At 64.2% G+C, this 110,866-nt stretch carries 110 protein-coding genes, 5 tRNA genes and 1 pseudogene (1 of these 116 only partly in view); 66 read left to right on the top strand and 50 right to left on the bottom strand.

The features are described 5' to 3' along the window. Window positions 1–382, bottom strand: the beginning of a protein-coding gene (locus ACIP21_RS16395) for an LOG family protein (RefSeq protein WP_400689373.1). Its footprint begins 737 nt before the window's first position; only the first 382 of its 1,119 coding nucleotides appear in the window; it begins with the start codon at window positions 380–382; its stop codon lies beyond the left edge, outside the window. Window positions 383–684: 302 nt separating this feature from the next. On the opposite strand from ACIP21_RS16395, the gene ACIP21_RS16390 reads away from it, so the two are divergent. After that, on the top strand, window positions 685–888 hold the full coding sequence (locus ACIP21_RS16390; protein WP_400689371.1) for a hypothetical protein: 204 nt from the start codon (window positions 685–687) through the stop codon (window positions 886–888). Here the strand turns inward: ACIP21_RS16390 and ACIP21_RS16385 are convergent, their stop codons facing one another. Further along, complete coding sequence (locus ACIP21_RS16385; protein WP_400689368.1) at window positions 889–1,314, bottom strand: quorum-sensing-regulated virulence factor family protein; 426 nt, start codon at window positions 1,312–1,314, stop codon at window positions 889–891. A gap of 214 nt (window positions 1,315–1,528) precedes the next feature. On the opposite strand from ACIP21_RS16385, the gene ACIP21_RS16380 reads away from it, so the two are divergent. The 3 genes from ACIP21_RS16380 to ACIP21_RS16370 all read left to right on the top strand — a co-directional run bounded on the left by ACIP21_RS16380 (window position 1,529) and on the right by ACIP21_RS16370 (window position 3,508). Continuing rightward, window positions 1,529–2,239, top strand: coding sequence for a tRNA-uridine aminocarboxypropyltransferase (locus ACIP21_RS16380; protein ID WP_400689365.1), 711 nt, complete (start codon window positions 1,529–1,531; stop codon window positions 2,237–2,239). A 179-nt stretch (window positions 2,240–2,418) separates the two neighbouring features. Then, window positions 2,419–3,069 (top strand): response regulator transcription factor ErdR, encoded by a 651-nt coding sequence (gene erdR, locus ACIP21_RS16375; RefSeq protein ID WP_152956425.1) that lies wholly within the window; start codon window positions 2,419–2,421, stop codon window positions 3,067–3,069. Between the two features lie 73 nt (window positions 3,070–3,142). Then, a complete protein-coding gene (locus ACIP21_RS16370) occupies window positions 3,143–3,508 on the top strand; it encodes a diacylglycerol kinase (RefSeq protein ID WP_400689362.1) in 366 nt (121 codons plus the stop codon). Here the strand turns inward: ACIP21_RS16370 and finR are convergent. Next, window positions 3,505–4,431, bottom strand: coding sequence for a LysR family transcriptional regulator FinR (finR, locus tag ACIP21_RS16365; RefSeq protein WP_400689359.1), 927 nt, complete (start codon window positions 4,429–4,431; stop codon window positions 3,505–3,507). The two genes, ACIP21_RS16370 and finR, sit on opposite strands and share 4 nt — an antisense overlap. A gap of 120 nt (window positions 4,432–4,551) precedes the next feature. Here finR and fpr point away from each other — a divergent pair, with 120 nt between their 5' ends. Beyond that, entirely contained in the window at window positions 4,552–5,331 is a 780-nt protein-coding gene (fpr, locus tag ACIP21_RS16360; RefSeq protein WP_167069020.1) for a ferredoxin-NADP reductase, read from the top strand. A 147-nt stretch (window positions 5,332–5,478) separates the two neighbouring features. Here fpr and tsaA read toward each other — a convergent pair whose 3' ends face one another. The 4 genes from tsaA to ACIP21_RS16340 all read right to left on the bottom strand — a co-directional run bounded on the left by tsaA (window position 5,479) and on the right by ACIP21_RS16340 (window position 7,966). After that, window positions 5,479–6,174, bottom strand: coding sequence for a tRNA (N6-threonylcarbamoyladenosine(37)-N6)-methyltransferase TrmO (tsaA, locus tag ACIP21_RS16355; protein ID WP_400689356.1), 696 nt, complete (start codon window positions 6,172–6,174; stop codon window positions 5,479–5,481). Window positions 6,175–6,180: 6 nt separating this feature from the next. Next, the gene (locus ACIP21_RS16350) at window positions 6,181–6,642 is read right to left on the bottom strand and encodes a DUF1456 family protein (protein ID WP_400689353.1); all 462 of its coding nucleotides are present in this window, start codon (window positions 6,640–6,642) and stop codon (window positions 6,181–6,183) included. Between the two features lie 49 nt (window positions 6,643–6,691). Continuing rightward, window positions 6,692–7,402 carry an rRNA pseudouridine synthase gene (locus ACIP21_RS16345; RefSeq protein ID WP_400689351.1) on the bottom strand — a complete coding sequence of 237 codons (711 nt, stop codon included), beginning with the start codon at window positions 7,400–7,402 and terminating at the stop codon, window positions 6,692–6,694. Window positions 7,403–7,498: 96 nt separating this feature from the next. Continuing rightward, entirely contained in the window at window positions 7,499–7,966 is a 468-nt protein-coding gene (locus tag ACIP21_RS16340; protein WP_400689348.1) for a GNAT family N-acetyltransferase, read from the bottom strand. 142 nt (window positions 7,967–8,108) lie between these two features. Here ACIP21_RS16340 and ACIP21_RS16335 point away from each other — a divergent pair, with 142 nt between their 5' ends. From ACIP21_RS16335 to ACIP21_RS16315, 5 genes are all read left to right on the top strand, one after another. Next, window positions 8,109–8,240: a hypothetical protein gene (locus ACIP21_RS16335; protein ID WP_400689507.1), complete on the top strand. Its 132-nt coding sequence runs from the start codon at window positions 8,109–8,111 to the stop codon at window positions 8,238–8,240. Beyond that, on the top strand, window positions 8,209–8,730 hold the full coding sequence (locus ACIP21_RS16330; RefSeq protein ID WP_400689502.1) for a hypothetical protein: 522 nt from the start codon (window positions 8,209–8,211) through the stop codon (window positions 8,728–8,730). Before ACIP21_RS16335 ends, ACIP21_RS16330 begins: the two co-directional genes overlap by 32 nt. A 131-nt stretch (window positions 8,731–8,861) precedes the next feature. Continuing rightward, window positions 8,862–9,707: a DUF6502 family protein gene (locus ACIP21_RS16325; RefSeq protein ID WP_400689346.1), complete on the top strand. Its 846-nt coding sequence runs from the start codon at window positions 8,862–8,864 to the stop codon at window positions 9,705–9,707. Then, window positions 9,704–11,365: a DUF5666 domain-containing protein gene (locus tag ACIP21_RS16320; protein WP_400689343.1), complete on the top strand. Its 1,662-nt coding sequence runs from the start codon at window positions 9,704–9,706 to the stop codon at window positions 11,363–11,365. Before ACIP21_RS16325 ends, ACIP21_RS16320 begins: the two co-directional genes overlap by 4 nt. A gap of 54 nt (window positions 11,366–11,419) precedes the next feature. After that, window positions 11,420–12,169: a hypothetical protein gene (locus tag ACIP21_RS16315; RefSeq protein WP_400689340.1), complete on the top strand. Its 750-nt coding sequence runs from the start codon at window positions 11,420–11,422 to the stop codon at window positions 12,167–12,169. A gap of 73 nt (window positions 12,170–12,242) precedes the next feature. On the opposite strand, the gene rimO is transcribed toward ACIP21_RS16315, so the two are convergent. Further along, on the bottom strand, window positions 12,243–13,574 hold the full coding sequence (gene rimO / locus ACIP21_RS16310) for a 30S ribosomal protein S12 methylthiotransferase RimO (RefSeq protein WP_400689337.1): 1,332 nt from the start codon (window positions 13,572–13,574) through the stop codon (window positions 12,243–12,245). Between the two features lie 234 nt (window positions 13,575–13,808). Here rimO and ACIP21_RS16305 point away from each other — a divergent pair, with 234 nt between their 5' ends. Then, window positions 13,809–15,719 carry a potassium transporter Kup gene (locus ACIP21_RS16305; protein ID WP_400689334.1) on the top strand — a complete coding sequence of 637 codons (1,911 nt, stop codon included), beginning with the start codon at window positions 13,809–13,811 and terminating at the stop codon, window positions 15,717–15,719. 91 nt (window positions 15,720–15,810) lie between these two features. Here the strand turns inward: ACIP21_RS16305 and ACIP21_RS16300 are convergent, their stop codons facing one another. The 5 genes from ACIP21_RS16300 to ACIP21_RS16280 form a co-directional block, all read right to left on the bottom strand. Further along, window positions 15,811–17,103, bottom strand: a complete 1,293-nt coding sequence (locus ACIP21_RS16300; protein ID WP_400689331.1) for a virulence factor family protein — start codon at window positions 17,101–17,103, stop codon at window positions 15,811–15,813. Further along, window positions 17,103–19,745, bottom strand: coding sequence for a bifunctional lysylphosphatidylglycerol flippase/synthetase MprF (gene mprF / locus ACIP21_RS16295; protein ID WP_400689328.1), 2,643 nt, complete (start codon window positions 19,743–19,745; stop codon window positions 17,103–17,105). Before mprF ends, ACIP21_RS16300 begins: the two co-directional genes overlap by 1 nt. Before the next feature lie 247 nt (window positions 19,746–19,992). Continuing rightward, window positions 19,993–20,069, bottom strand: a tRNA-Met gene (locus ACIP21_RS16290). A gap of 135 nt (window positions 20,070–20,204) precedes the next feature. Beyond that, window positions 20,205–20,281, bottom strand: a tRNA-Met gene (locus ACIP21_RS16285). A gap of 135 nt (window positions 20,282–20,416) precedes the next feature. Then, window positions 20,417–20,493: transfer RNA gene (locus ACIP21_RS16280), tRNA-Met, on the bottom strand. A gap of 210 nt (window positions 20,494–20,703) precedes the next feature. Here ACIP21_RS16280 and dinB point away from each other — a divergent pair. Continuing rightward, on the top strand, window positions 20,704–21,762 hold the full coding sequence (gene dinB / locus ACIP21_RS16275) for a DNA polymerase IV (protein WP_400689499.1): 1,059 nt from the start codon (window positions 20,704–20,706) through the stop codon (window positions 21,760–21,762). Window positions 21,763–21,801: 39 nt separating this feature from the next. On the opposite strand, the gene ACIP21_RS16270 is transcribed toward dinB, so the two are convergent. The 3 genes from ACIP21_RS16270 to ACIP21_RS16260 form a co-directional block, all read right to left on the bottom strand. After that, the gene (locus ACIP21_RS16270) at window positions 21,802–22,752 is read right to left on the bottom strand and encodes a hypothetical protein (protein WP_400689325.1); all 951 of its coding nucleotides are present in this window, start codon (window positions 22,750–22,752) and stop codon (window positions 21,802–21,804) included. A gap of 19 nt (window positions 22,753–22,771) precedes the next feature. Then, entirely contained in the window at window positions 22,772–24,487 is a 1,716-nt protein-coding gene (locus ACIP21_RS16265) for a proline--tRNA ligase (RefSeq protein WP_400689323.1), read from the bottom strand. A 161-nt stretch (window positions 24,488–24,648) separates the two neighbouring features. Next, window positions 24,649–25,929 (bottom strand): OprD family porin, encoded by a 1,281-nt coding sequence (locus ACIP21_RS16260; protein WP_400689320.1) that lies wholly within the window; start codon window positions 25,927–25,929, stop codon window positions 24,649–24,651. A gap of 736 nt (window positions 25,930–26,665) precedes the next feature. Between ACIP21_RS16260 and ACIP21_RS16255 the strand changes: the two genes are divergently transcribed. Together ACIP21_RS16255 and ACIP21_RS16250 are read left to right on the top strand one after the other, a co-directional pair. Beyond that, window positions 26,666–27,085 carry an HIT family protein gene (locus tag ACIP21_RS16255; RefSeq protein WP_400689318.1) on the top strand — a complete coding sequence of 140 codons (420 nt, stop codon included), beginning with the start codon at window positions 26,666–26,668 and terminating at the stop codon, window positions 27,083–27,085. Between the two features lies 1 nt (window position 27,086). Beyond that, the gene (locus ACIP21_RS16250) at window positions 27,087–27,293 is read left to right on the top strand and encodes a SlyX family protein (RefSeq protein ID WP_400689315.1); all 207 of its coding nucleotides are present in this window, start codon (window positions 27,087–27,089) and stop codon (window positions 27,291–27,293) included. Window positions 27,294–27,331: 38 nt separating this feature from the next. Here ACIP21_RS16250 and ACIP21_RS16245 read toward each other — a convergent pair whose 3' ends face one another. Further along, a complete protein-coding gene (locus ACIP21_RS16245) occupies window positions 27,332–27,925 on the bottom strand; it encodes a cold shock domain-containing protein membrane protein (RefSeq protein ID WP_400689314.1) in 594 nt (197 codons plus the stop codon). Window positions 27,926–28,203: 278 nt separating this feature from the next. Here ACIP21_RS16245 and ACIP21_RS16240 point away from each other — a divergent pair, with 278 nt between their 5' ends. The 19 genes from ACIP21_RS16240 to ACIP21_RS16150 all read left to right on the top strand — a co-directional run bounded on the left by ACIP21_RS16240 (window position 28,204) and on the right by ACIP21_RS16150 (window position 42,546). Continuing rightward, complete coding sequence (locus ACIP21_RS16240) at window positions 28,204–28,677, top strand: Dps family protein (RefSeq protein WP_400689311.1); 474 nt, start codon at window positions 28,204–28,206, stop codon at window positions 28,675–28,677. Window positions 28,678–28,822: 145 nt separating this feature from the next. Continuing rightward, entirely contained in the window at window positions 28,823–29,140 is a 318-nt protein-coding gene (locus ACIP21_RS16235; RefSeq protein WP_400689308.1) for a ribbon-helix-helix domain-containing protein, read from the top strand. Between the two features lie 102 nt (window positions 29,141–29,242). Continuing rightward, window positions 29,243–29,464, top strand: coding sequence for an FmdB family zinc ribbon protein (locus ACIP21_RS16230; RefSeq protein WP_400689305.1), 222 nt, complete (start codon window positions 29,243–29,245; stop codon window positions 29,462–29,464). A 94-nt stretch (window positions 29,465–29,558) separates the two neighbouring features. Continuing rightward, entirely contained in the window at window positions 29,559–31,334 is a 1,776-nt protein-coding gene (aspS, locus tag ACIP21_RS16225) for an aspartate--tRNA ligase (RefSeq protein ID WP_400689302.1), read from the top strand. 109 nt (window positions 31,335–31,443) lie between these two features. Then, window positions 31,444–32,190: a YebC/PmpR family DNA-binding transcriptional regulator gene (locus ACIP21_RS16220; protein WP_400689300.1), complete on the top strand. Its 747-nt coding sequence runs from the start codon at window positions 31,444–31,446 to the stop codon at window positions 32,188–32,190. A gap of 165 nt (window positions 32,191–32,355) precedes the next feature. Beyond that, on the top strand, window positions 32,356–32,880 hold the full coding sequence (ruvC, locus tag ACIP21_RS16215; protein ID WP_060510186.1) for a crossover junction endodeoxyribonuclease RuvC: 525 nt from the start codon (window positions 32,356–32,358) through the stop codon (window positions 32,878–32,880). A gap of 109 nt (window positions 32,881–32,989) precedes the next feature. Then, entirely contained in the window at window positions 32,990–33,607 is a 618-nt protein-coding gene (gene ruvA, locus ACIP21_RS16210) for a Holliday junction branch migration protein RuvA (protein ID WP_400689297.1), read from the top strand. Beyond that, a complete protein-coding gene (gene ruvB, locus ACIP21_RS16205; protein WP_400689296.1) occupies window positions 33,604–34,650 on the top strand; it encodes a Holliday junction branch migration DNA helicase RuvB in 1,047 nt (348 codons plus the stop codon). The genes ruvA and ruvB overlap by 4 nt, the downstream gene beginning before the upstream one ends. A 125-nt stretch (window positions 34,651–34,775) precedes the next feature. Then, a complete protein-coding gene (gene ybgC / locus ACIP21_RS16200; protein WP_167068951.1) occupies window positions 34,776–35,228 on the top strand; it encodes a tol-pal system-associated acyl-CoA thioesterase in 453 nt (150 codons plus the stop codon). Between the two features lie 2 nt (window positions 35,229–35,230). Then, the gene (gene tolQ, locus ACIP21_RS16195; RefSeq protein WP_054902637.1) at window positions 35,231–35,926 is read left to right on the top strand and encodes a protein TolQ; all 696 of its coding nucleotides are present in this window, start codon (window positions 35,231–35,233) and stop codon (window positions 35,924–35,926) included. A 14-nt stretch (window positions 35,927–35,940) separates the two neighbouring features. After that, entirely contained in the window at window positions 35,941–36,393 is a 453-nt protein-coding gene (tolR, locus tag ACIP21_RS16190) for a protein TolR (RefSeq protein ID WP_400689292.1), read from the top strand. Then, window positions 36,393–37,469: a cell envelope integrity protein TolA gene (tolA, locus tag ACIP21_RS16185; RefSeq protein WP_400689289.1), complete on the top strand. Its 1,077-nt coding sequence runs from the start codon at window positions 36,393–36,395 to the stop codon at window positions 37,467–37,469. The genes tolR and tolA overlap by 1 nt, the downstream gene beginning before the upstream one ends. 26 nt (window positions 37,470–37,495) lie before the next feature. After that, entirely contained in the window at window positions 37,496–38,767 is a 1,272-nt protein-coding gene (gene tolB / locus ACIP21_RS16180) for a Tol-Pal system beta propeller repeat protein TolB (protein ID WP_400689286.1), read from the top strand. A gap of 54 nt (window positions 38,768–38,821) precedes the next feature. Beyond that, the gene (pal, locus tag ACIP21_RS16175) at window positions 38,822–39,319 is read left to right on the top strand and encodes a peptidoglycan-associated lipoprotein Pal (RefSeq protein ID WP_023381906.1); all 498 of its coding nucleotides are present in this window, start codon (window positions 38,822–38,824) and stop codon (window positions 39,317–39,319) included. A gap of 6 nt (window positions 39,320–39,325) precedes the next feature. Beyond that, entirely contained in the window at window positions 39,326–40,141 is an 816-nt protein-coding gene (gene ybgF / locus ACIP21_RS16170; RefSeq protein ID WP_400689283.1) for a tol-pal system protein YbgF, read from the top strand. A 156-nt stretch (window positions 40,142–40,297) separates the two neighbouring features. Next, window positions 40,298–40,945 carry a 7-carboxy-7-deazaguanine synthase QueE gene (gene queE, locus ACIP21_RS16165; protein WP_306380896.1) on the top strand — a complete coding sequence of 216 codons (648 nt, stop codon included), beginning with the start codon at window positions 40,298–40,300 and terminating at the stop codon, window positions 40,943–40,945. 17 nt (window positions 40,946–40,962) lie between these two features. After that, the gene (gene queC / locus ACIP21_RS16160; protein WP_400689279.1) at window positions 40,963–41,640 is read left to right on the top strand and encodes a 7-cyano-7-deazaguanine synthase QueC; all 678 of its coding nucleotides are present in this window, start codon (window positions 40,963–40,965) and stop codon (window positions 41,638–41,640) included. 57 nt (window positions 41,641–41,697) lie between these two features. Further along, window positions 41,698–41,773, top strand: a tRNA-Lys gene (locus ACIP21_RS16155). A 167-nt stretch (window positions 41,774–41,940) separates the two neighbouring features. After that, complete coding sequence (locus ACIP21_RS16150) at window positions 41,941–42,546, top strand: hypothetical protein (protein WP_400689276.1); 606 nt, start codon at window positions 41,941–41,943, stop codon at window positions 42,544–42,546. A gap of 27 nt (window positions 42,547–42,573) precedes the next feature. Here the strand turns inward: ACIP21_RS16150 and ACIP21_RS16145 are convergent, their stop codons facing one another. The 4 genes and pseudogenes from ACIP21_RS16145 to ACIP21_RS16130 form a co-directional block, all read right to left on the bottom strand. Beyond that, complete coding sequence (locus tag ACIP21_RS16145; RefSeq protein ID WP_400689273.1) at window positions 42,574–43,533, bottom strand: cation diffusion facilitator family transporter; 960 nt, start codon at window positions 43,531–43,533, stop codon at window positions 42,574–42,576. A gap of 146 nt (window positions 43,534–43,679) precedes the next feature. After that, window positions 43,680–44,435, bottom strand: coding sequence for a methyl-accepting chemotaxis protein (locus ACIP21_RS16140; RefSeq protein WP_400689496.1), 756 nt, complete (start codon window positions 44,433–44,435; stop codon window positions 43,680–43,682). A 102-nt stretch (window positions 44,436–44,537) separates the two neighbouring features. Next, a pseudogene (locus tag ACIP21_RS16135) lies at window positions 44,538–45,527 on the bottom strand (HAMP domain-containing protein); the annotation flags it as partial. Window positions 45,528–45,811: 284 nt separating this feature from the next. Then, a complete protein-coding gene (locus ACIP21_RS16130; protein WP_400689270.1) occupies window positions 45,812–47,164 on the bottom strand; it encodes an APC family permease in 1,353 nt (450 codons plus the stop codon). A gap of 553 nt (window positions 47,165–47,717) precedes the next feature. Here ACIP21_RS16130 and ACIP21_RS16125 point away from each other — a divergent pair. Together ACIP21_RS16125 and nadA are read left to right on the top strand one after the other, a co-directional pair. Further along, on the top strand, window positions 47,718–49,220 hold the full coding sequence (locus tag ACIP21_RS16125; RefSeq protein ID WP_400689267.1) for a YdgA family protein: 1,503 nt from the start codon (window positions 47,718–47,720) through the stop codon (window positions 49,218–49,220). A 289-nt stretch (window positions 49,221–49,509) separates the two neighbouring features. Further along, entirely contained in the window at window positions 49,510–50,568 is a 1,059-nt protein-coding gene (gene nadA / locus ACIP21_RS16120) for a quinolinate synthase NadA (protein ID WP_400689265.1), read from the top strand. A 118-nt stretch (window positions 50,569–50,686) separates the two neighbouring features. Here the strand turns inward: nadA and ACIP21_RS16115 are convergent, their stop codons facing one another. After that, window positions 50,687–52,123 (bottom strand): M48 family metalloprotease, encoded by a 1,437-nt coding sequence (locus tag ACIP21_RS16115; RefSeq protein WP_167070760.1) that lies wholly within the window; start codon window positions 52,121–52,123, stop codon window positions 50,687–50,689. Between the two features lie 118 nt (window positions 52,124–52,241). Between ACIP21_RS16115 and ACIP21_RS16110 the strand changes: the two genes are divergently transcribed. Both ACIP21_RS16110 and ACIP21_RS16105 read left to right on the top strand, forming a co-directional pair. Continuing rightward, window positions 52,242–52,481: a sulfurtransferase TusA family protein gene (locus ACIP21_RS16110; protein WP_400689262.1), complete on the top strand. Its 240-nt coding sequence runs from the start codon at window positions 52,242–52,244 to the stop codon at window positions 52,479–52,481. A gap of 23 nt (window positions 52,482–52,504) precedes the next feature. Then, window positions 52,505–53,575 carry an AI-2E family transporter gene (locus ACIP21_RS16105; RefSeq protein ID WP_400689259.1) on the top strand — a complete coding sequence of 357 codons (1,071 nt, stop codon included), beginning with the start codon at window positions 52,505–52,507 and terminating at the stop codon, window positions 53,573–53,575. A gap of 114 nt (window positions 53,576–53,689) precedes the next feature. Here ACIP21_RS16105 and ACIP21_RS16100 read toward each other — a convergent pair whose 3' ends face one another. Both ACIP21_RS16100 and ACIP21_RS16095 read right to left on the bottom strand, forming a co-directional pair. After that, window positions 53,690–54,163, bottom strand: coding sequence for a peroxiredoxin (locus ACIP21_RS16100; protein WP_003254742.1), 474 nt, complete (start codon window positions 54,161–54,163; stop codon window positions 53,690–53,692). Between the two features lie 11 nt (window positions 54,164–54,174). Then, window positions 54,175–54,738 carry a glycine cleavage system protein R gene (locus ACIP21_RS16095; RefSeq protein WP_400689256.1) on the bottom strand — a complete coding sequence of 188 codons (564 nt, stop codon included), beginning with the start codon at window positions 54,736–54,738 and terminating at the stop codon, window positions 54,175–54,177. A 260-nt stretch (window positions 54,739–54,998) separates the two neighbouring features. On the opposite strand from ACIP21_RS16095, the gene dapA reads away from it, so the two are divergent. The 5 genes from dapA (at window position 54,999) to ACIP21_RS16070 (ending at window position 58,703) form a co-directional block, all read left to right on the top strand. Then, window positions 54,999–55,886 (top strand): 4-hydroxy-tetrahydrodipicolinate synthase, encoded by an 888-nt coding sequence (gene dapA, locus ACIP21_RS16090; RefSeq protein ID WP_400689254.1) that lies wholly within the window; start codon window positions 54,999–55,001, stop codon window positions 55,884–55,886. 15 nt (window positions 55,887–55,901) lie between these two features. Further along, a complete protein-coding gene (gene bamC, locus ACIP21_RS16085; RefSeq protein ID WP_400689251.1) occupies window positions 55,902–57,023 on the top strand; it encodes an outer membrane protein assembly factor BamC in 1,122 nt (373 codons plus the stop codon). Beyond that, window positions 57,024–57,782, top strand: a complete 759-nt coding sequence (locus ACIP21_RS16080; RefSeq protein WP_400689248.1) for an MBL fold metallo-hydrolase — start codon at window positions 57,024–57,026, stop codon at window positions 57,780–57,782. A gap of 29 nt (window positions 57,783–57,811) precedes the next feature. After that, window positions 57,812–58,522: a phosphoribosylaminoimidazolesuccinocarboxamide synthase gene (gene purC, locus ACIP21_RS16075; RefSeq protein WP_400689245.1), complete on the top strand. Its 711-nt coding sequence runs from the start codon at window positions 57,812–57,814 to the stop codon at window positions 58,520–58,522. Window positions 58,523–58,613: 91 nt separating this feature from the next. Then, window positions 58,614–58,703 (top strand) — tRNA-Ser (locus ACIP21_RS16070). A 94-nt stretch (window positions 58,704–58,797) separates the two neighbouring features. Here ACIP21_RS16070 and ACIP21_RS16065 read toward each other — a convergent pair. From ACIP21_RS16065 to ACIP21_RS16025, 9 genes are all read right to left on the bottom strand, one after another. Continuing rightward, window positions 58,798–59,283, bottom strand: a complete 486-nt coding sequence (locus ACIP21_RS16065; RefSeq protein ID WP_400689242.1) for a hypothetical protein — start codon at window positions 59,281–59,283, stop codon at window positions 58,798–58,800. A gap of 206 nt (window positions 59,284–59,489) precedes the next feature. Continuing rightward, the gene (locus tag ACIP21_RS16060) at window positions 59,490–59,765 is read right to left on the bottom strand and encodes a DUF3077 domain-containing protein (protein ID WP_400689239.1); all 276 of its coding nucleotides are present in this window, start codon (window positions 59,763–59,765) and stop codon (window positions 59,490–59,492) included. A gap of 156 nt (window positions 59,766–59,921) precedes the next feature. Then, window positions 59,922–60,185 (bottom strand): hypothetical protein, encoded by a 264-nt coding sequence (locus ACIP21_RS16055; RefSeq protein ID WP_400689236.1) that lies wholly within the window; start codon window positions 60,183–60,185, stop codon window positions 59,922–59,924. Between the two features lie 664 nt (window positions 60,186–60,849). Continuing rightward, window positions 60,850–61,299, bottom strand: a complete 450-nt coding sequence (locus ACIP21_RS16050) for a DUF2846 domain-containing protein (RefSeq protein ID WP_400689234.1) — start codon at window positions 61,297–61,299, stop codon at window positions 60,850–60,852. 467 nt (window positions 61,300–61,766) lie between these two features. Further along, the gene (locus tag ACIP21_RS16045) at window positions 61,767–62,384 is read right to left on the bottom strand and encodes a LysE family transporter (protein ID WP_400689231.1); all 618 of its coding nucleotides are present in this window, start codon (window positions 62,382–62,384) and stop codon (window positions 61,767–61,769) included. A gap of 200 nt (window positions 62,385–62,584) precedes the next feature. Continuing rightward, window positions 62,585–62,929, bottom strand: a complete 345-nt coding sequence (locus tag ACIP21_RS16040) for a hypothetical protein (protein WP_400689228.1) — start codon at window positions 62,927–62,929, stop codon at window positions 62,585–62,587. A gap of 288 nt (window positions 62,930–63,217) precedes the next feature. Next, window positions 63,218–65,659 (bottom strand): TonB-dependent siderophore receptor, encoded by a 2,442-nt coding sequence (locus ACIP21_RS16035; RefSeq protein WP_400689226.1) that lies wholly within the window; start codon window positions 65,657–65,659, stop codon window positions 63,218–63,220. A gap of 240 nt (window positions 65,660–65,899) precedes the next feature. Beyond that, entirely contained in the window at window positions 65,900–66,865 is a 966-nt protein-coding gene (locus ACIP21_RS16030) for a FecR domain-containing protein (protein WP_400689223.1), read from the bottom strand. A gap of 4 nt (window positions 66,866–66,869) precedes the next feature. Then, complete coding sequence (locus ACIP21_RS16025) at window positions 66,870–67,400, bottom strand: sigma-70 family RNA polymerase sigma factor (protein WP_400689220.1); 531 nt, start codon at window positions 67,398–67,400, stop codon at window positions 66,870–66,872. Between the two features lie 332 nt (window positions 67,401–67,732). Between ACIP21_RS16025 and mqo the strand changes: the two genes are divergently transcribed. From mqo to ACIP21_RS16010, 3 genes are all read left to right on the top strand, one after another. Continuing rightward, the gene (gene mqo / locus ACIP21_RS16020) at window positions 67,733–69,370 is read left to right on the top strand and encodes a malate dehydrogenase (quinone) (RefSeq protein WP_400689218.1); all 1,638 of its coding nucleotides are present in this window, start codon (window positions 67,733–67,735) and stop codon (window positions 69,368–69,370) included. A gap of 261 nt (window positions 69,371–69,631) precedes the next feature. After that, window positions 69,632–70,264, top strand: coding sequence for a hypothetical protein (locus ACIP21_RS16015; RefSeq protein WP_400689215.1), 633 nt, complete (start codon window positions 69,632–69,634; stop codon window positions 70,262–70,264). After that, window positions 70,264–70,881, top strand: coding sequence for a helix-turn-helix transcriptional regulator (locus tag ACIP21_RS16010; RefSeq protein ID WP_400689212.1), 618 nt, complete (start codon window positions 70,264–70,266; stop codon window positions 70,879–70,881). The genes ACIP21_RS16015 and ACIP21_RS16010 overlap by 1 nt, the downstream gene beginning before the upstream one ends. 121 nt (window positions 70,882–71,002) lie before the next feature. On the opposite strand, the gene ACIP21_RS16005 is transcribed toward ACIP21_RS16010, so the two are convergent. Continuing rightward, window positions 71,003–71,338, bottom strand: a complete 336-nt coding sequence (locus ACIP21_RS16005; RefSeq protein ID WP_400689209.1) for an ArsR/SmtB family transcription factor — start codon at window positions 71,336–71,338, stop codon at window positions 71,003–71,005. A gap of 50 nt (window positions 71,339–71,388) precedes the next feature. Between ACIP21_RS16005 and xenA the strand changes: the two genes are divergently transcribed. Beyond that, window positions 71,389–72,480, top strand: a complete 1,092-nt coding sequence (gene xenA / locus ACIP21_RS16000) for a xenobiotic reductase XenA (RefSeq protein ID WP_400689205.1) — start codon at window positions 71,389–71,391, stop codon at window positions 72,478–72,480. 123 nt (window positions 72,481–72,603) lie between these two features. Here the strand turns inward: xenA and ACIP21_RS15995 are convergent, their stop codons facing one another. The 5 genes from ACIP21_RS15995 to ACIP21_RS15975 all read right to left on the bottom strand — a co-directional run bounded on the left by ACIP21_RS15995 (window position 72,604) and on the right by ACIP21_RS15975 (window position 79,144). Next, entirely contained in the window at window positions 72,604–73,851 is a 1,248-nt protein-coding gene (locus ACIP21_RS15995) for an NAD(P)/FAD-dependent oxidoreductase (RefSeq protein WP_400689202.1), read from the bottom strand. A 2-nt stretch (window positions 73,852–73,853) separates the two neighbouring features. Next, window positions 73,854–75,431 (bottom strand): aldehyde dehydrogenase (NADP(+)), encoded by a 1,578-nt coding sequence (locus tag ACIP21_RS15990; protein WP_400689199.1) that lies wholly within the window; start codon window positions 75,429–75,431, stop codon window positions 73,854–73,856. Between the two features lie 154 nt (window positions 75,432–75,585). Next, entirely contained in the window at window positions 75,586–76,533 is a 948-nt protein-coding gene (locus ACIP21_RS15985; RefSeq protein WP_400689197.1) for a dihydrodipicolinate synthase family protein, read from the bottom strand. A gap of 47 nt (window positions 76,534–76,580) precedes the next feature. After that, entirely contained in the window at window positions 76,581–77,507 is a 927-nt protein-coding gene (locus ACIP21_RS15980) for a 4-hydroxyproline epimerase (protein ID WP_400689194.1), read from the bottom strand. A gap of 23 nt (window positions 77,508–77,530) precedes the next feature. Further along, window positions 77,531–79,144 (bottom strand): APC family permease, encoded by a 1,614-nt coding sequence (locus tag ACIP21_RS15975; RefSeq protein WP_400689191.1) that lies wholly within the window; start codon window positions 79,142–79,144, stop codon window positions 77,531–77,533. Between the two features lie 379 nt (window positions 79,145–79,523). On the opposite strand from ACIP21_RS15975, the gene ACIP21_RS15970 reads away from it, so the two are divergent. Next, window positions 79,524–80,306 carry a helix-turn-helix domain-containing protein gene (locus ACIP21_RS15970; protein WP_400689188.1) on the top strand — a complete coding sequence of 261 codons (783 nt, stop codon included), beginning with the start codon at window positions 79,524–79,526 and terminating at the stop codon, window positions 80,304–80,306. Here ACIP21_RS15970 and ACIP21_RS15965 read toward each other — a convergent pair. Further along, window positions 80,294–81,181: a LysR family transcriptional regulator gene (locus ACIP21_RS15965; protein ID WP_400689186.1), complete on the bottom strand. Its 888-nt coding sequence runs from the start codon at window positions 81,179–81,181 to the stop codon at window positions 80,294–80,296. The genes ACIP21_RS15970 and ACIP21_RS15965 overlap by 13 nt on opposite strands. A gap of 140 nt (window positions 81,182–81,321) precedes the next feature. Between ACIP21_RS15965 and moaB the strand changes: the two genes are divergently transcribed. Further along, entirely contained in the window at window positions 81,322–81,861 is a 540-nt protein-coding gene (moaB, locus tag ACIP21_RS15960; protein WP_400689184.1) for a molybdenum cofactor biosynthesis protein B, read from the top strand. A 103-nt stretch (window positions 81,862–81,964) separates the two neighbouring features. On the opposite strand, the gene ACIP21_RS15955 is transcribed toward moaB, so the two are convergent. Next, window positions 81,965–82,864, bottom strand: a complete 900-nt coding sequence (locus tag ACIP21_RS15955) for a bestrophin family protein (protein ID WP_400689182.1) — start codon at window positions 82,862–82,864, stop codon at window positions 81,965–81,967. 20 nt (window positions 82,865–82,884) lie between these two features. Further along, complete coding sequence (moaA, locus tag ACIP21_RS15950) at window positions 82,885–83,889, bottom strand: GTP 3',8-cyclase MoaA (RefSeq protein WP_400689176.1); 1,005 nt, start codon at window positions 83,887–83,889, stop codon at window positions 82,885–82,887. Window positions 83,890–84,243: 354 nt separating this feature from the next. On the opposite strand from moaA, the gene ACIP21_RS15945 reads away from it, so the two are divergent. Continuing rightward, on the top strand, window positions 84,244–86,574 hold the full coding sequence (locus tag ACIP21_RS15945; protein ID WP_400689173.1) for an FdhF/YdeP family oxidoreductase: 2,331 nt from the start codon (window positions 84,244–84,246) through the stop codon (window positions 86,572–86,574). Between the two features lie 118 nt (window positions 86,575–86,692). Here the strand turns inward: ACIP21_RS15945 and ACIP21_RS15940 are convergent, their stop codons facing one another. After that, complete coding sequence (locus tag ACIP21_RS15940) at window positions 86,693–87,154, bottom strand: Lrp/AsnC family transcriptional regulator (protein WP_400689170.1); 462 nt, start codon at window positions 87,152–87,154, stop codon at window positions 86,693–86,695. 119 nt (window positions 87,155–87,273) lie between these two features. On the opposite strand from ACIP21_RS15940, the gene ACIP21_RS15935 reads away from it, so the two are divergent. Continuing rightward, a complete protein-coding gene (locus ACIP21_RS15935) occupies window positions 87,274–88,458 on the top strand; it encodes a trans-sulfuration enzyme family protein (RefSeq protein ID WP_400689167.1) in 1,185 nt (394 codons plus the stop codon). A 103-nt stretch (window positions 88,459–88,561) separates the two neighbouring features. Here the strand turns inward: ACIP21_RS15935 and ACIP21_RS15930 are convergent, their stop codons facing one another. Continuing rightward, window positions 88,562–88,798, bottom strand: a complete 237-nt coding sequence (locus tag ACIP21_RS15930) for a YdcH family protein (RefSeq protein WP_400689164.1) — start codon at window positions 88,796–88,798, stop codon at window positions 88,562–88,564. Between the two features lie 262 nt (window positions 88,799–89,060). Here ACIP21_RS15930 and ACIP21_RS15925 point away from each other — a divergent pair, with 262 nt between their 5' ends. The 4 genes from ACIP21_RS15925 to ACIP21_RS15910 all read left to right on the top strand — a co-directional run bounded on the left by ACIP21_RS15925 (window position 89,061) and on the right by ACIP21_RS15910 (window position 93,146). Then, entirely contained in the window at window positions 89,061–90,698 is a 1,638-nt protein-coding gene (locus tag ACIP21_RS15925; protein WP_400689161.1) for a phosphoethanolamine transferase, read from the top strand. An 89-nt stretch (window positions 90,699–90,787) separates the two neighbouring features. Beyond that, window positions 90,788–91,921 (top strand): ribonuclease D, encoded by a 1,134-nt coding sequence (rnd, locus tag ACIP21_RS15920; RefSeq protein ID WP_400689158.1) that lies wholly within the window; start codon window positions 90,788–90,790, stop codon window positions 91,919–91,921. Then, entirely contained in the window at window positions 91,918–92,211 is a 294-nt protein-coding gene (locus ACIP21_RS15915; protein ID WP_400689155.1) for a YcgL domain-containing protein, read from the top strand. The genes rnd and ACIP21_RS15915 overlap by 4 nt, the downstream gene beginning before the upstream one ends. Before the next feature lie 2 nt (window positions 92,212–92,213). After that, window positions 92,214–93,146 carry a D-2-hydroxyacid dehydrogenase gene (locus ACIP21_RS15910; protein WP_400689153.1) on the top strand — a complete coding sequence of 311 codons (933 nt, stop codon included), beginning with the start codon at window positions 92,214–92,216 and terminating at the stop codon, window positions 93,144–93,146. 112 nt (window positions 93,147–93,258) lie between these two features. Here the strand turns inward: ACIP21_RS15910 and ACIP21_RS15905 are convergent, their stop codons facing one another. Beyond that, entirely contained in the window at window positions 93,259–93,852 is a 594-nt protein-coding gene (locus tag ACIP21_RS15905) for a nitroreductase family protein (protein WP_400689151.1), read from the bottom strand. Between the two features lie 145 nt (window positions 93,853–93,997). Here ACIP21_RS15905 and ACIP21_RS15900 point away from each other — a divergent pair, with 145 nt between their 5' ends. Together ACIP21_RS15900 and ACIP21_RS15895 are read left to right on the top strand one after the other, a co-directional pair. After that, window positions 93,998–94,447 carry a YcgN family cysteine cluster protein gene (locus ACIP21_RS15900; RefSeq protein WP_400689148.1) on the top strand — a complete coding sequence of 150 codons (450 nt, stop codon included), beginning with the start codon at window positions 93,998–94,000 and terminating at the stop codon, window positions 94,445–94,447. Window positions 94,448–94,485: 38 nt separating this feature from the next. Further along, a complete protein-coding gene (locus ACIP21_RS15895; protein WP_400689145.1) occupies window positions 94,486–95,694 on the top strand; it encodes a hypothetical protein in 1,209 nt (402 codons plus the stop codon). Window positions 95,695–95,861: 167 nt separating this feature from the next. Here the strand turns inward: ACIP21_RS15895 and ACIP21_RS15890 are convergent, their stop codons facing one another. Further along, on the bottom strand, window positions 95,862–96,203 hold the full coding sequence (locus ACIP21_RS15890) for a DUF2892 domain-containing protein (RefSeq protein WP_400689143.1): 342 nt from the start codon (window positions 96,201–96,203) through the stop codon (window positions 95,862–95,864). Between the two features lie 262 nt (window positions 96,204–96,465). Here ACIP21_RS15890 and gabP point away from each other — a divergent pair, with 262 nt between their 5' ends. The 6 genes from gabP to ACIP21_RS15860 all read left to right on the top strand — a co-directional run bounded on the left by gabP (window position 96,466) and on the right by ACIP21_RS15860 (window position 104,276). Further along, window positions 96,466–97,863, top strand: a complete 1,398-nt coding sequence (gene gabP, locus ACIP21_RS15885; protein WP_400689140.1) for a GABA permease — start codon at window positions 96,466–96,468, stop codon at window positions 97,861–97,863. Window positions 97,864–98,196: 333 nt separating this feature from the next. After that, a complete protein-coding gene (locus ACIP21_RS15880) occupies window positions 98,197–98,913 on the top strand; it encodes a GntR family transcriptional regulator (RefSeq protein WP_400689138.1) in 717 nt (238 codons plus the stop codon). Between the two features lie 60 nt (window positions 98,914–98,973). Continuing rightward, the gene (locus ACIP21_RS15875; RefSeq protein ID WP_400689136.1) at window positions 98,974–100,293 is read left to right on the top strand and encodes an NAD(P)/FAD-dependent oxidoreductase; all 1,320 of its coding nucleotides are present in this window, start codon (window positions 98,974–98,976) and stop codon (window positions 100,291–100,293) included. 183 nt (window positions 100,294–100,476) lie between these two features. Further along, window positions 100,477–101,805, top strand: coding sequence for an MFS transporter (locus tag ACIP21_RS15870; RefSeq protein ID WP_400689133.1), 1,329 nt, complete (start codon window positions 100,477–100,479; stop codon window positions 101,803–101,805). A gap of 74 nt (window positions 101,806–101,879) precedes the next feature. Then, a complete protein-coding gene (locus ACIP21_RS15865; protein ID WP_198753546.1) occupies window positions 101,880–102,773 on the top strand; it encodes a dihydrodipicolinate synthase family protein in 894 nt (297 codons plus the stop codon). A 12-nt stretch (window positions 102,774–102,785) separates the two neighbouring features. Continuing rightward, window positions 102,786–104,276 (top strand): aldehyde dehydrogenase, encoded by a 1,491-nt coding sequence (locus ACIP21_RS15860; RefSeq protein ID WP_400689130.1) that lies wholly within the window; start codon window positions 102,786–102,788, stop codon window positions 104,274–104,276. 189 nt (window positions 104,277–104,465) lie between these two features. Here the strand turns inward: ACIP21_RS15860 and ACIP21_RS15855 are convergent, their stop codons facing one another. Both ACIP21_RS15855 and ACIP21_RS15850 read right to left on the bottom strand, forming a co-directional pair. Then, entirely contained in the window at window positions 104,466–104,936 is a 471-nt protein-coding gene (locus tag ACIP21_RS15855) for an RNA methyltransferase (protein WP_012273680.1), read from the bottom strand. Between the two features lie 87 nt (window positions 104,937–105,023). After that, window positions 105,024–105,395, bottom strand: coding sequence for a YajD family HNH nuclease (locus ACIP21_RS15850; protein ID WP_400689128.1), 372 nt, complete (start codon window positions 105,393–105,395; stop codon window positions 105,024–105,026). A gap of 132 nt (window positions 105,396–105,527) precedes the next feature. On the opposite strand from ACIP21_RS15850, the gene ACIP21_RS15845 reads away from it, so the two are divergent. Further along, a complete protein-coding gene (locus tag ACIP21_RS15845; RefSeq protein ID WP_400689125.1) occupies window positions 105,528–105,806 on the top strand; it encodes a hypothetical protein in 279 nt (92 codons plus the stop codon). On the opposite strand, the gene ACIP21_RS15840 is transcribed toward ACIP21_RS15845, so the two are convergent. Both ACIP21_RS15840 and ACIP21_RS15835 read right to left on the bottom strand, forming a co-directional pair. Next, on the bottom strand, window positions 105,803–106,270 hold the full coding sequence (locus ACIP21_RS15840; protein WP_400689122.1) for a Crp/Fnr family transcriptional regulator: 468 nt from the start codon (window positions 106,268–106,270) through the stop codon (window positions 105,803–105,805). The genes ACIP21_RS15845 and ACIP21_RS15840 overlap by 4 nt on opposite strands. Before the next feature lie 172 nt (window positions 106,271–106,442). Next, the gene (locus ACIP21_RS15835; RefSeq protein WP_400689119.1) at window positions 106,443–108,485 is read right to left on the bottom strand and encodes a S9 family peptidase; all 2,043 of its coding nucleotides are present in this window, start codon (window positions 108,483–108,485) and stop codon (window positions 106,443–106,445) included. Between the two features lie 168 nt (window positions 108,486–108,653). Here ACIP21_RS15835 and ACIP21_RS15830 point away from each other — a divergent pair, with 168 nt between their 5' ends. From ACIP21_RS15830 to ACIP21_RS15820, 3 genes are read left to right on the top strand one after another with little or no spacing between them, the layout of a single operon-like run. Continuing rightward, on the top strand, window positions 108,654–109,154 hold the full coding sequence (locus ACIP21_RS15830; protein WP_400689116.1) for an MFS transporter: 501 nt from the start codon (window positions 108,654–108,656) through the stop codon (window positions 109,152–109,154). Window positions 109,155–109,167: 13 nt separating this feature from the next. After that, window positions 109,168–109,941 carry a class II glutamine amidotransferase gene (locus tag ACIP21_RS15825; RefSeq protein ID WP_400689114.1) on the top strand — a complete coding sequence of 258 codons (774 nt, stop codon included), beginning with the start codon at window positions 109,168–109,170 and terminating at the stop codon, window positions 109,939–109,941. Window positions 109,942–109,950: 9 nt separating this feature from the next. After that, the gene (locus ACIP21_RS15820) at window positions 109,951–110,472 is read left to right on the top strand and encodes a DUF2937 family protein (protein WP_400689112.1); all 522 of its coding nucleotides are present in this window, start codon (window positions 109,951–109,953) and stop codon (window positions 110,470–110,472) included. Window positions 110,473–110,866 lie beyond the last annotated feature (394 nt).

The following is a 110,866-nucleotide window of genomic DNA, read 5'->3' as shown; positions in this document are numbered from 1 at the left end:
CCATAATGCCGCCACCGGCGCCGGTGATGACCATCAGTTCGGAGCGAGCCAGGGTGGCGCCGAGCTCACGGGCAAGGGCGTACATCGGGTGCTCCACGGGCGTGCGCGCCGAACCGAATACGGTGACCTTGCGCCGCCCCCGGTAGCGCTGCAAGGTGCGGAAGGCATGGTCCAGTTCACGCAGGGCCTGAAGGGTGATCTTGGCGCTCCAGCGATCGCTGTCGTCAAAGGCCATGCGCAGGACTGTCAGCATCATGTCCCGGTACAGCGGCAGGTTGGGGCTGTGTGGCGCGACCACTTGCAGTTGCGCGTCGATGTGGCTCAGGTCGATGCCATGTTCCCTGAAGTGATTGAACAGCTGTTCATTCGATTGGTAGGGCATTCAACGTCTCCTTCTGCAGCAAAAACCTCTGACCGGGCCGATGGCGGGGCCCGGCCGCGGCACTGCGTGTGCCGCTGGCTGCTGTGGCTCGAGTATGCACTTCGAGCATTGCAGTAGGCCTTCAGGCCCTGGTGCAGGTGTGTCAGTCCATCTCGTTGTTTTACAGCTCTCGCTATCAATCTAGACCCTGGCGCGCGATCGTGCCGATGGCATCGCAATGGCCGCTCGTCGGCACGTGGCCCATGCCGGCAAGGGTTTGGTTAACTGGTGAAGCGAAACGTGTCGATGCGCGAGGTGGCGCCATGCATCGCTTGGTCATCGAGGTGGACCGGCAGCTCTACCAGCAGCTGGAAAATGCCGCGCAGGCTCACCATGTGACCCTGGAGGCGGAATGCAGGCGGCGCCTGGCTATGTTGGAGTGCCAGTCGCGCTACGTGCAGGCGCTGCTGGCGGAGATGCGCGCTGACGACGAGCCGCAGCGCGCAGGAGAGGGGCGAGTCAGCTGATCACTTGCGCTTCTGGTTGCCGGCTGTGCAACTGGTAGCATCGAAGGCCTGGTCCATGACCGGCTGGTTGGTCTTGTACACGGTGAAGCGGTAGACCATGATCGCACCCTTGGACATCAGGTTACGGAAGCCGCTGTTGCGGCACACGCTGTCACCCAGTTGGCTACGCACCTGCTCCGGGTTTTCCTGCATGCGTGCGGCATGCTCGGCACGCACGCTCAGGTGGTTGACCAGCGCCTTGCCCTTCTCGACGGTATAGCCCTGGTCGAGGATGTCCTCGTTGATGGCGCGCGGGGTGCCGACGCTGCTCTCCTTGGCAACCTTCTCCAGCATCTTGTTCAGCTCGAACTCCTGCTTGGAGGCCGCCTGGGCAGCCAGTGGCAGGGCGAGCAACAGGCTCAGGGCCGGGACGATAAGACGCAGCATGAATCTCTCCTGGTTCGATGACTGGCGCTTTGACCTGCGCCGGCGGGCGGCGTTCCATGAAACCGCAGGGTTTCCAGGCCGCCAAAGGCTGCGATTATAAAGGAGCCGCTGCCTGCGCTGCACGGCCAAATCAGGGCTGCTCTGGTAGACTGTCGCTTTGTCTTTCCCGAGTTGTCCCTGTGTCTGTCCCATTCTTCAGCCTTGGCTTACAGCCATGAGCCACGCGGTAGCACGGTTGCGTGCCGAACGCCTGGCGCGCAGCATCAAACCTTTCATCGCCCGTGGTTCCCGCGCCGAGCGCTGCGCGGATTGCCGGGTCATCGCCACTCACTGCCTGTGTGCCTGGAAGCCCAAGGTGCAGGCGGACGCTGGCGTGTGCCTGATCATGCACGACACCGAGCCATTGAAACCGACCAACACCGGCTGGCTGATCGCCGACCTGATCGAGGACACCTCGGCCTTTGGCTGGCTGCGTACTTCGGTGGATGAAGGCCTGCTGGCGCTGCTCGACGACCCGCAGTGGCAGCCCTACATCGTCTTCCCCGGTGAGTTCGTCGCCGAGCAGCGAGTGGTCAGCGAGGTGGTGCGTGAGCCCGGCAAACGGCCGCTGTTCATCCTGCTCGATGCCACCTGGACCGAAGCGCGCAAGATGTTCCGCAAGAGCCCGTACCTCGACCGTTTCCCGGTGCTGAGCCTGCAGGCCGAGCAGATGTCGCGCTATCGGCTGCGGCGCTCCAAGCGTGACGACCATTTCTGTACCGCCGAAGTGGCCGCCATGTGCCTGGACCTGGCCGGTGACAGCCAGGCCTCCCAGGCGCTGGATGCCTACCTGGACGTGTTCAGCCTGCATTACCTCAGCGGCAAGCGTCGTTTGCCGATCGATGAGCAGGACGAGACTCACCAGCGTTTGCATACCTTCCTATAGTCCAAGGGGCACGAGCCCCACTTTGGTTCATAATGACGAGGCTGGCAGCCAGGGTGGGCGAGGCGGCGGGGCAGTTGGCTTGACCACCCCCGGCCGCGCTCTGCATCCTTGGCGCCGATTCCAGCCGGGCGCTATCCCTACCCCGCAGGCGCCTGGCACAGAACAGGATCCATAGATCGATGGCCACATACGAAATCCTGATTGCCGATGACCACCCGTTGTTTCGCAGCGCGTTGCGCCAGGCCGTTACCCTCGGCCTGGGCGCGGACGTGCGCCTGGTTGAAGTGGCGAGCATCGCCGAACTAGAAACCCGCCTGAGCGAAAAGGCCGACTGGGACCTGGTCCTGCTCGACCTGAACATGCCGGGGGCCTATGGCTTCTCGGGGCTGGTGCTGCTGCGTGGGCAGTACCCGCAGATCCCGGTGGTGATGGTCTCGGCCCAGGAAGAGGCGGCGGTGGTGGTGAAGTCCCGTGAGTTCGGTGCCAGCGGCTTCATTCCCAAGTCCAGCGGCCTCGAAGTCATCCAGGATGCGGTGCGCAAGGTGCTCGACGGCGAGGTCTGGTGGCCGCCGCAGGCGTTCGAGAAGGTCGATGTGTCGGCCGAGGCCAAGGCCGCCAGCGAAGGGCTGGCCAGCCTCACGCCGCAGCAGTTCCGCGTGCTGACCATGGTCTGCGAAGGTTTGCTGAACAAGCAGATCGCCTATGAGCTGAGTGTCTCGGAAGCGACCATCAAGGCCCACGTGACCGCGATTTTCCGCAAGCTTGGCGTGCGCACCCGGACCCAGGCGGCGTTGCTGCTGCAACAACTTGAATCGGTTGCCAGCAGCTAAGCGCTTGCCGATTCACGCTTTTTTGACCCGATCCAGATTAGTCTGCAGGCCTTTCTGTTGTGAAGCGACTCACATGACATCGCCATTCAAGGGCCAGACCGGCCTCAAACGCATCTTCAACGCCGCCGGCTACTCGCTCGATGGCCTGCGTGCCGCCTTCAAGGGCGAAGCCGCCTTCCGCCAGCTGGTGCTGCTCAACGTGCTGCTGATCCCGATCGCCTTCTGGCTGCCGGTCAGCCGCGCAGAGAAGGCGATCATGATCGCCGTGTGCCTGTTGGGCCTGATCGTCGAGCTGTTCAATTCGGCGGTGGAGGCGGCCATCGACCGCATTTCCCTGGAGCGCCACCCGCTGTCGAAGAACGCCAAGGACATGGGCAGCGCCGCGCAACTGGTGGCGCTGACCATGGTTGCGCTGGTCTGGGGCGTGATTCTGCTTTAAGCGATCGGTGGCAACACGATTTCGTCACTGCGGGTGAAGCCCGCAGTGAAGTTGCGGCACAGTTCGAGAAACTCACGCATGGCCGAGGTCTGGTACTTCTGCTTGTGCCAGATGAAGTAGAACTGGCGCATCAGGTCCAGCTCTGGCGTTTCCACCGGCACCAGGCTGCCGCGGCGGAAGGCATCGCGTAGCGCCAGGCGCGAAATGCAGCCAATGCCCAGGCCCGATTCCACCGCGCGCTTGATCGCTTCGGTATGCTCCAGCTCCAGGCGGATGTTCAGGCTGGTGCGGTGATGGCGCATGGCCTGGTCGAAGGTCAGGCGTGTGCCGGAACCCTGTTCGCGCAGGATCCAGGCTTCCTGTGACAGGCTTTCTATATCCGCCCGGCCGGCCTTGGCCAGCGGGTGCTGCGGCGCGCAGAACACCACCAGCTCATCCTCGACCCAGGGCTGCACTTCCAGATCCGGGTGGTTGCAATCGCCCTCGATCAGACCCAGATCAATTTCATACTGCGCCACCTGGTGCACGATATGCGCAGTGTTCTGTACATGCAGTTTCACCTGGCTCTCCGGGTGCACCTGCATGAAGCTGCCGATCAGCAAGGTGGCCAGGTAGTTGCCGATGGTCAGTGTTGCGCCGACTGCAAGCGAGCCGAAGCCGGACTTGCCGTTGAGCAGGTCTTCGATCTCCTTGGCCTGGTCGAGCAAGGCCACCGCCTGGGGCAGCAACTGATGGCCCAGGGCGTTGAGCGCCAGGCGCTTGCCCGCACGGTCGAACAGCTGGCAGCTCGATTGCCGTTCGAGCTCGGTGATCGAAGTACTCGCCGCCGATTGCGAAAGCGCGAGCACGCTGGCAGCCCGCGACACGCTTTGGTGCTGGGCCACGGCGACGAATACCTGTAATTGACGAAGCGTAAATCGCATATCGATATAACCGATAACACATATCTTGATAATTCAGTTAACAGATATTCTCGCTGCCCCTAAACTATCGCGCAACTGTGCGCCTTGCGCGCGCTGCGTTTTTCTTCAGGAGCCCCACCAATGAGCAACATGAACCACGAACGTGTCCTCAGTGTGCATCACTGGAACGACACCCTGTTCAGCTTCAAGTGCACCCGCGACCCGGGCCTGCGCTTCGAGAACGGTCAGTTCGTGATGATCGGCCTGCAACAGGAAAGCGGCCGTCCGCTCATGCGCGCCTACTCCATCGCGTCGCCAAACTGGGAAGAGCACCTGGAGTTCTTCAGCATCAAGGTCCCTGACGGCCCGCTGACCTCGCAGCTGCAGCACTTGAAGGAAGGCGACGAGATCATCATCAGCAAGAAGCCTACCGGCACGCTGGTGCTCGACGACCTGAACCCGGGCAAGCACCTGTACCTGCTGAGCACCGGTACTGGCCTGGCGCCATTTATGAGCGTCATCCAGGACCCGGAAACCTACGAGCGCTTCGAGAAAGTGATCCTGGTCCACGGTGTGCGTTACGTCAACGAAGTGGCCTACCGCGAGTTCATCACCGAGCACCTGCCGCAGAACGAGTTCTTCGGCGAGGCGGTGCGTGACAAGCTGATCTACTACCCGACCGTGACCCGCGAGCCGTTCGAGAACCAGGGCCGCCTGACCGACCTGATGCGCAGCGGCAAGCTGTTCAGCGACATCGGCCTGCCACCGATCAACCCGCAGGACGACCGCGCGATGATCTGCGGCAGCCCGAGCATGCTCGACGAGACCAGCGAAGTGCTCGACAGCTTCGGCCTGAAAGTCTCCGCCCGCATGCGCGAGCCGGGTGACTACCTGATCGAGCGTGCCTTCGTCGAGAAGTAAGGCGAAGCGCAGCACAAAAAAACGCAGACCCGGGTCTGCGTTTTTTTATGCCTGCAACATGGAGGTTGCCTGAACTGGCCCTTTCGCGGGCAAGCCCGCTCCCACAGGTACTGCACAGTTCTTGAGCGCTGTGCAGTACCTGTGGGTTCAGCCCTCGCGCACCACTTCCAGCACCCGGATACGGTCCGGCTGCGGGTAATGCCACCTGACCTGCACGTCCCAGAACCTCACCCCGTACACCCGTTCCGCCGGGGGCACCTGGTAGGCCGGTCGCGGGTCCTGGGCCAGGCACTGCTCGATCAGCTCCACCAGCGGCTCGGCCAGGCGCAACCCGTGCTCGCGAGCCTGGGGCAGGGCAGTGTCGCTCCATTGCACCGCAATCGCTTCAGGCGCAGCGCTGGCCATCAGGTTGCTCGCCCCGGCCACGTTGTCGGCATAGGGTACATAAGGCTTGATATCCAGCACCGGTGTGCCGTCGAGCAGGTCGATCCCGGACAACAGCAGCCGCCCCGGCTCCACGCCTTCCAGGCGTACCACCGACTGGCCGATGCCATTCGGGCGGTGAGTGGCGCGGGTGGCGAATACGCCCATGCTCTTGTTGCCGCCCAGGCGCGGCGGGCGCACCTTCAAGCGTGGCTTTTCTTCCAGGGCCTGGTGGAACAGGAACAGCAGCCAGACATGGCTGACCTGCTCCAGCCCGGCCACGGCATCGCCCTGGTCGAACGGCGGCAGCAGCTCGAGCACGCCGCGTGCGGCGGGCGCCAGCTGCGGTTGACGCGGGATGGCGAACTTCTCCTTGAAACAGGAGCGGACGATGCCGACCGGCGCAACCGTATGCTGCATGGCCACTCAGCCGCGCACGCGCAGGGTCAGGCCCTTGAGGAAGTTGCGCAGCAACTGGTCGCCGCAAGGGCGGTAGTTGTCGTGCCCGACCTTGCGGAACAGCGCGCTGAGCTCGGGTTTGGACACCGGGAAATTGACCGCCTTGAGGATGGCGTGCAGGTCGTCTTCCTTGAGTTCGAAGGCCACCCGCAGTTTCTTGAGGATGGTGTTGTTGGTCACCGGCAGCTCGACCGGCTGCGGTGCACGGCTGTCATCCTTGCCGCGGCGGTGGATCACCAGGCCGTCGAGGAAGTGCGCCATGACCCGCTCCGGGCAGCGCACGAAGCCGGCTTCGTCTTCTTTCTTGAGGTAGGTGGCGAGCACGATCGGATTAACGTCGAGGCCGGACAGCGCGATGATCTCGGCCATCCTGGCGTCGTTCAGCTTGAGCATGTAGCGCAGGCTGCGCATGACATCGTTGTGGTTCATTGCTGCAAGAATCCTGTTCAGTAGCCACGCCCCAGGCGTGGCGCATTGCTTAGAAACGTTCGGTAGCCGCCAGGTAGCGCCACTGGCCCACGGGCAGCTTGCCCATCGACACGCCACCCACGCGGATGCGGCGCATGCCCAGCACTTCCAGGCGCAGGTAGGCGCACAGTTCGCTGAGCTGCCCTGGCTGCGGGTTCTTCACGACCATGCGCAAGTGGGTCTCGTTCTGCCAGCTGGCCTTGGCCCTGGGCAGTTCGCGGTCATTGCGCGTGGCGCCACGCGCCAGGCGTTCCAGCGCCTGGGGCGTGGTCTCGCCACGGACTTCGATGATGTATTCCTGCTCCATGCGGCGCAGGTCGGCGTCGATCTTGCGGGTCACGCGCCAATCCTGGGTGAACACCTGCAGGCCGCTGGCGCCGCGCTCCAGCGGTGCGATGCAGGACAGCCGGGCAAAATGCCCGTGCAGTGGGCGCACGCCTTCGCGGTGGGCCTCGCTGAGGTTGCCCATGTTGATGCTGGCACGGGCGCTTTCGCTGTCGACCTTGGCAGGTTGATGCATCAGCAGGGTTACCGGTTCCAGCGTGTCGGCACGTGCGCCCGGCAGCAGTTCGACGCGCTGTGCATCCACCTTGAATTGCGGTTGCTCGACGACCACGCCGTCGACCGTGACCCAGCCCCCTTCGATATACAGCTCGGCCTCCCGGCGAGAACAGCCGAGTTGCTCGATGAGGCGTTTGGACAGGCGGACGGGTTCGGACATGGGGCAATTCGCAACGTAGGGAAAGACCTACATTGTACCTGCCCCTAGCCGCTTGATGATGGGAATCTGTGGCAAATGCGCCATTTCAGACACGGCCTACGTCGTACCCCTGGGGAGCGCAGGACTCAGCCTCATGTGCAACAGGGGGTACGGCTGCCCCAGTCCATCCGTTTCCGACCGGCCGACCACTTCGAAGCCTTCGTGCAGGTAGAAACCCAGTGCTTGCGGGTTCTGCTCGTTGACGTCCAGGCGATCGGCATTCAATTCGTCTGTCGCATGGTGCAGCAAGCGCTTGCCTACCCCTTGACCACGGTAGGCCGGGGCCACGAACAGCATGTGCACATGGCCGTTGGCGACTCCGGCAAAGCCGCAGATGCGCTGGCGGTGCTTGCAGCAGACCAGCATCACCGCATCCAGGTAGCGGCGCAGCACCTGCTCGCGCAGCAACAGGATGTAGGCCTGCGGAAGAAAGTCATGGGTGGCGCGCACCGACTCTTCCCATATCTGCACCAGCGCGTCGTAATCGCTGTAGCGCGGGGTATGCAGCGTGAAAGGCGAAGGCATGCCGATGTTCCTCCAGGGCGATAGGGAAAACATAGCAGGGCAACCACCGGTCGACTTTGTTTGCGCGTCGCTTGCGGCGCTGATGGGAGAGGTCTATTAATTTTGTGTGGGAAAAAATCCCACGTAAATAAAGCGAAGATTGATGACCAGATTCCCGACGTTTCGTGGTGATTACCCGGAGACGGAAAATGCAAATTTACATGCTGTTCAAGAAGGCTTTGCTGGCGGCTGCCGTTGCTGGCGTGTTGTCGGCATCGAGCGTTTTGATACCTGATTTCATTTCCCATGGTTCCAGCGCCTACGCCAAAGATGGCGGCGGCGGCGGTGGGGGCCATGGTGGCGGAGGGGGTGGTGGTGGCCATGGCGGCGGCGGCGGAGGAGGAGGTGGTGGTGGACATGGCGGCGGTGGAAGCGGCGGCGGTCACGGTGGTGGTGGTAGCGGTGGCAGTGGCAGTGGCAGTGGCGGTGGCCATGCCGGCAACGGCGGCAGCGGCCATGACGCGGGCCAGGGCCACGATGGCAACTCGAACTCAGGGCGCAGCGGTACCCATGCCGAAGCGGGTGATGATCATGGCAATCACGTTGGCGGTGAGCCCGGTGACGATCATGGCAACCATGTCGGCGGTGAACCTGGCGACGATCGTGGTAATCACGTGGGGGGTGAACCTGGTGACGACCATGGCAATCATGTGGGCGGCGAACCGGGCGATGACCACGGTGTTCATGCCGGCGGCGAAGTCGGCGACGACAGCAGCCGGAGCTGAACGGCGCTGACGTCGAGCCCATACCAAACCCAAAGGACGGGTTTCGTATGGGCTTGCTGCCCGCGATTACCGTTCGTGTGGGACGTTTTCCCGCGTCATATACTGGGTTCATCTGCCAAGGAATGTGCCCAATGCAATCGCCCACCTTACCGCCATCGATGCTCAGCGCACTGCGCCGTGTTGTACGCCCCCTGGTGCGCCTGATGCTGCGCAAGGGGGTCACCTACAGCGTGTTCGCCGACCTGCTCAAGGATGTGTTCGTCGACGTCGCCGATCGCGAGTTCCGTCTCGACGACAAGCCACCTACCGACAGCCGTATCAGCCTGCTCACTGGCGTCCATCGCAAGGACGTCCGGCGTCTGCGTGGGGGCGGTGACAGGTCGGTTGCGGCCCTGCCCGAAAACATCACCCTGGGTGCCCAACTGGTCAGTGCCTGGACAGGCTGCCAGCCGTTCTGCTCCCCGGATGGCCAGCCGCTGGCGCTGCCGCGGCTGGCCAGCGTGGGTGGCGATTGTTCGTTCGATGGCCTTGTGGCGAAGATCAGCACCGACATCCGTGGCCGAGTGGTGCTGGACGAGTGGCTGCGCCTGGGGATTGTCCGGCTCGATGAGCAGGACTGCGTCCACCTCGAAGCCCAGGCATTCGTGCCGCAGAAGGGGTTCGATGAGAAAGCGGCATACTTCGGCCACAACCTGCATGATCACGCCTGCGCCGCGGTACACAACCTCAGTGGTGGCGGACAACCGTTTTTCGAACGCAGCGTGCACTACGACGCCCTGACCCCGGCCAGCGTCGGCACCTTGCGTGAAGTGGTCGCCAGGGATGGCATGCACGCGCTGCTCGCCTTCAACCGCTTGGCTGCAGAGCTCGAGGGGCAGGATGTACCTGCTGAAACGCAACGCCAGCGCATCACGGTGGGGTTGTACTTCTACTCGGAGCCCACCGGCGCCGATCCATCGAAGACCTCTGGCCCATGACTTCCCTCGCCCGTTGCCTCGGTGTTGTCACACTGATCCTGGGCTTCGGGCTGAGCCTTGCGCTGCCCATGCAGGCGGCTGCGGCGCCGGTCTGCGTCAGCCGTGACGAAGTAGGCATGGCCGGTGCAGCGGGCCTGCAGTCTCCAGGCGGGGTCGGTGGCACCGGCGCGCGCGACGACAACGGTGGCGTGGGAGGCACGGGCGCGGCGCAGCAACGTCCCGGTGGCACCGGGGGTACCGGAGCGGTCGCCGATGGAGTGGATGGCACCTCCCTCGATCATGGCCATGGCGGCATGGGCGGTACCGGGGCGCCGATCTTGCGCCCGGGCGGTACCGGTGGCACGGGGATCGTCGGCACCATCACCGGGTTCGCGTCGATCTGCGTCAACGGTCTGGAAGTGCACTATGGCAAAGACGTACCGGTCAGCGAGAACGGTGCTCCGGCCAATGGGGCGCATCTGGCCATCGGGCAGGTCGTGGCAGTTGAAGCGTTCGCCACCCGGCGCGGCCTGGAGGCCGGGCGCATCGCTATTCTGAATGTCTACGAGGGGCCGCTGACGGCGCTCCCGCATGCCTCGGCGCCGTTGCGTGTCATGGGCCAGCCGGTGCGGCTTGCGCCAGGGGCGCGGGTTGCCGAAGGCCTGCGTCCGGGCGAGCCGGTCAGGGTCAGCGGCCTGCGCGATGCCCAGGGTGAAGTGGTGGCCAGCCGCATCGAGCGGGCGCCGGAGCTCAGGGAAGCCAGCGCCATCGGTGCGATCGATCGTTTTGGCAACCTCCAGGGCTTGCAGCTCGGAACGCGCCTGGCGCCAGCGCGGGAAGCACTGGTGCGTGGCCAATGGACTGGCAACCAGCTGGAAGTCGCGCAAACCCGTGCCGACCCGAGCCTGCCTTTTGCCGGCCGTGTGCAGCATGCGGTGATCGAGGGGCTGGTGCAGCGCACCCAGGCACGGCAGTTGGTGGTCGGCGGCATCGATGTGACGCTGGGGCAGGATACCGTGATCGTCGGCCAGCAACCTGCGGCCATTGCGCTCGGCCAGCGGGTGCGGGTCAGCGGGGTATTGAGCGATACCCACGCGCTGCGTGCCACCCGGGTCGAGTTCCACGATGCTCGTGCAGGCAGCCCGGACCGGGGGCAGTCGGGACGTACCCGCGAGCACGGCAGCAGTGGCTCGGTGGACAGCGACAACAGCGACCGGGGTGCTGACAGGCGCAGCGCTGTGTCCGACGACCATGGCCATGACAGCGTCGAAAGCGTGGACAAGTCTGGCAAGTCGCAGGCTGTCGACACTGTGGAGCATTCCGGGAGCAGCAACAGCGGGCGTTCCGATCGCGTAGAAAAGGTCGAGAAGGTCGAGAAGGTTGAGAAGGTCGAGAAGGTCGAGAAGGTTGAGAAGGTTGAGAAGGTCGAGAAGGTAGAGAAGATCGAGCGGGTCGAAAAGGTTGAGAAAGTCGAACGGCCTGAGAAAGTAGAGAAGGTTGAGAAAGTCGAACGCGTCGAGAAAGTAGAAAAAGTCGAGCGGCCTGAAAAGGTCGAGAAGATCGAAAAAATCGAACGGCCCGAAAAGGTCGAGAAAGTGGAAAAGCTCGAAAAAGTAGAAAGGCCCGAGAAGGTGGAGGCCGCCGAAAAAGTGGAACGGCCTGAGCGATCCGGGCATTAGGCAACTAGGCTGGGGAAAGCCCGACCACATTTCCCCCGGTGTACCGAGGTGCCGATGAGACCTGTGCTCCCGCTGTTGGCCTGCCTGCTGTCATGCACCAGTGTGTCGAGCCCGGCGGACACGTTCTCCGCCGCCATCGGCATGGACTACTCCAGTGGCGATTATGGCACCGGCACCACGTCGGAAATCTGGTACGTGCCGCTGGTGGGCAAGTACGAAAGCGGCCCCATGACCTACAAGGTGACGGTGCCCTGGTTGCGCATCACCAATCCTGAAGTGGGCCCGGACGGCGACCCGCTGCCGGGTGGCTGCCGGGACGTGGAGAGCGGGTTGGGCGACACGGTTGCCAGTGCGGATTACGCGTTGCTCGACGGCAGTGCGGGCGGGTGGATGCTGGACCTGGTCGGCAAGGTCAAGTTTCCCACCGCCGACAAGCATCAGTGCCTGGGCACGGGCGAGTACGACTATACCGCCCAGCTGGATATCGCCAGGGCCTTCGGCCCCTTGACCGGTTTCGCGACCCTGGGCTGGAAGAAGTACGGTGACCCGTCCGGCAGCGATTTCAAGGACCCGCTGTTCGCCAGCCTCGGCTTTGCGGTTCCGGTGGCGACTCGCACGTCGGCGGGCGCGTCCTATGACTGGCGGGACAAAGTCGTCTCGACCGGCTCGCAGATCCAGGAACTGACCCTGTTCCTCACCCACAAGCTCAGCCAGGCGTGGAAGGTCCAGCTGTATGCGGTCAAGGGGTTTTCGGATGCCAGCCCGGATGCCGAGGGTGGCCTGATGCTCTTTCACACGTTCTGACAAAAAAGCCCCTGTCCCGGTCGTTCCTCGTCGAGGAGCAGCCGGGCAGGGGCTTTTCAGTTTTCAGCCGTGCTTAGATGGGCTCGGCCCACAGGTCGTATTCGTCGGCATCCACCACGCGGCAACGGACCTTGTCGCCCGGCTTGAAGCCGTGGTTGCCATCGATGAACACGCTGCCGTCGATTTCCGGCGCGTCGAAGAAGCTGCGGCCTACCGAGCCCTGTTCTTCCACTTCATCGATCAGCACGTCGATTTCCTTGCCGATGCGCAGTTGCAGGCGGGCGGCGCTGATCGCCTGCTGATGGGCCATGAAGCGGTCCCAACGGTCCTGCTTGATGTCGTCCGGCACTTCGTCCAGGCCCAGGTCGTTGGCCGGGGCGCCTTCGACCGGCGAGTACTGGAAGCAGCCGACGCGGTCGAGCTGGGCTTCGGTCAGCCAGTCGAGCAGGTACTGGAAATCTTCCTCGGTCTCGCCCGGGAAGCCGACGATGAAGGTCGAACGGATCACCAGCTCGGGGCACTGTTCGCGCCAGTTCTTGATGCGCGCCAGGGTGCGGTCTTCGAAGGCCGGGCGCTTCATCGACTTGAGCACCTTGGGGCTGGCGTGCTGGAACGGGATGTCCAGGTACGGCAGGATCTTGCCGGCAGCCATCAGCGGGATCACGTCGTCGACGTTCGGGTACGGGTACACGTAGTGCAGGCGCACCCAGGCGCCCAGGCTGCTCAGGGCCTCGCACAGCTCGAGCATGCGAGTCTTGACCGGGCGGCCGTTCCAGAAGTCGGTCTTGTACTTGACGTCGACGCCGTAGGCGCTGGTGTCCTGGGAAATCACCAGGATCTCCTTGACGCCGGCCTTGACCAGGCGCTCGGCCTCGCTCAGCACTTCACCGACCGGACGGCTGACCAGCTTGCCGCGCATCGACGGGATGATGCAGAAGCTGCAGCTGTGGTTGCAGCCTTCGGAAATCTTCAGGTAGGCGTAGTGGCGCGGGGTCAGCTTGACGCCCTGTGGCGGCACCAGGTCGATCAGCGGGTTGTGGTCCTGGCGTGGCGGCACCACCTCGTGCACGGCGTTGACCACCTGCTCGTACTGCTGCGGGCCGGAAACCGACAGCACGCTCGGGTGCACGTCGCGGATGTTGCCTTCCTCGACGCCCATGCAGCCGGTGACGATGACCTTGCCGTTTTCCTTGATCGCTTCGCCGATCACTTCCAGCGACTCGGCCTTGGCGCTGTCGATGAAGCCGCAGGTGTTGACCACCACCACGTCGGCGTCCTCGTAGGTGGGCACGACTTCATAGCCTTCCATGCGCAGCTGGGTCAGGATGCGCTCGGAATCGACCAGGGCTTTCGGGCAACCCAGGCTGACGAAACCAACCTTGGGGGTGGCGGGAGTGGTGGACATGACTAACCTCGGTATTGAATACAGTTCGCCCAGCCATAGCGGGGGCGAGCTTGACGGGCGCTTGCGGCGCCTCTGATCAAAAAGTGCGCAATTCTAGCGAGCGGAAGGTCGCTTGACCAGCAGAAAAGCGACGAACGCTGCGCTATGCTTCGCGCCGTTGCGCCGGGGTCGCTGCAAGGCCTTGGCGTCGAAGTGAATTCTACCGGCTGGCAAGGCCGTCTGCGGGAGTGGTCGATGGTTCAGGCAAGCAGTCATGCCGAGGGCGGGCACGCGGGCAAGCAAGGCGCGGCAAGGTCGCTGGGCCTGCTCGTGGCCGCGGTCGGGGTAGTCTATGGCGATATCGGCACCAGCCCGCTGTACACCCTCAAGGAAGTCTTCAGCGGCGGTTACGGGGTGCCGGTCAACCATGATGGCGTGCTCGGGATCCTGTCGCTGATCCTCTGGTCGCTGCTGTGGGTGGTGTCGTTCAAGTACATCATGTTCATCCTGCGCGCCGACAACCAGGGCGAGGGCGGCACCATGGCGCTCACTGCACTGGCCCTGCGCGCGACGGCGGCATACCCGCGGCTGCGCACATTGATGCTCATCTGCGGGCTGATCGGCGCCTCGCTGTTCTACGGTGACAGCATGATCACCCCGGCGGTGTCGGTGCTGTCGGCGGTCGAAGGCATGGGCCTGGCGTTCGAGGGCATCGACCACTGGGTGGTGCCGATCTCGCTGGTGGTGCTGGTGGCGCTGTTCGTGGTGCAAAAACACGGCACCGAGAAGATCGGCAAGCTGTTCGGGCCGATCATGGTCACCTGGTTCCTGGCGCTGGCCGCCCTGGGCGTGCATGGCATCGGCCAGAGCCCGGAAGTGCTCAAGGCCTTCAATCCGGCCTGGGCGGTCAACTTCTTCATCGTTCACCCTGGCATGGGGGTCGCCATTCTCGGTGCGGTGGTGCTGGCGCTGACCGGCGCCGAGGCGCTGTACGCCGACATGGGGCACTTCGGCCGCAAGCCGATCGCCCGTGCCTGGTTCGCCCTGGTGCTGCCGGCGCTGGTACTCAACTACTTCGGCCAGGGCGCGCTGCTGCTGCAGAACCCTGAGGCGGCGCGCAACCCGTTCTACCTGCTGGCGCCAGGCTGGGCGCTGCTGCCGATGGTCGGGCTGGCGACGATGGCCACGGTGATTGCCTCCCAGGCGGTGATTTCGGGGGCCTTCTCGCTGACCCGCCAGGCCATCCAGCTGGGCTATATCCCGCGCATGCAGATCCAGCATACCTCCAGTGACGAGCAGGGGCAGATCTACATCGGCGCGGTGAACTGGACGCTGATGGTCGGCGTGGTGCTGCTGGTGATCGGCTTCGAGTCGTCCGGTGCGCTGGCGGCGGCCTACGGTGTGGCGGTGACCGGAACCATGCTGATGACCAGCATCCTGGTGGCGTCGGTGATGCTGCTGCTGTGGAAGTGGCCGCCGCTGCTGGCCGTGCCGCTGGTGGTCTGTTTCCTGCTGGTCGATGGCCTGTACTTCGCTGCCAACGTGCCCAAGATCATCCAGGGCGGCGCTTTCCCGGTGCTGGCGGGCATCGTGCTGTACCTGCTGATGAGCACCTGGAAGCGCGGCAAGCAGATCCTGGTCGAGCGCATCGATGAAGGCGGCTTGCCGCTGCAGGTGTTCATCAGCAGCATCCGCGTGCAGCCACCGCACCGGGTCGAAGGCACGGCGGTGTTCCTCACCGCGCGCGCCGATGCCGTGCCCCATGCGCTGTTGCACAACATGTTGCACAACCAGGTGCTGCACAGCCAGGTGGTGCTGCTGACGGTGGTCAGCGAGGACCGCCCGCGGGTGCCGGAGCAGGAGCGCTTCGAGGTGGAGGCCTATGGCGATGGGTTCTTCCGGGTGCTGCTGCACTTTGGCTTCATGGACGAGCCGGACGTGCCGGCGGCGTTGAAGCTATGTCACCTGGACGAACTGGACTTCAGCCCGATGCGCACTACCTATTTCCTCAGCCGGGAAACGGTGATCGCGTCGCGTCTGGAGGGAATGTCGCGCTGGCGCGGGAACCTGTTCGCGTTCCTGCTGAAGAATGCCAACGGCAACTTGCGCTTCTTCAACCTGCCGTTGAACCGGGTGATCGAGCTGGGAACCCAGGTCGAGATCTGAATTGCAACCTGTTCGCGGGTAAACCCGCTCTCACAGGGGAAATGCGTCACCTGTGGGAGCGGGTTTACCCGCGAATGGCCATCAAGCGGTTTCAGTTCTGCGAAGCGACGCTGGACTTGCCCTGGCGGGTCTCGATCTCGTCGATCAGGCGCTTGGCCAGCGCCGGGTAGTTCTCGTCGAAGTGGTGGCCGCCTGGCAGCTTCATGCGCTCGCCCACTGCGGTCTTGTCGGTGCAACCGCTCTCGTCGGTTTCTTCCACACCGTACACGCATACCACCTTGGATGCCGGCAGCCTGGCCATTTCCGGCCCGGTCGGTGCTTCCTGGCCTTCCTTGCCCAGCCAGCCCTCGACCTCGATCTCGAAGCTGCCGCTGCGGGCGAAGGCCAGCAGCACGACGGCATCGATACGCTGCTGGTCTTCGGCCGGCAGGCGGTTGTAGATGGCCGGCAGCACGTCGGCACCGAACGAGTAGCCGGTCAGCACGAAGCGCTTGGTGCCCCACTTCTGACGGTAGTGCTGCATCAGCTCCGACAGGTCGGCGGCGCTTTGCTCCGGGGTCTTGTGCTGCCAGTAGTAACGCAGGGTGTCGATACCCACCACTGGGTAGCCAAGCTTGGCCATTTCACCGGCCACGTCACGATCGAGGTCGCGCCAGCCGCCGTCACCGGAGAGGAACAGGGTGACGGTGTCGGTGGTCTGCCCGGCCGGGACTTCCACTACCGGAATGGCCAGGGCGTTGCCGTCACGACCGACCAGGGCCTGGGTCAGCTGCGCCTTGAGTACCTGGGGCAGGTGGATGTCGTAGTCGCTGATGCTGGTTTCGGCGTTGGCCTGGTCGCGCACGAAGGCGGCGCTGGCGTCGTCCGGGTTGTCGTTCCAGGCCACGTTCCAGTGACCGTGGGCGGCCGTTTTCGGCAGCTCGGCCTTGCAGCCAGGTTGCTCCAGGGTGAAGTCCACCGAGATCGCCCGCGCCTTGTCGTCGCTCTGGCCGGCCAGCCAGCGCCAGGCCTGGGCCGCGCCTGGGCCGATACCGGCGACCAGGGTCGGCTTGTCGGCCAATTGGCTCTCGGCCTGGGTCATGGCCTGCTGCTGCTTGGCGCAGTCGTTTGGCGGCAGGATCACCTGCACCAGCTGCGCTTCTCCGGCCTGGCTCAGGTCCAGTAGCTGCTTGTCGGTCAGCGCCTGCTCCTGGGGCACGCCGATGACCACCCGGGCCTTGGCGTGCACGCCTGGGGTGACGCGGGTGAGGTTGGTGTCATCGAGGGTCAACTGCTCCAGGCGTGCTTCGGGGGCCGGGCGGGCCCATAGCCAGAAGGCGCTGGCGCCGGCCAGGGCGGCCAGCAGCAGGGGAATCAGTACGTACAGCCAGTAGCGTCGGATCATCAGCGTTTCACCAATCCAGTCAGGCCGCCGGCAATCAGGGCGGCAGTATCGGCCAATGCAACCAGCGGGTCGAGCCCGGCCGGCACGGCCATGTAACGAGGTTCCCAGTCCGGCTGGAACTTGTCCTTGAAGCGCCGCAGACCCTGGAAGTTGTAGAGCTGTTCGCCACGGCGGAACACCATCGAACCCAGTCGCTGGGTCAAAGGGGCGCCGCGCCGTGGCTGCAGGCCGGAGAGCGGTACCATGCCCAGGCTGAAACGCCCGTAGTCATGGCTTTTGTAATGCAGGATCAGGCCGATCATCATGAATTCCATGGTCAGCTTCGGCGCCTCGGGGTGAGCGCGCATCAGGTCGAGGCTGGCCAGTTCGTTGCTGTGGGTTTCCAGCAGGTTGGCAAAGGCCACCGGCCGACCCTGGAAACGAATCAGGGCGATGCGGAAGTGCTGCAGGTATTCAGGGCTGAACCGCCCCAGCGAGAAGCCTTTCTCGCGCACGTTCTTGCCCGTGAGCCAGGCGTCGGAGATTTCCTTGAGCTCGCTCAGCGGTGCCTGCCCCGGTTCGTGGATCTCCAGGCTCAGGCCATCCCGGCCGCCGCGGTTCCAGGTGTAGCGCAGGTCTTTCATTTCCTTGCCCTTGGCTTCGAGGTCGAAGCGGCGCAGGTCGACCCGTGCCTCCTCGCCCAGCTTCAGGGCGGTCAAGCCGATGTCCATGTAGAACGGCAGGTTCTCCGCGCGCACCTGGTAGAACACCGGGCGGGCGTGGTGCAGGTCGCACAGGTCGCGGAACTGCCAGATCATCTCGGCACGTTCCTGGGCCGGGCCGATCGGGTCGTACAGCGCCACCAGGCTGCGGCCACGGCGGGCATACATGAGGAAGGCATTGTCGCTGGGGTGGAACAGCAAGGCCTTGTCGCCGGTCAAGGCCAGGCCGCCGTCGGGCTGGTCGGAAGCCAGCAGGATGCGGTTGGCCCGTTGCAGCTCGCTGTCGTCGGGCAGGTGGATGACCGGGCGGGCAGTGCGCAGCAGCCAGGTCAGGGCGACGATCACCAGCAGCACCGCGCTGCCCAGGGCGGCGCGCAGGCCCCGGGGGGCGTCGGCGTCGAGGGTGAATTGCCACCACAGCTTGTGGGTGTAGGGCACGTCCTGGTAGGCGAACAGCAGCAGCCATACCGACGCGCCGACCACGCAGGCGCTGGCCACCAGGTACACCGGCGAGAACGGCAGCTCCAGCAGCCGGCTCGGGCGATAGAACGAGCGGCGGAAAATCGCCAGCAGGGCGGCGGTCATGGTCAGCAGGCTGGCTTCTTCCCAGTCGAAGCCCTTGAGCAGCGACAGCAGCGCACCGACCAGCAGCAGCACGGTGGTCAGCAGCCAGGCCGCCGACAGGCGCCGGCGCAGGCCTTGGGCCAGCAGCAGGCAGAGCACGCCGATCAGGCTGGCGCCGAAGTGCGAGGCGTCGATCAGCCGGTGCGGCACCAAAAAGCCCATGTGCTCCAGGCGCGTGTCGATTTCCGGGGTGGCGCCGGAAAACAGCAGCACCACGCCGGACAGGAACACCAGGATCGCCAGGATCGGCGCACCCAGGCCCGAGGCCGCCTTGATCGCTTGCTGGGCGAACAGCAGGCGGCGGGCTTCGTTGGCCAGCAGCAGCACGCAGGCCAGCAGCAATGGCAGGACCACGTAGATCAGGCGGTACAGCAGCAGAGCGGCGGCCAGGGGGGCCGCGCCGAGCTGGTCGGCGAAGGCGGCCAGCAGGATGGCTTCGAATACCCCGACCCCACCCGGCACATGGCTGAGCACGCCAGCCGCCAGGGCCAGCAGGTAGACCAGCACGAAAGCGCCAAAGGGCGGGGCTTCGGGCAGCAGCAGGTAGAGCACGGTGGCGGCCGCGGCCACGTCCAGTGCGGTGATCAGCAGTTGCAGGGCTGCCAGGCGGCCGCCCGGCAGGCGCAGGCTGCGGCGGCCGAGTTGCACCAGCAGGTTGTCGGCCATGGGTTGTTCCGGCAGGCGACGACGGTACAGCCCGATCACCAGCACCGCGGTGATGGCCAGCACGGCGATGGCAATCGCCGCCAGCACGCCGGCCGGCAGGCGCAGGGCGGTGGCTGCGGCTGGCAGGTTGCTCAACGTCGCCAGTGCCGCCAGTGGGGGCAGCGCGCAACCCAGGGAGAGGCTGGCGAACACGGTCATCCGTGCCACCTCGGCGGCGCCGAGCCCTTGGCGGGCATACAGGCGGTAGCGCACCGAACCGCCGGACAGCATCGACAGGCCGATGGCATTGCCGATGGCGAAGGCGCTGAAGCCGCCCATCACCAAGGTCTTGGCGGGCAGCTTGACGGCGGCGTAACGGCTGGCCGACCACTCGTAGCCCAGCAGGATCACGAAGCCGATCACAGTCGCCAGCAGGGCGCCGATCAACGATTGTGCCGGAACCTCGAGCATCGCGTCGTGCAAGGCATAGATGTCCAGTTCGCTCAGCAGGTGGCGACAGGCAATCAGGGCCAGGGCAAACAGCAGCAGTGTCACCCCAAGGCTGATCGGCTGGCGATAGCGGCTCAACCGCTCCAGCCAGGGCAGGCGCTGGGCAGCCGTCGGCAACGCCGAGGCGAGCGGCACCTGGGGTTCTGGGTTATGGGAAGTCATGAGGTGCCTCGAGCGTCATGCGCGAGGCGGGGGAGAGCTGCGGCCAAGTGAAAGTCCCTTAGGAAAACGTATCCAGATATTACTCCGGGCAACGTTACTTTCAGTCGTCCGGCAGTGTTAAAGATAGTTCATGCTCAAGTCGAGCCCTCAAGACGGAGGGTTCACGAGAGTGTAGGGGATTTTCAGGCGACGGAATGCAACAAGCCCCGCGCTGCTGTTACACAGGCGGGGCTTGTTCTGACGAATATGGTTGCGGGAGCCGGATTTGAACCGACGACCTTCGGGTTATGAGCCCGACGAGCTACCAGGCTGCTCCATCCCGCGTCAGAGGGGCGCATTCTACAGCTTTGCTTGTTGCCGTCAAGCGCAATTTTCTGTGCCAGGCAATTTTTTGCTGGAGCCTGTTCTGCAGGGCAATAAAAAAGGCCACTGCGTTAACAGTGGCCTTTTTCATGAATCTGGTTGCGGGAGCCGGATTTGAACCGACGACCTTCGGGTTATGAGCCCGACGAGCTACCAGGCTGCTCCATCCCGCGCCTGTGGGATCGAATTCTACAGTGAACGAGCCGGGTGTCAAGCGCTAGTCATTGATTTATCTGATTTTTCTTGGCTCGGATAAATCCCGGGCAAAGAAAAAGGCCACTGCGTTAACAGTGGCCTTTTCTCGAATCTGGTTGCGGGAGCCGGATTTGAACCGACGACCTTCGGGTTATGAGCCCGACGAGCTACCAGGCTGCTCCATCCCGCGCCTGTGAGATCGAATTCTACGGATTTTCCGCAGCGTGTCAACTCTTATCTTAAAAAAACCGTTTTCGTTCAAACCCTTACGCATCCGCCCAAGGCCTGCGACTCAGGTGCGGCGCGCCTTTCAGGCGGATTATCGACCAAGGCTGTTTCTGTAACCGTGGCATGCGCTACTATCTGTATGAATTTACAGTGGTGGCCGTCATCCATGTCCGTGCGCAAGATCATCCACATCGACTGCGATTGCTTTTATGCCGCGATCGAGATGCGCGATGATCCGCGGCTGGCCGGCAGGCCCATGGCCGTGGGCGGCTCCCCGGACCGCCGTGGCGTGATTGCCACCTGCAATTACGAGGCGCGGGCCTATGGGGTGCGTTCGGCGATGTCGTCGCACCACGCCCTCAAGCTCTGCCCGGACCTGGAAATCGTCAAGCCGCGCTTCGAGGCCTATAAAGAGGCTTCCCGGGAGATCCATGCGATCTTTCGCGACTACACCGAACTGATCGAGCCCTTGTCACTGGATGAAGCCTACCTGGATGTCTCCGACAGCCAATGGTATGCCGGCAGTGCCACGCGCATCGCCGAAGACATCCGCCGGCGCGTCGCCCGTACCTTGCATATCACCGTATCGGCGGGGGTGGCGCCGAACAAGTTCCTGGCCAAGATCGCCAGTGACTGGCGCAAGCCCAACGGCCTGTTCGTGATCACGCCGGACCAGGTCGAAGCGTTCGTCGCCGCCCTGCCAGTGACCAAGCTGCATGGCGTCGGCAAAGTCACGGCGGACAAGCTCAATCGCCTAGGGATCGATACCTGTCAGGACCTGCGTGAATGGTCGCGGCTGGCACTGGCGCGCGAATTCGGCAGTTTTGGCGAGCGTTTGTGGGGGCTGGCGCGTGGTATCGATGAGCGTGCGGTGCACAACGACAGCCGGCGGCAGTCGGTCAGCGTCGAGAACACCTACGATACCGACCTGCCGGACCTGGCCAGTTGCCTGGAGCGCCTGCCCGAACTGTTGACCAGCCTGAACCAGCGGATCGAGCGGATGGACAGCAGCTACCGGCCCGACAAACCCTTCGTCAAGGTCAAGTTCCATGACTTCAGCCAGACCACCCTGGAACAGGCGGGGGCGGGCAGGGACCTGGAGAGCTACAAGCAGTTGCTGCGCCAGGCGTTTGCCCGGGGCGGCAAGCCTGTGCGCCTGCTGGGGGTGGGGGTGAGGCTGCGCGACCTGCGCGGGGCGCATGAGCAGTTGGAGTTGTTTACCGCTGAGTAGCAGGGGCCGCGTTGCGGCCCTTCGCGAGCAAGCTCGCTCCTACAGGCCCGGATCAGCTACCAAGCGGCCGGTGGCCTTGGTCAGCGCCTGCAGAAACTCCTGCTGCAGCTCCGGATCGTTGCGGGTCAGCTCGATCAGGCTCTGCTCCATCTCGCTGGCTTCTTCTTCCAGGCCAAGCTCCGACAGGCGCTTGACCCGGTGGACCCACTGGCCGACATCGTCATCCTCAAGGTCATCGAAGATCAGCTCGTGAGCTTCACGCAGCTTGTTGCGCAGCGTGGCGCTGACCAGCAGGCTGGCATCGCCACGCACGGCGTTGTCCTCGTCGACCACTTGCAGGTGCAGGGTGCCGACATTGTTCAGGTGCTGCTCCGAGAACGGGCTGTCCAGCAGGTTCAGGCGCAGCACGCCATTCTTGTCGGTGGTCAGTTCGTGGGTCAGCTTGCCGGCCTTCACTTCGACCAGGCGCTCGTTCCAGGGCAGGCTGGCGAACTCCTCGCGCTTGTCCTTCTGCACTTCGCTGATGCCCGCCAGGTTCTGCTGGGCGCGACCATTGGACGGCGTGTTCATGAACGGGTTGAGCCCGTCCAGGCCATAGCTGAGCCAATCGTGGGTCACGCTGTCCGGCAGGTTGCCCAGGGCGAACACGTTGACCACGTTGGCGCCGATGCCCGCCACCACCGCCACTGCACCCAGCGGAATCTCGTAGATCTCGCGCCAGGGTTGGTAAGGCGTGTAGCGGTCATAGCGCCGCGTGACTTCGTACTCGGTGACCTCGAAACGCTTCTGCTCGTGAATGCGCACGCGCCGTTGCGGAAGCTCCATCACCTTGGGCTCGCCGACATCGATCTGCAGGGTGTGCTCGAGCAGTTTGCGCTCGACGCGCTCCTCATGGTCGCTGCGCTGGGACATCTGGTTGGCGCAGCCGCTGACGAGCAGGGCGCCGCTCAGAACGGCGCCCCCCAGGGTAATGGTACTTCGCTTGGACATGATCACTCGGGCTTGGTTATCAGCGGCGCACGCGGGCCTGCAGGAAGGTCAGCACTTCAGCGAGCGGCAGTGCCTGGGCGTCCTGCTCGGTGCGGTGCTTGTACTCCAGGTTGCCTTCGGCCAGGCCGCGGTCGCTGACGACGATGCGGTGCGGGATGCCGATCAGCTCCATGTCGGCGAACTTGATGCCGGGGCTGGTCTTCTTGTCGCGGTCGTCCAGCAGCACTTCGAAGCCGGCGGCAGTCAGCTCGGCGTACAGCTTGTCGGTCGCCTCGCGGACCATCTCGGTTTCATAGCGCAGCGGTACCAGGGCAATCTGGAAGGGCGCCAGGGCGTCGTTCCAGATGATGCCCTTGTCGTCGTAGCTCTGCTCGATGGCCGCTGCGACCACGCGGGACACGCCAATGCCGTAGCAACCCATGGACAGCACCACCGGCTTGCCGTTCTCGCCCAGTACCTGGCACTTGAGCGCTTCGCTGTACTTGGTGCCGAGCTGGAAGATGTGGCCCACTTCGATGCCGCGCTTGATCACCAGGGTGCCCTGGCCGTCCGGGCTCGGGTCGCCCTCGACGACGTTACGGATGTCGGCAACCTGGGGAACCGGCAGGTCACGTTCCCAGTTGACGCCGAAGTAGTGCTTGTCGTCGATGTTGGCGCCGATGCCGAAGTCGCTCATCAGGGCGACGGAGCGGTCGATGATGACTTCCAGCGGCAGGTTCAGCGGGCCCAGGGAGCCTGCGCCTGCGCCGATGGCATCACGCAGCTCGGCGTCGGTGGCCATCACCAGCGGGTCGGCGACCTGTTCCAGCTTGGTGGCCTTGATTTCGTTCAGTTCGTGGTCGCCACGGACCACCAGTGCCACCAGCTTGCCTTCTTCGGCGCCGCGCACGATCAGGGTCTTGACGGTCTTTTCGATCGCCAGGCCGTGGTTCTCGACCAGTTGCGCGATGGTCTTGGCCTCCGGGGTGTCGACCAGGCGCAGCTCCTCGGTAGGGGCAGGGCGCACGGTTTCACGCGGGATGGCTTCGGCCTTTTCGATGTTGGCGGCGTAATCGGAGCTGTCGCTGAAGATCACGTCGTCTTCGCCGGACTCGGCCAGCACGTGGAATTCGTGGGAGTAGCTGCCACCGATCGAGCCGGTGTCGGCCTGTACCGGACGGAAGTCCAGGCCCAGGCGGGTGAAGACGTTGGAATACGCCTGGTGCATGCGGTCGTAGGTTTCCTGCAGGGAAGCCTGGTCGGCATGGAAGGAGTAGGCGTCCTTCATGATGAATTCGCGGCCGCGCATCAGGCCGAAGCGTGGGCGGATCTCGTCACGGAACTTGGTCTGGATCTGGTACATGTTGAGCGGCAGCTGTTTATAGCTGGACAGCTCGTTGCGGGCCAGGTCGGTGATCACTTCTTCGTGGGTCGGGCCGACGCAGAAGTCGCGCTGGTGACGGTCCTTCAGGCGCAGCAGCTCAGGGCCGTACTGTTCCCAGCGGCCGGACTCCTGCCACAGCTCGGCAGGCTGGATGCTCGGCATCAGCACTTCCAGGGCACCGGCGGCGTTCATTTCCTCACGCACCACGTTCTCGACCTTGCGCATCACGCGCAGGCCCATCGGCAGCCAGGTGTACAGGCCGGAAGCCAGTTTGCGGATCATGCCGGCGCGCAGCATGAGCTGGTGGCTGATGACCACTGCGTCGGCAGGGGTTTCTTTCTGGGTGGCGAGCAAATATTGACTGGTGCGCATGGTTAGCCGTGTCGATTGCCTAAGACGTTGAAAATAGCCCCGCATTGTACGGGGGCGAAACGAAGGCGTACAGAATGCCCCAGGGCGTGGCTGTTGTCAGCCAAGAAAAAGCCCGGCGGTTGTGCCGGGCTTTTTCAGGTGCGGGGCACTGCAAGCCAGGCTTACAGGATGCTCAGCGGGTACTCGACGATCAGGCGCAGTTCGTCCAGCGAATCGGAGTAGACCGAATCGGCGGAGCGATAGGTGGCCTGACGTACACGGAAGCTCAGGTCTTTGGCCGGGCCTTCCTGGAGCACGTACTTGATATCCACGTCGCGTTCCCATTCCTTGCCGTTGGTGGTATCACCCACGTTGGCATCGGTACCGCGCACGTAACGGGTCATGAAGGTCAAGCCTGGAACACCGAACTCGGCGAAGTTCAGGTCGTAGCGCAGTTGCCAGGATTTTTCGTCTTCGGCGTTGAAGTCCGAGCGCGCGACGGAGTTGGCCAGGAAGATGGTGCCGCCACCATCTACGCCGTAAGCGTATTCGCCGTCGCCGGTGACTTTCTGATAAGCGGCGGTGATGGTGTGGGGGCCGAAGCTATAGGCGGCCGAGAAGCTGTAGGCGCGGTTGTCGAGCTTGTCGCCATCGAACGAGGCGCGGGCCTCGCTGCCTTCACTCTTGGTGTCGTAGATGTTGAAGTCGAACACCAGGCCTTGCTTGTCGGAAATCGGCAGTGCCCAGTTGACGTTGGCGTAGTACTTGCGCCAGTAGTCTTCGACCTTGGAGTAGTAGAGGCTGGTGTTCAGGTTGTCGGTGAAGGCGTAGGTGCCGCCGACCACGTTTGCCGACTTCAGGTGCAGGCTGTCACGGTCGGTCTGGTCCTGGGCGTTGATGCCGGTGAAGCGGCCAGCGTTGAGGGTCAGGCCCTTGATTTCGTTGCTGGTGATCAAGGTGCCTTCGGCAACTTCAGGCAGCAGGCGGCTGTCGTCGGTGGCGAAGACAGGCAGCGCAGTGAACTGGTTGCCGACCTTCAGAACCGTGTCGGAGATACGGAACTTGATGGCGCCGCCGGCTTCGGAGTAATCATCTTGCGAACGGCCATCCGAGCCAGTTGGGAACAGACCGGTGCCCGCGTATCCACGGCCGCTGTCCAGTTTCAGGCCGAGCAGGCCGATGGCGTCGAAGCCGACCCCGACGGTGCCTTGGGTAAAGCCCGATTCGAAGGTGCCGATGAAGCCCTGGCCCCATTCGCGCTGGTCGTGGCGCACATTGTTGGCGCGGTTCGCGGCGGTTTCCGAGCTGCGGTAGTCACGGCTGAAATACAGGTTGCGCAGTTTTACACCGAGCTTGCTGTCTTCGACAAAGCCTTTGGATTCGTCTTGCGAGGAGGCTACGGCCATCTGCGAGGTCCCTGCCGCAACGGCCAGGGCGATCATGCTCCACTTCATCACGCGCATCGTGATTTGCTCCTTTGGTTTTAGGAAGAGTACCGCTGCGCCCAAGTCTTTTAGTTATATGGGGCAGCTCTTTCTTGTTATGTCGGCGAAAATGTATAGCACGCTGACTGTTATTGGCGATATGGCAAAATTGATCCTTTCGGGAACTTTACGGCCATGTCGCTTTCAGGTATTTCCATGTCGCAAATCACGTCCCGGTTATCCGGGTCGTACAACGCCAGCGCTGTTTCCATCCCGTAACGATTCGGTAGTCACTGAATCCGGTGGGAAAACTCCCTGGGCTCTCCAATGCCGCTGTTGTTATTTGTCGCGTCACCTGGTCAATGCAGGTGTCGTGCCGACTTGGCGTGAAGAGAATGCAACAAGCGTGCTCAAAATTAACAACGGTTAATGAATTTTTCACAAACAGGGCTGGCAAAGCTCGGAAAGCGCCGAAAACACGGGGTGGGAGTTGTCTGATGGTGTGCCACGTTAAATGTGACGGATAAAAGAAAAAGCTGTCATAAAAGTCAATGTGTTACCGGCAACTGTTGAGGCAGAGTCATTCATGTGGGTAGAAGCGTATTCCGCTACAGTTTTGTGGCCTCATTTTGGTGCGAAAAGTAGCGCAGTGTTACCGTTACTGTGCAACCAGCGCCCTTGCATGAACCCAAAGTGTGCGCCCAGGTGCTTCGCGCATGCTGGCAAGGGCGAAGCGCGGTATCCTTGCGGCATGTTTTAGTGATGGAGGTTTGCCGTGTTTGAGATGGATTCGCGTTTGCAGCAGGATTCCCTGGTGCTCGGGGACTTTGGGCTGTGCCGTCTGCTGCTCAGCAAGGATGCCAACTACCCCTGGTTCATCCTGGTGCCCAGGCGCGCAGGCGTGAGCGAGCTGTTCGACCTGAGTGCGGACGACCAGGCGCAATTGTGGAAAGAAACCACCCTGCTGGCCGAAGTGCTCAAGGGTGAGTTCGAGGCCGACAAGATCAACGTTGCCACCCTGGGCAACGTGGTGAAGCAGATGCACATGCATGTCATCGTCCGCCACCAGAGCGATGCCGCCTGGCCTGCGCCGGTGTGGGGCAAGGTACCGGCGGTCGAATACGCGGCGGGCGAGGTCGAGGCAATCCGCAAGCGCCTGCGCGGGCTGCTCGGCAACGGATACCAGGAGGCCTGAAATGTCGGAACAAGCACGCATCATCGAACTGGAAACCCGTCAGGCGTTCCAGGACGACACCCTTCAGGCGCTGAATGACGTGGTGGTGGAGCAGGGGCGGGTGATCGAGCGGCTGCAACTGCAGGTGGCCGAGCTGATCAAGCGTTACGAGGAAATGGTCGGCCAGTATGGCAGCGAGGGAGAGGAGGCGCCGCCCCCGCACTATTGAAAGCAAAAGGCCCCGGGATTGCCCCGGGGCCTTGCGTTTCAGCGGCGGGTAACCGCCACCACGTCTTCGGCCTGCAGGCCTTTGTCACGGTGCATCACCGAGAACTCGACGCGCTGGCCTTCGACCAGGATGCGATGGCCTTCGCCGCGGATGGCGCGGAAGTGGACGAAGATATCGTCGCCCGAGTCGCGGGAAATGAAGCCGAAACCCTTGGACGTGTTGAACCACTTCACGGTGCCGGTATCACGCCTGCCGGTTTCCACTGGCGCACCTTGGCTGGCGCGTGCCTTGCGCCCGCTGCGGGCGAAGCCGGCGGCCAGGTGCAGGACCACGGCCAGTGCCGCGCAGACCAGCGCCGCCAGGTTGCCCATTTCGGGGCGGGCGAGCAAGGTCAGGGTCTGCAGCACCACGGCCACCACCAGCAGGGCGCAGGCCAGGTGCTGCAGTTGCTGGCGGGCGCCGCGGTAGTACAGGGGCACGACCGGGGCCAGCAGCAGGTTGAGCAGGCCGAGCAGGGCCAGGTAGACCGCGTCGGGTTGCTGCAGGAAAGGTGAAGCGTCGGTTTTCAGGCTGGGCATGAGCGATAGCAGCAAAGCCGCGACGCCCGTCACCAGATGGACGATCTTGAACATGGGGTTGGCTCACAGTTGATAAGGCCGATCACAGGAAGAGCTGGCGACACGGTGCGCATGAGGTGTAGGGCGCGAACACGTGTTGGGCCAGCCTATGCACCCGGCAATGACAGTCCGCACGGGTGGCACGGTGCCTATTTAACCGCAAAGGCAGGGCCTTCTCAAATCACCGGTGGCCGGCATCGGTCGATTGCGCCAGATCATGGGCGGCCGGGGCAGGTGTTGCTAGAGTGTTTCGGGCCCGCTTGATCATCAAGCCAAACGGAAAGGGGAGCTTCATGGCAATCGATATCGGTATCAGTGAAGAAGATCGCAAATCCATCGTCGAAGGGTTGTCCCGGCTGTTGTCGGATACCTACGTGCTGTATTTGAAAACCCACAACTTTCATTGGAATGTCACCGGTCCATCGTTTCGCACCCTGCACCTGATGTTCGAAGAGCAGTACAACGAACTGGCGCTGGCGGTTGATTCGATCGCCGAGCGTATTCGTGCACTGGGCTTTCCGGCGCCAGGGTCCTATGCATTCTATGCGCGGCACTCCTCGATCAAGGAGGAGGAAGGCGTTCCTGTCGCCGAGGAAATGATCCGCCAGCTGGTGCAGGGCCAGGAGGCAGTGGTGCGTACCGCACGCAGTATCTTCCCGGCGGTGGACAAGGTCAGTGACGAACCGACTGCCGACCTGTTGACCCAGCGCATGCAGGTCCATGAAAAGACAGCCTGGATGCTGCGCGTCCTGCTGGACGGTCGGTAACCCGCTCGAAGCTGCCGAAACAGCCTGATCATGCCAGCCCTGGTCAGGCTTTGCGGTTTGCTCAGGAAGCCTTTGCTGCTGCGTTGCACTCGCGTTTGCGCGCCTCATTGAGCCCTTGGTAATCAAGGTGAGGCTGTGGGGCAAGATGCAAGGATGTAAGAAGGCGGCAAGCCATGGATGCTGGTCGGGCAAGCCGAGGTTCGATCCGTTCAGGGCGGATTTCGATATGTTGCAGATCCGACCGGTGTCGCGCTCGGTGCGGCTCAACGGGTTTTCCACCTGCCTGCGCCTGGAGGCGGTGTATTGGGGTATTCTCGAACGGATAGCCGAGGTCAACCGCTGCTCGGTCAGCGCCGTGTTGTCCTACGTCGACCGTGAAGTTCACCTGCGCCAGGGCGGGGTGCGCAACTTCAGCGGGCTGGTGCGGGTGATCTGCGTTGTCTGGCTGCTCGACCCGCCGTGAGCGCACCGATCGCCGGGCGAGGCTGCGCAGTGTCAATTAACCATATATAATTCCGCTTTTTGCTGCCCAGGCAGCCAGCGTTGTGGTTGACGAGAGACGTTCATGCCCCTTTATGACTATCAATGTGCCTCCTGCGATCACCGGATGGAGGTGCTGCAGAAGATCAGCGCCGCGCCGCTGACCGACTGCCCGGCCTGTGCAGCGCCGGCATTGAAGAAGCTGCTGTCGGTGCCGGGCTTCCGCCTGAGCGGCAACGGCTGGTACGAAACCGACTTCAAGACCGGGGCAAAAAAGAATCTGGCAGGCGGCGACAAGGCCGACTGAGTTGAATTGCAGTAGCCGGGTCTTGCAGTATTAGCCCTTCGGGCGGCCAAGGCCTCCATCGAATACACGAATCACGAGAAGCGAAACCACCATCATGATGCGCAGCCATTATTGCGGCCAACTGAACGAGAGCCTGGACGGCCAGGAAGTCACCCTTTGCGGCTGGGTCCATCGTCGCCGCGACCACGGCGGGGTGATCTTCCTCGATATCCGTGACCGCGAAGGCATGGCCCAGGTCGTGTTCGACCCGGATCGCGCCGAAACCTTCGCCGCCGCCGACCGCGTGCGCAGCGAATACGTCGTGCAGATCACCGGCAAGGTGCGCCGTCGTCCGGATGGCGCAGTCAACGCCAACATGGCCTCCGGCGCCATCGAGATCCTCGGCTACCAGCTGAACGTGCTCAACGAAGCGGAAACCCCGCCGTTCCCGCTGAACGAGTACTCGGACGTGGGCGAAGAAACCCGCCTGCGCTACCGCTTCATCGACCTGCGTCGCCCGGAAATGGCCGACAAGCTGCGCCTGCGTTCGCGCATCACCAGCAGCATCCGTCGCTTCCTCGACGAAAACGGCTTCCTCGACGTCGAAACGCCGATCCTCACCCGGGCCACCCCGGAAGGCGCGCGTGACTACCTGGTGCCGAGCCGCACCCACGCAGGCAGCTTCTTCGCCCTGCCGCAGTCGCCACAGCTGTTCAAGCAGCTGCTGATGGTTGCCGGTTTCGACCGCTACTACCAGATCGCCAAGTGCTTCCGCGACGAAGACCTGCGTGCCGACCGCCAGCCGGAATTCACCCAGATCGACATCGAGACCAGCTTCCTCGACGAAGCCGAGATCATGGGCCTCACCGAGAGCATGATCCGCAAGCTGTTCAAGGAAGTGCTGGACCTGGAATTCGGCGAATTCCCGCACATGACCTTCGAAGAGGCCATGCGCCGCTACGGTTCCGACAAGCCGGACCTGCGTAACCCGCTGGAACTGGTGGACGTTGCCGACCAGCTCAAGGACGTCGACTTCAAGGTCTTCGCCGGCCCGGCCAACGATCCGAAGTGCCGCGTCACCGCCCTGCGCCTGCCAGGCGGCGCCAGCATGCCGCGCAGCAAGATCGACGAGTACACCAAGTTCGTCGGCATCTACGGTGCCAAGGGCCTGGCCTACATCAAGGTCAACGAGCGCGCCAAGGGTGTCGAGGGTCTGCAGTCGCCGATCGTCAAGAACATCCCCGAGGCCAACCTCAACAACATCCTCGACCGCGTAGGCGCCGTGGATGGCGACATCGTGTTCTTCGGTGCCGACAAGTTCAAGGTGGTCAGCGAAGCCCTGGGCGCGCTGCGTATCCGCCTGGGCCACGACTTCGAGCTGCTGACCTGCGAGTGGGCACCGATGTGGGTCGTCGACTTCCCGATGTTCGAAGAGAACGAAGACGGCAGCTTCACCGCGCTGCACCACCCGTTCACCGCGCCGAAGTGCACCCCGGAAGAGCTCGAGGCCAACCCGGCCACCGCGCTGTCGCGTGCCTACGACATGGTCCTGAACGGCACCGAGCTGGGTGGCGGTTCGATCCGTATCCACCGCAAAGAGATGCAGCAAGCGGTGTTCCGCCTGCTGGGCATCGAGGCCGAGGAACAGGAAGAGAAGTTCGGCTTCCTGCTCGACGCCCTGAAGTTCGGCGCGCCGCCGCACGGTGGCCTGGCCTTCGGCCTGGACCGCCTGGTCATGCTGATGACCGGCGCCCAGTCGATCCGTGAAGTGATCGCCTTCCCGAAAACCCAGAGCGCCGCGTGCGTCATGACCCAGGCCCCTGGCATGGTCGACGCCAAGGCCCTGCGTGAGCTGCACATCCGTCTGCGCGAGCAGACCAAGGTCGAGTAAGCGGCCCCGGGCGCATCCCGGCGGGTGCGCCCACGCGCTTCGGCGCAGTCTTTCCACATTCCGCCCTTCGGGGCGGAATCTGTTTCTGAATCAAGGATCTGGAGTCGTTATGGCGGGTCATTCCAAGTGGGCGAACATCAAGCACCGCAAAGAGCGCCAGGATGCCAAGAGAGGCAAGATCTTCACCAAGTGGATCCGTGAGCTGACCGTGGCCGCCAAGCAGGGTGGCCCGGACGCTGCCTCCAACCCGCGCCTGCGCCTGGCACTGGACAAGGCCCTGGGGGCCAACATGAGCCGCGACATCATCGATCGCGCCGTGGCCCGGGGTGCTGGCACCAACGAGAGCGACAACGTCGAGGAGCTCAGCTACGAAGGCTACGGCCCGGGTGGCGTGGCGATCATGGTCGAAGCCATGACCGACAACCGCAACCGTACCGCTGCCGCCGTGCGCCATGCTTTCACCAAGTGTGGTGGCAACCTCGGCACCGACGGCTCGGTGGCCTACCTGTTCGAGCGCAAGGGGCAGATCAGCTTTGCCGCGGGCGTCGAAGAGGACGCGCTGATGGAGGCGGCGATGGAAGCCGATGCCGACGACGTGGTCGCCAACGACGATGGCTCGTTCGAGGTGTTCACCTCGTTCAACAGCTTCTACGCCGTGCGCAACGCGCTGGAGGAGGCCGGTTTCAAGGCCGCCGACGCGGAAATCGTCATGCAGCCGACCACCAGTGCCGAGCTCGACCAGGAGGGTGCCGAGAAGGTCCTCAAGCTGATCGACATGCTCGAAGACCTGGATGACGTGCAGAACGTCTATTCCAATGCGCAGATCTCCGACGAGATCATGGAAAAACTCGGCTAAGGTCTGCTGGCTGATCTTGTCAGGCCTTTGGGCTTTCCTTTTCTTGTACCGGCCCTTTCGCGGGTAAACCCGCTCCCACAGGTCTCCTGCGATCCTGTGGGGGCGGGTTCACCCGTGAAGGGGCCGGCACAGTTTGTACACCTGTAATTCTTTGCGACGGGCGCTATGACTCTGATTCTTGGTATCGACCCCGGCTCGCGCATCACCGGCTACGGCGTGGTCCGCCAGACCGCCCGTGGTTGCGAGTACGTGGCGTCGGGCTGCATCCGCACCGGCAGCGGCGAGTTGCCCGAGCGGTTGCAGATCGTTTTTCGCGGCGTCAGCGAGATCATCGCCCAGCACGGCCCGGTGACCATGGGCATCGAACGGGTGTTCATGGCGCGTAACGCAGACTCCGCGCTCAAGCTCGGCCAGGCCCGCGGCGCGGCCATCGTCGCCGCCGCCGAAGCGGGCCTGGAAATCGCCGAGTACAGCGCCAGCCAGGTCAAGCAGGCGGTCGCCGGCAGCGGCGGGGCGAATAAAGAGCAGGTGATGCTGATGGTCATGCATCTGCTCAAGCTGACCCAGAAGCCGCAGATCGACGCCTCCGACGCCCTGGCCATCGCCCTGTGCCATGCCCACACCCGCTCCAGCCTGGTGCCCCACGGCCTGGCCACGGCACGGCGACGCGGCGGGCGCTTGCGTCTTTGAGCGCTTCATGCGCTGATACACATTTTGTCCGGGGGAGCCATTCACCGGGCGCATTTGCTGATAGGGTTGAGCGGTCTTCGACCGGCTCCCCGAGAGGAAGGAACTAGACGTGATTGGACGTTTGCGCGGCACCCTGGCGGAAAAACAGCCGCCGCACCTGATTATCGATGTCAACGGCGTGGGCTACGAGCTGGAAGTGCCGATGACCACCCTGTACCGCCTGCCCAAGGTGGGCGAGCCGGTGACCGTGCACACCCATCAGGTGGTGCGTGAAGACGCCCATCTGCTCTACGGCTTTGCCGAAAAGCGCGAGCGCGAACTGTTCCGCGAGCTGATCCGCCTCAATGGCGTGGGGCCGAAGCTGGCGCTGGCGCTGATGTCGGGCCTGGAAGTGGACGAACTGGTGCGCTGCGTGCAGGCTCAGGACACCGCCGTGCTGGTGCGCGTGCCCGGCGTCGGCAAGAAGACCGCCGAGCGCCTGCTGGTCGAGCTCAAGGACCGCTTCAAGGCCTGGGAGACCTCCCCGGCGATGTTCACCCTGGTGTCCGACGGCCCGCTGCCGGTGGCCAGCGAGTCTACGGCCGAGGCCGACGCGGTCAGCGCCCTGGTCTCCCTGGGCTACAAGCCGCAGGAAGCGAGCAAGGCGATCGCCGCGATCAAGGACAAGGCCGGCCTGAGCAGCGAGGAGCTGATCCGTCGCAGCCTTAAAGGGATGATTACCAAGTGATCGAAGCCGACCGCCTGATCGCCGCCAGTGGCCGCGACCGTGAAGAAGTCCAGGACCGCGCCATTCGCCCGCTGCGCCTGGACGAGTACATCGGCCAGCCGGTGGTGCGCGAGCAGATGGCGCTGTTCATCCAGGCCGCCCGTGGGCGCGGCGAGTCGCTCGACCATACCCTGATCTTCGGCCCGCCAGGCCTGGGCAAGACCACCCTGGCCAATATCATCGCCCAGGAAATGGGCGTGTCGGTCAAGAGCACTTCGGGGCCGATCCTCGAGCGCCCCGGCGACCTGGCTGCCATGCTGACCAACCTCGAACCGCATGACGTGCTGTTCATCGACGAAATCCACCGCCTGTCGCCGGTGGTCGAAGAAGTGCTGTACCCGGCGATGGAGGACTTCCAGCTCGACATCATGATCGGCGAAGGCCCGGCGGCCCGTTCGATCAAGCTCGACCTGCCGCCCTTCACCCTGGTGGGGGCCACCACCCGCGCCGGCATGCTGACCAACCCGCTGCGCGACCGCTTCGGTATCGTCCAGCGCCTGGAGTTCTACAGCGACAAGGACCTTTCGACCATCGTCAGCCGCTCGGCCGGTATCCTTGGCCTGGCCATCGAGGACCAGGGCGCCTACGAGATCGCCCGACGCGCCCGTGGCACGCCGCGCATTGCCAACCGCCTGCTGCGCCGCGTGCGCGACTATGCCGAAGTGCGCGGCAAGGGCCAGATCACCAAGTCCGTGGCCGACATGGCGCTGAACCTGCTGGACGTCGACGAGCGCGGCTTCGACCATTCCGACCGCCGCCTGCTGCTGACCATGATCGAAAAGTTCGACGGTGGCCCGGTCGGTGTCGACAACCTGGCCGCGGCAATCAGCGAGGAGCGCCATACCATCGAGGATGTGCTGGAACCCTACCTGATCCAGCAGGGCTATATCATGCGCACCCCTCGCGGGCGGGTGGTGACCCGCCATGCCTACCTGCACTTTGGCCTGGATGTGCCGGGCAGTCTGGGCGCTGCCGGAGAATTTTCCGGGTCAGGCGATGAATGACAGATCGAAACCGGCTTTTCGTGGTCCTACCGCTGGCATGCCGATGGTGCGCTGGCAATACGACATTAATGAAGAAAAAACAGTTGCCGCAGCGGATTGGCAAGCTGAGGAGTAAGCACTAGAGTATGCGCGCGCAAAATGGCCTGGAACCGTTCGCTCACCGCTGTCGCGTCTATTACGAGGATACCGATGCCGGTGGCGTGGTGTATTACGTCAATTACCTGAAATTCATGGAGCGCGCGCGCACCGAACGCCTGCGGCACCTGGGTTTTTCCCAGTCGCAACTGGCCGAAGACAACCTGTTGTTCGTGGTCCATTCCAGCGAAGCCCGCTATCACGCGCCGGCGCGCCTGGACGACGAGCTGCGGGTCACCGCGCAAGTACTTGAACTCAATCGCGCCAGCCTGCGCTTCGTGCAGCAGGTCTGGCGGGAAAAGGATGAAACGCTGCTCTGCGAAGGGCAGTTCCTGGTGGCTGCCGTGCGCGCCGACACTTTCAAACCCCGAGCCATACCTCCCCAGCTGCGCGACGCCTTTGCGGCAGACGGCTCGGGTACTCAATCGAATGCAGGAGAATAAGCGTGGAAGCTAACGTCGTCGACCATACCTCCATGTGGAGTCTGGTCAGCAATGCCAGCGTGGTGGTACAGCTGGTAATGCTGACCCTGGTGGCCGCCTCGGTCACCTCATGGATCATGATCTTCCAGCGCAGCACCATGCTGCGCGCCGGTCGTCGTGCGCTGGATGCCTTCGAGGAGCGTTTCTGGTCGGGCATCGACCTGTCCAAGCTGTACCGTCAGGCAGGCAGCAACCCGGACCCGGATTCGGGCGTCGAGCAGGTCTTCCGTGCCGGCTTCAAGGAATTCTCGCGCCTGCGCCAGCAGCCGGGCGTCGACCCGGACGCGGTCATGGAAGGCGTGGGCCGTGCCATGCGCGTGGCCATCTCGCGTGAGGAAGAAAAGCTCGAGCAGAGCCTGCCGTTCCTCGCCACCGTCGGTTCCACCAGCCCGTACATCGGCCTGTTCGGTACCGTGTGGGGCATCATGAACTCGTTCCGCGGCCTGGCCAGCGCCCAGCAGGCCACCCTCGCCACGGTCGCTCCGGGCATTGCCGAGGCGCTGGTCGCCACCGCCATCGGCCTGTTCGCGGCCATCCCAGCGGTAATCGCCTACAACCGCTTCGCTGCCCGCAGCGAAGTGCTGATCGGCCGTTACTACACCTTCGCCGACGAGTTCCAGGCGATCCTGCACCGCAAAGTGCACACCAGCGAAGAGTAATCAGGTAGAAGCCCATGGCCCGAGTTCGCCACAAACGCAAGCCCGTCGCCGAGATGAACGTGGTGCCCTACATCGACGTGATGCTGGTGCTGCTGGTCATCTTCATGGTGACGGCGCCCATGCTCAACCAGGGCGTGAAGGTCGACCTGCCCAAGGTTTCCAGCGAAGCCTTGCCGCAGGACAACAACGTCCAGATCCTCACCATCTCCATCAAGGCCGACAAGACCTACTACTGGAACCTCGGCAGCGAAGTCGACACCGACAAGCAGATGGACAAGGCCATGACCTTGCCGGACATGACCAGCGCAGTGACCAAGGTCATTGCCGCCGGTCGCGACCAGGGCAAGCAGACCCAGGTCTTCATTCGTGGCGACAAGGCTGTCGACTACGGCGCCGTCATGGGCGCCATGGGCGGGTTGCAGAAGGCCGGTGTCGGTAACGTTGGCCTGATTACCGAGGCGCCCTGATGCAACAGCGAGAGCCATCCGCCTCGGAAAGCTACTTCTGGCCCAGTGTCTGGGCCATCGGCCTGCATGTGCTGGTGTTCGCATTGCTGTTCGTCAGCTTTGCCATGACACCTGAATTACCGCCTTCCAAGCCGATCGTTCAGGCTACGCTGTATCAACTCAAGTCCAAGAGCCAGGCGACCACCCAGACCAATCAGAAGATTGCCGGGGAAGCGAAGAAAACCGCCTCGCGCCAGACCGAAGTCGAGCAGCTGGAGCAGAAGAAGGTCGAACAGGAGGCCATCAAGGCCGCGGAACAAAAGAAAGCCGACGCCGCTCAAAAGGCCGAGGAGGCACGCGAAGCAGCCGAGGCGAAAAAGGCCGAGGAAGCAGCCAAGGCCGCCGAAGCCAAGAAAGCCGCCGAGTCCAAGAAGGCCGAGGAGGCGAAGAAGGCCGCCGAGAAGCAGCAGGCCGACATCGCCAAGAAGAAGGCCGAGGACGAGGCGAAGAAGCAGGCCGAGGAAGACGCCAAGAAACAAGCCGCTGAAGAGGCCAAGAAAAAGGCCGCTGAAGAGGCGAAGAAGAAAGCAGCCGAGGACGCCAAGAAGAAAGCGGCGGCCGAGGACGCGAAGAAGAAGGCAGCTGAAGAGGCCAAGAAAAAGGCCGCTGCAGATGCTCAGAAGAAAAAGGCACAGGAAGCGGCCCGCAAGTCGGCGGAAGACAAGAAAGCCCAGGCCCTGGCCGAGCTGTTGTCCGACACCACCGAGCGGCAGCAGGCCCTGGCCGACGAGCAGGGTGACCAGGTGGCCGGCGACTTCGACGACCTGATCCGCATGCGCGCGGCCGAGGGTTGGGCACGTCCGCCTTCCGCGCGTAAGGGCATGACGGTGACCCTGCAGGTCAACATGCTGCCGGACGGCACCGTGACCGGCGTCAGCGTGGTCAAATCCAGTGGCGACGGTCCGTTCGACAGTTCGGCGGTGGCCGCAGTGAAGAACATCGGTCGGTTGACCGAGATGCAGGGTATGAAGCCGAGCGATTTCAACCGTTATCGTTCGTTCAAGATGACATTTACACCTGAGGATCTAGCGTTGTGATTAAACTCCTTCGAGGAATGCTGGTCATGCTCTGCTGCGTGGCTGGCATGGCCATGGCAGAGGAAAAGAACATCCTGGTCACCAGCGGCAGCGATCGGGCCACGCCCATCGCGGTAGTGCCGTTCGGTCTGCAGGGTGGCAGCGTGCTGCCGGAAGACATGGCCGACATCATTGGCAACGACCTGCGCAACTCCGGCTATTACTCGCCGATCCCGCGGCAGAACATGATCAGCCAGCCGACCCAGGCCAGCGAAGTCATCATGCGCGACTGGAAAGCCCTGGGCGCCCAGTACGTGATGGTCGGCAGCATCGTGCCGTCGGGCGGTCGCCTGCAGGTGCAGTACGCGCTGTTCAACGTCGCCACCGAGCAGCAAGTGCTGACCGGCAGCGTCGCGGGCACCGCTGACCAGCTGCGCGACATGTCGCACTACATCGCCGACCAGTCGTTCGAGAAGCTCACCGGCATCAAGGGGGCGTTCTCGACCCGCATGCTGTACGTGACCGCCGAGCGCTTCTCGACCAACAACACCCGCTACACCTTGCAGCGTTCGGACTACGACGGTGCGCGTGCGGTGACCCTGCTGCAGTCGCGCGAGCCGATCCTGTCGCCGCGCTTCGCGCCGGATGGCAAGCGTATCGCCTATGTCTCGTTCGAGCAGAAGCGCCCTCGCATCTTCGTCCAGCACATCGATACCGGCCGCCGCGAGCAGGTGACCAACTTCGAAGGCCTGAACGGTGCGCCTGCCTGGTCGCCTGACGGTTCGCGCCTGGCGTTCGTGCTGTCCAAGGACGGCAACCCGGACATCTACGTGATGAACGTGGCCTCGCGCCAGATCAGCCGCGTCACTGCCGGCCCGGGTATCAATACCGAGCCGTTCTGGGGCAAGGATGGCAACACCCTGTACTTCACCTCCGACCGTGGCGGCAAGCCGCAGATCTACAAACAGTCGGTCAGTGGTGGTGGTGCCGAGCGAGTGACCTTCGTGGGCAACTACAACGCCAACCCGAAACTGTCGGCGGATGAAAAGACCCTGGTGATGATCCATCGCCAGCAGGGCTTCACCAACTTCAAAGTGGCTGCACAAGACTTGCAACGTGGAAGTGTAAAGATTCTCACGGAAACAAGTCTTGATGAGTCGCCCACTGTTGCGCCCAACGGCACCATGCTAATCTACGCCACCCGCCAGCAGGGCCGGGGAGTCTTGATGCTCGTGTCGCTTAACGGCCGTGTGAGGCTCCCACTTCCTACCGCTCAAGGCGAAGTCAGAGAACCGTCCTGGTCCCCTTACCTGAACTGATTGCGGCGTAATACGTTTTGCTTAACACACTGGGGTTTCATTAGGAGTTTCACGATGGAAATGCTGAAGTTTGGTAAATTTGCTGCGCTGGCTCTGGCCATGGCCGTAGCTGTAGGTTGCTCCTCGAAAGGCGGTGACAACGCTGGTGAAGGCGCTGTTGATCCGAACGCTGGCTACGGTGCCAACACTGGCGCTGTCGACGGCTCCCTGAGCGAAGAAGCCGCCCTGCGCGCAATCACCACCTTCTACTTCGAATACGACAGCTCGGACCTGAAGCCAGAAGCCATGCGCGCTCTGGACGTTCACGCCAAGGACCTGAAAGCCAACGGCAACCGTGTTGTTCTGGAAGGTAACACCGACGAGCGCGGCACCCGCGAGTACAACATGGCTCTGGGTGAGCGTCGTGCGAAAGCCGTTCAGCGCTACCTGGTTCTGCAGGGCGTTTCCCCTGCTCAGCTGGAACTGGTTTCCTACGGCGAAGAGCGTCCAGTTGCCACCGGCAACGACGAGCAGTCCTGGGCTCAGAACCGTCGCGTAGAACTGCGTAAGTAAGTTCTTATGCGTATGTGCCGTCGTGCTGTAACCGTCCTCGCACTCAGCCTGCCGCTTTCGGCGTGGGCTGCGGTTCCTGTAGTTGATGACAACGGGGGTGCTTACCCACCTTCCGGTTATGGCACGAGCGGCGCCTACGCCGGCGCAGGGGCTGCGGCCCCTGCCTCGGCGCAGGGCCAGCTGTTCATGCAGCTGCAACAGATGCAGGATCAACTTTCCCGCCAGCAAGGCATCATCGAAGAGTTGCAAAACGATGTGTCGCGCATGAAGCAGGAAAACCTGGAGCGATACCAGGACCTTGATCGTCGCATCAACAGTGGTGGCGCACCCGCTGCGACCCCCGACAATTCCTCCACCGGTGGTGCACCCGATGCCGCCGCCGGTGCTGCAGCAGGCGCCGCTGGCGCTGCTGCACAACAACCGGCCGCCAACAGCGAGCCCGGTGATCCGGCGAAAGAAAAGCTCTATTACGATGCGGCTTTCGACCTGATCAAGCAGAAGGACTTCGACAAGGCCAGCCAGGCGTTCAACGCCTTCCTGCGCAAGTACCCGAACAGCCAGTACGCCGGCAACGCCCAGTACTGGTTGGGTGAGGTGAACCTGGCCAAGGGTGACCTGCCAGCGGCCAGCCAGGCCTTCGCCCAGGTCAGCCAGAAGTACCCCAAGCACAGCAAGGTGCCTGATTCGCTGTACAAGCTGGCCGACGTCGAGCGCCGCATGGGCCATACCGACAAGGTCAAGGGCATCCTGCAGCAGGTCATCACCCAGTACCCCGGCACCTCTGCCGCGCAACTGGCGCAACGCGACCTGCAAAAGCTCTAAGCCGCACCTTTTGAAGAAACCCGCGCCTGTCGCGGGTTTTTTCGTTAGAATTACCGCCCTTTTATAAATACGCTGTAGCGGATAACGCCATGTCGAGTCCGCGACAGTGCCTGACGGAGGCGGACAGCCTGTTCAGCTGTCACGCCCGTGGCGAGCATGCAAGACACACTACGCATCACCGAAGTCTTTTACTCTTTGCAGGGTGAAACACGAACGGCTGGGCTGCCCACGGTATTCGTGCGCCTCACCGGTTGCCCCCTGCGCTGTCAGTACTGCGACAGTGCCTACGCCTTCACCGGCGGCACCATTCGCACCCTCGATTCGATCCTCGAGCAGGTGGCCGGCTTCAAGCCGCGCTATGTCTGCGTCACCGGTGGCGAGCCGCTGGCCCAGCCCAACGCCTTGCCGCTGCTGCAGCGTCTGTGCGATGCCGGTTACGAAGTGTCGCTGGAAACCAGCGGCGCCCTGGATATCTCTGGCACCGATGTGCGCGTCAGCCGCGTGGTCGACCTCAAGACCCCGGGCTCGGAAGAGTCGCACCGCAACCGCTACGAGAACATCGAGCAGCTGACCCGCAACGACCAGGTCAAGTTCGTCATTTGTTCCCGCGAGGACTATGACTGGGCGGTGTCCAAGCTGATCCAGTACAACCTGGCCGAACGCGCCGGCGAAGTGCTGTTTTCGCCAAGCCACCACCAGGTGAGCGCGAGTGACCTGGCCGACTGGATCGTTGCCGACAACCTGCCCGTGCGTTTCCAGCTGCAGCTGCACAAGCTGCTGTGGAACGACGAACCCGGACGTTGATTGAGAGAGTGAACGACATGACTGACAAACGCGCGGTAATCCTGCTGTCCGGCGGCCTCGACTCGGCCACCGTGGTGGCCATGGCCAAGGCCCAGGGCTACAGCTGCTACACCATGAGCTTCGACTACGGCCAGCGCCATCGCGCCGAGCTCAACGCTGCTGCCCGCGTCGCCCGCGACCTGGGCGTGGTCGAGCACAAGGTGATCGGCCTGAACCTCGATGGCATTGGCGGTTCGGCCCTGACCGACAGCAGCATCGACGTGCCGGAAACCCCGGGCGAGGGCATCCCGGTCACCTACGTGCCGGCGCGCAACACGGTGTTCCTGTCGCTGGCCCTGGGGTGGGCGGAGGTGCTGGAAGCGCGTGACATCTTCATCGGCGTCAATGCCGTGGACTACTCCGGCTACCCGGACTGCCGCCCCGAGTTCGTCGAGGCCTTCGAACGCATGGCCAACCTGGCCACCAAGGCTGGCGTGGAAGGGCAGGGCTTCCGTATCCAGGCGCCGCTGCAGAACATGAGCAAGGCGCAGATCGTCCAGGCTGGCATGGCCCAAGGCGTCGACTACAGCCTGACCGTTTCCTGCTACCAGGCCGACGATGAAGGCCGCGCCTGTGGCAAATGCGACAGCTGCCGCCTGCGGGCAGACGGCTTCAAGGCCGCCGGGGTAGACGACCCGACGCGGTATTTTTCATGATTTTTTGATGATGCCTTGATTTTTCGTTAGAAATCAGTATTATACGCGCCATCCAACGGGTCGTTAGCTCAGTTGGTAGAGCAGTTGGCTTTTAACCAATTGGTCGTAGGTTCGAATCCTACACGACCCACCATATGCAGTAAGTCAAAGCCCGCTACCGGAAACGGTGGCGGGCTTTTTCGTTTTGGGCTGACGCCTTTGTTCGTGACCTTGCAGGAATAAACTTCTGCCATCGAGTGTTGTGCTTCTTCAAAACAATGCGGTGATTGAAGAATTGCCAAGCCTGAGGTGGAAGGCTTCATGAGTAGTGTGCATGTGAATGCGATTGTCTATATCTGGTACCCCGAGGATGAAAAGATGGGGCATGCGGCCCTGTACATTGGGGATCCCCTTTCAAGAATGGCACTCGATCTGCCATTTGACGCGTTTCACAGTAAGCAAGCGCGTCAGATGCACAGGGAATACATTGAGCGGCACAACACCAACTACGTCAGTTGGTGGCCGGAAAAGGCTGCCGGAGCGTTCAATAGAATCCGTCAGGGCCGAAATTTCTTTCTTGAGGAGGATATCGAGTCTGAGCAGGCCGATCCGCATGTCGTCTATAAAATTCGGGGCCTTGATGAGCTGGCGATGAATAGGGCCTGGGAAAGCATCCGCAGCAAGCCAGGCGCGCACTATCAATTCTTGCGCAAAAATTGCGCAACGGTGGTTATGCGGATCCTGAGGGCGGGCGGGGCACTACAGCGCCTGCCGCCGATACAGCGCGGCTGGTTCTCGCATTCACTGTATGTCACGCCCAAGAATATCGCCCAAGTCGGCAACGGGTTGCGCGACGCAGGCTGGGCGCAAAAGGTCAAAGATCGGTACTGTCCTTCAAAACAAGGGTTTAACTTCGGACTTCGCTGATCTTCCAGCCAGGCCGCATTCTGCCATTTACTCGGCCCAAGCCGGATCGCCAGTGAATACTACGGTGATCCAGCGGTCTGGCCCCTCACCGCCGACGGCTTCGCCAATCTCGTCGCGCAGCGCATCCCATTCGGCTATCGGGCGCGCCGGCATGTCGCTGGGCACGATGAAGTACAGTTCGATCTCGCGTGAGCGGCCGACCTTGGCCACATAAGCCTTGTAGGACTGCAAGCCGTGCTTGGCGACGAACTGCTGGGCGACGGTGTCGACGTGCAGCTTGAGGTCGCCCGGCGTCACCAGGAAGATTTCCGACAGCGCCTGGCGCACCACCGACAGCGGCAGCGGGATGATTACCAGGCACACCAGCGCCAGCACCGCCGGGTCGATGTACGGCGACACCCATTCCCACTGGGTGCCCTGCACGGCGTAACCGAAGCAGAAGGCGATCAACAGGGCCGCAGTGATGCTGGCCGACATCACCCAGCCCTTGACGTCCATGCGCACGAAGTCGGAGTTCAGCTTGCGGTTGGCGCGTGCCTCGACCACGGCGATGGTGGCGCAGGCGATCACCGTCAGCACGGCATAGACCATGGCGATGCCGAACTCCAGGTGGCGGCCGCCTTGCAGCACGCTGCTGACGGCGTTGATCAGCGCGTAGATGGCCACGCCGCTGAGCAGGATGCCGTTCAGCGCCAGGACCATCGGCTCCAGGTGCCAGAAGCCCATGGTGAAGCGTTCGCGCAGCTTGCGCGACAATTGCAGGCTGGTGGCATGCGAGGTGATCAGCTTGACCACCACCAGCGACAGGCCGCTCATGCTGGCGTCGACCAGCGAGTAGACGCCGTCGAAGACGATCGAGAACGAGCCGGACGCCAGGCCGAAGCCGATGCCGATGGTGGCGATGAACAGGGTGACGGCGATCGAGGTGCGTAGCAGGCCCTGTTCGCTGGTGATGTCGAAGAAGGAAGATCGGGGGGCGGTTTGCATGGGGTGTGCTCGGTAAATAGCCTTGTTGCTGTGTTATCTGCTCTGGCCTCTTCGCGGGTAAACCCGCTCCCACAGGGATATCACAAGCCTTGAGGGTTGCGCTGTACCTGTGGGAGCGGGCTTGCCCGCGAAGAGGCCCTTGCAGGCTAGACGCGAAACTGTTCCATCAACGCCTGCTGCTGGTTGGCCAGGCGGTTCAAGGCCTGGCTGATGCGTGCCGATTCATCGGCCTGCCCGGACAGCGACTCGGTCACATCGCGAATCCCTGCCACGTTGCGGTTCACTTCCTCGGCCACCGCGCTCTGCTCCTCGGCCGCCGAGGCGATCTGCAGGTTCATGTCGCTGATCACCGCCACCGCCTCGCCGATGCGTTGCAGCGCCGGCAGCGCCTGTTCCATGCGCTCGGCGCTGGCCTGGGCCTGGCGCTGGCCCGCGTGCATCGAGCCGACCACATCCTGGGTGCCTTGTTGCAGGCCTTCGATCACCTGGCGAATCTCCTCCACCGACACCTGGGTGCGCTGGGCCAGGCTGCGTACTTCGTCGGCGACCACGGCAAAGCCGCGCCCGGCCTCGCCGGCACGGGCGGCTTCGATGGCGGCGTTGAGTGCCAGCAGGTTGGTCTGCTCGGCGATGGCGCGGATCACCTCCAGTACCGAGCCGATCTGCTCGCTGCGCTGCTCCAGTGCGCGGGCTTCGCCCATCGCCGTGTCCATGCCGCCGGCCAGCTGGTCGATGGCCTGGCGCGTGCTGGCGATCAGTTGCAGGCCCTCGCGGCTGGCCTGGTCGGCGCCGCGTGCGGCATGGGCGGCCTGGGCCGCGTTGCGGGCGACATCCTGGGCGGTGGCGCTCATCTCGTTGGCGGCGGTGGCCACCTGTTCGATCTCGCGTTGTTGCTGTTGCATGCCATTGCTGGTCTGGCTGGCGATGGCGGCGGACTGGTCGGCGGTGCCGCGGGCTTCGAGCAGCGAGCCTTTGACCTGGGCGATCACCGGCTGCAGCTTGTCGAGGAAGCGGTTGAACCAGCCGGTCAGCTGGCCCAGTTCGTCCTGGCGGGCGTAGTCCAGGCGGCGGGTCAGGTCGCCTTCGCCGCTGGCGATGTCTTCCAGGCGTGCGGCCACGGCGAGGATCGGCCGGGTCACGCCGCGGGCGGTCAGCCACACCAGCAGCAGGCCGATGACCGCCGCGCCCAGGCCGATCAGCAGGCTGGTCAGGTTGGCGTTCTGGTTGTGGCTGTCCAGGCGCTGGTTGAGCGCCACGGCGGGGGCTTGCAAGACCGCTTCGGGCAATTCCAGCTGCACCTGCCAGGGGCTGGCGTCGGGGATCGGCGCGAACGGCCGGGCCACCCGCAGCAGGCCTTGCTCCACCCGCTGGTCCAGGTGCTGGCCCAGCTTGCCGGCATCACGGCTATGCCCGGCCAGCAGGCCGGCGGCGCTGACGATGCTGACCTGGCCCTGGCCGTCGAACAGCTCCTGGCGGCTGTCCAGGCTCAGTTGCTGGAGGTTGTCCAGGCCAATGTCCAGGCCGACCACGCCGACCACCTTGCCGTGCTCCAGCAGCGGCAGGGCGATGCTGGTCATCAGCACCTGGCGGCCGTTGACATCGTCCAGGTAGGGTTCGAGCACGCAGGCCCTGGCGGTTTCCTGGGGGCAGGTCAGCCAGCGGTTTTTGGCCAGGCCATTGGTGCCGGGGCTGTTGTCGCCGAGCATCGACTCGGGCATCGCTTCGCGCTCCAGCGCGCCGGGGCTGGGTTGCGACCAGTACAGCGAGAAGCGCCCGCTTTCGTTGCTGCCGTTGGCGGCCTGGCCGACGAACTGGCTGTCCTGGTGGTCCAGCGCATCGGGCTGGAACACCAGATACAGGCCGATGATGTCCGGGTTGCCGGCCAGGCTCTGCTGGGCCTGGCGGGTCAGCTCGGCGCGCAGGTCGGCGCCGCCCTTGGCCTTGAGCACCTGCACCAGGCGGGCGAAGCCGTTGCCGTACTGGTAGGCGTCCATGAAGTAGCGCTGGATGCGCAGCGCCTGGGTTTCGGCGTGGGCCTGCAGGCGCAGGCGCGCGCTGTGTTCGAGCATTTCGGTGTTGGCCTGGTTGACCAATGCCGCGCTGCGTCGGGACTGGGTCAGCGAGGTGGCGACCAGCAGGATGACGACGGCCAGCAGGCACAGGCCGGCGAGCAGGGTGATCTTCCACTGGATGGAGAGGCGACGCAGCAGCATGGGGCGTTCCTTATCGTTCAACAACAACGCCCGCGTTCAGGCGCGGGCGTTGTCGGCAGCAAAGGTCATTCGGCGATGTAGTTCGGTGGCGCGGCGGTGAAGGCCTTGGTCAGCCAGGCCAGGTACAGCACCCCGACCGCGGCCCAGACGCCGCCGAATATCAGCGAGTTGGCGTTGAGGTCGAGCCACAGCGAGACGATGATGCAGAAGCCGATGGTCGGCAGCACCAGGTACTTCAGCCGGTTGGCCAGGCCCCGACGGTTGCCTTCGCGCAGGTAGCAGTGGTTGATCACCGACAGGTTGACGAAGCTGAACGCCACCAGCGCGCCGAAGTTGATGATCGAGGTGGCGGTGACCAGGTCGAAGAAGATCGCCGACAGCGAGATCAGGCCGACCACGGCGATGTTCAGCACCGGTGTCTTGTAGCGCGAATGCAGGCGGGCAAAGATGCCGGCCGGGATGACGTTGTCGCGGCCCATCACGTACAGCAGGCGCGAGACGCTGGTCTGCGAGGCCAGGCCTGAGGCGATGGTGTTGATCACGGTGCAGGCGATGAAGATCGACTGGAACAGCTTGCCGCCGACGTACAGGGCGATTTCCGGCAGGGCCGCTTCCTGGTCGTGGAAGCGCGCCATGGTCGGGAAGTAGGCCTGGATGAAGTACGACACGCTGATGAACACCAGGCCGCCGATCAGCGCGGTGAGGAAGATTGCCTTCGGAATGGTCTTGCCCGGGTCACGGGTTTCTTCCGACAGGCAGGTCACCGCGTCGAAGCCCAGGAACGAGAAGCACAGGATGGTCGCACCCGCCGCCAGGGCGCTGAACTGGGTCTGGCTGTCGGCGAACGGCACCAGGCTCCAGGCCGTGCCCAGGCCTTCTCCCTGGCCCAGGCCGCGCACGCACAGGTAGATGAACACGGCGATGATCGCCACCTGCACGGCCACGAACAGCAGGTTGAAGTGGGCAACCAGGTTGACGCTGCGCATGTTGATCAGGCTGATCAGGGTGACGAAGGCGGTCACCCACACCCAGCCCGGCACCTCGGGGAACATCGCCGAGAGGTACAGCTTGGCCAGCAGGGCGTTGACCATTGGCAGCAGCAGGTAGTCGAGCAGCGACGACCAGCCGACCAGAAAGCCCACATGCGGGTTGATTGCCCGCTGCGTGTAGGTGTAAGCCGAACCCGACTGCGGGAAGCGGCGTACCAGGGTGCCATAGCTCACCGCGGTGAACAGGATCCCGGCCAGCGCCAGGATGTAGGCGCTGGGCACGTGCCCGGCGGTAAGGCCGGAAACGATGCCGAAGGTGTCGAACACGGTCATCGGCGTCAGGTAGGCCAGGCCGATGATGATCACGTGCCAGAGGCGCAGGGTCTTGCGGAGTTGGCCGTTGCCGGCAGTGCTGTGCTCAGTCTGCATGCTGGCAGGGCTCCTGCTGCTGGGCGTGGGCGGCGGACAGGGGGTACTGCGCATGCGGCATGGGCGAGCGGGTGGGCTCCATGTTGTCACCTTTATTGTTTGGAGCAGCGGAAAGCGCGGCGAGGCGCCGTTGTCGAGCTGGCAGGGCCGGGACTGACTAGGAAGGTGGAGCGTGCGGGCAGGGGCGTTGGGGCATCATGACGGCGCGACTATTCTTCTTTGTGGATCGGGCGCTGGGCAAGGTGGTGAAAATAAAAAACGATTGGTAGGAAGGCGTCAAGTTAAACATGACAAGATGTTGCCGAAATGAAATATTTATCGGATTCAATGGCCTTTATGTTCACTTTTGCGCGATTTTTTGCGTTATTGAGCGATGGTGATGTCCGTAAAATTGAACGAGTAGGAAATTTCTTTCGCCGTTGTCGGTTGATTCCTAAAAGGCAGATTTCCCGCCGCTGATCCTCAACAGCCGTTGCCAGGGTGATATCCTTTTGCCGCCTCGCTGCTGTCTGGCTGCAGGCACTTCCCATATGGACATCAATCGGTTTAATTCATGAAGAAATCAGTAGGCATCCTTTCCGGCCTGGCCGTCGCCATCGCCGTCGCAACCACCGCAGGCGCCTGGTACACCGGCAAGCAATTGCCTGCGGGGCTGGAGCGCTCCGTCGAACGTGGCAACGCCGAACTCGAGAAAGCCGTGGCTGGCACCGGCGGCAGCATGACCGTGGAACTGGTCTCGCTGGACCAGCGCTTCTTCACCAGCACCGCGCAGTACCGCCTCAAGGCCAAGGACATCAACCTGGGCGAAGGCAAGGTGCTCAACTTCGACGTGGCCATGGACGACCAGATCGAACACGGCCCGTTCCCCTGGTCGCGGGTCAAGGCGTTGAAGCTGATGCCGGTGCTGGCCGCCAGCAACACGACCTTGCGCAAGGACGAGCTGACCGCGCCCTGGTTCGCCGCGGCGGGTGATCAGGCTCCGCTGAGCGTGCACACCAGCCTGGGCTACGCTGGCAACGTCGACAGCAACATCACCCTGGCGCCGCTCAAGGTCACCCAGGCCAACGGCACCGCCGTCGATTTCTCGGGCATGCACCTGGAAGTCAGCGGTGACCAGGACGGCAAGGACTCGAAGTTCCACGGCGCCGCCGAGCACTTCCTGATGACCCTGGTCAGTGACCAGCATCCACCGGCGACCTTCGAGCTCAAGGACTTGAAGCTTGGCGGCAACCTTGCGGCCACCGAGCATCCGTCCATCTATGTCGGCAACGTCGACCTGCTGCTGGGCGAAGCCAAGGCGACCCTGGGGCCGAAGCAGCAGGTGATCACGGCCAAGGGCATCGAGCAGAACTTCCTGCAGACCCTGGATGGCCCAGGCACCGTGGGTGGCCGGGTGGACTACCGGGTTGCCGACATCACCTGGGACGGCCGCCCTGTCGGCAACCTGCAGATGGGCGTGAGCGCCAAGTCGCTCAATGCGGCGGCGCTCGAGTCGCTGTCGAAGTGGTACCAGGCCCACCTGCCCGAGTTCGAGGCAGCCCAGGCGGCTGGCGAAGCGTTTCCACGGATCCAGATGGACGAGGCGGAGCAGGCCAAATTCCAGGGCGACCTGAAGCAGCTGCTGGCGTCCAAGCCGAAGGTGGCCCTGGAGAACGTCTCCTTCAAGACTGCCAATGGCGAAAGCCGCTTCGACCTGTCCATGGACTTCGCCAGCCCGGCGTCCTTCGACCTGCCGCCGGACCAGTTGGGCAAGCAGCTGGTCAGCGAGGTGAAGGGCAAGCTGTCGCTGTCCAAGCCGATGATCGGCGACCTGGCGGCTTTCAAGGCCTTCCTCGATGGCGAGACCGATGCCCAGGCGATCGCCGCGCAGGCCAGCCAGGCCGGTGAGATGGTCGGCATGATGGCGGTGCAGAGTGGCATGGCCACCGTGCAAGGCAACGACGTGGTGTCGAGCCTGCACTATGCCGATGGCATGGTCGACTTCAACGGCAAGAAGATGCCGGTCGAGCAGTTCGCCATGATGATGGCGATGCACTTCGCGATGGCTTCGCGCTGATCATGCGCCGGCCCCTTCGCGGCTAAAGCCGCTCCTACAGGGTCACCCTGGCCTTCCAGCCAGGTGCGATTGCTGTGGGGGCGGCTTTAGCCGCGAAGGGGCCGGTTCAGGCATCACAAAAACCGCTTTAGAATTCCCCAGATTGTCTGTAGCCTTCGGCGTCCGATAATAATCCGCGCCCGCAGAGGGCCGAGGCGGCATGCCTGCCGTCCGGCACCCTTAGCCGATCTGCCAGGGCCGGGTGATACACTCGATTCGACGCGCATGCGCGCCCGCAGGTCCAGCGATCATGACCCAGATTTCCGAACGCCTGTTGGTACAGGCTCACCTTGACGCCAAGCAGCCCAACCCGCTGACCGCCGAACAGGAGGCCGAATACCGTGCGGCCATCGCTGCCGAGCTGAAGGCGCAGAATGCCGTGCTGGTAGCCCATTACTACTGCGACCCGGTGATCCAGGCGCTGGCCGAGGAAACCGGCGGCTGCGTTTCCGACTCGCTGGAAATGGCCCGTTTCGGCAAGAACCACCCGGCCGAGACGGTGATCGTCGCCGGCGTGCGCTTCATGGGCGAAACCGCCAAGATCCTCACTCCGGAAAAACGCGTGCTGATGCCGACCCTGGAGGCCACTTGCTCGCTCGACCTGGGTTGCCCGGTGGAAGAGTTCTCGGCCTTCTGCGACCAGCATCCCGAGCGCACCGTGGTGGTCTATGCCAACACCTCCGCCGCCGTGAAGGCGCGGGCCGACTGGGTGGTGACCTCGAGCTGCGCGCTGGAAATCGTCGAAAGCCTGATGGACAACGGCGAAACCATCATCTGGGGCCCGGACCAGCACCTGGGCCGCTACATCCAGAAGCAGACCGGCGCCGACATGCTGCTGTGGGACGGTGCCTGCATCGTCCACGAAGAGTTCAAGTCGCGCCAGCTGGCCGACATGAAGGCGCTGTACCCCGATGCGGCGATCCTGGTGCACCCGGAGTCGCCCGAGGCGGTGATCGAGCTGGCCGACGCGGTGGGCTCCACCAGCCAGCTGATCAAGGCTGCGCAGACCCTGCCGAACAAGACCTTCATCGTCGCCACCGACCGCGGCATCTTCTACAAGATGCAGCAGCTGTGCCCGGACAAGGTGTTCGTCGAGGCGCCGACGGCGGGTAACGGCGCGGCATGCCGCAGCTGTGCGCACTGCCCTTGGATGGCGATGAACACCCTGGAGCGGGTGCTGCATTGCCTGCGTAACGGCGGGGATGAGATTTTCGTCGACCCGGCGCTGGTGCCCAGGGCGATCAAGCCGTTGAACCGCATGTTGGACTTTACTCAGGCGGCGCGGCTGAAGCTTTCCGGTAATGCTTGAGATCGTTGGGGCTGCTTTGCAGCCCTTTCGCGACACAAGGCCGCTCCTACAGGGGATCGCGTAACCCTGTAGGAGCGGCCTTGTGTCGCGAAAGGGGTGCAAAGCGCCCCCCAGAATCTCAGCGCCCCATCATTTCCTGCACCATGCGCCGTTGTTCCATGATCTCGCGCTGGCGCTGGTCGATCTGCGAAGCCAGCGGGAAGTTGCTGCCCGAGCGGCGCTTGGCGTAGTCCAGCTGCTGGATCGCCTGGTCGAAATCCCCCACCAATGTGAAGTATTCCGCCCGCGCCCGGTGCAGGCCGATGGTGTTGCCAGACAGCCCGCGCACTTCAGCCATGTCGTACCACACGTCCGGGTCATCCGGCCGGCTCTTGAGCAGGTCGTCCAGCACCTTCTCCGCCTCGGCCGGCTTGTTCTGCTTCACCAGCAAATCGGCACGCACCTGTTTCAGCGGGTAGTTGCCCGGGTACAGCCCCTGCATGCGTTCGGCGCGCTGCTGCGCGTCGGCCAGGCGGTTGTTGGTGATATCCAGGTCGATCTGCGCCAGGTTGTAGGTGATGTCGTTGGGCGCCTTGGCCAGCAGCGGCTTGAGGTTCTCGCGCGCCTCGTTGAGCTGGCCGCCCTTGATCTGCGCCAGGGCCAGGCCATAGCGCGCGGCGTCGAGTTTCGGGTCTTCGTCGAGCTGGGCGCGGAAGCGCTTGGCCGCCAGGCCCGGGGTGCCTTCGTAGGTGAGGGCCACGCGGGCGCGGATCAGCTGATAGCGCTGGCTGTCCTCGACGCCGCCCTTGGGCGCCTGCTCGGCGCGGTTGCGGGTGTCGGCGATACGCGATTCGGTGACCGGGTGGGTCAGCAGGAACTCCGGCGGCTTGGCGTCGTAGCGGTACTGCCGGGCCAGGCGTTCGAACATGGTCGGCATGTTGCGGGGGTCGTAACCGGCCTTTTCCAGGTTCTGGATGCCGACGCGGTCGGCCTCCTGTTCGTTCTGCCGGGAGAAGCGCCGCTGTTCCTGGAGCGCTGCGGCCTGGGTGCCGGCGATCATGCCGATGCCAGCGTCGCCCGCACCGCCTGCCGCCAGCACGATGCCGGCCAGCAGCGCGGCCATCATCGGCAGCTGCATGCGTTGCTGGGCTTCGACGCCGCGGGCGAAGTGGCGTTGCGACAAGTGCGCCAGTTCGTGGGCGAGCACCGAGGCGTATTCGCCTTCGGTCTGGGCATTGAGGAACAGGCCGCCGTTGACCCCGACGATGCCACCAGGCGCGGCGAAGGCATTGAGCTCGCGGCTGTCGATGAGGATGAATTCCAGGCGCCGGTCCTGCAACTGGCTGGTTTCGGCCAGGCGGTACACGGTGGTTTCGACGTAGTCCTTGAGCTGCGGGTCATTGAGCTGGTTGACCTGGCCGCGCAGCAGGCTCAGCCAGGCGCGGCCGAGGTCGTGTTCCTGCTTCGGCGAAACGATCGCGGAACTGGCGTCGCCCAGTGACGGCAGGTCGTCGGCATGGCCGGGAAGGGCCATCAGGCAGGCCAGCGTCAGCAGGGTAGGGCGCAGTAGATTCATGCAGAAGCTCGCGTCGATCAAAAAGGCTTACTGTAGCCGGGTCGCGCGGAGCCGACCAGTGGCGGTATGCTACCGAGCTTTTCCCACGACTTTCTGCCTCGCCCTGGAGATGCACCCGATGAGTGACACCCTGACCTGCGACGCCGAGCTCGACGCCAGTGGGCTGAACTGCCCGCTGCCGCTGCTCAAGGCGAAGATGGAGCTCAACCGCCTGGCCAGTGGCGCGGTGCTCAAGGTGATCGCCACCGACGCCGGTTCCCAGCGCGACTTCCGCACTTTCGCCAAGTTGGCCGGTCATACCCTGCTTCAGGAAACGGCCAAGGCCGGCACCTACACCTACTGGCTGCGCAAGGCCTGAGCCTGCCCCCCCAAGGATCGTCAATGTTCAAAGTGCTTCGCGACTGGATGCAGCGCTACTTCTCCGATGAGGAGGCGGTGGTGCTGGCGGTCCTGCTGTTCCTGGCCTTCACCGCCGTGCTTACCCTCGGCGGCATGCTGGCGCCGGTGCTGGCGGGGATGGTCCTGGCGTTTCTGATGCAGGGGCTGGTCAACGCCCTGGAGCGGCTGCGGGTGCCGAGCCGGCTGGCGGTGATGCTGGTGTTCGCCCTGTTCATGGGCGCGTTGGCGGTGTTCATGCTGGTGCTGGTGCCGCTGCTGTGGCACCAGTTGATCACGCTGTTCAACGAGTTGCCGGGCATGCTCGGCAAGTGGCAGTCGTTGCTGTTGCTGCTGCCCGAGCGCTACCCGCACCTGGTGTCGGACGAGCAGGTGCTGCATGCCATCGAATCGGTGCGTGGCGAGATCGGCAAGTTCGGCCAGTGGGCGCTGACCTTCTCGCTGTCGAGCCTGCCGCTGCTGGTCAACGCGATGATCTACCTGGTGCTGGTGCCGATCCTGGTGTTCTTCTTCCTCAAGGACCGCGAGCTGATCGGGCGCTGGGTCAGCGGTTACCTGCCGCGTCAGCGTACCCTGCTGAACCGGGTGGGCAACGAGATGAACCGGCAGATCGCCAACTACATCCGCGGCAAGGGTATCGAGATCCTGATCTGCGGGATCGCCACCTACATCGCCTTCATCAGCCTGGGGCTCAACTACGCCGCGCTGCTGGCGCTGCTGGTGGGGTTGTCGGTGGTGGTGCCTTATGTGGGCGCGGTGGTGGTGACCGTGCCGGTGACCCTGATCGCGCTGTTCCAGTGGGGCTGGGGCGACCAGTTCATCTACCTGATGACGGTGTACGCGATCATCCAGGCGCTGGACGGCAACGTGCTGGTGCCGTTGCTGTTCTCGGAGGCGGTGAGCCTGCACCCGGTGGCGATCATCTGCGCGGTGCTGCTGTTTGGCGGGCTGTGGGGGTTCTGGGGGATTTTCTTCGCGATCCCGCTGGCGACCTTGATCAAGGCCGTGCTGGATGCCTGGCCGCGGCAGGAGCCTAGTGTTTCGCCGATGCTGTAGGAATTGCGTTGGCTTCTTCGCGGGTAAACCCGCTCCTACAGGTACGGCGCCGCCCTTGATGGCCACGTAATCCCTGTGGGAGCGGGTTTACCCGCGAAGAAGCACAAGCCGATATCAAGCCTTGTTCAGGGCCTGGGCCGCTGCCAGCACGGCATCCACATGCCCGGGCACCTTCACCCCTCGCCATTCCTGGCGCAGCACACCGTCCTTGTCGATCAGGAAGGTGCTGCGGTCGACGCCCATGTATTCCTTGCCGTACAGCTTCTTCAGCTTGATCACGTCGAACAGTTGGCACAGGGCCTCGTCCTTGTCGCTGATCAGCTCGAACGGGAAGCCCTGCTTGGCCTTGAAGTTCTCGTGCGACTTGATGCCATCGCGCGACACGCCGAACACCACGGTGTTGGCGGCGGCAAAGGCGTCATGCTGGTCACGGAAACCCTGGCCCTCGGTGGTGCAGCCCGGGGTGCTGTCCTTCGGATAGAAGTACACCACCACCTGCTGGCCCTTGAGCTCGGCCAGGCTGACGGTCTGGCCGCTGGTGGCCTGGGCCTGGAAGTCGGCGACGGGTTGGTCGAGTGCTACTGCCATGGTCGGGCTCCTTACACGGGGTTCTGTGGGCGCCACGGCTCGATCAGCGCGTCCAGGTTCAGGGCGTCGGCGAAGTCCAGGAACTGGTCGCGCAGCCAGCTGATCTGGGTGCCGGCCGGCAGGATCACGGTGAACTGGGCGTTGAGCATGCTGCTGCCGGTCTGCGGCGCCAGGTAGGTGTCGCAGGTCATGGCTTCGAGCTCGACGCGGTGGTCGAGGAAGAACTGGCACAGCTCGTTGATGATGTCGGGGCGGTAGGCGGCGCTGACGTAGGCCACGTAGGGCAGGGCCTGCGGGCGTACTTCCTGGTCGGCGCTGCGGACCACGTCGAGGGTCAGGCCGTGCTTCTTGCCCAGGCCCGGGAGCATGGCCTCGAGGCGCGCCAGGGCGTCCCAGCTGCCGCCCACTTGCAGCACCAGGGCGCTGGTCTCGCCGTGGCGGCTCAGGCGCGAGGTGACCACCGCGCAGCGGTTTTCGAAGGCGGCGCGGCTGAGGACGTTGGCCAGCTCCATGGGGTTGGGGCCCAGGGCACTGATGACAAGAAATTGTTCGCGGACGGAGGTGGGGGTGGACATGCAGCATTCCTAAAGCGATGAGCGGTCGGTGCAGGACAGGCGAAAGCCTCCGGTCGGCAGGGCCCTGGGCTCGCATGCGAGGACGTGGACACAGGCCGTGGAGCAGGGTCGACGGCCCGGCGGGCCGCGCTGCACCGATCAAAGGATCAAGGGTAGCGAAATAAGCCGCCGAGGGGAATGCTCCGGCTGCCTGCTTCGCTTGTGCAAGGTCGATGCCCCCAGTACCATTACCGCTCTCTTTTTCCGGCAGGAGCAGTTACATGATTGCGGGCAGTATGGTGGCGTTGGTCACACCCATGGATGCACAAGGGCGTCTGGACTGGGTAAGCCTCGACAAGCTTGTAGACTTCCACCTGGAAAACGGCACCCACGCGATCGTCGCTGTCGGCACCACCGGTGAGTCCGCCACGCTGGATGTCGAAGAACACATCCTGGTCATCAAGCACGTGGTCGAGCGCGTCAAGCGCAGCAAGCACCCGATCCCGGTGATCGCCGGCACCGGTGCGAACTCCACCACCGAAGCCGTGCACCTGACCCAGAACGCCAAGAATGCCGGCGCCGATGCCTGCCTGCTGGTGGTCCCGTACTACAACAAGCCGACCCAGGAAGGCCTGTACCAGCACTTCAAGCACATCGCCGAAGCCGTCGACATCCCGCAGATCCTCTACAACGTGCCCGGCCGCACCTCCTGCGACATGCAGGCCGACACCGTGATCCGCCTGTCGAAGGTCAAGAACATCATCGGCATCAAGGAAGCCACCGGCGACCTGGTGCGCGCCAAGGCCATCCTCGATGGCGTCGACAGCGACTTCATCGTCATGTCCGGCGACGACCCGACCGCCGTCGAACTGATCCTGATGGGCGGCAAGGGCAACATCTCCGTCACTGCCAACGTCGCCCCGCGCGAAATGGCCGACCTGTGCGAGGCCGCCCTTGAGGGCAATGCCGAGAAGGCCCGCGCGATCAACGAAAAACTCATGCCGCTGCACAAAGACCTGTTCTGCGAAGCCAACCCGATCCCCGTGAAGTGGGCGCTGGTGGAAATGGGCCTGATGCACAAGGGCATTCGCCTGCCGCTTACCTGGCTGAGCGAAGGTTGCCACGACAAAGTCCGTACTGCCTTGCGCCAGTCCGGCGTACTGGTTTAAGAGGAAGTACACCGCATGAAGCGACTGGCTGGTCTTTCCGCGCTCGCCCTGATCATCTCCAGCACCAGTGGGTGTGGCTGGCTGTGGGGCGAGGATGGCTATTTCCGCGACCGTGGCAGCGATTACCTGCAGGCGCACCCGACCGCGCCGATGCAGCTGCCGACCGACGCCGGCAACGTCAAGCGCCTTGATCCGTTGCTGCCGATCCCGCGCAACGTGGCCGACGACCACGCCACCGGCGAGTTCGAGGTGCCGCGTCCGCAACCGTTGACCGGCGGCGCCGCCCAGGTCACCGACTACAGCCTGCAGCGCAGCGGCAACAGCCGTTGGGTGCTGGCCCAGCATGCGCCGGCCGAAGTCTGGCCGGTGGCCCACCAGTTCTTCGAGGACAACGGCTTCCGCATTGCCGAAGAGCGCCCGCAGACCGGTGAATTCAGCACCACCTGGCAGCGTTTCGACGAACTGTCGGCCTCGCTCGGCCAGCGCCTGGCGAGCACCTCGAGCAGCAGCGACGGTGAAGTGCGCGTACGTGTGCGCATCGAGCCTGGCGTGCAACGCAACACCTCCGAGGTGTACATCGTCAGCGCCGAGCGCCCGGCCGGCAGCACGGCCGACACCGCGTTCCCGTCCTCTTCGACCAACACCGGCGCCGATGCGCTGCTGGTCGACGAAATGCTTGCCGGCATGAACCGCAGCGCCGAGAAGGGCGGTTCGGTGTCCCTGCTGGCCGCGCGCGACTTCGACGCGCCAAGCCGCGTCAGCCTGAGCGAAGACGGCAGCGGCAACCCGGTGCTGTTCCTCGGCTCCGACCTGGACCGTGCCTGGTCCGGCGTCGGCCGTGCCCTGGAGCAAGGCGGCGAGTGGCGTGTCGAAGACATCAACCGCAGCCTGGGCCTGTACTACATCAACCTGTCGGAAAAGCCTGAAGACAAGCAAAACGAGCCTGGCTTCTTCAGCCGCATGTTCGGCAGCGAACCGACCAAGGAAGAGCGTGAAGCCCGTGCCGAGCGTTATCAGGTACGCCTGAGCAAGGTCGGCGACAGCGTGCAGGTCACCGTCGAGAAGAACATCAACACCGTGGCCCCGGCCGATATCGCCCGCCGCGTGCTGAGCGCCATCCAGGACCACCTGGGCTAAGTGCGCTTCGCAGTACTCGGAAGCGGCAGCCAAGGGAACGGCACGCTGATCGCCAGTGGTGACACCTTCATCCTGGTCGATTGCGGCTTTTCCCTGCGTGAAACCGAGCGGCGCCTGGCGCTGCTCGGGGTTTCGCCACAGCAGTTGAGCGCAGTGCTGGTGACCCACGAACATGCCGACCACGTGCATGGGGTGGGGTTGCTGTCGCGGCGCTACAATGTACCGGTCTACCTCAGCCAAGGGACTTTGCGCGGCATGCGCAAGCCGGTGGAGGTGGCCGGTTTTCTCGCTTGTGGCGAGCGGCTGCAGGTCGGCGCGCTGGAAGTCAGCGCGGCGCGGGTCGAGCACGATGCCTACGAGCCGTTGCAGTACGTGATCAGCGACGGCCGCCGGCGCTTCGGCATGCTCACCGACCTGGGCTCGTACGATGCGCTGCTGCTGCAGCGTTACCAGGGCCTGGACGCACTGCTGATCGAGGCCAACCACTGCCGCGACCTGCTGGCACGCGGTCACTACCCGGCGTTCCTGAAGCGACGGGTGGGTGGCATGCAAGGACATCTGAACAACCACCAGGCCGCGCGCCTGGTGGAAGAGTTGGGCTGGAGCAAACTGCAGCATCTGGTGCTGGCCCACCTCAGCAGCAAGAACAACCTGCCAAACCTGGCCCGTCAGTGCTTCGTCGACACCCTCGGGTGCGACCCGGACTGGCTCCAGGTGGCCAACCAGGAACACGGGCTCGACTGGCGCGAAATCGCCTAGCCCAACACCTCAGCAAGCGGAGCCCAATCATGGAAAAACGCGACGAACTCTACCGCGGCAAGGCCAAATCGGTTTTCAAGACCGACGACGCCGACCGCTTGATCCTGCTGTTCCGTAACGACACCTCGGCGTTCGACGGCAAGCGCATCGAACAGCTCGACCGCAAAGGCATGGTGAACAACAAGTTCAACGCCTTCATCATGCGGAAGCTCGAAGAAGCCGGCGTGCCGACCCAGTTCGACAAGCTGCTGGGCGACAACGAGTGCCTGGTGAAGAAGCTGGACATGATCCCGGTCGAGTGCGTGGTGCGCAACTACGCCGCCGGCAGCCTGGTCAAGCGTCTGGGCGTGGAGGAGGGCATCAAGCTGGAGCCATCCACCTTCGAACTGTTCCTGAAGAACGACGAGAAGGGTGACCCGTTCATCAACGAATCCCACGTCGTCGCCTTCGGCTGGGGCACCGCCGAGCAGCTGGCCGAGATGAAGAAGCTGTCGCTGAAGGTCAACGAAGTGCTGAACAAGCTGTTCGACGACGCAGGCCTGCTGCTGGTCGACTTCAAGCTGGAGTTCGGTGTGTTCCACGGCCAGATCGTCCTGGGCGACGAATTCAGCCCGGACGGCTGCCGCCTGTGGGACAAAGAGACCCGCAAGAAGATGGACAAGGACCGCTTCCGCCAGGGCCTGGGCGACGTGATCGAAGCCTACGAAGAAGTTGCCAAGCGCCTGGGCGTGCCGCTGTAAGCGGCGCGTTCACGCAAGCGTCTGATACAACGCGATTTTTTTTGAAAAAAGGTTTGCCTTTCAAGAAAACGCTGGTATGATGCGCGGCATTGGAGAGATGCCGGAGTGGTCGAACGGGACGGATTCGAAATCCGTTGTACTGGCAACAGTACCTAGGGTTCAAATCCCTATCTCTCCGCCATACAAGATGAAGCCCCGCAGATTAACGTCTGCGGGGCTTTTTCGTTTCTGGATTTCATACCACTGTTAGTAAGTCTGATACTGTGCTGATGTCCTCAAAAGGAGTTGCGGCGTTTCAGTTCATCAGCAATTTTTATGGCTTCTCGCAAGATGGCTGCGTTCTCGGTGAACGGAGCAGGATCGTCAGTACCTTCGTACAGGTTGCCACCAGGGGCGACATCCATGATGAAACTGTCTGCGTACTGATAGAATTTCACCACGAGCTGGGCATCCTTGAGTTTCAATGCACCAAGCTTGGTAACACTGTTGATGTAGATGCGGCAATAGTGCTCCGGTACTTTGACCTGATACTTGGTGATTTCGCGCTGCCCCTCCTCTTGGCCTCTAAGATGTTGAGCCGTTTCTTCTAACTCTTCCACGTATCGACGAGTAGTCGCGATCTCTCGTAGCGCAAGTATTTCTGCGATTAGCGCAACCTTGACCGCCTTGCGCTCGTGATGAGTTTTCCAGAACCATGCTGCCACTGTTGCACAAATGGGCACTGCAATCCCGAATGTGCTGATGATTTGCGACGCGTCCATTTCTTGGCCCTACGCTAGGGTGTAAGTGTCCTACTTTTTTATTGTATATCTCTGTTTCTCGGCACTGCGCCTTGGATCAAAAAAAGTGTCTCCGGAAAATATTAAACAGGCCATATAAGAACCCTTGTAGATGAAAGGTGGGTATAAAAGGCCTTTTATGGCCATTTTTTGGATCAGCCTCCGAACCCGAAACGAGTGTGCTTTTACTAGCTACGTTCTTTCATCCCCAGTTCAGCGTCGTCCAGCAGGGCCTTGGCCAGCGCGTTCAGGTAATGCGAGGCCCAGATCAGCTTAGGGTCTTCTTCGAGCAAGCCGGTCAGGGTCAGGTCGCGGGCGTAGCCCATGAGTTCTGACGCTTGTTCGCGGGCGTACTTGCAGGGTATGCCGGGTTCGATGCGGAACAGGGGTTGGGTCTGGTTTTCGCCTTGGTAGAAGCGGGTTTTGCCTACTGTGGTGTGGTGGTGGGTGGTGTCTGTGGTCATTGGTTTTCTCCCTGAAATTTTTCCGTTGCCTGGACTGGCCCTTTCGCGGGCAAGCCCGCTCCCACAGGTACTGAGCCATGCCTGAGGGCAGTATCGATCCTGTGGGAGCGGGTTTACCCGCGAAGAGGCCGGAACAGGCAACCCATCACTTGAGCCTCAGTGCAGCGTCCGTGGCCCTTCTGGCAGGTGAACCTGCATCTGCAACTGCAACAACGCCGACTCCACCAGCGCCTGCGCAGCTTCCATTTCATGGATGACCGCCTGCATCACGGTCGAGCTGGGCGAGGTGGGTTTCAGTTGTATGGACTGGCGGGCGACGGACAGGGCGCAGATCACGTATTCAGAGGTTTGAATCAGCGTGTCTTGCAGCACATGGGAGGAATCGAGGGAGTGGGGTGGATCGGGGACTATCTTGCGCATAAAAGCTCCTTAGGTCAGGTGGAGCCGCCTGGCAACGCTGTCAAACGAATGGAGGCAGCTGTACACGGGTTGACAGACCGGTGACCTAAGGAACCCGGCGCACACGAATGTGCCCCATGCACAGCTGCCATAAAGAGCTGCTAAGGAAACTTAAGTCGTCGACCTGTCAAAGCCGGTCGTTGATTTGGCAACGACGGACCGAGACTAGGCCGCAACCCAAGCACTCGCAATGGTTTGGCAGGGCCGGGAGTATGATTCAGAAATGGACTACAAGGTATGGGAAAAATCTGAGACAAGAAGATTCTAGAGTGAGCAGTTCTACGGATTTTGTAGTGATTAGTTACAGGTTTTGATTATCGGCTTTCTCACAATTTGCGTCAGGTCAAAACGGTTGACGGGCGTTTCAAATTTGCTCAGGATCGTCCGCGAGGGCTCAATAAGAGCAGGGCTGATCTGAATCATGGCGGCATTGTCAGGTCAGTGTGGATTGCGCGAGTCGCCACTCGTGCGGTAGCGGTAACCGGCATCATTGGTTGGCTTCCGACCCCTTTCAGGCATATAGCCTGGACGTGCTAAGCAAGCGCTGCGACTACCTGTCCTCATTAACAAAAAAGGCACCTGCGGTGCCTTTTTTGCTTTCAGCCAGCAGCGCCAGATCAGGCAATCACAGCGAAGTCGCCAGCGTGCACTTCTGCAGATGCGCCTGGCCAACATCCTCAGGCACAACCGTCAGTTTCGCCCCGCCTACGAACACACCGACCTTGATCGACTGGCGCACATAGTAGTTCTTGCCACCCACGGCCATCAGGTCGATGACGTTGTCGCTGAACTCCGATTCGGTTCCGATCTTGTGGGCGCCCGGGCTGATCAGTTTGTAGAAGTAAACCCGGTTTGCGGTTTCGCCAATCGCCTTGCCGTCTACCGTGACGGTCTTCTTCAGGCCTTTGCCCGCGAAGCTGTCGCGATAGATGTACAGCCCGGCCTGGTCAACAGGCGGCGCAGCGAAGGTTTTGAGCGCGGCGTCGGCTTCGGCCGATTCCATCGGTACGGATGCGCAACCAGTCATGATGGCGAGACCGGTTGCAACAGCGAGCATTTTCAAGCGGGTGAGCATGTACAGTCCTTAGATGGGTAGGTTTGCAGGCGAGGACATTCCGATCCTGGCTAGTGGCATTGTGGCATTATTTGGCACGCGATGTGCTGCCTGACGCTTGTGCAGGCAATCACTCTGAATGCTGTGAAGCCTGAGGAGGGGGTCAAGTATTCGAACACCAAAGCCCATAATTCCAGAAGGGGCGCTGATCCCATCCTGGTTGGAAACCCATGACTGAAAAGTTAAGACTGGCCTTCTGTAGAGTCATTCGTGGGCACGCTAAGGCTATCGTTTTGAACCTCATCTTCCAGTCCGAACCTGGATCTACTGCCGCCATCAGCAGTCCTTGCTCAGCTTTCTTCAGGCAAAATGAAACCCCCTGGTGCGCAGTACGGGCCGAAGCCCGCCCGAGGCGTGGAGGTTGTGGTTGGCAGAGACGCTAAGGCCGGGTGTCAGGAGTGTCAACCACGGTCATGTTAAGAGATGCTTCAACGCATCGCCGCCAACTTGATCCCAAACCCCACCAGACAAGCCCCCGCCACCCGCTCGAACAGATTGGCAATCCGCGGATTCGCCCGCATCCGCTCCGCCAGCAAATGCGTCAACACCACCGCAATCAACCCATACATGAACGTCACCACCGCCACCGTCGCGGCCAGAAAACCAAAGGTCACCAGCCCCTGGTGCCTCACCGGGTCCACAAACAGCGGGAAAAAAGCCATGTAGAACATGATCGCCTTGGGGTTGAGCAGGGTGATCATCATGGTCTGGCGCAGGTACTGGCCGTTGTCCATGCGGCTCGCGCGGGGGGCGCCGCCGGGTTTGCTCAGCAGCATGCGCAGGCCCAGGTAGGCGAGGTAGGCGGCGCCGGCCCATTGCACCACGTGGAAGGCGGCGGGGTAGGCGGCCAGCAGGGTGGCGACGCCGGCCACGGCCAGCCACAGCAATACCTGGTCACCGAGGATCACCCCGCAGGTCGCGGCCATGCCGGCCTTGATGCCGCCCTTGCCGGTGGCGGTGATCAGGGCGAAGTTGCCAGGGCCGGGGATGGCCAGGACGATGATGAAGGCGATGACGAATGCGCCGTAGTCGGTGACGCCGAGCATGGGAGAACTCCTGTAGGGCAGTGCGAAGGCAGGTGCCAAGCCTATCCTGCTTTCGGCTGTCCGTCAGGCTTCGTGTAGGAGCGGCCTTGTGTCGCGAAAGGGCCGCACAGCGGCCCCACGGTGTCAGCGTCAGTGGATGGATCACTGGGCGCTGCTGCGCAGCCCTTTCGCGACACAAGGCCGCTCCTACACGAGACAGGTTATTCCTTGATTTCGCGTACCAGGCGCGACGACCACGGGCACCAGTGGCCACCCGGCAGGAACGCGCCGCCGGCTTCGTCCAGGTGGTCCTCCACATACTGGGTGGTGGCATCACAGACCTCGATCGCCACTTCGAAGAAGTTGATGGTGTCCGGGTCCAGGTAGAAGCTCCAGCGCGGGTTGTACGGCTGCTGACGCTTGATCAGGCGACCGTGCACATGGATCTGGCTCTTTTCATCACCGGACAGGATGCGACGAGCCTGTGCGATGCGTTCCGGGTTGGTCAGCTTGAAGATGAATTCCGGGGCCTGGTCGGCGGTGGTCAGTGCGAAATAGGCTTCCATGCAAAGCTCCTTGATGACTGAGTGGGTGCCGAAATGGCGGGTTGCGCACTCAGGTATAGAGGCCTGGCTGGCCATGGCAAATGCACCGCGCTGAGGGGTTCACGTTTTTGGTACGCGAGTGGCCGGGCTTTGTGAGATGTGTCACGGGTGCGGCGCAATTAATCCTGTTATGCCTGTGCCGGCCTCTTCGCGGGTAAACCCGCTCCTACAGGTACAGCGCTGCCTTCAAGGTTGGCGCGATCTCTGTGGGAGCGGGTTTACCCGCGAAGAGGCCGGGGCAGGAGATAACTACCAGCGCAGCGAAACGGTGCCGAGCAAGGTGCGCTCCTCACCCCAATAGCAACGCCCGGCGTTGTTGCACCCGGCCACATACTCCTTGTCGAACAGGTTGCGGGCATTGACCTCGACCGACCAGTTGTCGTCGATCTCATACCCGACCTTGGCATCCACCAAGGTCACATCGCCGGTATCGAGCTTGCCGTAGAGGCTGGCCGGCGTGTAGGCGAAGGTGCTGTCGAAATGGCGCACGCCGCCACCGACCGAAAGCCCCTTGAGCAGCCCGTCGCGGAAGCGATAGGTGCTCCACACCGACGCCTGGTTGCGCGGTACGCCGGTCATCTGGTGGTCTTCGTACAGCGACCCGGCCACGTCCTTGGTAATGCGCGAGTCGGTGTAGGTATAGGCAGCAGTGAGGTTGAGGTTTTCGCTCAGGTCGCTGTTGAGCTCCAGCTCAACGCCCTTGGAACGGCTGGCGCCGATCTGCCGGTAGTCGCCCACGGTCGAGTCGAAGAGAACGTCGTCTTTCTTGCGCAGGTCGTACACCGAGGCGGTGAAGGCGGTGTTCCAGCCCTTGGGCTCGTACTTGATGCCCACTTCGTACTGTTCGCTCTTGGTCGGGTCCAGCGCGCCGCTCTTGCTCTCGGTCTGCTGGGTCGGGGCGAAGGCGGTGGAGTAGCTGAAGTACGGCGACAGGCCGTTGTCGAACTGGTACATCACCCCGGTCTGCCAGGTGAAGTCGCTGTCCCAGCTGTCCATGTCGGCTTGCGCATTGAGCGTGCCTGCCTTGTTGCGGAACTGGCTGTTGACCCGGTCCAGGCGCCCGCCGAGCAGCAGTACCCAGTGGTCGACCTTGGTCTGCAGCTGGCTGTAAAGGCCGTACATGGTCTGTTCGAGCAGGGCGTTCTGCACGTGCAATGGCGTACTCGGCTTGCCGTTCCACACCGGGTCGAACACGTTGATGGTGCCACCGTTGCCGGCGTCCCAGTCCTGGTTGAACGAGGTGCGGTCGAGGCTCGCGCCAACCAGCACGGTGTGCTCGAAGGCGCCGTTGACGAAGTGGCCCTCGAACTGGTTGTCCAGCGAATAGGCGATCGACTTGTTGTAACGGTCATAGGCCGTGTTGCTCAACGTGGTGCCGAAGCCGCCATTGTTGAGGTTGCCCGGCCACATTTCCTGGCGGTCGATGCGCGACTGCATGTAGCGCGAGTTCTGGCGGAACTGCCAGGTGTCGTTGAAGCGGTGGCTGAACTCGTAGCCCAGGCTCCAGGTTTCACGCTCGAAGTTGTCCCAGTCCGGGTTGCCCGACAGCTGGTCCTTGTCGATCTTGCCGTTGGGGTTGTGCAGCAGGGTGCCGGCGGCAGGGTAGCCCAGCTCCATCAGGGTGCGGTCGCGCTGGTAGGTGGCCAGCAGGGTCAGGCTGTTGAATTCGTCGAAGTTCAGGGTCAGCGACGGGGCGATGTACAGCCGGTCGTCGGGCTGGTGGTCGATCTGGGTGTCGGATTTGCGGCCCATCATCACCAGGCGGCCCAGGACATTGCCCTGATCGTTCAGCGGGCCGGAAACATCCACCCCGAGCTGGCGGCGGTTGTGCGAGCCGTAGCTGAGCTGCACCTCGCCACGAGCGTCGCTGGTGGGGCGCTTGCTGACCAGGTTGACCACGCCGCCCGGGGCGTTTTCGCCATACAGGATCGAGGTCGGGCCGCGGAACACTTCCACCCGCTCCAGGCCGTAGGGTTCGCTGCTGGTGTCGTAGCGGTTGCCCTGCACGCGCAGGCCGTCGCGCAGCAGGCCGTAGCCGTAGTCGGTGGCGTTGAAGCCACGGATGAAGAACAGGTCGCCGGCCTGCCCGTCGCCGCCGGCGAAGGGTGGCGAGAAGATGCCCGGCACGTAGCCGAGCACTTCGGTGAGGGTCTGCGATTGCTGGTCGTCCATGCGCTGGCGGGTCACCACCGAAACCGAGCGCGGCGTTTCGGCCAGGGCGGCGCCGGTCTTGCTGGCGGTGTTGCTGGCCACGGCGCGGTAGCCGTTGTCGCTCTGGCCGTTGCTGGCGAGCAGGGCGGCGGCATTGACGGTGGTGGCGTCCAGTTGCAGGGCGCTGCCGTCGGCGGCGGGTTGCAGTACATAGCCGGCAGTGCCTTGCGGCAGCGCTTGCAGGCCGCTGCCCTGGAGCAGGCGCGCCAGGCCCTGGGCGACGCTGTAGCGGCCTTGCAGGCCTTGGCTGGTCTTGCCGGCGGCCAGGGCGTTGCTGCCGGCCAGGTAGATGCCGGCCTGGCTGCTGAACTGGTTGAGGGCGCTGGCCAGCGAACCAGGGGCGATGTCGAAATTCGTCTCGGCAGCGGTCGCCTGCTCGGCCAGTGCCTGGGTGGCAGGCAGCAGCAAAGGCGCGGCGGCGCACAGCGAGAGCGGCGCGGCGAGCGCCAGGCGGAGGGCGGGGTGAATGGGCTTCGGCATGCTGGTCCCTGGGATCGATACGGTGAGTTGAAGGGGCTTGTGCAGGGTTAACCGAACGAAATCTGCAAAAGGGAACCGGGTGCGGAGATTTTCATCGCTCTTTTCGGAGCGCGCCGCGATTCCCTGTGGGAGCGGGTTTACCCGCGAAGAATCCAACTCGGTGCATGGCACCGGCTGCGCCGGTGTTCGCGGGTGAACCCGCTCCCACAGGGATCGAGTCGGCCTGAAGTTTGCGGTCAATCAAGCCGGCTCGACGGTCACCCACCACAGCGTCAGGCGCTGCACCCGCACCGGCAATGCCGCCTGCAGCAAGGCCAGCGCGCGGTCGGTATCGTCGAGCGGAAAGGCGCCCATCACCGACAGCTGCGCCACCGCCGGATGCCAGCCCAGATGCCCGTGGCGGTAGCGCCCCAAGGTCTGCAGCAGGTGCGCCAGGGGCATGTCCTCGGCGTTCAGGCGTTTGTGGACCCACGACTCGCCGGCGCTCTGCGCCGGGCGTGCCGGGCCGATGCCCTGGGTGGTGAAGTCCACCTGTTGTCCGGCCTGCACGATGCAGCGCTCGCCACTGAGCGCGGTGCTCACCTCGACCGCGCCGGCGTACACGTCCAGGCGCGTACGCTCGCCCTGCTGGCAGACCGCGAAGCGGGTGCCCAGGGCCTGCATGCGCCCCTGGGCGGTGTCGACGAAGAACGGGCGGCGCCCGTCGTGGGCGGTTTCCACCAGGATCTCGCCAAAGCGCAGGCGCAGCACCCGCGCCAGCCGGCTGAAGTCCAGGTCCACGGCGCTCTGCGCGCCCAGCCACAGCTGGCTGCCGTCGGCCAGGCGGGTTTCCCGGGTTTCGCCGATGCCGGTGGCCAGGTCGGCGGTCCAGCCTTGCAGTGGCGCGCCGCGCCAGGCACTCCAGCCGAGCAACGAGCCGGCGCCCAGCACCAGCAGCGACTTCAGCCCGCTGCGGCGGCTGAAGCGGCGGGCATCGTGTTCGCGCAGCACCCGGCCGGCGCCACTGCCTTCGTGCTGCAGCGGGGCGAAGCGCTGGCCGACCCGCTGCACGTATTGCCAGGCCGCCTGGTGGTCGTGGTGCTGTTCGAACCAGGCCTGCCATTGCTGCTGCAACTGCGGGCCGGCGTGTTCGTCCTGCAACTGCACGTACCAGTGGGCGGCTTGCTGCAAGCTGGCGTGGCTGAGTTTCTGCGCGGTAGCGGTCATGGCGTCATTCCACCAGCAGGCCGTCGAGCTCGGCTTCGAGAATGGCGCAGTGCAGGAACGCCTGGGCCAGGTACTTCTTGATCATGCGTTCGCTGACGCCGATGTGCGCGGCGATGTCGCGGTAGGCCAGGCCCTCGATCTGCGCCAGCAGGAAGGCCTGGCGTACCTTGGCCGGCAGGCGCAGGAGCATGGCGTCGACCTCGTGCAGGGTCTCGACGATCAGCGCCCGCTGTTCGGGGGACGGCTGCAAGGCGACGGGCTGCAAGGCCAGGTGTTCGAGCCAGGCCTGTTCCAGCTTCTGCCGGCGCCAGTGGTCGATGCACAGGCCGCGGGCGATGGTCGCCAGGTACGAGCGCTCGCCGCTGTGGCCATCGAACTGGCGCGGGCGGTGGAGGATGCGCACGAAGGTGTCCTGCACCAGGTCGGCGGCATCCGGCCGGTTGCCCAGGCGCCGGTACAGAAAGCCCAGCAGCCAGCCCGAGTGGCTCTGGTACAGGGTATGGATCGAGCGGTCCGGCTGAGGAATCGAAACCATGGCGGCATCCGGCGCAAGCGCGTAATGGGTGCGAATGAGAAATGCTCGCAATACTAGGGGTGCTTGAACGATACTGCAATCGCTTCGATGAGCCGTTTGCCAGCATGAGACAACCTGCCGCCTTGCCTATCGGCGCGCAATTTGTTTGTGCTGGCAATTCGGTTACAATCGACGAAACGATTCAGCCTTGTCGGTCAATACGACAAAAGCCTGGGTCGTTTTCTGGTTCTCTGGCTGCTGAACAATGATCAACAAGAAGCCTGCGCTGAAGAACAAGGAACCCCTGGGCCAGCCACAGGCCCTCACTCCGTTCTACTGACTGGAATTGATCAATGTTCAAGAAAGCTGGCAAGACCCTGCTGGGTCTGGCTGTCGCTGCGAGCTTCATGCAAGCGCACGCCGCAGAAACCAAGAAAGTCGATGTGCTGCTGGTCGGCGGCGGCATCATGAGCTCCACCCTGGCCGTGTGGCTGCACGAGCTGGAGCCAAGCTGGTCGATGGAGATGGTCGAGCGCCTCGACGGCGTCGCCGAAGAAAGCTCCAATGGCTGGAACAACGCCGGTACTGGCCACTCCGCGCTGGCCGAGCTGAACTACACCCCGGAAGACAAAGACGGCAACGTCAACATCTCCAAAGCCATCGAAATCAACGAAGCCTTCCAGATCTCCCGCCAGTTCTGGTCGTGGCAGGTCCGCCAGGGCGTGCTGAAGAACCCGCACTCGTTCATCAACACCACCCCGCACATGAGCTTCGTCTGGGGCGATGACAACATCAAGTTCCTCAAGAAGCGTTACGACGCGCTGCAGGCCAGCCCACTGTTCCGCCCGATGCAGTACTCCGAGGACCACGCGCAGATCGCCAAGTGGGTCCCGCTGATGATGGAAGGCCGTGACCCGAACCAGAAGCTCGCGGTCACCTGGACGCCAATCGGCACCGACGTCAACTTCGGCGAAATCACCCGCCAGTTCGTTGGCCACCTGCAGACCCAGGACAAGTTCGACCTGAAACTGTCCAGCGAAGTGCAGGACATCACCCGTAACGAAGACGGCTCCTGGCACGTCGAGTACAAGAACCTGAAGGACGGTACCGAATCGGCCACCGATGCCAAGTTCCTGTTCATCGGTGCCGGCGGCGGCGCGCTGAAGCTGCTGCAGAAGTCGGGCATTCCTGAAGCCAAGGAATACGCAGGCTTCCCGGTGGGCGGCTCGTTCCTGGTGACCGAGAACCCGACCGTTGCCATGCAGCACATGGCCAAGGCCTACGGCATCGCCTCCACCGGCGCGCCACCCATGTCGGTACCGCACCTGGACACCCGCGTGCTGGACGGCAAGCGCGTGATCCTGTTTGGCCCGTTCGCCACCTTCTCGACCAAGTTCCTGAAGAACGGCTCGTACCTGGACCTGCTGAGCAGCACCACCACCCACAACGTGTGGCCGATGACCAAGGTCGGTATCGACCAGTACCCGCTGGTGGAGTACCTCGCCGGCCAGCTGATGCTGTCGGATGACGACCGCTTCGAAGCCCTGCGCACCTACTTCCCGAATGCCAAGAAGGAAGACTGGAAACTGTGGCAGGCCGGTCAGCGCGTGCAGATCATCAAGCGTGACGAAGAGAAGGGTGGCGTACTCAAGCTGGGCACCGAAGTCGTCGCTTCCCAGGACCGCACCATCGCCGGCCTGCTGGGCGCATCGCCGGGTGCCTCGACCGCCGCGCCGATCATGCTGAACGTGCTGGAAACCGTGTTCAAGGAGAAGGTCGCTACCCCAGAGTGGCAGGCCAAGATCAAGGAAATCGTGCCGAGCTACGGCACCAAGCTGAACGACTCGGCAGCGGCCACCCAGAAAGAGTGGAACTACACCGCTGAAGTGCTGCAGCTGGAGAAGCCACCGGTGATCGACGCCAGCGTCGGTACCACCGTTGCGCCGAGCAAGCCGGTTGAAAGCAAGCCTGAGAATGACATGGCGCTGTAAGCAGCCGCCTTGTCGTGATCGAAAGCCACGGGGGTGACCCTGTGGCTTTTTTTTGCCTGCTCGGGCCCTTTCGCGGGTAAACCCGCTCCCACAGGTACACCACAGATTTCCAGGCCTGTGGTGTACCTGTGGGAGCGGGCTTGCCCGCGAAAGGGCCGCCCCAGGAAACCACTGATCGGAATGCCAGCCTGGGCCCGATAAAAACATATTTTGATGCTTAAATTAATCTTGTCAGTCGATCCCCTCCAGGAGGGTGCCGTCATGAACATCAAGATTGCCGCACTACTGCTGCTCGCCCTGTGCGCTCAGCCGGCATGGAGCCAGTCCAGCAACACCCCCGCCAGCAAACCCGCCGAATCCGGCGCCATCACTACCCGCATGGCCCTGCGCGACCTCTGGGTCGAACACATCTTCTGGGTCCGCAACTACGCCCTCGCCAACCAGGCCGGCAACGCCAAACAGGCCACCGTGGCCGCCAACGAAGTGGTCAGCGACGCCACGCGCATCGCCAACAGCATCGCCCCGCTGTACGGCCAGACCGCCGCCGACCAGTTGCTCAAGCTGCTCGCCGGCCACTGGGGCGCGATCAAGCACTACAGCGATGCCACCGTAGGCAACGACAAACAGGGCCAGCAGGCCGCCGTCGATGAACTTGGGAGCAACGCCAAGGCCATCGCCGCGTTCCTCGCCAAGGCCAACCCGAACCTGCCGGAGCAGACCTTGCTGACCTTGCTCAGCGCCCACGGCGGCCACCACGTGGCGCAGATCGACCAGCTCGCTGCCGGTGACTACGCCGGCGAAGCGCGCACCTGGATGATGATGCGCGAACATATCCTGACCCTGTCCGACGCCCTGGCCGCGGCGCTGGTCAAGCAGTTCCCGGACAAGTTCTGATGCTCGAGGGCCTGGGCCGTACCCAGCAGGACCTGCTCCACGCGTTGCTGCACCAGCCGGCCGGCATGAGCATCGACGACCTGGCGCAGGCCCTGGCCATCACCCGCACGGCAGTGCGCCAGCACCTGGCCGCGCTGGAGCGTGACGGCCTGGTCCAGCGCGGCGCCACCCGGCCGACCGGGCGCCGCCCCGAGCAACTGCACCAGCTGACCGATCACGGGCGTGAGCTGTTTCCGCGGCAATATCCTTTGCTGGCCAACCTGCTGATCGGCGAAGTGGCGGGGGTGCTGGGGCAGGACGCCTTGCGGGCGCTGATGCGCCAGTTGGGCCGCAAGCTGGCGGCGGACATGGAGCGCGAGGTGGTGGATGAGGCGCGCATCGTCCAGCACATGAATGCGGCGGGGTATGAGGCCGAGGTGTTCTTCCGTTCGTCAGGCGAGGCGCAGATCGTCGCGCACAATTGCGTGTTCCACCACCTGGCCAAGGCGCATCCCGTGGTGTGCGAGCTGGACCTGGCGTTGATCGGGGCGTTGGGCGGGGCTGAGGTGAGCCATGAGGAGTGCATGCTCAGGGGAGGGCAGGTGTGCCGGTTCGCCCTGGGCAAGGATCAGCATTGATGTGGCCTGTACCGGCCCTTTCGCGGGTGAACCCGCTCCCACAGGGATGGTGCAAGGCCTGAGGGCAGCACCGTATCTGTGGGAGCGGGTTTACCCGCGAAGAGGCCGGTACAGGCTGAAATCAATTCTGCCGCAGGATGCAGTCCAGCAACCCCGGAAACCGCTCCGCCAGCATCTCGCTGCGCAACGAATTCATATGGGTGGTCCCGACATTGCGGGTATGCACCAGCCCCGCGTCGCGCAGTACTCGAAAATGGTGCGACATGCTCGACTTCGGCCGCCCGCCGTCCAGCTCGCCGCAGCTGGCCTCGGCCACGCCGGCCAGGTGGCGGACGATGCCCAGGCGCACCGGGTCGCTCAAGGCATAGAGCAGGCGCTCGAGAATCAGGTCTTCAGGGTTGGGGTGTGAGTAGGCTCGCATGGCCGACATGATAGCGGGGGTTTCATTAATTGCCATAGTTCGATTATGATCGAACAATCGTATTCAGATGAACCCGGAGCTCGCCCATGTCTGCCCTGTTCCAACCCTACACCCTCAAAGATGTCACCTTGCGCAACCGCATCGCCATCCCACCGATGTGCCAGTACATGGCCGAGGACGGCATGATCAACGATTGGCACCACGTGCACCTGGCGGGCCTGGCCCGCGGCGGCGCCGGCCTGCTGGTGGTCGAGGCCACCGCGGTGGCGCCGGAAGGGCGCATCACCCCCGGTTGCGCCGGGATCTGGAGCGACGCCCACGCCCAGGCCTTCGTGCCGGTGGTGCAGGCGATCAAGGCGGCCGGTTCCGTGCCGGGTATCCAGATCGCCCACGCCGGGCGCAAGGCCAGCGCCAACCGCCCGTGGGAGGGTGATGATCACATCGCCGCCGATGACGATCGCGGCTGGCAAACCCTTGCCCCGTCGGCCATCGCCTTTGGCGCGCACCTGCCGAAAGTGCCGCGCGAGATGACCCTGGACGACATCGCCCGGGTCAAGCAGGACTTCGTCGACGCCGCCCGTCGCGCCCGTGACGCCGGCTTCGAATGGATCGAGCTGCATTTCGCCCACGGCTACCTGGGCCAGAGCTTCTTCTCCGAACACTCCAACCAGCGCACCGACGCCTACGGCGGCAGCTTCGACAACCGTAGCCGCTTCCTTCTGGAAACCCTGGCGGCCGTGCGCGAAGTCTGGCCCGAGAACCTGCCGCTGACCGCGCGCTTCGGTGTGCTGGAATACGACGGGCGCGACGAGCAGACCCTGGAAGAGTCGATCGAGCTGGCGCGCCGCTTCAAGGCCGGCGGGTTGGATCTGTTGAGCGTCAGCGTCGGTTTCACCATCCCCGACACGAACATCCCGTGGGGCCCGGCGTTCATGGGCCCGATTGCCGAGCGTGTGCGGCGTGAGGCGGGGCTGCCGGTGACGTCGGCATGGGGCTTTGGTACGCCGCAACTGGCCGAGGAATCGTTGCAGGCCGGACAGCTGGACCTGGTGTCGGTGGGGCGTGCGCATCTGGCCGATCCGCACTGGGCTTACTTTGCGGCCAAGGAGTTGGGAGTGGACAAGGCTTCCTGGACCTTGCCGGCGCCGTATGCGCACTGGCTCGAGCGCTATCGCTGAGTTCGCCGGGGGCTGCTTTGCAGCCCATCGCGAGCAACGCTCGCTCCTACGGGTGTTTGCAAGGCTCAAGGCTTGCGAAAGGCCCTGTGGGAGCGGGTTCACCCGCGAAGAGGCCGGGGCAGGCTAGAACCGATCCAACCGGTAAGCCGCCGTGTCCAATCCCGCCGACCGCTCCACCATCCCCCCCACCCACTCCGCCGTCACCGCCGCCTGGGTCAGCCCCAGGTGCTGATGCCCGAACGCCAACAACACCCGCCCATCGCACACTCGGTCGATCACCGGCAACGAATCCGGCAACGAAGGCCTGAAGCCCATCCACGGCGTCGCCCCCTCGGCACTCAAATCCCGCTGGAACAACCCCTGGCTCAAGCGGTGCAACTGCCACGCCCGCTGCATGCTCGGCGGCGCATCGAGCCCGGCGAACTCCACCGTACCGGCCAGACGCAGCCCATCGGCCATGGGCGTCATGATGAACTTGCGCTCCAGCGAAGTGACCGCGAACGGCAGGCGCTGGTGTTCGGTCGGCAACATCAGGTGGTAGCCGCGTTCGGTGTCCAGCGGCACACGCTTGCCGGTCAGCGCCGCCGTCAGCTTCGCCGAATGCGCGCCGCAGCTGATCAGCACCTGGCGTGCGTCCAGCGGGCCCTGGCTGCTGGCCAGGCGCACACCCGCCCCCTGCACCTGCCCGCCGCTGACGTCAGCCTGGAGAAAGCGCACGCCATGGGCCTTGGCCGCCTCGTACAACGCCGAGACCACCGTGTAAGGGTCGATGAAGTGCCCGGTACGCGGGAAGAACAGGCCGCCCAGCAGCGAAGGGTTCAATTGCGGCGCTGCCTCGCGCACGTTGTCAGCCGACCACAAATCCACCTGCACATCCTGCTGCTGCATGCGTGCGCGCAAGGCCAGCATTGCTGCACGCGACTCGGGCCGCTCGAACACCAGCAACGAGCCGTCCTCCTTGAACAGCTCGCTGCGCCCGATCGAACCCAGCAAGCGCTGCCAGGCCCCCAGGCTGCCTTCGTTCAGCGCGCGAATACCGGCCACGCTGCGCTGGAACGGCGCCGGGCGCAGGTTGAGCAGCAGCCGGGTGAACCACGGCAGGGCCCGGGGCAGGTACTTCCAGTCCAGGCGCAGTGGGCCCATGGGGTCGAGCAGCATGCGCGGCAGGCGCTTGAGGATCGACAGGTCGGCGATCGGGAACACCTGCTCGGTGGCCAGGTGCCCGGCATTGCCATAGGACGCGCCCGTGCCCGGCGCCTGGCGGTCGAGCAGCAGCACCCGGCGGCCCTGGCGGGCCAGTTGCAGGGCGCAGGCGACGCCGACGATGCCGGCGCCGACCACGGCGATATCGGTTTCAGGGGTATCGACCATGCTCAGGCTTCCCGTTGACCGTCGAGCAGGCGCCGCAGTTGCAGCGGGTTGCCGTGTTGCAAGGCGCTTGGCAGTAGGGCGTCGGGGAAGTCCTGGTAGCACACCGGGCGCAGGAAGCGCAGGATCGCCGCAGTGCCGACCGAGGTGCTGCGGGCATCGGAAGTAGCCGGGAAGGGCCCGCCATGGACCATCGCATCGCACACTTCGACACCGGTCGGCCAGCCATTGACCAGGATGCGCCCGGCCTTGCGCTCCAGGGTCGGCAGCAGGGCGCGGGCGCTGGCGATGTCGCCATCGTCCAGCTGCAGGGTGGCGGTCAGCTGGCCTTCGAGGTGCTCGGCCACCTGGCGCACTTGCTCGTCGCTGGCGCAGGCGACCACCAGCGAGGCGGCGCCGAACACTTCGGCCTGCAACGCCGGGTCGGCAAGAAACGCTTCGGCCTGGGTCACGAACAACTGTGCCTGGCACTGGTTCGGCCCTTGCTGCGGCAAGCCGCTGGCAGCGTTCTGGGCATTGGCATTGTCGGCGAGGGCAGCGACACCGGCCGCATAAGCGCTGGCGATGCCAGGGGTGAGCATGGTCTGTGCCGGCGCTTGGCGAACGTGGGTGCTGGCGGCTTCGATGAAGCGCTGCAAGGCCGGCCCCTGGCGGGCGATCACCAGCCCGGGGTTGGTGCAGAACTGCCCGGCGCCCTGGGTCAGCGAGGCGACGAAGCCTTGTGCGAGTGCTTCGCCACGGGCGGCCAAGGCCACGTCGAAGAGGAACACCGGGTTGATCGAACTCATCTCGGCATACACCGGGATCGGCTCCGGCCGTGCCTGGGCGGCCTGGCACAGGGCGATGCCACCGCTGCGCGAACCGGTGAAGCCGACCGCCTTGATGCGCGAGTCGCTGACCAAGGCGATGCCGACGTCGCGCCCGGCGCCGTACAGCAGCGAAAACACGCCTTCGGGCAGGCCGCAGTGCCTGACCGCACGGGCCAGCGCCTGGCCAACCAGTTCGCTGGTGCCGGGGTGCGCGGCATGGGCCTTGACCACCACCGGGCAACCGGCGGCGAGGGCCGAGGCCGTGTCGCCGCCGGCCACCGAGAAGGCCAGCGGGAAGTTGCTGGCGCCGAACACCGCCACCGGGCCCAGGGCCACCTGGCGCTGGCGCAGGTCGGCGCGGGGCAGCGGCTGGCGTTCGGGCAGGGCCGGGTCGACCCGCACGTCCAGCCATTCGCCGTTGCGCACCACCCGGGCGAAGGTGCGCAACTGCGTGCAGGTGCGGCCGCGCTCGCCCTGGATGCGCGCCCTGGGCAGGCCGCTTTCGGCGACGGCGCGGTCGATCAGGGCATCGCCGAGGGCTTCGATCTCGCCAGCGATGGTTTCAAGAAAATGCGCGCGCTGTTCCAGCGAGGTTTCGCGATAGCTGTCGAACGCCGCCCAGGCCAGCGCGCAGGCCTGGGCCACGTGTTCGCCGGTGCCGCCGGCATAGGCGGGTTCGAGGGCCTGGTTGCTGGCCGGGTCGATGGCGCGGATCGCGTCGCGGCTGCCGGGTACGCAGCGCTGGCCGATCAGCAGGTTGCCGGTGAGGGTCATGGGGCGTCCTTTGAAGTTGAACTCGATATCAGGATGAACCGCGCCCCCTGTGGGAGCGGGTTTACCCGCGAAGAAGGCGACTCGGTGCATGGCACCGGCTTCGCCGGTGTTCGCGGGTGAACCCGCTCCCACAGGGGCGCGCGCGGTGCGCCTATCAGGCCTGGTTGTGCTCGGCCGACCAGCTCGCATACCAGGTGCGGAACAGCCCGTACTGCTGCTCGGCATAGTTGCGCTGGGCATCGGTCAGCACGTCGGTCTCGTTGAAGTGCAGGCTGTACTCGGTGTCACCGTTGAGCACCATCAGGTGCTTGTAGTAGAGCACCAGGTCGCAGCCTTCATCGAACGACGACAGCACCGCCAGCGCCGCTTCCAGCTCGCGGGCCAGGCGCCGGGCCTTGGCGTCACCCTTGGCGGCCTGCTTGCTCAGGCTCACCAGGTGCAGCACTTCGCGCGGCAGGGCGTTGCCGATGCCGGTGATGGCGCCGGTGGCGGCGCAGTTGACGAAGCCGTGCACCACTTGGGTGTCGACGCCGACCATCAGGGTCACATCGTTGTCCTGGGAGGTGATGTGCTCGGCCGCGTAGCGCAGGTCGGCGCCGCCGCCGAACTCCTTGAAGCCGATCAGGTTGGGGAACGCGCTGCGCAGTTCGAAGAACAGGTCGGCGCGGGTGGCGAAGCCGTAGTAGGGGCTGTTGTAGATGACTGCCGGCAGCTTCGGCGCGGCGGCGAGAATGGCCGAGAAGTGGTGCTTCTGGGCGATCAGCGAGGCGCCGCGGCTGAGCACGCGGGGGATGACCATCAGGCCGGCGGCACCGACCTTGGCCGCATGGGCGGCATGGGACACGGCCTCACGGGTGTTCACCGCGCCGGTGCCGACGATGGTCGGGATGCCGGCGGCCACCAGGCGCGCCACGCCTTCCTGGCGCTCGGCCTCGGTCAGCAGCGGCCAGTCACCCATCGAGCCGCAGTACACCACTGCGCTCATGCCGGCCTCGATCAATTCCTTGCCCTTGCGCACCAGGGCGTCGAAGTCCGGCTTGCGCTCGGCGGTGCAGGGGGTCATGAGGGCGGGCATGGTGCCGGTGAAGAGGTTGTCGGTCATTGTTGTCACTCCTGGCGCTAGTCAATGGGGGGTAGAAAAACCGGGGGTCAGATGCCCCAGGCGAACGGATCTTGCTCGTCGATCAGCAGGGTGCTGTCGGCGGTCATGTGGGCGCGGCCGGTGATGAACGGGCGAATGCGCTCGCCGGCGCGCTCGTAGCGGCCGTGGAACTGGCTGCCGGTGATGCTGGCCTGGACCCAGGTCTGGCCTTCGGCGAGCTTGCCGTCAGCGGCAAGGCACGCCAGCTTGGCGCTGGTGCCGGTGCCGCACGGCGAGCGGTCGTAGGCCTTGCCGGGGCACATGACGAAGTTGCGGCTGTCGGCGTTGGCGTCGTCGGCGAACAGCTCGACATGGTCGATCGGCGCACCGTTCTCGCCGGTGATGCCCTGGGCTTCGAGGGCCTTGAGCATGGCCCAGGTGTAGTCGGTGAGGGCTTCGCGGTTGCCCAGTTCGATGCGCTGGCCGTGTTCGGAGACCAGGAAGAACCAGTTGCCGCCCCAGGCGATGTCGCCGTGCACCACGCCGTGGCCGGGCACGTCCACTGCCACCTGCTGGCGGTAGCGGTAGGACGGCACGTTGCCGACGGTGATGGCGCCGTCGTCATGCAGGGTGGCGCTGACCGGGCCGACCGGGGTGTCGATCTGGTGCACGCCGGGCCCGATCAGGCCCAGGTGCTGCAGCGAGGCGACCAGGCCGATGGTGCCGTGGCCGCACATGTTCAGGTAGCCGGCGTTGTTGAAGAAGATCACCCCGCAGGTGGCGCCCGGCGACACCGGTGGGCAATACAGCGCGCCCACCAGCACATCGTTGCCGCGCGGCTCCAGCAGGCAGGCGCGGCGCCAGTGGTCGTGCAGTTCGCGCAGCTCATCGCGCTGCTCGGCCATGCTGCGGCCCTGCAGCGGCGGGAAGCCTTTCATCACCAGGCGGGTCGGTTCGCCGCCGGTGTGCGAGTCGATGACGTGAATCTGTTTCATGGGCGTGGTCCTTGGGTAATCGATCAGGAGGCGACGGCGGCGGGGCGGCCGACATAGGTTTCAGCGCTGGCTTCGCTTTCGTCCTCGCCTTCCAGGCGCACCAGGTGGGCCGGCACGCCGGTGGCGGCGCCCCAGTAGTAGATGCCCAGGGCACAGGCGGCCACGGCCAGGGTGTCGAACGGGTGGGCAAGCAGGCCCAGGCCACCGAAGCTGCCCAGCCAGGACAGCAGGATGGTCACGGCGTAGAAGCCGATCAGCCAGGCCGACGAGCGCACCTGCTGGCCCAGCGACAGGTGCTGGGTGGGCACGAAGCGGCCGCACAGCAGGTACAGCACGAACATCACGATCTGCAGGGCCAGCAGCCACGACACGGTGTTCCAGCCCGACCAGTAGACGATCAGCGCGGCGATGATGAACGACAGCGGGCCGAGCACGCCCATGCCCTTGACCCGGAACGGGCGCGGCATGCCGGGTGCGTTGCGGCGCAGGGCGGCAACGCTGACCGGGGCCACCGCGTAGCTCAGCACCAGGGCGGCGGAGACCACGTTGATCAGCGCTTCCCAGGACGGGAACGGCAGGGTCCAGAACACTGCCAGGCCGAAGGTCAGCCACAGGGCCGGGCGCGGGATGCCGGACTCGGCGTCGATGCGGGTGAAGTACTTGAAGAAGGTGCCGGTCTGCGCCCAGCCATAGACCACCCGCGGGGTGGCGTTCATGTAGATGTTGCCGCAGCCGCTGGGCGAGATCACCGCGTCGGCCACCACCAGGTAGGCCAGCCAGCCGACGCCCAGGGCAAGGGCGATGTCACGGTAGGGCAGGGCCAGCTCCTTGGTCACCGCGGCCCAGCCGTTGGCCAGCATCTCGGTCGGCACGCTGCCGAGGAAGGCCAGTTGCAGCAGGGCGTAGATCGCGGTGGACAGCAGCACCGAGAGGATCAGCGCGATGGGAATGGTGCGCTGCGGGTTCTTCACCTCGCTGGCCACCGAGATGATCGGCGTCAGGCCCAGGTAGGCGAAGATGATGCCGCCGGCCGACACGGCCATTTCCACCCCGGACAGGCCGAACGGGGCAAAGCCCTGGACTTCGAAATTCGCCGGCTTGAAGAAGCTGAACAGCACGCCGATCACCAGCAGCGGCACGATGAACTTGAACACGCTGACCAGGTTGTTGGCCTTGGCGAAGGTCTTCACGCTGCGGTAGTTGAGGAAGAAGAACAACCCCAGCAAGGCGAACTGCACCAGCCAGCCGAGCATGCTCGGGTCACTGCTGCCGGCCTTGGTCAGCCCGGGGAACCAGGCTGCGGCGTACTGGCGCGAGGCGACCACTTCGATGGCGATCAGGCTGGAGAAGGCGATCAGGGTGATGAAACCCATCAGGTAGCCGAGCAGCGGGCCGTGGGAATACACCGGGTAGCGCACCACGCCACCGGCCCGCGGCAGGGCGGCGCCGAGCTCGCAGTAGACGATGCCCAGCAGCAGCACGGCGAAGCCGCCGAGGAACCAGGAAAGGATGCCGGCCGGCCCGGCGATGGCCGAGACATGGCTGGCGGCAAACAGCCAGCCGGAGCCGAAGATGGCACCGAGGCCGATGAAGGTGAGGTCGAGCAATGACAGCTGTTTCTTGAATTTGCCTGACATGGGTGCGCCTTTTTGTAGGTTTTGGATAGGCAGGTCTGATGTCACGTGGTGCGGCGTGTTACGGCCGCGCTCTTGTAGGTCTGGGGCGGCTTGCGTGGGGCATAGAGTGGACCCGAAGGGGGCAGGGGTTCTTGATGGTTTTCTGCAGGGGGGATGACGAAATCGGCACAGTTGCAGAAAAGGCTGGCGGCTGAGCAGGTCCGATGGTTAGGCTGCAGGCCTTGTTGTATAAGGGCTTTAGAGAGTTATTGGCATTGCTGGCCTCTTCGCGGGTAAACCCGCTCCCACAGAGACCCCCGCAGGTCCTGAGGGTACCGATGTACCTGTGGGAGCGGGTTTACCCGCGAAGAGGCCATTGCAGCCAACAGAGATTGACCCGATGACCGACACCCCCCTGGCAACCCTGTACCAGTCCCTCGACCAGCACCGCCCCGCCACCCTGGAGGCCCTGTTGGCCGGTGTTTCCCTGTTGCTGCCGATCCTCGACGCGATCCCCAACGCGGCGATCTTCATCAAGGACCCGGCCGCCCGCTACGTGCTGGCCAACACCACCCTGGTCCAGCGCTGCGGCCTCAAGCGCCTGCAGCCGCTGCTGGGCAAGACCAGCGCCGAAGTGTTCCCGGCCCAGTTCGGCCCCGGCTACACCGAACAGGACCGCCGCGTGCTCAAGGATGGCCTGGTGCTGGAGGACCAGCTCGAACTGCACCTGTACGGCAGCCGCGAACCCGGCTGGTGCCTGACCCACAAGCGCCCGCTGCGCAACCCGGCCGGCGCGATCATCGGCCTGGTGGGCATCTCGGTCGACCTGCAGTCAGCCGCCGACACCCACCCCGCCTACCAGCGCCTGGCCGCCGTGGACGAGCACATCCGCCGGCATTTCCACCAGCCGATCAGCATGCATGAATTGACCCGCATCGCGGGGATTTCCGTGGCGCAACTGGAGCGCTACTGCAAGCGGGTGTTCCACCTCACCCCGCGGCAGATGATCCACAAGGCGCGCCTGGAGCACGCCCACCGCCTGTTGCATTCGGACTTGCCGATCACCGAAGTGGCGCTGCGCTGCGGCTACACCGACCACAGCGCCTTCAGCCGCCAGTTCAAGCAACTGACCGGTTTCACGCCGCGCCAGTACCGCCAGGCAACGGCCGATCAGGTCGGCTGAAACAGCAGCTTCGCCTCGGCAAAGCACTGCTCGGCAATCGCCGAGCGCGGCTCGCTGCGGCGCAGCAGCAGGCCGACCGGGCTGTGGATGCTGGCGTCGCTGATGGGGATGATGCGCATGTGTTCGCTGAGGTCTTCCAGGCCGCAACCCAGCGGCATGATCGCGCAGCACACGCCGGTATTGATGGCCTGTACCAATTGGAAGGTCGAGTCGCTTTCCAGCACCGCATTGGGCTCCAGGCTGCGGCTGCGGAAGCTCAGGTCCAGCGACTGGCGGTAGTGCATGCCCTTGCTCAGCAGGCCGAGCGGGATGTCGCCGAGCTCGTCCCAGCGCAGGCTGTCGACTTCGAACTGGAAGTGCTGGGTGTCGTACAGCAGGCCCATGGTGGTGGTGCCCAGCTCGATCACTTCGAAGAAGTTGGCATTGACCTGGTCGAGGTAGCAGATGCCCAGGTCGAGCTGGTTGCGGCTCAGGCCGTCCATGATCTGCTCGGTGCTGTGGGAGCTGAGCTGGAACTGCAGCTCGGGGTACTTTTCACGCAGGGGCAGCAGCAGGTGCATGGGGTTGAAGCTGGCCAGCGGCACCGTGCCCAGGCGCAGGCTGCCGACCACCTGGCCGCGGCAGCTGGCGGCCTCGGCCTGCAGGCCGTCGTGGGCGGCGAGCAGGGTGCGGGCCCAGGCCAGGATGCGCTCGCCGGCCTCGGTGAAGCCTTCGAAGCGCTGGCCGCGCTTGACCAGCACCAGGTCCAGTTCGTCCTCCAGGTTGCGCAGGCGCATGGACAGGGTCGGCTGGGTGATGTGGCACAGCGCCGCGGCCTGGCCGAAGTGGCGGGTCTGGTCGAGGGCGATGAGGAACTTGAGCTGCTTGATGTCCATGGAAATGCCTGGGGTCTGGTTGTGCAGACCTTAACTCACGTCTGCGATAGATGTCATTGATCGGCCGGTACGCCATTTCGATTGGACGCTTGCCGGGCTTGGCTCTAGCGTGGCGGTCTGGCCATCCAAGGAGCTTCACCGTGCGCGTCCAACCCGACGCGGTCTTCGTACCGCTCAACATCGCCGTGCTGACTGTCAGCGACACCCGTACCTATGACACCGACACCTCCGGCGAACTGCTGGCCAGCCGCTCGCTGGAAGTCGGCCATCGGCTGGTGGCGCGGGCGCTGCTCAAGGACGACCTGTACAAGATCCGCGCCCAGGTCGCCACCTGGATCGCCGATGACGACGTGCAGGTGGTGCTGATCACCGGTGGCACCGGCTTCACTGGGCGCGACAGCACGCCGGAGGCGGTGCAGTGCCTGCTGGAGCGGCAGGTGGACGGCTTTGGCGAGCTGTTCCGTGCGTTGTCCATTCTCGATATCGGCAGCTCGACCGTGCAGAGCAGGGCGCTGGCGGGGATTTCCAACGGCACCCTGGTGTGCTGCCTGCCGGGCTCCACCGGCGCTTGCCGCACGGCCTGGGAGGGGATCCTGGTGGAACAGCTGGATGCGCGGCATCGGCCGTGCAACTTTGTGAAGCATCTGAAGCCTATCGAAGCCTGCGAGAGCCGCAGTTAACCTGCCCCGGCCCTTTCGCGGGTAAACCCGCTCCCACAGGTACGGCGCTGCCCTCAGGCTCTGCACCATCCCTGTGGGAGCGGGTTCACCCGCGAAGAGGCCATCAGCTCAACACATGATCCACCGGCTGCAACACCGGCGGCAGCGGCTCCACCCCCAGGGCCCCCAGCACATCCCGCTCCACGGTCCTGACCATGGCATCCATCGGCAGGTCGTTCTCATCCCGCCCGAACGGGTCCTCCAGTTCGTTGCCGATCGCATCCAGCCCGAAGAACGTGTACCCGACGATGGTGGTGAACAGCGGCGCCAGCCATCCCAAGGGTTCGGCCAGGGCGAACGGCAGCAGCAGGCAGAAGATGTAGATGGTGCGGTGCAGCAGCAGGGTATAGGGGAACGGCAGCGGCGAGCCCTTGATCCGCTCGCAGGTGGCCTGCACCTCGGTCAGCCCGGCCAGGCGCTGCTCCAGCAGGGTGTAGCGCCATTCGCTGATCTGCCCTTGCTCGGCCAGCCGCGAGCAGTGCGCGCCGATGTCGCGCAGGATGCCGTCGCAGACATTGTGCGCGGCCACCTTCGTGCCCTCGGCCAGCCATGGCCGTGTGGCGTGCACTTCACATTCGTTGCGCAGCCGCGCATTGAGCCCGTGGGCAAAGCCGCACAGGTTGCGCAGCAACGCTGCGCGCAGTGTTTCGTCGCTGATCGCCAGGCTTTCGCGCACGAACGAGCGGGTTTCGATGATCAGCTTGCCCCAGGCCTTGCGCCCCTCCCACCAGCGGTCGTAGCAGGCGTTGTTGCGAAAGCTCATGAAGATCGACAGCGACAGGCCGAGCAGGGTGAACGGGGTGGCGCTGACCGGGTAGAAGAACGCCGGGAAGTGCCGCTCGACCAGCACGATCAGCGCGGCCAGCAGGGTGACCATCAGGCAGCGCAGGGCGATGCGCTTGACGATCGAACCCTTGAGGGTGAACAGCACGCGCAGTACATCGGGGCGGGAGTGGACGATCATGGAAATCCAGAGGCGGCCGATCAGCCGCCGGTCATGTTCATGAAGCGCAGGATCTGCACCTCGCCGCCCACCTCGAAGTGGTGGCGGTAGGGCTTGAGGTGCAGCGAGTCGCGAATGGCCTTTTCCAGGCGCCCGGCATTACCGGGGTGGGCGCGCAGCACCTGCTTGAGGTCGACCGAGTGCTCGTTGCCCAGGCACAGCAGCAGGCGCCCTTCGACGGTCAGGCGCACGCGGTTGCAGGTGGCGCAGAAGTTGTGGCTGTGCGGCGAAATGAAACCGACCCGGGTCGTGGCGGCTTCGGCCAGGCGCCAGTAGCGCGCCGGGCCCTGGGAGGACTCGGCGGATTCGACCAGGGTGAAATGTTCGGCCAGGCGCGCACGCACTTCGTCGCTGGAGCAGAACGACTCGCCGCGCTGGTGCTCGCTGATCACCCCCAACGGCATTTCTTCGATGAAGGTGATGTCCAGCTCGCGGTCGATGGCGAAGCGCACCAGGTCAACCAGTTCGTGATCGTTGCGGCCCTTGAGCACCACGCAATTGAGCTTGGTGCGCTGGAAGCCGGCCTGGCGAGCGGCGTCGATGCCGGCGATCACCTGGTGCAGGTCGCCGGTGCGGGTCAGTTGCCTGAAGCGCTCGGCGTCGAGGCTGTCGAGGCTGATGTTCAGGCGGGTGACGCCGGCGTCGAACAGCGGCTGGGCCAGGCGCCCGAGCTGCGAGCCGTTGCTGGTCAGGCACAGTTCGCGCAGGCCGGGCAGGGCGGCTATGCGCCCGCAGAGGTCGACGATGCCCTGGCGCACCAGGGGCTCGCCGCCGGTCAGGCGGATCTTGCGGGTGCCGAGGGCGACGAAGCGCTCGGCCACCTGGAACAGTTCTTCGAGGCTGAGGATCTGCTGGCGCGGCAGGAACTGCATGTCTTCGGCCATGCAGTAGACACAACGGAAGTCGCAGCGGTCCGTGACCGACATCCGCAGGTAGTCGATTTTCCGATTGAAGCCGTCGATCAGGGCCCGGCTGTTCTGTTCCACGTTGGCGCTCGAAAGAAGATGGGGGCTTACAGGATTCAAGCTATCCCCTGTGCCGAGCCCAGTCAAATTGCTTTCCCCGACCGTTTCATCAATGGCCTCTATCATGGCTGAAGGCCCCTTGTTCCATGGGCTGAAACCGCGTCGCGGCCTTCGCGGGCAAGCCCGCTCCCACAGGGCATCACCGCCCTCAGGACCTGTGATATCCCTGTGGGAGCGGGTTTACCCGCGAAGGCCGCGACGCGGTGCCGGCCCATGATCGAAATCGCTTATCAAGGGGTAGGACATATCGATTGGACGCCGCTATCACGGGCTCCATACGCTGATAAAAAGCACCGAAGCGTGAGGATGCACCGCATGAGCCAGGACCAACACATCAGGGACTACAAAGGCCCCGCCGCCGGCTGGGGCGCGCTGAAGAGCGTGACCAAGAGCTGGCTGGGCAGCGATAACGCCTTCAAGAACCTGCGGGCCATGCTCAAGACCAACCAGAATGGCGGTTTCGACTGCCCCGGTTGCGCCTGGGGCGAGTCGCCGGAAAGCGACATGGTCAAGTTCTGCGAGAACGGCGCCAAGGCGGTCAACTGGGAAGCCACCGGCCGCTCGGTGGACCCGGCCTTCTTCGCCAAGTACAGCGTCAGCGCGCTGAAGGCGCAGACCGACTACTGGCTCGAGTACCAGGGCCGCCTCACCCACCCGATGCGCTACGACGCCGCCACCGACCACTACGTCGAAACCACCTGGCAAGAGGCCTTCGAGCTGGTCGCCAAGCACCTGCGCGCGCTCGAATCGCCCGACCAGGCCGAGTTCTACACCTCGGGCCGGGCCAGCAACGAGGCGGCGTTCCTCTACCAGCTGTTCGTCCGCGCCTACGGCACCAACAACTTCCCCGACTGCTCGAACATGTGCCACGAAGCCAGCGGCGCAGGCATGTCGGAAACCCTCGGGGTCGGCAAGGGCACCGTGGTGTTCCACGACCTGGAGCTGGCCGACGCAATCTTCGTCATCGGCCAGAACCCCGGCACCAACCACCCGCGCATGCTCGAACCGCTGCGCGAGGCGGTCAAGCGCGGCGCCCAGGTGGTCTGCTTCAACCCGCTCAAGGAGCGCGGCCTGGAGCGCTTCCAGCACCCGCAGCACCCGTTCGAGATGCTCAGCAACGGCTCTGAGCCGACCACCAACGCCTACTTCCGCCCGGCCCTGGGCGGCGACATGGCGGCCATGCGCGGCATTGCCAAGTTCCTGCTGCAATGGGAGCGCGAGGCCCAGGCCAAGGGCGAGCCGGCAGTGTTCGACCACGCCTTCATCGCCGAGCACACCAGTGGCCTCGACGATTACCTCGCGGCGGTGGATGCCACCCCGTGGGAGCACATCGTCAAGCAGTCGGGCCTGACCCTGGCCGAGATCGAGCTGGCCGCGCGCATGTACCGCAAGGCCGAGCGGGTGATCATGTGCTGGGCGATGGGCGTCACCCAGCACCGCCACTCCGTGCCGACCGTGCAGGAAATCGTCAACCTGCAGTTGCTGCGCGGCAACGTCGGCAAGCCCGGCGCCGGCCTGTCGCCGGTGCGTGGCCACAGCAACGTGCAGGGCGACCGCACCATGGGCATCGACGAGAAGCCCAAGGCGGCGCTGCTCGATGCCATCGAAAAACGCTTCCAGTTCCGCGTGCCACGTGCCCATGGGCACAATGCGGTGCTGGCGATCAAGGCCATGGAAGAAGGCCGGGCCAAGGTGTTCATCGCCCTGGGCGGCAACTTCGCCCAGGCCACCCCGGACACCCCGCGCACCCACAAGGCCTTGCAGAACTGCGCGCTGACCGTGCAGATCTCCACCAAGCTCAACCGCTCGCACCTGGTCACCGGCCGCGATGCGCTGATCCTGCCGTGCCTGGGCCGTACCGAGATCGACCTGCAGGCCGAAGGGCCGCAGGGCGTGACCGTGGAGGACACCTTCAGCATGGTGCACATCTCCAACGGCCAGCTGCGCCCGCGCTCGCCGCACATGCGCTCGGAGCCGTGGATCATCGCCGGCATGGCCAAGGCCACCTTGGGTAACCAGCCGATCGACTGGGAATACGCGGTGGCCGACTACAACCGTATCCGCAGCATGATCGCCGACGTGATCCCAGGCTTTGCCGATTTCAACGAGCGCCTGCAACACCCGGGCGGCTTCCACCTGGGCAACAACGCCGCCGACCGCAACTTCCGCACGGCCACCGGCAAGGCGCGTTTCATGCCCCATGCCCTGCCTGAGGAGCTGGTCAACGCCAATGTGCTGGCGCGCGGCGACAAGCCTGACCTGATCTTGCAGACCATGCGTTCCCATGACCAGTACAACACCACGTTGTATGGCCTCGACGACCGCTACCGCGGGGTGTTCGGCCTGCGCGAGGTAGTCTTCGTCAGCGAGGCGGACATCCGCCGGCTGGGCTTCGAACCGGGTGAGAACGTCGACCTGGTGTCGCTTTGGGACGACGGCGTGGAGCGGCGGGTGTCGGGGTTCCGCCTGGTGCCTTACGACATTCCGGACGGGCAGGCGGCGGCGTATTACCCGGAGACCAACCCGCTGGTGCCGCTGGAGAGTTATGGCGAGGGCACCTACACGCCGACGTCCAAGTTCATTGCCATCAAGCTGGAGAAGGCCAAGGCCGGGAACCGGATCGAGGCGGTGCAGGCTGCTGATTGATGGGTTGCCTGGGCCGGCCTCTTCGCGGCTAAAGCCGCTCCCACAGGGGTATCACAGGTTTCACGGCCTGCGATATCCCTGTAGGAGCGGCTTTAGCCGCGAAGAATCCAGTACCGATTCAGGATCGGTGCACGGGATAGGCGGTGGTGTACTTCATCTGCTCCATGGCAAAACTGGAGGTGATGTTCGACAGCCCTTCGGTACGGGTGATCAGCTTCTTGTAGAACCGGTCATAGGCCGCGATATCCCCCACCACCACCCGCAGCATGTAGTCCCAGTCCCCGGACATCCGGTAGAACTCCATCACCTCCTCGAACCCCTGCACCGTCTGTGCGAACTGCTCCAGCCAGGCGCTGTCGTGGCGCTGGGTCTTGAGCTGGACGAACACGGTCAGCCCCAGCCCCAGGCGTTCGGGGTCGAGCAGGGCGACGCGGCCGAGGATGTAGCCTTCCTCTTCCAGGCGCTTGACCCGCTTCCAGCATGGTGTGGTCGACAGGTTGACCGCTTCGGCGAGGTCCTTGAGCGAGATCGAGGCATCGCGCTGGAGCAGGGTGAGGATGTGCTGGTCGAAACTGTCCATGGGGTACCGCCGAGAAAAATTTTCCCCAGATTACCCCGCGGCCAGGAAAATTTCCTCAACCGACACGGCATTGCCGCCGCCTGCAGTTGTTGCCATAGTTGCAGGCTCGACTCCTGCCAATGGGCCCGACCATGTCCGACAAGCCGCGTAGTTTCGCCACCCGTACCATTCACGCCGGCGAGCAGTTCAGCGTCGCCGACAACGCCATCTTCCCGCCTATCTACACCGCCAGTTCCTACATCAAGCGCAGCCTCGACGATCACCCCGAGTACGCCTACAGCCGCGTCGGCAACCCGACCCGGCATGCCTACGAAAGCTGCGTCGCGGCGCTGGAGGAGGGGGTTGGCGCGGTGGCCTGCGCTTCGGGTGTGAATGCCACGGCCACGGTCCTGGAGCTGCTGCCCAAGGACGCCCACGTGGTGGTGATGAACGGCGTCTACGGCGGCACCTTCCGCATCCTCGAAGACTACCGCTCACGCACCTCGGGCCTGACCACCACTTACGTCGACCTCAACGACCTCGAGGCGGTGGCGGCGGCGATCAAGCCTGAAACCCAGCTGATCTGGATCGAGTCGCCGACCAACCCGCTGCTGCACCTGGTCGACATCAAGGCGGTCTGCGACCTGGCCCGTGCCCGCGGCATCCTCACCTGCATCGACAACACCTTCTGCTCGCCGTGGAACCAGCGCCCGATCACCCTCGGCGTGGACCTGGTGATGCACTCGGCGAGCAAGTACATCGGTGGCCATTCCGACCTCACCGGCGGCGTGGTGGTGGCCGCCAGCGACGAGCTGTACAAGCGCCTGCGCAGGATCAGCATGGCGGTGGGGGCGATCCAGGGGCCGTTCGATTGCTACCTGGCCCTGCGCGGCCTGAAGACCCTGGACGTGCGCATGGAGCGCCAGTGCGCCAATGCGTTGCAGGTGGCGCGCTTTCTCGAAGGCCACCCGCAGGTCGAGCAGGTGTTCTACCCGGGGCTGGAGAGCCACCCGCAGCATGACCTGTGCACGCGGCAGATGCGCAGCGGCGGGGCGGTGGTGGCGATGAAGGTCAAGGGCGGTGACCGCGCGGCGCTCAACCGCCTGGTCGAGGCGCTGCAGATCTTCGTGCTGGCCGATTCGCTGGGCGGGGTGGAGAGCATGATCAACCACTCCTGGAGCATGTCGCACAACTCGTTGAGCCCGGCGCAGAAGGGCGAGATGGGGATCGGCGAGAACTTGCTGCGGTTGTCGGTGGGGATCGAGGATTACCGCGACCTGATCGAGGACCTGGATGGCGCGTTGAAGGCTTCGGCTGACGTGTAAGGTCAACTGGCCTCTTCGCGGCTAAGGCCGCTCCCAGGTCATGCACAGACCCTGTGGGAGCGGCTTTAGCCGCGATGAGGCCGGTGGATTCAATGAAGGGTCGTCAGGCTTTCGGCGGATGGATGATCCGCTCGATCTTGTCCTTGATCAGCAGCCTTTCCTTGCGCAGGCGGTTGACCGCCTCGTCGTTGGTGCCATTACCCTCGGCGGCCACTACCTCTTTGTCCTTGGTGTTGTATTCCTTGTGCAGCTTGTGAAGGTCCTGGTCCTTGTCTATGAGCGCCTGGAATGCCTCAGCGGTAACGTGCAGGTCAGCGAGCAGATCATGCGGAACTGGCATTTCTTCACCTCTGTCAGGGTTGTCGGTTAGGTCCTGACCTTTGAGGATAGCCGCCTTTGCGCGGGGTGGGGGCGGCTGAGGCCAGGCTCGCTGGCTGAACGAATGCTTAATGAAGTTCACTCAATGAATGAAATTACGCCCCGTCACGGAATTGTTACCGTCTTTTTCACAAAAAATTGATGGTGGGCTTTCTAGAGTTCGGCCAACTTTCCCACGGTGCCTTTCTGCCGGGGTTGATAATGACTCTTGACTGCGAATCCCAATGCTCAACTTCAAATCCCTGCGGACTGAATGGGTCACGCTGCTGGCCAGCCTTTACCTGTTGCTTGGCTTCAACATGTTCCTCTGGGAACACCTGCAAGCGGTGGTGCCCGCAGGTTTGACGGGGCTTTGGCTGAGCCTGGCGTTCGCCGCGCTGATGTTCTTCGCGTTCAACCTGGTGTTGACCCTGGTTGCCTTCCGTTATGTATTGAAGCCGATATTGATTGTCTTGTTCCTGAGTGGTGCGGGCGTCGCTTACTTCATGAACCAGTACGGCGTACTTATTGATGCCGGCATGTTTCGCAATATGGCCGAGACCAATGTTGCGGAAGTGCGTGACTTGCTCTCGCTGAAGTTTGCCGCTTATATCCTGTTGCTCGGTGTGCTGCCGTCCGTGCTGTTGTGGAAGGCGCCCATCGCCTACCGCCCGTGGCATCGGGAACTGCTGGGCAAACTGGTCGTCAGTGGCGCCTGCGTGGTGACGCTGGGGTCGGTGGCCTTGGTCAACTACCAGGGCCTGTCCTCGCTGTTGCGCAATCACCATGAACTGCGCCTGATGCTCACCCCGAGCAATATCGTCGGGGCCTCCATCGGTTATATCAACGAGCGGGTCGGTACCGCCGCGCGGCCATTCCAGCAGTATGGCGAAGATGCCAGGCGTGATGCCGCCTGGCAGCAGCACGCACGCAAGTCGCTGACGGTGCTGGTGGTCGGTGAAAGTGCGCGGGCCGACCACTTCGGCGTGCTGGGCTACGACCGCGATACCACTCCGAACCTGGGCAAGCAGCAGGGCCTGCTGAGTTTCAGCGATGTGCATTCGTGCGGCACCGAAACCGCCGTCTCGGTGCCTTGCATGTTCTCCGGCATGAAGCGCAAGGACTACGATGCCCGTGTGGCGAAGAACCGCGAAGGCCTGCTGGATATCCTCCAGCGCGCCGGCCTGGCCGTGCAATGGCGTGACAACCAGGCCGGCTGCAAGGGCACCTGCGACCGCGTGCAGTTCATCGATGTCAGCAACCTCAAGGACCCGCAGTTGTGCGCCAATGGCGAATGCCATGACCAGATCCTCCTGCAGGGCCTGGGCGAGCTGATCGACCACCTCGAGCAGGACACCGTGCTGGTGCTGCACCAGATGGGCAGCCACGGCCCCGAATACTTCAAGCGCTACCCCAACGGCAGCGAGCGCTTCACCCCGGTGTGCCGGAGCAATGCGCTGAACCAGTGCAGCGAGCAGGAGATCATCAACGGCTATGACAACACCCTGGCCTACACCGACCAGGTGCTGTCCTCGCTGATCGACACCCTGCGCAGCAAGCAGGACAAGGTCGACACCGCGATGATCTACCTGTCCGACCATGGCGAGTCGCTGGGGGAATACAACCTGTTCCTGCACGGCACGCCCTATGCGATCGCCCCCGAGCAGCAGAAGCATGTGCCGCTGCTGACCTGGTTCTCCGACAGCTACAAGGAGGACTTCGGCGTCGACACCGACTGCCTGGCCAAGCTCAGCGACGCGCCGCTGTCGCAGGACAACCTGTTCCATTCGATGCTGGGCCTGTTGCAGGTGCACACCGAGGTCTACCAGCAATCGCTGGACCTGTTCGCCAGCTGCCGGCCGTGGCTGGCAGCCAAGCGTTAGAGCCGTTCATCCAATCCAGGGATGGCGCAGGTTTCACCAGCAGGGCCCGCGCCGTATATACTGCGCGCCAATGTTAGTGGGAGAGCCTCGTGGCCATCGAAATTCACTGGATCCGTGACGACCAGACCCTGGCCGATCACTGCCGCACGTGGCGCGAACTGCCCTTCGTAGCGCTCGACACCGAGTTCATGCGGGTCGATACCTTCTATCCGAAAGCCGGCCTGATCCAGGTCGGCGACGGCCAGCGTGCCTTCCTCATCGACCCGTTGCTGATCCGCAACTGGCAGCCGCTGGGCGAATTGCTCGACGACCCGGCGGTGGTCAAGGTGCTGCACGCCTGCAGCGAAGACCTCGAAGTGCTGCTGCGCCTGACCGGCAAGTTGCCGCAACCGCTGTTCGACACCCAGTTGGCCGGTGGCTACCTGAACCTGGGCTTCTCCATGGGCTACTCGCGCCTGGTGCAGGAAGTGCTGGGCCTCGAGCTGCCCAAGGGCGAGACCCGTTCCGACTGGCTGCAGCGCCCGCTGTCGGACACCCAGGTCAGCTATGCCGCCGAGGATGCCGTGCACCTGGCCGAGCTGTTCACCGCCCTGCGCCCGCGTTTGTCCGACGACAAGTACGCCTGGGTGCTGGATGACGGCGCCGAACTGGTTGCCGCGTTGCGCCGTGAAGTCGAGCCCGAAACCCTCTACCGCGACGTCAAGCTGGCCTGGAAGCTCGGCCGCCAGCAACTGGCCGTGCTGCGCGAACTGTGCGCCTGGCGCGAGCGCGAAGCGCGCAGCCGCGATGTGCCGCGCAACCGCATCCTCAAGGAACACTCGCTGTGGCCCATTGCCAAGGGCCAGCCGGACAACCTCTCGGCGCTGGCCAAGATTGAAGAGATGCACCCGCGCACCCTCCGCCAGGACGGCGCCACCCTGCTCGCGCTGATCAAGCGCGCCGGCAGCCTGCCGCAGGAGCAATGGCCTGCGCCCTTGCCCGAGCCGCTGCCGATCGAAGCCGCCGGTATCCTCAAGCGCCTGCGTGCCATCGGCGTGGCCGAAGGCGAGCGTCTGGGGATCGCCCCGGAGCTGATGCTGCGCAAGAAAGCCCTGGAAGCCCTGCTCAAGAGCGGCTACCCCAACGGCCCCTATCAACTGCCCGATGCGCTGCGCGGCTGGCGCCGCGAGCGCATGGGCCAGGCCCTGCTCGACGACCTCGCAGGCGCCGGAGAAAAACCATGAAACGCATCTGCTCGATCTACAAGAGCCCGCGCAAGAACGAAATGTACCTCTACGTGCTCAAGGCCGACGGCCTGGAGCGCGTGCCCGAGGCGCTGCTGCCGTTCTTCGGCAAGCCTGTGCACGCCTTCGACCTGGTGCTCACCCCGGAGCGCCAGCTGGCCCGCGAGGACATCGGCAAGGTGTTGGAAAACCTCGACAACCAGGGTTATCACCTGCAGATGCCACCGGCCGAGGACGAGTACATCGAGCACTTGCCCGAAGAGCTGCTGCGCCGTAACGACCCGGTCTGACCATGCGCGTATTGATCGCTGAGCATGACCATGCCCGATACGCCGAGCTGCTGCATGCAATTGCGCCGGACCTGGACATCCTGACCAGCGGCGATTCCGCCGAACTGGCCCGCCAGGCGCCGCAGTGCCCGGTCTGGCTGGGCCAGCCGGACCTGCTGGCGAGCCTGCTGCGGCAAGGCCACACGCCGGACTGGATGCAATCCACCTGGGCCGGGATCACTCCGCTGCTGGCCCAGGGCCTGCCGCGCGATTACCGCCTGACCCGTGCAGTGGGCATCTTCGGCCAGGTGATGGCCGAATACATGCTGACCTACATGCTCGGCCACGAGCGCGAGGTGCTGTCGCGGCTGGTCAGCCAGGTGGAGCGACGCTGGGATGATCGCCCCGGGCGCAGCCTGGAAGGGCGCAAGGTGCTGATCGTCGGTACCGGCGACATCGGCCAGCGGGTGGCCGAGTTCCTCGTGCCGTTCGGTGTGACGCTTTATGGCGTGGCCAGCAGCGCCCGCGAGCAGGCGCCGTTCGTCGAGGTGGCCGCGTTGGCGGACTTGCCGAGCCGGGTCGGGCAGATGGATTACGTGCTGAACCTGTTGCCGGATACGCCGGCCACCCATGACCTGTATGACGCGGCGCTGTTCAAGTGCTTCCAGCCCTCGGCGTTGTTCATCAATGCCGGGCGCGGCGCGGCGGTGGTCGATGCCGACCTGGTCGAGGCGTTGAAGCAGGGGCACCTGGCGGGTGCGGTGATCGACGTGTGCCGGCAGGAGCCGTTGCCCCAGCGGCATCCGTTCTGGACCGCCTGGGGTTTGCTGCTGACCGGGCACAGCTCGGCGCCGACCTCGCCGGCGGCGATGGTGCGGTTGTTCGTCGAGAACGTGCGGGCCTATGCGGCGGGGCAGGGGTTGCGGGGCGAAGTCGATTTCGCCCGGGGTTACTGAGCGCTGTCAGCCTGTCCCGGCCTCTTCGCGGGTGAACCCGCTCCCACAGGGCGATATGTATCCTGTGGGAGCGGGTTCACCCGCGAAGAGGCCGGGACAGGCAAAACAAGGCTTACAGGCTGAAATCCCCCTCAGCCGCCAACTCGCTCAACGGCCGACGCGGGCTCGGCACTTCACGCGCCTGCAGCGCCTCGTCCAGGCTGGCCTTGTCGCCCAGCTTGCCGATAGCCACCATGGCATGCAGCACGTAGCCTTCCGGAATCTTCAGCTCTTTACGCGCCAGGTCCTGGTCGAACCCGGCCATGCCGTGGGTGTGCCAGCCGCTGATGCTCGCCTGCAACGCCAGGTGGCCCCAGGCGGAGCCGGTGTCGAAGGTATGCCACAGGGCGGGTTTTTCTTCCGTCGAGCCGGGCGCGGCGAAGGTGGTCTTGGAAATCACCAGCACCAGCGCCGAGGCCTGCTGCGCCCAGCTGCGGTTGAACGGCACCAGCAGGCTCAGGTAACGCTCCCAGCTTGGCGTGTCGCGGCGCGCATAGAGGAAGCGCCACGGCTGCGAATTGTAGGCCGACGGCGCCCAACGCGCGGCTTCGAGGAAGCTCAGCAGGGTCTCTTCGCTGATCGGCTCGGCAGTGAAGGCACGCGGTGACCAGCGGTTGATGAACTGCTCATTGATGGCGTAATCGGCAATGCGGGGGGTAGCGCTCATGGCGGCTCCGGCAAGTGGATGGCAAAGCGCCAACGCTACTGCGTTACCCCCGATGCTGACAAGCGGTCTAGCGTTGCCGCGGGCCAGGCTCTAGACTGGCGCCGCCGCGCGCTGCGGCGCCGAGACGACTGCAGGAAACAAGGTGATGAACGCTGAAAACGCCCCGTTCTGGCGGCGCAAGACCCTCGAACAACTCAGTCCGCAAGAGTGGGAGTCGCTGTGCGACGGCTGCGGCCTGTGCTGCCTGCAAAAACTCGAGGACGAGGACGACAACAGCGTCTATTACACGCGCATCGCCTGCAAGTTGCTCGACCTCGATACCTGCCAGTGCAGCGACTACCCCAATCGTTTCGCCCACGTCCCCGACTGCATCCAGCTGACCCCGGGCAAGGCCGACCAGTTCAAGTGGCTGCCGAGCACCTGCGGCTACCGCCTGGTCAGCGAGGGCAAGGACCTGCCTGAGTGGCACCACCTGATCTGCGGCGATCGCCAGCAGGTGCACGAGCAGCGCATCTCGCAGTCGGGGCGTATGCTCAGTGAGCACGAGGTGGACGAAGACGACTGGGAAGATCACCTGATTTTCCGCGCCAGCTGAGCGGCGCCTGTCGGCGCTGGGGAACAAGGAGTTTCTGTATGCGTTACCCGCTGTTGCTGCTCCTGGGCCTGATGGCCAGCTCGCCGGCCTGGGCGAAGAAGGTCGACCTCGATTACCAGGTGCGCCTGCTGCCCGCCACCGGCCAGGCCGAAGTGCGCCTGACCCTGGAGGAGGGCAGCGCCGTGCGCAGCCTGGACTTCGACCTCGGCAAGGCCGGGGCGTATAGCGGCTTCCAGGCCGACGGCCAGTGGCAGCAGCAGGGCGAGCGGGGCGTGTGGCGCCCGGCGGCCGGCAAGACCAGCCTCAGCTACCGGGTCAAGCTCGACCAGAAGCAGCGCAGCGGCGCCTATACCTCGCGCATCACCCCGCATTGGGCGCTGTTCCTCGGCGACCAGCTGGTACCGCCGGCACGCCTCGACCAGCAGGACGGCACCGAACTGGTGGCGCGGCTGGCCGTCGACCTGCCGGAAGGCTGGAAAAGCATCGAAACCCCCTGGCCGCGCATCGGCAAGGACAAGTTCCGCATCGACAACGTCTCGCGCCTGTTCGACCGCCCGACCGGCTGGATGCTCGCCGGCGACCTCGGCAGCCGTCGCGCGCGCCTGGGCGAAACCGATGTCACCGTGGCCGCGCCGGTGGGGCAGGGCATGCGGCGGATGGACAGCCTGACCTTGCTGACCTTCGTCTGGCCGCAGTTGCAGGCGGTGTTCCCGCGCAACCCGGGCAAGCTGCTGCTGGTGGGGGCGCGTGATGGCCTGTGGCGCGGGGCGATGGCGGCGGGGGGGTCGATCTACCTGCACAGCAGCCGGCCGATGGTCAGCGAGAATGGCAGCAGCCCGCTGCTGCGCGAGCTGGTGCAACTGTTCGCGCAGATTCGCGTGCGCGACAACAGTGATTGGCTGGGGCACAGCCTGACCGAGTATTACGCCACCGAACTGCTGCGCCGTGCCGGCGGCATCAGCGATGACCGCCATGCGCTGTGGCAGGCGCGCCTGCACAAGCAGGGCGACAAGGTCACCCAGCTGCGCGGCGAGCATGCCAGCCCGGCCCAGGTGGCCCGTGGCGTGGTGCTGTTGCAGGCGCTGGACAAGGAAATCCGCATCCACACCCAGGCCAAGCGTTCGCTGGATGACGTGACCCGCGCACTGATGCGGTTGCCGAGTGTGAGTACCGAGGAGTTCGTGCAGATCAGCGAGAATGTGCTGGGGCGCAGGTCCGAGGTGTTACAAAGCAAAGCGCTGCGCTAGCCTGCCCCGGCCTCTTCGCGGGTAAACCCGCTCCCACAGGTACTGCACAGTTATCCAGACCTGTGGTGATCCTGTGGGAGCCACAGGTACTGCACAGTTATCCAGACCTGCGGTGATCCTGTGGGAGCGGGTTTACCCGCGAAGAGGCCGGGGCAGGCCACACAGATTCAACGGCCAGTCAACGGATCCTTGCCAGTCACCGTCACCCCTCGGGTAGCCGCTTCGGCACTGGCCCTGAGCACCTCCAGCTCCGCTGCACTGCGTTCGATGTCCGCGCGCAACCGATGATATTCCTGCCGGTGCCTGAGCCACCAGGCCTTGGTCGAGCAATGCCCGCTGACCCCGCGCGCCACCGCCAGGCCACCCACCACCATCTGCAGCAGCCCTACCAGGCCGCCGTGGCGCATGCCCTTGGTGAACATCAGCGCCCCGCCGGCCAGCGAGCCGGCCCGTTCCAGGCCATGGACATTGTGCTCCGGCGACCTCGGAGCGGAATGGATATCGAGCATGGCAAGCCCTCCTTGTGGAATGTAAGCAGCTGACCCACCCGCAGGCGTCAGCGTTCATTCCCTGTGCCGGGCGGTCGCGAAGGCTCTGCAATGGGCATTGCGCACGTGCCGATGTCCGGTCTGGTCAACTGCCTGGCGGATACGGGCAACTGGGCCAGGCCCGCGCAGGATTAACTTGATCCCGCGCGAAGCTCATCCACGCTGGGTTTCGACCCAGGAGCTTCACGTCCCCCTCCACAAAAAAACAACAGCAGGGATCAGGATGACAATGACAAGCGCGAGTGGCGCCGGCAATCAGCTGGCGCAAGGCTTCAAGCAACGCCATGTGACCATGCTTTCCATCGCCGGGGTGATCGGCGCCGGGCTGTTCATCGGCTCCGGGCACGCCATCGCCGCCGCCGGGCCTTCGGCGATCGTCGCCTACGCCCTGGCCGGGGCGCTGGTGGTGCTGGTGATGCGCATGCTCGGCGAAATGGCCGTCGCCAGCCCCGACACCGGCTCCTTCTCCACCTACGCCGACCGCGCCATCGGGCGCTGGGCCGGGTTCACCATCGGTTGGTTGTACTGGTGGTTCTGGGTGCTGGTCATCCCCATCGAAGCCATCGCCGCCGGCGTGGTCCTCAACAACTGGTTCCCGCACATCGATGCCTGGTTCTTCGCCCTGAGCATGACCGTGCTGCTGACCGCCACCAACCTGTTCAGCGTCGCCAAGTACGGCGAGTTCGAGTTCTGGTTCGCCATGCTCAAGGTGATCGCCATCGTCGCCTTCATCGCCCTCGGTGCCGCGGCGCTGGCCGGCGTGCTGCCGGGGCGCGAGGTCAGCGGCCTGCCGCGCTTGCTGGAAGTGCAGGGCGGTTTCATGCCCAATGGCTGGACGGCGATCATCGGTGCCTTGCTCACCACCATGTTCAGCTACCTGGGCACCGAGGCGGTGACCATCGCCGCCTCCGAATCGAAAGACCCGGCGCGCAACATCGCCAAGGCCACCCGCTCGGTGATCTGGCGCATCAGCGTGTTCTACCTGCTGTCGATCTTCGTGATCATCTCGGTGGTGCCGTGGAACGACCCGCTGCTGCCGGTACAGGGCTCCTACCAGCGCGCGCTGGAAATCATGCACATCCCGTATGCCAAGCTGCTGGTGGACATGGTGGTGCTGGTGGCGGTGGCCAGCTGCCTGAACTCGTCGATCTACATCTCGTCGCGGATGCTCTACTCGCTGAGCAAGCGCGGCGATGCGCCGGGCTTCATCCAGCGCACCTCCAAGGTCGGCGTGCCGCGTGCGGCGGTGATCGGCAGCACGTTGATCGGCATGCTGGCGACCATCGTCAACTACTTCGCCCCGGCCGAAGTGTTCGCCTTCCTGCTGGCCAGCTCCGGCTCCATCGCGCTGCTGGTGTACCTGGCGATCGCCTTCTCGCAGCTGCGCATGCGCGCCATCCTGCAGCGGCAGAACGTCGAGATCGCCTTCAGGATGTGGCTGTACCCGTGGCTGACCTATGCCGTGATCGGCTTCATCATCTTTGCCCTGGGGACCATGTTCGTGATGCCGCAGCACCGGATGGAGGTATCGCTGACCTTGGCGTTGGCGCTGGTGATCCTGGTGTTGGGGGTGATTACCAGCAAGCGCCATGAGCGGCGGGAGGCGTTGGCCGCTGCCTGATTCGGCGTGAAGCGAAGAAAGCCATCTGCCTGCAGGTGGCTTTTTTATTTGCACCGGATTCGAAACCTGTGCTGTACCTGTGGGAGCGGGTTTACCCGCGAAGAGGCCGGCACATTTTGCACATTTGTCTGTTCTGGATAATTACCTGTCCGGTTTGGCAATGCAGCCTTGAGGGTGTTTAATCTCACCCTTGGTATCCCCAAAACCCTTTAAAACAGGGGCTCCGCGAGATTTCGCCGTTCATCGAAAATGCTGTAGACACATTGTCTAACAGTGCCCTATAGTCGTTATACAAATAGTAGACATAGCTCTATGACAACAAAGAAGGCCGCCATGAAAGCCACCGTTCAACCACTCGCCGCAGAAGTGCCGCAGGACCGCAAGGCCGTCCTCGCCGAAGCCCTGCGCCGCCGGATCCTCAGCATGGAACTGGCCCCGGGCGCCGTGGTGGACGAGCTGGCCCTGTGCGACGAATTCGGCCTGTCGCGCCCCCCGGTTCGTGAGCTGCTGCGCCAGATCGCCGCTGAAGGCTACATCGAGCTGGAAGCCAACCGCGCCCCTCGCGTCGCCGCCATGAACCACGAGTCGCTGCACAGCTTCTACGTTGCCGCGCCGCTGATCTACGTCGCCACCACCCAGCTGGCCGCGACCTACGCCTCTGCAGCGGAAATCGAAACCCTCAAGGCCATCCAGGCCCAGTTCCGTCAGGCCATCGAAGCCCGTGACGTGGAAAATCGGGTGCTCTACAACGACGCCTTCCACCTGGAAATCGGCAAGATGGCGCACAACGACTACCTGATGCCGAGCCTGCGTCGACTGCTGATCGACCACACCCGCCTGGGCAAGATCTTCTACCGCCACCCGACCACCGACGACATGCAGCGCGACCTCGAAGTCGCCTGCGATCAACACGACCAGATGATCGAAGCCATCGAGCGCCGCGACCCGCAAACCGCTGGCCAGCTGGTGCGCGAGCACTTCGAGCTGTCCCGTCGGCGCATGGCCGAGTACGCCGCACCGCAAGGGCTGGATATACCGCTGCAGATATGAATGACCCGGGTTTCGCCTTTGGCGATGCCCACCGACAACAACAAGCACCAGGTTAGTGACATGACAAGAATAAGTTCGTTACCTGCTGATGATGCCACCTGTGGCTGGTATCACCTGAGCAAGCCGCGCACGCCAAGGCCGGCCCACAGTGGCCACAGCCAGGCCCGCTGGGTGGTGGTCGGCGCCGGCTTCACCGGCCTTGCCGCCGCGCGCCAGCTGGCAACGAACTTCCCCGACGACGAGATCGTGCTGATCGAGGCCCAGGAGGTCGGTTTCGGCACCTCCGGGCGCAACGCCGGGTTCGCCATCGACCTGCCCCACGACATCGGCGCCGAGGACTACATCGGTGACATCGATATCGCCAAGACGGTCCTCAAGCTCAACCTGGGTGGGCAGTCGTACCTCAAGGAATTGATCGAGCGCTACGACATCGAGTGCCAGTTCCGCCACTGCGGCAAGTACCAGGCCGCCATCGAGGACCGCGGCATCGCCGTGCTCGACGCCTACCGCCGTGGCCTGGACAAGCTTGGCCAGCCCTACGAAGTGATCGAGGGCCGCGACCTGCCCGAGCACATCGGCACGCACTTCTACCGCAAGGGCCTGTTCACCCCCGGCACCGCGCTGCTGCAGCCCTCTGCCTTGGTGAAGGGCCTGGCCGACAGCCTGCCGAGCAACGTCTCGCTCTACGAACACACGCCGATCACCGAAGTCGACTACGGCGACAAGGTGGTGCTGCGCCACGCCAACGGTTCGATCACCGCCGACAAGCTGGTGCTCACCACCAATGCCTTCGGCATGAGCTTCGGCTTCCTCAAGGGCCGCATGCTGCCGGTGTTCACCTACGGCAGCATCACCCGCCCGCTGACCGAGGACGAGCAGGCGCGCCTGGGCGGCAAGCCCTACTGGGGCGTGATCCCGGCCGACCCGTTCGGCACCACCATGCGCCGCACCGTCGACAACCGCCTGCTGATCCGCAACAGCTTCAGCTACAACCCCGACGGGCGCAGCAACCGCAAGTACCTCGAACGCTTCGTCGAGCGCCACCGCGAATCGTTTGCCCGGCGCTTCCCGATGTTGCCGGACGTGAACTTCGAATATACCTGGGGCGGCGCCCTGGCACTGTCGCGCAATCACATGGGCTTCTTCGGCAAGTTGGCGCCGAATGTGGTGGGCGCGTTGTGCTGCAACGGCCTGGGGGTTACCCGCGGTACGGTCACCGGCAAGTTGCTGGCCGACTGGCTGGCGGGGGACAAGAACGAACTGATCGAGTTTCTGCTCAATGCCCCAGGGCCTTGTGCGAACCCGCCGCAGCCCCTGGTTTCCCTGGGCTTGAACGCCAACCTGATGTGGGGGCAGTTCCGCGCTGGCAAAGAAAGCTGATCCATGGCTGAGTTAGAACGAAAGAACATTCGAAGCCGGTCATAGTTACCCGGCACGGGCGCCCTTTGCCCGAAATCGATGATCGAGAGGCGTACTCCGATCACCCGGGGCTGAAGTGTTTTTTCAGTGTCGCGGACGCGCTCGCCTTGAATATGTGCACGCAAGAAGTGGTAGGAACTAACAATGACAAGTCCGAATATTTCGATTGAAGATGTACCGATCAACAACTTCCACCAGTTGCTGACCCTGCGTTCCGGTGGCGGTTCGTTCGTCGATGGCTATGTGCTGAGCATCATCGGCGTGGCCATGGTGCAGATGTCTGCCGGCCTTGCCCTGACGGCCTTCTGGCAGGGCATGATCGCCGCCTCGGCGCTGATCGGTATCTTCTTCGGTGGTTTCTTCGGCGGCTGGCTGACCGACCGCTTCGGCCGCAAGCGCGTGTTCTTCGTCGGCCCGACCTTGTTCATCCTTGCCTCGGTGGCGCAGTTCTGGGTGGAGTCGGCGCTGGCCCTGTTCCTGCTGCGCTTCGCCATCGGCATCGCGGTGGGCATCGAGTATCCGGTGGCGACCTCGCTGCTGGTGGAATTCCTGCCCAAGAAGAACCGCGGCCCTCGCCTGGCCACCCTGACCGTGCTGTGGTTCGCCGGTGCCGCCACCGCCTACATGGTCGGTGAAGCGATCCTGCGCCACGGTGGCGACGATGCCTGGCGCCTGGTGCTGGCCAGCGCTGCGGTGATTGGCGCGCTGCTGTTCGCCATCCGCCTGGGCACCCCCGAGTCGCCGCGCTGGCTGATCAGCAAGGGCCGTTCGGCCGAGGCCGAGCAGGTGATCAAACGTGTCTACGGCAGCGAATTCAGCCTGAAGAACCTGCCCGAGGAGCCCAAGACCCGCAAGCTGTCGTTCCTCAGCCTGCTGCACTCCGGCTATGGCAAGCGCATGCTGTTCGTCACCATGTTCTGGACCTGCTCGGTGATCCCGGTGTTCGCCGTCTATGCCTTCGCGCCCAAGGTGCTGGGTGCGCTGAACCTCAAGGGCGACTGGGCCGCAATCGGCTCGGTAGCCATCACCTGCCTGTTCGTGGTCGGCTGCATCATCGGCACCCGCCTGCTGAACACCGTGGGCCGGCGCACCACGCTGCTGCACAGCTTCTTCTGGTCGGGGCTGGCGCTGCTTGGCCTGGGCGCGTTCAGCAACGGCAACGAAATGCTCATCCTCATGCTGTTCGGCGCCTACGCTTTGTTCATCGGTGGTGCCCAGGTGCTGCAGCTGGTCTACCCGAACGAGATCTTCCCGACCGAAATCCGCGCCGGCGCCGTGGGCGTGGGCACCTCGATGTCGCGCATCGGTGCTGCCGTCGGCACCTGGCTGGTGCCGATCGCCCTGGATAGCTACGGCATCGGCGCCACCATGTACGCCGCCGCCGCCGTGACCTTCGTCGGCCTGGCCTTCTCGGTGGCGCTGGCCCCGGAAACCCGCTCGATGAACCTGCAAGAAGCCGCGTCGCTGAACTGAACCCATGACAACCCGCCACGGCGTCGATCCGGCGTGGCCTTTACAACACTGATCAACGCACTGGAGAACCTACCGTGAAATTCGAAGGCATCTACACCCCGGCAATCACTCCGCTGGCTGCGGACGGCTCGATCGACAAGGCGGCGTTCGCCGAAGTGCTCGAGTACCTGGTCGAGTCGAAGATCCATGGCGTCATCATCGGCGGCTCCACCGGCGAGTACTACGCCCACACCACCCAGGAGCGCATCGAACTGGCCGCCCAGGCCAAGGACGTGCTCAATGGCCGCCTGCCGCTGATCGTCGGCACCGGTGGCATCCGCACCGAAGACGCCGTGGCTTTCGCCCAGCACGCCAAGGAAATCAAGGCCGACGCGCTGCTGGTCGGCACCCCGCCGTACGCGCTGCCGACCCAGCAGGAAATCGCCCTGCACGTCAAAGCCGTCGACGCTGCCGCCGGCCTGCCGATCATGCTCTACAACTACCCGGGCCGCATGAGCGTGAGCATGGGCGAAGAGTTCTTCGACGCCGTGGCCGACGTGAAGAACATCGTCGCCATCAAGGAAAGCTCCGGTGATATGGCCCAGCTGCACCGCCTGGCCATCCAGCGCCCGAACATCCAGCTGTCCTGCGGCTGGGACGACCAGGCCCTGGAGTTCTTCGCCTGGGGCGCCAAGAGCTGGGTCTGCGCCGGCTCCAACTTCATCCCGCGCGAGCACGTGGCCCTGTACGAGGCCTGCGTGATCGAGAAGAACTTCGACAAGGGCCGCAAGATCATGGCCGCCATGATGCCGCTGATGGACTTCCTCGAAGGTGGCAAGTTCGTCCAGGCGATCAAGAACGGTGTCGCCCTCAACGGCCTGAAGACCGGTGGCGTGCGCAAGCCGCTGTACGACCTGGATGACGCCGAGAAGGCCGAACTCAAGCGCGTGGTCACCGAACTGAAGGCCACCATCGCCCAGATCAAGTAAGGAGCTTGGAAAATGGCTGAATTGCTGAGCAAGGAACAATACGCGGCCATCGCCGCCGAACTGCAACTGCGCAACCAGGCGTTCATCGACGGTGAGTTCCGCGATGCCATCTCCGGCCGCACCTTTGTCACCACCAACCCGGCCACCGGCCAGCAGCTGGCGGAAATCGCCGCCTGCGACGTCAACGACGTGAACGTCGCCGTGGCCGCGGCCAAGCGTGTGTTCGAGGAAGGCACCTGGTCGAAGATGCAGCCGAACGATCGCAAGCACGTGCTGCAGAAGTTCGCCCAGCTGCTGGAAGACAACGCCCATGAGCTGGCGGTGCTGGAAGCGCTGGACAGCGGCAAGCCGGTCAGCGAGTGCCAGACCGTCGACGTGCCGGAAACCATCCACACCATTCGCTGGCACGCCGAGCTGATCGACAAGATCTACGACGCCACCGCCCCGACCGGCAACGCTGCCGTGACCATGGTCGTGCGCGAAGCCATCGGCGTGGTCGGCCTGGTGCTGCCGTGGAACTTCCCGCTGCTGATGCTGGCCTGGAAGATCGCCCCGTCGCTGGCCGCCGGTTGCTCGATCGTGGTCAAGCCGGCCAAGGAAACCACCCTCAGCGCCCTGCGCGTGGCCGAACTGGCCCATGAGGCGGGCATCCCTGCTGGCGTGTTCAACCTGGTGCCTGGCGGTGGCCGTGAAGTGGGCGAAGCCATCGGCCGCCACATGGACATCCCGATGGTCAGCTTCACCGGCTCCACCGACACCGGTCGCCTGTTCCTGAAATACGCTGCCGAGTCCAACCTCAAGCGCATCGTCCTGGAGCTGGGTGGCAAGAACCCGGCCGTGGTCATGAACGACTGCGAAGACCTCGACGAAGTGGCCCAGTTCGTCACTGCCGGCGCGTTCTGGAACATGGGCGAGAACTGCTCGGCATCCTCGCGCCTGATCGTCCACAAGGACGTCAAGGACGAGCTGCTGAGCCTGATCGCCAAGCACCTGAAGGACTGGAAACTGGGCGACCCGCTCGACCCGGAAAACCGCCTGGGCGCGATGGTCAGCAAGTCGCACTTCGAGAAGGTCAAGTCGTACCTGGAATACGCCGCCGAGCAGAAACTCGACGTCGTCCAGGGTGGCGAGGCCGAACAGGGCGTGTACATCCAGCCGACCATCGTCGACAACGTCGGCCGTGACAACAAGCTGTTCGTCGAAGAGATCTTTGGCCCGGTGCTGAGCGTGACCAGCTTCGAGACCATCGACGAGGCCATCGAGCTGGCCAACGACACGGTCTACGGCCTGGCGGCCTCGGCCTACACCGGCAGCCTGCGCAATGCGCTGCGCCTGTCGCGTGAAATCCGCGCGGGCGTGGTGACGGTCAACTGCTTCGGCGAGGGTGACGTCACCACGCCGTTCGGTGGCTACAAGGAGTCTGGCTTTGGTGGGCGCGACAAGTCCATCTGGGCCCACGACCAGTACACGGAGCTGAAGACCATCTGGATCAACGCTTCGTGACCTGAGCAAGACCGGTGCTGTTCTGACGGAGCTCAGCACCAATCCGGCCGCCTTGCGTAAGCAGGGCCGGCCCCTTCGCGGGTGAACCCGCTCCCACAGGAATTGCGCAGGCCTTGAAATCTGTGCGGTCGCTGTGGGAGCGGGTTTACCCGCGAAGAGGCCGGACCTGCTGTCGCAAAGGCGGCCTTTTTACTTGAACTTAGGCCCTGAACGGGTATTCAGCCCTTTGGCCAACCGGTCATACAGCACCACATTCACCGTCGCCGCCAGGTTCATGCAGCCCTCGGTGGGAATGTAGATGGTCTCTTCGCACCACCCCCGCACCTCTTCGCTCAACGAGCCATCCTCAGGCCCGAAGATATAGATCGCCCGGTCCGGGTGGGTGTATTCGGGCAGCGGCCGCGCGCCCTCCACCAGCTCCACCGCCACCGGCGTGCAACCCAGGGGAATGATGCGCTGCAGGTCGTCGATGCCGATCAGCGGAATGTCGTAATGCACCCGCTTGGTATCGGTGACGAAGTCACGCGCGCGCTCATAGCGCTTGCCGGTGTAGAACACCGAATTGACGCCGTAGCAACCCGCTGCGCGCATCACCGAACCGACGTTCTCCGCAGACTTGGGGTTGAACAGGCCGATGCAGCTGTACCGTTTGTTTGCCACGTGCCGGGGCCCTTCGCGAAAAAAAGAGCGCGATTATACGGGCTTGCCGGCGGCGGCGGGGATTTGCACCGACAGGAGTCGCGACGATCAGTCTTTCTTGAGCATGCCCGCCAGCGCGGCGAACGGGTTGTGGGTGGCCTTGGCGATGCTCGGGGTGCTGGTGGAGCCTTCGCTGAAGTACTGCTGGTCGGTGTAGCGCGAGTGCTCGTTGTCGTGGCAGTACAGGCACAGCAGCTCCCAGTTGGAGCCGTCCTGCGGGTTGTTGTCGTGGTTGTGGTCGCGGTGGTGCACGGTCAGCTCGCTCAGGCGCTTGCCGGCGAATTCGCGGGCGCAGCGGCCGCACACGTGCGGGTACATCTTCAGGGCCTTGTCGCGGTAGCCCATCTCCTTGTCGCGCTTGGCGTCGGCGAGGATGCGGTCGAGGCGGGCGGTGGCGGCGGAGGTGGAAGCCGAACTCATGGTGTTTCCTTTGTTCTGATCAGGCAGATGACGGTTATGCCATTGAGTCTAGCGCGCTTGCGGGGCAGGCGGACAGGCGAAAACTCGAATATCGGCGTAGCCTGTAGGAAGGTTCCCGACAGGAGGTTGCCGATGTTTCCTGCACTCCTCGCCGCGCTGCTTGCCGCCGCCATGCCCCTGGCGCAAGCCGCGGGCACGCCACCACGGCTGAACACCCCGGTCCCGGGTGCCCCCGGCACACCGACGCCCACGCCCTATCCGCAGATCACCCCGAGCACGCCGCCCAAGGCCTACGACAGCCAGCCCGGCGCGCCGCTGCTGCCGCCGATGCCCGTGCCCGGGCCGCCCAAGGACCAGCCTTTGCCGGGGTTGCGCCAGGATTCGGGTAAATCGGCCGAGCAGGATGACTAAAGCGACAGACGTTGGCCGTCTTGCATGCGCAGCCGCTTCGACAGCGCCACCGCCAGCGCCCGAATGATCTTCGCGGCAATCCGCGGTGCTTCGTTGAGCATCTTTTCCAGAGAATCCTTGCCCAGGGTCAGCAGCTGGCAGTCGCTGGCGGCCACGCAGCTGGCCGAGCGGCGCTCGCCGTCGAGCACGGCCATTTCGCCGAAGGCGCGGCCGCTGCGCAGGATGGTGATTTCCACCGGGTTGCCGTTGCCGTCGGCCTTGCGCACCGAGACCACGCCGTGGTGCAGGATGCACATGAAGGTGCCGGCGTCGCCTTCGTTGAAGATGGTTTCGCCCTCGCTCATGCTCGTGAGGCTGAAGTAGCCGGCGGCGGTGTGGAAGTCGGCGAGCTGGAGGGTGTCGAACAGGCCGCAATCCATGAGCATGTCGCGGATTTCGGCGCTGAGGAGGCTTGGGTCGGGCATGTGTTGTTCTTCTTTGCGATTGTTGTTGTCTTTGAGTAATGGGGCCGCTTTGCGGCCCTTTCGCGACACAAGACCGCTCCTACAGGGGAACGCGATAGCTTGTAGGAGCGGCCTTGTGTCGCGAAACGAGGGCAAAGCCCTCGCCGTTCGGTATGACAACGAAAAACGCGTTTTACACCACGCCCAGCTCATTGAAGACGAACGCGTACTCCAGGGCCACATCCTTCAGCCCCTGGTAACGCCCGCTCATGCCGCCATGCCCGGCGCCCATCTCGGTCTTGAGCAGCAGCAGGTTGTCGTCGGTCTTGCGCGTGCGCAGGCGCGCCACCCACTTGGCCGCTTCCCAGTACTGCACGCGGCTGTCGTTGTAGCCAGCCACCACCAGCATGGCCGGGTAGGCCTGGGCGCTGACGTTCTCATAGGGCGCGTAGGCCTTGATGCGCGCATACACCTCGGGCTCCTCGGGGTTGCCCCATTCGTCGTACTCGGTGACGGTCAGCGGCAGCTCGGGGTCGAGCATGGTGTTGAGCACGTCGACGAACGGCACTTCGGCGATGGCGCAGCGGAACAGATCCGGGCGCAGGTTGAGCACCGCGCCCATCAGCAGGCCACCGGCGCTGCCGCCGCTGATGGCCAGGCGCTCGGGCGCGGTCACGCCCTGGGCGACCAGGTGTTCGGCGCAGGCGATGAAGTCGCTGAAGGTGTTGCCCTTGTGCTCCTGCTTGCCGGCACGGTACCAGGCCTCGCCCAGCTCGCCGCCGCCGCGCACGTGGGCGATGGCGAAGGCCACGCCGCGTTGCAGCAGGCTCAGGCGGGCGTGGGAGAACCACGGGTCGAGGCTTTCGCCGTAGGCACCATAGCCATAGAGGTACAGCGGTACGTTCTGGCCCTGGTCCTGGCGGCGGCGCACCAGGCTGATCGGCACCTGGGTGCCGTCCGCAGCGGTGGCCCACAGGCGCTCGCTGACGTAGTCGTCGGCGTCGAACTCACCGAGCACCGGGGTTTGCTTGAGCACCGCCTGGGCGCCCGTGGCCAGTTCCAGCTGGCGCACCTGGGCCGGGCGGTTGAGGGCTTCGTAGCGCAGGCGCACGCGGCTGCTGACGAACTCCAGGCTGTCCTGCACGTACAGGCTGTAGGCCGCGTCGGGCAATTCGACGCGATAGGGCGCCAGGCCCTGCGGGCGCACTTCGATGATCGGCAGGCCGCCTTCACGCAGGCTCAGGGTCAGGGCGCCGGCATTCAGGCTCAGGCCTTCGAGCATCACCTGGTCGCTGTGCGGCACCAGCACCTGCCAGTCTTCACGGCTTGGCACCGGCGTGGCCTGGGCGTGGTAAAGGGCGAAGTTGATGCCGGCCTGGTTGCTGCGGATGAACCAGCGCCACTGGCCATCGAGCTGGCCGTGGTCGGGGAAGTATTCGTGGTTTTCGACCCGCGGGGCCAGGCAGGTGAAGGCGCCCTGCGGAGTCTCGGCGTCGAGTACCCAGGCTTCGCTGGTGGTCTTGCTGTTGAGCAGCAGCACCAGCTGGCGCTCGGAACTGGTGCGGTAGCAGTGCAGGAAGAAGCGGCCGTCGGCTTCTTCGAACACGGTCGTCGCGCCGGCCTCGCCCAGGGTATGGCGGCGCAGGCGCCAGGGCCGGTGGGTGTCGTCCAGCTCGCTGAAGAACAGCGTCTGGCTGTCGTTGGCCCAGGTCAGGCTGCCGTCGCAGTCGGCGAAGGGCAGGGTGCTCACCTCGCCGCTGGCCAGGTCCTTGACGTAGAGGGTGTAGATCTCGTCGCCGCTGGTGTCGAGGCTGTAGGCCAGCAGGCGGTGGTCGGGGCTGACGTTGAACGCGCCCAGCGACAGGAAGCCGCCGTTGGCCAGGGCGTTGGGGTCGAGCAGCAGTTGCTCCTGGCTTTCATCGACCGTGTTGGTGTCGTCGGCCGGGCGCGGGCAGCGGTAGTGGCGCGGGTACTCGTCACCGGCGGTGGTGCGGGTGTAGTACAGGTACGGGCCCCAGGGCGAGGGCAGCGACAGGTCGGTTTCGAGGATGCGGCCCTTGATCTCTTCGAACAGCTGTTCGCGCAGCGGCGCCTGGTCGGCCAGGCAGGCTTCCTGATAGGCGTTTTCCGCGTGCAGGTAGTCGAGCACTTCGGGGGTGTCGCGCTGTTGCAGCCAGGCGTAGGGATCGGCGGCCTGGTCCTGACGGGCGATGGGCGGTTGGGGCTTGATTGGCATCGGGGGTCTCTTGATTGGGGTTGCCTGGGCCGGCCTCTTCGCGGGCAAGCCCGCTCCCACAGGGATCGCGGAAGGGCTAGCCCTGCGAAGGGCCTGACAGGCAAACGCTGTCTGCGCCCTGAAAAGTGTTTATCATAGGCATCTCTTTGCCTGGCTTGCACGAACACCATGATCCAGAACGACTATACCTTCGCCTGGGCGGTCTACGCCGTTGCCGCCCTGGGGTGCCTGCTGGTGGCTTTCAAGCTCACCGGCTGGATGTGGCGCTGGCTGCGTGAACCGCTGCGGGTGATCGTGGCGGTGCTGCTGTTCACCCCGACCGTGGTCGACCCGGTCAAGGACAGCTTCGCCCCGGCCATCGCCATCACCGCGCTGGACCTGGCCTTCAAGGTCGGCGGCAACGCCTGGCGGGCGGTGTCGGACATCGCCATGTACGGCATGATCGCCTTCGCCCTGTACATCGTCTTCGTGCTGATCCGCTGGCCGTTGCAACGTCGCGCCCGCGACCGCCGCGAGCAGGCCGAGGCGGCCGCCCAGCGCCGCGCCGCCGAGGACAACGCCGTGGTCAGCGAGACGCCGATGGCCGCCGAGCGCAATGACCGTTACCGCAACGACCCGCCGCCCGCCCCGCCAGCCGGTGGCCGTGGCCGGGTCGAGCCCCGTCTGTAAGCGGAGACAACCCATGTGCGAACTGCTGGGCATGAGCGCCAACGTCCCCACCGACATCGTCTTCAGCTTCACCGGCCTGATGCAGCGCGGTGGCCGCACCGGCCCGCACCGTGACGGCTGGGGCATCGGCTTCTACGAAGGGCGCGGCCTGCGCCTGTTCCAGGACCCGGCGGCGAGCAGCGAGTCGGAAGTGGCCAACCTGGTGCAGCGCTACCCGATCAAGAGCGAGGTGGTGATCGGCCACATCCGCCAGGCCAATGTCGGCCGCGTGTGCCTGTCCAACACCCACCCGTTCGTCCGCGAGATGTGGGGCCGCAACTGGTGCTTCGCGCACAACGGCCAGCTTGGTGAGTTCAAGGGCCAGGCGACCTTCTACCGCCCGGTGGGCGACACCGACAGCGAGGCGGCCTTCTGCGACCTGCTCAACCGCATCCGCGCGGCGTTCCCGGAGCCGGTCGAGGTGGAACAGATGCTGCCGGTGCTGGTCGAAGCCTGTGCCGAATACCGCGGCAAAGGCGTGTTCAACTGCCTGCTCAGCGACGGCGACTGGTTGTTCTGCTTCTGTTCGACCAAGCTGGTGCACATCACCCGGCGCGCGCCGTTTGGCGCTGCACGCCTGAAGGATGTCGACCTGATCGTCGATTTTCACACCGAAACCACCCCCAACGACGTGGTCACGGTGATCGCCACCGAGGCCTTGACCGAAAACGAGACCTGGCGGCGCTACGAGCCGGGGCAATGGGCCCTGTGGCGGCACGGCGAGTGCGTGGCCCAAGGGCAAAGCTAAGGACGCTGCATGTTCAGAAGTTACCTGCGGTTGCTGCTGTTCACCTTCGGCCTGCTGGCCGGTATCCAGGTGCCCGGGCTGGTCAAGGATTACAGCCAGCGGGTCGAGGCGCATGTGTTCGAGTCGCGCCAGGCGCTCGATGGCTTCAAGCAGACTGCCGAGCGCTTCTTCAAGGGCGACTTGCAGGCGCTGGTGCGGCACTACCGCACCAGCGACGACCCGGTGTTCCTGAGTGACGCCAACAGCATCGAGAGCCTGCTGGTGCGTAACCAGCTGCTGGAGGATGAGTGGCAGGCGTTGCAGGGCGGGTGGGCGAGCCGCGCCTGGCATGTGCTGGTGCAGGCGGACCCGCAACTGCGCCAGGAAACGCTCGATGGCTACAGCTATCAGATTCTGCTGGTGCCCGAGGCGGTTGGCTGGGGTATCGGGGCCGGGTTCGTGCTGGCCTTCGTGGTCGAGAGCCTGTTGCTGGGGATTGGCTGGGTGATCCTGGGTGGGCGGCGCGGTGCGGTGAAAGAGAGCTGGCGCTGAACTCCGTTTTTCCTGTACTGGCCCTTTCGCGGGTAAACCCGCTCCCACAGAGATATCACAGCCATTGAGAGCTGCTCCATACCTGTGGCTCCCACAGGGATATCACAGCAATTGAGAGCTGCTCCATACCTGTGGCTCCCACAGGGATATCACAGCCTTTGAGAGCTGCTCCATACCTGTGGCTCCCACAGGGATATCACAGCCTTTGAGGGCTGCTCCATACCTGTGGCTCCCACAGGGATATCACAGCCTTTGAGAGCTGCTCCATACCTGTGGCTCCCACAGGGATATCACAGCCATTGAGAGCTGCTCCATACCTGTGGCTCCCACAGGGATATCACAGCCTTTGAGAGCTGCTCCATACCTGTGGCTCCCACAGGGATATCACAGCCTT

The sequence above is a fragment of the Pseudomonas sp. NPDC089401 genome (assembly GCF_044749485.1).
GTDB lineage: Bacteria > Pseudomonadota > Gammaproteobacteria > Pseudomonadales > Pseudomonadaceae > Aquipseudomonas.
Note: the sequence above shows the minus strand (reverse complement) of the source record. Positions and strands in the feature narration are given on the sequence as shown.

Coding starts and splice junctions, on each gene's coding strand:
- mqo (WP_400689218.1), top strand. CDS start 67,733: ATGTTCAAGAAAGCTGGCAAGACCCTGCTGGGTCTGGCTGTCGCTGCG.
- ACIP21_RS16240 (WP_400689311.1), top strand. CDS start 28,204: ATGGCAATCGATATCGGTATCAGTGAAGAAGATCGCAAATCCATCGTC.
- ACIP21_RS16245 (WP_400689314.1), bottom strand. CDS start 27,925: ATGTTCAAGATCGTCCATCTGGTGACGGGCGTCGCGGCTTTGCTGCTA.
- ACIP21_RS16065 (WP_400689242.1), bottom strand. CDS start 59,283: ATGGACGCGTCGCAAATCATCAGCACATTCGGGATTGCAGTGCCCATT.
- ybgC (WP_167068951.1), top strand. CDS start 34,776: ATGCGCGCGCAAAATGGCCTGGAACCGTTCGCTCACCGCTGTCGCGTC.
- ruvC (WP_060510186.1), top strand. CDS start 32,356: ATGACTCTGATTCTTGGTATCGACCCCGGCTCGCGCATCACCGGCTAC.
- xenA (WP_400689205.1), top strand. CDS start 71,389: ATGTCTGCCCTGTTCCAACCCTACACCCTCAAAGATGTCACCTTGCGC.
- erdR (WP_152956425.1), top strand. CDS start 2,419: ATGGCCACATACGAAATCCTGATTGCCGATGACCACCCGTTGTTTCGC.
- ACIP21_RS16250 (WP_400689315.1), top strand. CDS start 27,087: ATGTCGGAACAAGCACGCATCATCGAACTGGAAACCCGTCAGGCGTTC.
- aspS (WP_400689302.1), top strand. CDS start 29,559: ATGATGCGCAGCCATTATTGCGGCCAACTGAACGAGAGCCTGGACGGC.
- ACIP21_RS15875 (WP_400689136.1), top strand. CDS start 98,974: ATGACAAGAATAAGTTCGTTACCTGCTGATGATGCCACCTGTGGCTGG.
- ACIP21_RS16315 (WP_400689340.1), top strand. CDS start 11,420: ATGAGACCTGTGCTCCCGCTGTTGGCCTGCCTGCTGTCATGCACCAGT.
- ACIP21_RS16110 (WP_400689262.1), top strand. CDS start 52,242: ATGAGTGACACCCTGACCTGCGACGCCGAGCTCGACGCCAGTGGGCTG.
- ACIP21_RS16385 (WP_400689368.1), bottom strand. CDS start 1,314: ATGCTGCGTCTTATCGTCCCGGCCCTGAGCCTGTTGCTCGCCCTGCCA.
- ACIP21_RS15840 (WP_400689122.1), bottom strand. CDS start 106,270: ATGCCCGACCCAAGCCTCCTCAGCGCCGAAATCCGCGACATGCTCATG.
- fpr (WP_167069020.1), top strand. CDS start 4,552: ATGAGCAACATGAACCACGAACGTGTCCTCAGTGTGCATCACTGGAAC.
- ACIP21_RS15905 (WP_400689151.1), bottom strand. CDS start 93,852: ATGAGCGCTACCCCCCGCATTGCCGATTACGCCATCAATGAGCAGTTC.
- ACIP21_RS16130 (WP_400689270.1), bottom strand. CDS start 47,164: ATGCAGACTGAGCACAGCACTGCCGGCAACGGCCAACTCCGCAAGACC.
- ACIP21_RS16115 (WP_167070760.1), bottom strand. CDS start 52,123: ATGAATCTACTGCGCCCTACCCTGCTGACGCTGGCCTGCCTGATGGCC.
- ACIP21_RS16060 (WP_400689239.1), bottom strand. CDS start 59,765: ATGACCACAGACACCACCCACCACCACACCACAGTAGGCAAAACCCGC.
- ACIP21_RS15890 (WP_400689143.1), bottom strand. CDS start 96,203: ATGCTCGATATCCATTCCGCTCCGAGGTCGCCGGAGCACAATGTCCAT.
- pal (WP_023381906.1), top strand. CDS start 38,822: ATGGAAATGCTGAAGTTTGGTAAATTTGCTGCGCTGGCTCTGGCCATG.
- tolB (WP_400689286.1), top strand. CDS start 37,496: ATGCTCTGCTGCGTGGCTGGCATGGCCATGGCAGAGGAAAAGAACATC.
- ACIP21_RS15985 (WP_400689197.1), bottom strand. CDS start 76,533: ATGACCGACAACCTCTTCACCGGCACCATGCCCGCCCTCATGACCCCC.
- ACIP21_RS15830 (WP_400689116.1), top strand. CDS start 108,654: ATGATCCAGAACGACTATACCTTCGCCTGGGCGGTCTACGCCGTTGCC.
- queE (WP_306380896.1), top strand. CDS start 40,298: ATGCAAGACACACTACGCATCACCGAAGTCTTTTACTCTTTGCAGGGT.
- ACIP21_RS16305 (WP_400689334.1), top strand. CDS start 13,809: ATGGTTCAGGCAAGCAGTCATGCCGAGGGCGGGCACGCGGGCAAGCAA.
- ACIP21_RS16010 (WP_400689212.1), top strand. CDS start 70,264: ATGCTCGAGGGCCTGGGCCGTACCCAGCAGGACCTGCTCCACGCGTTG.
- ACIP21_RS16145 (WP_400689273.1), bottom strand. CDS start 43,533: ATGCAAACCGCCCCCCGATCTTCCTTCTTCGACATCACCAGCGAACAG.
- ACIP21_RS16055 (WP_400689236.1), bottom strand. CDS start 60,185: ATGCGCAAGATAGTCCCCGATCCACCCCACTCCCTCGATTCCTCCCAT.
- ACIP21_RS16050 (WP_400689234.1), bottom strand. CDS start 61,299: ATGCTCACCCGCTTGAAAATGCTCGCTGTTGCAACCGGTCTCGCCATC.
- ACIP21_RS16150 (WP_400689276.1), top strand. CDS start 41,941: ATGAGTAGTGTGCATGTGAATGCGATTGTCTATATCTGGTACCCCGAG.
- ybgF (WP_400689283.1), top strand. CDS start 39,326: ATGCGTATGTGCCGTCGTGCTGTAACCGTCCTCGCACTCAGCCTGCCG.
- ACIP21_RS15880 (WP_400689138.1), top strand. CDS start 98,197: ATGAAAGCCACCGTTCAACCACTCGCCGCAGAAGTGCCGCAGGACCGC.
- gabP (WP_400689140.1), top strand. CDS start 96,466: ATGACAATGACAAGCGCGAGTGGCGCCGGCAATCAGCTGGCGCAAGGC.
- ACIP21_RS15900 (WP_400689148.1), top strand. CDS start 93,998: ATGAACGCTGAAAACGCCCCGTTCTGGCGGCGCAAGACCCTCGAACAA.
- ACIP21_RS16035 (WP_400689226.1), bottom strand. CDS start 65,659: ATGCCGAAGCCCATTCACCCCGCCCTCCGCCTGGCGCTCGCCGCGCCG.
- ACIP21_RS15820 (WP_400689112.1), top strand. CDS start 109,951: ATGTTCAGAAGTTACCTGCGGTTGCTGCTGTTCACCTTCGGCCTGCTG.
- dapA (WP_400689254.1), top strand. CDS start 54,999: ATGATTGCGGGCAGTATGGTGGCGTTGGTCACACCCATGGATGCACAA.
- ACIP21_RS16340 (WP_400689348.1), bottom strand. CDS start 7,966: ATGCCTTCGCCTTTCACGCTGCATACCCCGCGCTACAGCGATTACGAC.
- ACIP21_RS16095 (WP_400689256.1), bottom strand. CDS start 54,738: ATGTCCACCCCCACCTCCGTCCGCGAACAATTTCTTGTCATCAGTGCC.
- ACIP21_RS16125 (WP_400689267.1), top strand. CDS start 47,718: ATGAAGAAATCAGTAGGCATCCTTTCCGGCCTGGCCGTCGCCATCGCC.
- bamC (WP_400689251.1), top strand. CDS start 55,902: ATGAAGCGACTGGCTGGTCTTTCCGCGCTCGCCCTGATCATCTCCAGC.
- ACIP21_RS15845 (WP_400689125.1), top strand. CDS start 105,528: ATGTTTCCTGCACTCCTCGCCGCGCTGCTTGCCGCCGCCATGCCCCTG.
- ACIP21_RS16040 (WP_400689228.1), bottom strand. CDS start 62,929: ATGGAAGCCTATTTCGCACTGACCACCGCCGACCAGGCCCCGGAATTC.
- ACIP21_RS15940 (WP_400689170.1), bottom strand. CDS start 87,154: ATGGACAGTTTCGACCAGCACATCCTCACCCTGCTCCAGCGCGATGCC.
- ACIP21_RS16390 (WP_400689371.1), top strand. CDS start 685: ATGCATCGCTTGGTCATCGAGGTGGACCGGCAGCTCTACCAGCAGCTG.
- ACIP21_RS15825 (WP_400689114.1), top strand. CDS start 109,168: ATGTGCGAACTGCTGGGCATGAGCGCCAACGTCCCCACCGACATCGTC.
- ACIP21_RS16350 (WP_400689353.1), bottom strand. CDS start 6,642: ATGAACCACAACGATGTCATGCGCAGCCTGCGCTACATGCTCAAGCTG.
- tolA (WP_400689289.1), top strand. CDS start 36,393: ATGCAACAGCGAGAGCCATCCGCCTCGGAAAGCTACTTCTGGCCCAGT.
- ACIP21_RS16370 (WP_400689362.1), top strand. CDS start 3,143: ATGACATCGCCATTCAAGGGCCAGACCGGCCTCAAACGCATCTTCAAC.
- ACIP21_RS16260 (WP_400689320.1), bottom strand. CDS start 25,929: ATGCGCGTGATGAAGTGGAGCATGATCGCCCTGGCCGTTGCGGCAGGG.
- ACIP21_RS16025 (WP_400689220.1), bottom strand. CDS start 67,400: ATGGTTTCGATTCCTCAGCCGGACCGCTCGATCCATACCCTGTACCAG.
- ACIP21_RS16270 (WP_400689325.1), bottom strand. CDS start 22,752: ATGTCCAAGCGAAGTACCATTACCCTGGGGGGCGCCGTTCTGAGCGGC.
- ACIP21_RS15980 (WP_400689194.1), bottom strand. CDS start 77,507: ATGAAACAGATTCACGTCATCGACTCGCACACCGGCGGCGAACCGACC.
- rimO (WP_400689337.1), bottom strand. CDS start 13,574: ATGTCCACCACTCCCGCCACCCCCAAGGTTGGTTTCGTCAGCCTGGGT.
- ACIP21_RS15975 (WP_400689191.1), bottom strand. CDS start 79,144: ATGTCAGGCAAATTCAAGAAACAGCTGTCATTGCTCGACCTCACCTTC.
- ACIP21_RS16105 (WP_400689259.1), top strand. CDS start 52,505: ATGTTCAAAGTGCTTCGCGACTGGATGCAGCGCTACTTCTCCGATGAG.
- ACIP21_RS16380 (WP_400689365.1), top strand. CDS start 1,529: ATGAGCCACGCGGTAGCACGGTTGCGTGCCGAACGCCTGGCGCGCAGC.
- ACIP21_RS15965 (WP_400689186.1), bottom strand. CDS start 81,181: ATGGACATCAAGCAGCTCAAGTTCCTCATCGCCCTCGACCAGACCCGC.
- ACIP21_RS15990 (WP_400689199.1), bottom strand. CDS start 75,431: ATGACCCTCACCGGCAACCTGCTGATCGGCCAGCGCTGCGTACCCGGC.
- ACIP21_RS16045 (WP_400689231.1), bottom strand. CDS start 62,384: ATGCTCGGCGTCACCGACTACGGCGCATTCGTCATCGCCTTCATCATC.
- ACIP21_RS16005 (WP_400689209.1), bottom strand. CDS start 71,338: ATGGCAATTAATGAAACCCCCGCTATCATGTCGGCCATGCGAGCCTAC.
- tsaA (WP_400689356.1), bottom strand. CDS start 6,174: ATGCAGCATACGGTTGCGCCGGTCGGCATCGTCCGCTCCTGTTTCAAG.
- purC (WP_400689245.1), top strand. CDS start 57,812: ATGGAAAAACGCGACGAACTCTACCGCGGCAAGGCCAAATCGGTTTTC.
- ACIP21_RS16325 (WP_400689346.1), top strand. CDS start 8,862: ATGCAATCGCCCACCTTACCGCCATCGATGCTCAGCGCACTGCGCCGT.
- ACIP21_RS15850 (WP_400689128.1), bottom strand. CDS start 105,395: ATGAGTTCGGCTTCCACCTCCGCCGCCACCGCCCGCCTCGACCGCATC.
- ACIP21_RS16015 (WP_400689215.1), top strand. CDS start 69,632: ATGAACATCAAGATTGCCGCACTACTGCTGCTCGCCCTGTGCGCTCAG.
- ACIP21_RS15925 (WP_400689161.1), top strand. CDS start 89,061: ATGCTCAACTTCAAATCCCTGCGGACTGAATGGGTCACGCTGCTGGCC.
- ACIP21_RS16030 (WP_400689223.1), bottom strand. CDS start 66,865: ATGACCGCTACCGCGCAGAAACTCAGCCACGCCAGCTTGCAGCAAGCC.
- ACIP21_RS15970 (WP_400689188.1), top strand. CDS start 79,524: ATGACCGACACCCCCCTGGCAACCCTGTACCAGTCCCTCGACCAGCAC.
- ACIP21_RS15945 (WP_400689173.1), top strand. CDS start 84,244: ATGAGCCAGGACCAACACATCAGGGACTACAAAGGCCCCGCCGCCGGC.
- queC (WP_400689279.1), top strand. CDS start 40,963: ATGACTGACAAACGCGCGGTAATCCTGCTGTCCGGCGGCCTCGACTCG.
- ACIP21_RS15835 (WP_400689119.1), bottom strand. CDS start 108,485: ATGCCAATCAAGCCCCAACCGCCCATCGCCCGTCAGGACCAGGCCGCC.
- ACIP21_RS16300 (WP_400689331.1), bottom strand. CDS start 17,103: ATGATCCGACGCTACTGGCTGTACGTACTGATTCCCCTGCTGCTGGCC.
- finR (WP_400689359.1), bottom strand. CDS start 4,431: ATGCGATTTACGCTTCGTCAATTACAGGTATTCGTCGCCGTGGCCCAG.
- ACIP21_RS16220 (WP_400689300.1), top strand. CDS start 31,444: ATGGCGGGTCATTCCAAGTGGGCGAACATCAAGCACCGCAAAGAGCGC.
- ACIP21_RS16140 (WP_400689496.1), bottom strand. CDS start 44,435: ATGCAACAGCAACAACGCGAGATCGAACAGGTGGCCACCGCCGCCAAC.
- tolR (WP_400689292.1), top strand. CDS start 35,941: ATGGCCCGAGTTCGCCACAAACGCAAGCCCGTCGCCGAGATGAACGTG.
- ACIP21_RS15870 (WP_400689133.1), top strand. CDS start 100,477: ATGACAAGTCCGAATATTTCGATTGAAGATGTACCGATCAACAACTTC.
- mprF (WP_400689328.1), bottom strand. CDS start 19,745: ATGACTTCCCATAACCCAGAACCCCAGGTGCCGCTCGCCTCGGCGTTG.
- ACIP21_RS15860 (WP_400689130.1), top strand. CDS start 102,786: ATGGCTGAATTGCTGAGCAAGGAACAATACGCGGCCATCGCCGCCGAA.
- ACIP21_RS16320 (WP_400689343.1), top strand. CDS start 9,704: ATGACTTCCCTCGCCCGTTGCCTCGGTGTTGTCACACTGATCCTGGGC.
- ACIP21_RS15915 (WP_400689155.1), top strand. CDS start 91,918: ATGAAACGCATCTGCTCGATCTACAAGAGCCCGCGCAAGAACGAAATG.
- ACIP21_RS16265 (WP_400689323.1), bottom strand. CDS start 24,487: ATGCGCACCAGTCAATATTTGCTCGCCACCCAGAAAGAAACCCCTGCC.
- ACIP21_RS15930 (WP_400689164.1), bottom strand. CDS start 88,798: ATGCCAGTTCCGCATGATCTGCTCGCTGACCTGCACGTTACCGCTGAG.
- ACIP21_RS16235 (WP_400689308.1), top strand. CDS start 28,823: ATGCAAGGATGTAAGAAGGCGGCAAGCCATGGATGCTGGTCGGGCAAG.
- ACIP21_RS16335 (WP_400689507.1), top strand. CDS start 8,109: ATGACCAGATTCCCGACGTTTCGTGGTGATTACCCGGAGACGGAAAAT.
- ACIP21_RS16100 (WP_003254742.1), bottom strand. CDS start 54,163: ATGGCAGTAGCACTCGACCAACCCGTCGCCGACTTCCAGGCCCAGGCC.
- ACIP21_RS15910 (WP_400689153.1), top strand. CDS start 92,214: ATGCGCGTATTGATCGCTGAGCATGACCATGCCCGATACGCCGAGCTG.
- ACIP21_RS15995 (WP_400689202.1), bottom strand. CDS start 73,851: ATGGTCGATACCCCTGAAACCGATATCGCCGTGGTCGGCGCCGGCATC.
- ACIP21_RS16230 (WP_400689305.1), top strand. CDS start 29,243: ATGCCCCTTTATGACTATCAATGTGCCTCCTGCGATCACCGGATGGAG.
- nadA (WP_400689265.1), top strand. CDS start 49,510: ATGACCCAGATTTCCGAACGCCTGTTGGTACAGGCTCACCTTGACGCC.
- ACIP21_RS15895 (WP_400689145.1), top strand. CDS start 94,486: ATGCGTTACCCGCTGTTGCTGCTCCTGGGCCTGATGGCCAGCTCGCCG.
- ACIP21_RS16345 (WP_400689351.1), bottom strand. CDS start 7,402: ATGTCCGAACCCGTCCGCCTGTCCAAACGCCTCATCGAGCAACTCGGC.
- ACIP21_RS15935 (WP_400689167.1), top strand. CDS start 87,274: ATGGGCCCGACCATGTCCGACAAGCCGCGTAGTTTCGCCACCCGTACC.
- ACIP21_RS15955 (WP_400689182.1), bottom strand. CDS start 82,864: ATGATCGTCCACTCCCGCCCCGATGTACTGCGCGTGCTGTTCACCCTC.